This is a genomic window from Bradyrhizobium oligotrophicum S58 (genome assembly GCF_000344805.1).
Classification (GTDB): Bacteria; Pseudomonadota; Alphaproteobacteria; order Rhizobiales; family Xanthobacteraceae; genus Bradyrhizobium; species Bradyrhizobium oligotrophicum.
The window spans coordinates 1,775,730-1,891,072 of sequence record NC_020453.1; the positions used below are offsets into that span (position 1 = coordinate 1,775,730).

Annotated in this window: 99 protein-coding genes; 36 read left to right on the plus strand and 63 right to left on the minus strand. The window is 64.7% G+C overall.

From position 1 onward, the window contains the following. Positions 1 to 38 precede the first annotated feature (38 nt). On the plus strand, positions 39 to 1,052 hold the full coding sequence (locus tag S58_RS07515; protein ID WP_015664669.1) for an ABC transporter substrate-binding protein: 1,014 nt from the start codon (positions 39 to 41) through the stop codon (positions 1,050 to 1,052). Positions 1,053 to 1,265: 213 nt separating this feature from the next. On the opposite strand, the gene S58_RS07520 is transcribed toward S58_RS07515, so the two are convergent. Beyond that, a complete protein-coding gene (locus S58_RS07520; protein WP_015664670.1) occupies positions 1,266 to 2,618 on the minus strand; it encodes a sensor histidine kinase in 1,353 nt (450 codons plus the stop codon). Positions 2,619 to 2,621: 3 nt separating this feature from the next. After that, positions 2,622 to 3,323, minus strand: a complete 702-nt coding sequence (locus tag S58_RS07525) for a response regulator (RefSeq protein ID WP_015664671.1) — start codon at positions 3,321 to 3,323, stop codon at positions 2,622 to 2,624. A 210-nt stretch (positions 3,324 to 3,533) separates the two neighbouring features. Between S58_RS07525 and S58_RS07530 the strand changes: the two genes are divergently transcribed. The 4 genes from S58_RS07530 (at position 3,534) to S58_RS07545 (ending at position 6,020) form a co-directional block, all read left to right on the plus strand. Beyond that, entirely contained in the window at positions 3,534 to 3,803 is a 270-nt protein-coding gene (locus S58_RS07530; RefSeq protein ID WP_042340614.1) for a hypothetical protein, read from the plus strand. Positions 3,804 to 3,979: 176 nt separating this feature from the next. Next, positions 3,980 to 4,591 (plus strand): LemA family protein, encoded by a 612-nt coding sequence (locus S58_RS07535; RefSeq protein WP_015664673.1) that lies wholly within the window; start codon positions 3,980 to 3,982, stop codon positions 4,589 to 4,591. A 14-nt stretch (positions 4,592 to 4,605) separates the two neighbouring features. After that, entirely contained in the window at positions 4,606 to 5,505 is a 900-nt protein-coding gene (locus S58_RS07540) for a TPM domain-containing protein (protein WP_015664674.1), read from the plus strand. A 17-nt stretch (positions 5,506 to 5,522) separates the two neighbouring features. Next, complete coding sequence (locus S58_RS07545) at positions 5,523 to 6,020, plus strand: TPM domain-containing protein (protein ID WP_015664675.1); 498 nt, start codon at positions 5,523 to 5,525, stop codon at positions 6,018 to 6,020. Between the two features lie 143 nt (positions 6,021 to 6,163). Here S58_RS07545 and S58_RS07550 read toward each other — a convergent pair whose 3' ends face one another. Further along, positions 6,164 to 7,147, minus strand: coding sequence for a helix-turn-helix transcriptional regulator (locus S58_RS07550; protein WP_015664676.1), 984 nt, complete (start codon positions 7,145 to 7,147; stop codon positions 6,164 to 6,166). An 87-nt stretch (positions 7,148 to 7,234) separates the two neighbouring features. Between S58_RS07550 and S58_RS07555 the strand changes: the two genes are divergently transcribed. Then, the gene (locus S58_RS07555) at positions 7,235 to 7,879 is read left to right on the plus strand and encodes a glutathione S-transferase family protein (protein WP_015664677.1); all 645 of its coding nucleotides are present in this window, start codon (positions 7,235 to 7,237) and stop codon (positions 7,877 to 7,879) included. Between the two features lie 335 nt (positions 7,880 to 8,214). Continuing rightward, positions 8,215 to 9,675 (plus strand): hypothetical protein, encoded by a 1,461-nt coding sequence (locus S58_RS07560; protein ID WP_015664678.1) that lies wholly within the window; start codon positions 8,215 to 8,217, stop codon positions 9,673 to 9,675. Between the two features lie 68 nt (positions 9,676 to 9,743). On the opposite strand, the gene S58_RS07565 is transcribed toward S58_RS07560, so the two are convergent. Together S58_RS07565 and S58_RS07570 are read right to left on the minus strand one after the other, a co-directional pair. Then, complete coding sequence (locus tag S58_RS07565; RefSeq protein WP_015664679.1) at positions 9,744 to 10,604, minus strand: right-handed parallel beta-helix repeat-containing protein; 861 nt, start codon at positions 10,602 to 10,604, stop codon at positions 9,744 to 9,746. 311 nt (positions 10,605 to 10,915) lie between these two features. Beyond that, positions 10,916 to 12,247 carry an MFS transporter gene (locus tag S58_RS07570; RefSeq protein ID WP_015664680.1) on the minus strand — a complete coding sequence of 444 codons (1,332 nt, stop codon included), beginning with the start codon at positions 12,245 to 12,247 and terminating at the stop codon, positions 10,916 to 10,918. A 237-nt stretch (positions 12,248 to 12,484) separates the two neighbouring features. Here S58_RS07570 and S58_RS07575 point away from each other — a divergent pair, with 237 nt between their 5' ends. Further along, positions 12,485 to 14,086 (plus strand): FAD-dependent monooxygenase, encoded by a 1,602-nt coding sequence (locus S58_RS07575; RefSeq protein ID WP_015664681.1) that lies wholly within the window; start codon positions 12,485 to 12,487, stop codon positions 14,084 to 14,086. A 706-nt stretch (positions 14,087 to 14,792) separates the two neighbouring features. Next, complete coding sequence (locus S58_RS07580) at positions 14,793 to 15,278, plus strand: hypothetical protein (RefSeq protein ID WP_144058271.1); 486 nt, start codon at positions 14,793 to 14,795, stop codon at positions 15,276 to 15,278. Between the two features lie 384 nt (positions 15,279 to 15,662). Here S58_RS07580 and S58_RS07585 read toward each other — a convergent pair whose 3' ends face one another. After that, the gene (locus tag S58_RS07585; RefSeq protein WP_015664683.1) at positions 15,663 to 16,046 is read right to left on the minus strand and encodes a response regulator; all 384 of its coding nucleotides are present in this window, start codon (positions 16,044 to 16,046) and stop codon (positions 15,663 to 15,665) included. 432 nt (positions 16,047 to 16,478) lie between these two features. On the opposite strand from S58_RS07585, the gene S58_RS07590 reads away from it, so the two are divergent. The 3 genes from S58_RS07590 (at position 16,479) to S58_RS07600 (ending at position 18,920) form a co-directional block, all read left to right on the plus strand. Continuing rightward, positions 16,479 to 16,730: a hypothetical protein gene (locus tag S58_RS07590; protein WP_042338931.1), complete on the plus strand. Its 252-nt coding sequence runs from the start codon at positions 16,479 to 16,481 to the stop codon at positions 16,728 to 16,730. Positions 16,731 to 16,903: 173 nt separating this feature from the next. Then, positions 16,904 to 18,094: a sensor histidine kinase gene (locus tag S58_RS07595; RefSeq protein WP_042338935.1), complete on the plus strand. Its 1,191-nt coding sequence runs from the start codon at positions 16,904 to 16,906 to the stop codon at positions 18,092 to 18,094. Positions 18,095 to 18,182: 88 nt separating this feature from the next. Next, on the plus strand, positions 18,183 to 18,920 hold the full coding sequence (locus tag S58_RS07600) for a PRC-barrel domain-containing protein (RefSeq protein ID WP_015664685.1): 738 nt from the start codon (positions 18,183 to 18,185) through the stop codon (positions 18,918 to 18,920). Positions 18,921 to 19,106: 186 nt separating this feature from the next. On the opposite strand, the gene S58_RS36215 is transcribed toward S58_RS07600, so the two are convergent. Further along, the gene (locus tag S58_RS36215; RefSeq protein WP_083938523.1) at positions 19,107 to 20,009 is read right to left on the minus strand and encodes a tyrosine-type recombinase/integrase; all 903 of its coding nucleotides are present in this window, start codon (positions 20,007 to 20,009) and stop codon (positions 19,107 to 19,109) included. A gap of 186 nt (positions 20,010 to 20,195) precedes the next feature. Here S58_RS36215 and S58_RS36220 point away from each other — a divergent pair, with 186 nt between their 5' ends. Next, positions 20,196 to 20,666, plus strand: coding sequence for a GNAT family N-acetyltransferase (locus S58_RS36220; protein ID WP_083938525.1), 471 nt, complete (start codon positions 20,196 to 20,198; stop codon positions 20,664 to 20,666). Continuing rightward, positions 20,645 to 21,583: a hypothetical protein gene (locus S58_RS07605; protein ID WP_015664686.1), complete on the plus strand. Its 939-nt coding sequence runs from the start codon at positions 20,645 to 20,647 to the stop codon at positions 21,581 to 21,583. The genes S58_RS36220 and S58_RS07605 overlap by 22 nt, the downstream gene beginning before the upstream one ends. 14 nt (positions 21,584 to 21,597) lie before the next feature. On the opposite strand, the gene S58_RS07610 is transcribed toward S58_RS07605, so the two are convergent. Further along, complete coding sequence (locus tag S58_RS07610; protein WP_015664687.1) at positions 21,598 to 22,440, minus strand: 2OG-Fe(II) oxygenase family protein; 843 nt, start codon at positions 22,438 to 22,440, stop codon at positions 21,598 to 21,600. Between the two features lie 998 nt (positions 22,441 to 23,438). On the opposite strand from S58_RS07610, the gene S58_RS07615 reads away from it, so the two are divergent. Next, the gene (locus S58_RS07615) at positions 23,439 to 25,412 is read left to right on the plus strand and encodes a hypothetical protein (RefSeq protein WP_015664688.1); all 1,974 of its coding nucleotides are present in this window, start codon (positions 23,439 to 23,441) and stop codon (positions 25,410 to 25,412) included. A gap of 151 nt (positions 25,413 to 25,563) precedes the next feature. Next, complete coding sequence (locus S58_RS07620; RefSeq protein ID WP_042340616.1) at positions 25,564 to 27,150, plus strand: hypothetical protein; 1,587 nt, start codon at positions 25,564 to 25,566, stop codon at positions 27,148 to 27,150. Position 27,151: 1 nt separating this feature from the next. Here the strand turns inward: S58_RS07620 and S58_RS07625 are convergent, their stop codons facing one another. From S58_RS07625 to S58_RS07635, 3 genes are all read right to left on the minus strand, one after another. After that, on the minus strand, positions 27,152 to 28,360 hold the full coding sequence (locus S58_RS07625) for a CaiB/BaiF CoA transferase family protein (RefSeq protein WP_015664690.1): 1,209 nt from the start codon (positions 28,358 to 28,360) through the stop codon (positions 27,152 to 27,154). A gap of 242 nt (positions 28,361 to 28,602) precedes the next feature. Beyond that, positions 28,603 to 28,803, minus strand: a complete 201-nt coding sequence (locus tag S58_RS07630) for a cold-shock protein (RefSeq protein WP_006609369.1) — start codon at positions 28,801 to 28,803, stop codon at positions 28,603 to 28,605. A gap of 255 nt (positions 28,804 to 29,058) precedes the next feature. Continuing rightward, complete coding sequence (locus S58_RS07635; protein ID WP_015664691.1) at positions 29,059 to 30,792, minus strand: adenylate/guanylate cyclase domain-containing protein; 1,734 nt, start codon at positions 30,790 to 30,792, stop codon at positions 29,059 to 29,061. 227 nt (positions 30,793 to 31,019) lie between these two features. On the opposite strand from S58_RS07635, the gene S58_RS07640 reads away from it, so the two are divergent. Beyond that, positions 31,020 to 32,525 carry a glycosyltransferase family 39 protein gene (locus S58_RS07640; protein WP_015664693.1) on the plus strand — a complete coding sequence of 502 codons (1,506 nt, stop codon included), beginning with the start codon at positions 31,020 to 31,022 and terminating at the stop codon, positions 32,523 to 32,525. A 3-nt stretch (positions 32,526 to 32,528) separates the two neighbouring features. On the opposite strand, the gene S58_RS07645 is transcribed toward S58_RS07640, so the two are convergent. Next, the gene (locus tag S58_RS07645; RefSeq protein WP_015664694.1) at positions 32,529 to 33,557 is read right to left on the minus strand and encodes a YcjF family protein; all 1,029 of its coding nucleotides are present in this window, start codon (positions 33,555 to 33,557) and stop codon (positions 32,529 to 32,531) included. After that, positions 33,554 to 35,017: a YcjX family GTP-binding protein gene (locus S58_RS07650; RefSeq protein ID WP_015664695.1), complete on the minus strand. Its 1,464-nt coding sequence runs from the start codon at positions 35,015 to 35,017 to the stop codon at positions 33,554 to 33,556. Before S58_RS07650 ends, S58_RS07645 begins: the two co-directional genes overlap by 4 nt. Before the next feature lie 191 nt (positions 35,018 to 35,208). On the opposite strand from S58_RS07650, the gene trhA reads away from it, so the two are divergent. Both trhA and S58_RS07660 read left to right on the plus strand, forming a co-directional pair. Then, on the plus strand, positions 35,209 to 35,904 hold the full coding sequence (trhA, locus tag S58_RS07655; RefSeq protein ID WP_015664696.1) for a PAQR family membrane homeostasis protein TrhA: 696 nt from the start codon (positions 35,209 to 35,211) through the stop codon (positions 35,902 to 35,904). 24 nt (positions 35,905 to 35,928) lie between these two features. Continuing rightward, positions 35,929 to 36,723, plus strand: coding sequence for an SDR family oxidoreductase (locus S58_RS07660; RefSeq protein ID WP_015664697.1), 795 nt, complete (start codon positions 35,929 to 35,931; stop codon positions 36,721 to 36,723). 775 nt (positions 36,724 to 37,498) lie between these two features. Here the strand turns inward: S58_RS07660 and S58_RS07670 are convergent. Continuing rightward, positions 37,499 to 37,969: a MarR family winged helix-turn-helix transcriptional regulator gene (locus tag S58_RS07670; protein WP_015664698.1), complete on the minus strand. Its 471-nt coding sequence runs from the start codon at positions 37,967 to 37,969 to the stop codon at positions 37,499 to 37,501. 86 nt (positions 37,970 to 38,055) lie between these two features. Here S58_RS07670 and S58_RS07675 point away from each other — a divergent pair, with 86 nt between their 5' ends. Next, positions 38,056 to 38,853 (plus strand): SDR family NAD(P)-dependent oxidoreductase, encoded by a 798-nt coding sequence (locus S58_RS07675; RefSeq protein WP_015664699.1) that lies wholly within the window; start codon positions 38,056 to 38,058, stop codon positions 38,851 to 38,853. A gap of 436 nt (positions 38,854 to 39,289) precedes the next feature. Continuing rightward, positions 39,290 to 40,993 (plus strand): outer membrane beta-barrel protein, encoded by a 1,704-nt coding sequence (locus S58_RS07680; protein ID WP_015664700.1) that lies wholly within the window; start codon positions 39,290 to 39,292, stop codon positions 40,991 to 40,993. A gap of 457 nt (positions 40,994 to 41,450) precedes the next feature. Here the strand turns inward: S58_RS07680 and S58_RS35770 are convergent, their stop codons facing one another. The 7 genes from S58_RS35770 to S58_RS07715 form a co-directional block, all read right to left on the minus strand. Next, positions 41,451 to 43,184 carry a hypothetical protein gene (locus tag S58_RS35770; RefSeq protein ID WP_015664701.1) on the minus strand — a complete coding sequence of 578 codons (1,734 nt, stop codon included), beginning with the start codon at positions 43,182 to 43,184 and terminating at the stop codon, positions 41,451 to 41,453. 330 nt (positions 43,185 to 43,514) lie between these two features. Further along, the gene (gene mdlC / locus S58_RS07690) at positions 43,515 to 45,137 is read right to left on the minus strand and encodes a benzoylformate decarboxylase (RefSeq protein ID WP_015664702.1); all 1,623 of its coding nucleotides are present in this window, start codon (positions 45,135 to 45,137) and stop codon (positions 43,515 to 43,517) included. Positions 45,138 to 45,271: 134 nt separating this feature from the next. After that, the gene (locus tag S58_RS07695) at positions 45,272 to 46,120 is read right to left on the minus strand and encodes an FAS1-like dehydratase domain-containing protein (protein ID WP_144058274.1); all 849 of its coding nucleotides are present in this window, start codon (positions 46,118 to 46,120) and stop codon (positions 45,272 to 45,274) included. Between the two features lie 2 nt (positions 46,121 to 46,122). Further along, positions 46,123 to 47,235, minus strand: a complete 1,113-nt coding sequence (locus S58_RS07700; RefSeq protein WP_015664704.1) for a CaiB/BaiF CoA transferase family protein — start codon at positions 47,233 to 47,235, stop codon at positions 46,123 to 46,125. Between the two features lie 9 nt (positions 47,236 to 47,244). After that, the gene (locus tag S58_RS07705; protein WP_015664705.1) at positions 47,245 to 48,411 is read right to left on the minus strand and encodes an acyl-CoA dehydrogenase family protein; all 1,167 of its coding nucleotides are present in this window, start codon (positions 48,409 to 48,411) and stop codon (positions 47,245 to 47,247) included. A 160-nt stretch (positions 48,412 to 48,571) separates the two neighbouring features. Beyond that, positions 48,572 to 49,153 (minus strand): thiamine pyrophosphate-dependent enzyme, encoded by a 582-nt coding sequence (locus S58_RS07710; protein WP_015664706.1) that lies wholly within the window; start codon positions 49,151 to 49,153, stop codon positions 48,572 to 48,574. Beyond that, entirely contained in the window at positions 49,153 to 49,698 is a 546-nt protein-coding gene (locus S58_RS07715) for a thiamine pyrophosphate-binding protein (protein WP_015664707.1), read from the minus strand. The genes S58_RS07710 and S58_RS07715 overlap by 1 nt, the downstream gene beginning before the upstream one ends. A 186-nt stretch (positions 49,699 to 49,884) precedes the next feature. On the opposite strand from S58_RS07715, the gene S58_RS07720 reads away from it, so the two are divergent. After that, entirely contained in the window at positions 49,885 to 50,139 is a 255-nt protein-coding gene (locus S58_RS07720) for a hypothetical protein (protein ID WP_015664708.1), read from the plus strand. 65 nt (positions 50,140 to 50,204) lie between these two features. On the opposite strand, the gene S58_RS07725 is transcribed toward S58_RS07720, so the two are convergent. Together S58_RS07725 and S58_RS07730 are read right to left on the minus strand one after the other, a co-directional pair. Next, the gene (locus S58_RS07725) at positions 50,205 to 51,476 is read right to left on the minus strand and encodes a cytochrome P450 (RefSeq protein ID WP_015664709.1); all 1,272 of its coding nucleotides are present in this window, start codon (positions 51,474 to 51,476) and stop codon (positions 50,205 to 50,207) included. Positions 51,477 to 51,686: 210 nt separating this feature from the next. Then, positions 51,687 to 52,982: a cytochrome P450 gene (locus S58_RS07730; protein ID WP_015664710.1), complete on the minus strand. Its 1,296-nt coding sequence runs from the start codon at positions 52,980 to 52,982 to the stop codon at positions 51,687 to 51,689. Between the two features lie 224 nt (positions 52,983 to 53,206). Between S58_RS07730 and S58_RS07735 the strand changes: the two genes are divergently transcribed. From S58_RS07735 to S58_RS07745, 3 genes are all read left to right on the plus strand, one after another. Then, positions 53,207 to 54,379: an isovaleryl-CoA dehydrogenase gene (locus S58_RS07735; protein WP_015664711.1), complete on the plus strand. Its 1,173-nt coding sequence runs from the start codon at positions 53,207 to 53,209 to the stop codon at positions 54,377 to 54,379. Between the two features lie 211 nt (positions 54,380 to 54,590). Beyond that, complete coding sequence (locus S58_RS07740) at positions 54,591 to 55,808, plus strand: DUF898 family protein (protein ID WP_042338950.1); 1,218 nt, start codon at positions 54,591 to 54,593, stop codon at positions 55,806 to 55,808. Next, complete coding sequence (locus S58_RS07745; protein ID WP_015664713.1) at positions 55,783 to 56,913, plus strand: M48 family metalloprotease; 1,131 nt, start codon at positions 55,783 to 55,785, stop codon at positions 56,911 to 56,913. Before S58_RS07740 ends, S58_RS07745 begins: the two co-directional genes overlap by 26 nt. A gap of 219 nt (positions 56,914 to 57,132) precedes the next feature. Here S58_RS07745 and S58_RS07750 read toward each other — a convergent pair whose 3' ends face one another. Together S58_RS07750 and S58_RS07755 are read right to left on the minus strand one after the other, a co-directional pair. Continuing rightward, positions 57,133 to 57,888 (minus strand): DUF2927 domain-containing protein, encoded by a 756-nt coding sequence (locus tag S58_RS07750; RefSeq protein ID WP_015664714.1) that lies wholly within the window; start codon positions 57,886 to 57,888, stop codon positions 57,133 to 57,135. A 115-nt stretch (positions 57,889 to 58,003) separates the two neighbouring features. Beyond that, complete coding sequence (locus S58_RS07755) at positions 58,004 to 58,576, minus strand: L,D-transpeptidase (protein WP_015664715.1); 573 nt, start codon at positions 58,574 to 58,576, stop codon at positions 58,004 to 58,006. 289 nt (positions 58,577 to 58,865) lie between these two features. Here S58_RS07755 and S58_RS07760 point away from each other — a divergent pair, with 289 nt between their 5' ends. After that, a complete protein-coding gene (locus tag S58_RS07760; protein WP_015664716.1) occupies positions 58,866 to 60,413 on the plus strand; it encodes an acetolactate synthase large subunit in 1,548 nt (515 codons plus the stop codon). 137 nt (positions 60,414 to 60,550) lie between these two features. Beyond that, positions 60,551 to 61,066: a hypothetical protein gene (locus S58_RS07765; protein ID WP_015664717.1), complete on the plus strand. Its 516-nt coding sequence runs from the start codon at positions 60,551 to 60,553 to the stop codon at positions 61,064 to 61,066. 123 nt (positions 61,067 to 61,189) lie between these two features. On the opposite strand, the gene S58_RS07770 is transcribed toward S58_RS07765, so the two are convergent. The 6 genes from S58_RS07770 to S58_RS07795 all read right to left on the minus strand — a co-directional run bounded on the left by S58_RS07770 (position 61,190) and on the right by S58_RS07795 (position 69,817). Beyond that, entirely contained in the window at positions 61,190 to 61,390 is a 201-nt protein-coding gene (locus S58_RS07770) for a hypothetical protein (protein ID WP_042340624.1), read from the minus strand. Positions 61,391 to 61,578: 188 nt separating this feature from the next. Continuing rightward, positions 61,579 to 63,132: an MFS transporter gene (locus tag S58_RS07775; RefSeq protein WP_277996610.1), complete on the minus strand. Its 1,554-nt coding sequence runs from the start codon at positions 63,130 to 63,132 to the stop codon at positions 61,579 to 61,581. A 24-nt stretch (positions 63,133 to 63,156) separates the two neighbouring features. Beyond that, positions 63,157 to 64,965 carry an amidohydrolase gene (locus tag S58_RS07780; protein ID WP_015664720.1) on the minus strand — a complete coding sequence of 603 codons (1,809 nt, stop codon included), beginning with the start codon at positions 64,963 to 64,965 and terminating at the stop codon, positions 63,157 to 63,159. A gap of 245 nt (positions 64,966 to 65,210) precedes the next feature. Then, on the minus strand, positions 65,211 to 66,059 hold the full coding sequence (locus tag S58_RS07785; protein WP_244440725.1) for a hypothetical protein: 849 nt from the start codon (positions 66,057 to 66,059) through the stop codon (positions 65,211 to 65,213). 88 nt (positions 66,060 to 66,147) lie between these two features. Continuing rightward, on the minus strand, positions 66,148 to 67,968 hold the full coding sequence (locus tag S58_RS07790; protein WP_015664722.1) for an amidohydrolase: 1,821 nt from the start codon (positions 67,966 to 67,968) through the stop codon (positions 66,148 to 66,150). A gap of 40 nt (positions 67,969 to 68,008) precedes the next feature. Further along, complete coding sequence (locus tag S58_RS07795; RefSeq protein WP_015664723.1) at positions 68,009 to 69,817, minus strand: amidohydrolase; 1,809 nt, start codon at positions 69,815 to 69,817, stop codon at positions 68,009 to 68,011. A gap of 390 nt (positions 69,818 to 70,207) precedes the next feature. Between S58_RS07795 and S58_RS07800 the strand changes: the two genes are divergently transcribed. Then, positions 70,208 to 70,492, plus strand: a complete 285-nt coding sequence (locus tag S58_RS07800; RefSeq protein WP_015664724.1) for a GlsB/YeaQ/YmgE family stress response membrane protein — start codon at positions 70,208 to 70,210, stop codon at positions 70,490 to 70,492. Positions 70,493 to 70,583: 91 nt separating this feature from the next. On the opposite strand, the gene S58_RS07805 is transcribed toward S58_RS07800, so the two are convergent. Next, positions 70,584 to 71,492 carry a LysR family transcriptional regulator gene (locus tag S58_RS07805; protein ID WP_015664725.1) on the minus strand — a complete coding sequence of 303 codons (909 nt, stop codon included), beginning with the start codon at positions 71,490 to 71,492 and terminating at the stop codon, positions 70,584 to 70,586. Between the two features lie 129 nt (positions 71,493 to 71,621). Between S58_RS07805 and S58_RS07810 the strand changes: the two genes are divergently transcribed. Continuing rightward, positions 71,622 to 72,263, plus strand: coding sequence for an FMN-dependent NADH-azoreductase (locus tag S58_RS07810; protein ID WP_015664726.1), 642 nt, complete (start codon positions 71,622 to 71,624; stop codon positions 72,261 to 72,263). 34 nt (positions 72,264 to 72,297) lie between these two features. Then, positions 72,298 to 72,606 (plus strand): YciI family protein, encoded by a 309-nt coding sequence (locus S58_RS07815; protein WP_015664727.1) that lies wholly within the window; start codon positions 72,298 to 72,300, stop codon positions 72,604 to 72,606. Between the two features lie 170 nt (positions 72,607 to 72,776). On the opposite strand, the gene S58_RS07820 is transcribed toward S58_RS07815, so the two are convergent. The 4 genes from S58_RS07820 to S58_RS07840 form a co-directional block, all read right to left on the minus strand. Beyond that, positions 72,777 to 73,307: a hypothetical protein gene (locus tag S58_RS07820; protein ID WP_015664728.1), complete on the minus strand. Its 531-nt coding sequence runs from the start codon at positions 73,305 to 73,307 to the stop codon at positions 72,777 to 72,779. Then, the gene (locus S58_RS07825; RefSeq protein WP_015664729.1) at positions 73,297 to 74,166 is read right to left on the minus strand and encodes an FAD:protein FMN transferase; all 870 of its coding nucleotides are present in this window, start codon (positions 74,164 to 74,166) and stop codon (positions 73,297 to 73,299) included. The genes S58_RS07820 and S58_RS07825 overlap by 11 nt, the downstream gene beginning before the upstream one ends. Continuing rightward, positions 74,147 to 74,605, minus strand: coding sequence for an FMN-binding protein (locus tag S58_RS07830; protein ID WP_015664730.1), 459 nt, complete (start codon positions 74,603 to 74,605; stop codon positions 74,147 to 74,149). The genes S58_RS07825 and S58_RS07830 overlap by 20 nt, the downstream gene beginning before the upstream one ends. Positions 74,606 to 75,121: 516 nt before the next feature. Beyond that, on the minus strand, positions 75,122 to 77,116 hold the full coding sequence (locus S58_RS07840; protein ID WP_042340628.1) for a multicopper oxidase domain-containing protein: 1,995 nt from the start codon (positions 77,114 to 77,116) through the stop codon (positions 75,122 to 75,124). Positions 77,117 to 77,699: 583 nt separating this feature from the next. Between S58_RS07840 and S58_RS07845 the strand changes: the two genes are divergently transcribed. Beyond that, positions 77,700 to 78,002 carry a hypothetical protein gene (locus S58_RS07845; RefSeq protein WP_015664732.1) on the plus strand — a complete coding sequence of 101 codons (303 nt, stop codon included), beginning with the start codon at positions 77,700 to 77,702 and terminating at the stop codon, positions 78,000 to 78,002. A gap of 96 nt (positions 78,003 to 78,098) precedes the next feature. On the opposite strand, the gene S58_RS07850 is transcribed toward S58_RS07845, so the two are convergent. From S58_RS07850 to S58_RS07910, 13 genes are all read right to left on the minus strand, one after another. Further along, positions 78,099 to 78,773: a hypothetical protein gene (locus S58_RS07850; protein WP_015664733.1), complete on the minus strand. Its 675-nt coding sequence runs from the start codon at positions 78,771 to 78,773 to the stop codon at positions 78,099 to 78,101. Continuing rightward, positions 78,770 to 79,327, minus strand: coding sequence for a type II secretion system protein GspM (gspM, locus tag S58_RS07855; RefSeq protein WP_015664734.1), 558 nt, complete (start codon positions 79,325 to 79,327; stop codon positions 78,770 to 78,772). Before gspM ends, S58_RS07850 begins: the two co-directional genes overlap by 4 nt. Then, positions 79,324 to 80,427, minus strand: a complete 1,104-nt coding sequence (locus S58_RS07860; protein ID WP_015664735.1) for a PilN domain-containing protein — start codon at positions 80,425 to 80,427, stop codon at positions 79,324 to 79,326. Before S58_RS07860 ends, gspM begins: the two co-directional genes overlap by 4 nt. After that, positions 80,427 to 81,350 carry a type II secretion system minor pseudopilin gene (locus tag S58_RS07865; RefSeq protein ID WP_015664736.1) on the minus strand — a complete coding sequence of 308 codons (924 nt, stop codon included), beginning with the start codon at positions 81,348 to 81,350 and terminating at the stop codon, positions 80,427 to 80,429. The genes S58_RS07860 and S58_RS07865 overlap by 1 nt, the downstream gene beginning before the upstream one ends. A gap of 2 nt (positions 81,351 to 81,352) precedes the next feature. Further along, positions 81,353 to 82,057, minus strand: a complete 705-nt coding sequence (locus S58_RS07870; RefSeq protein ID WP_015664737.1) for a PulJ/GspJ family protein — start codon at positions 82,055 to 82,057, stop codon at positions 81,353 to 81,355. Further along, a complete protein-coding gene (locus S58_RS07875) occupies positions 82,057 to 82,470 on the minus strand; it encodes a PulJ/GspJ family protein (RefSeq protein WP_083938529.1) in 414 nt (137 codons plus the stop codon). Before S58_RS07875 ends, S58_RS07870 begins: the two co-directional genes overlap by 1 nt. Beyond that, positions 82,439 to 82,918, minus strand: coding sequence for a prepilin-type N-terminal cleavage/methylation domain-containing protein (locus S58_RS07880; protein WP_015664739.1), 480 nt, complete (start codon positions 82,916 to 82,918; stop codon positions 82,439 to 82,441). The genes S58_RS07875 and S58_RS07880 overlap by 32 nt, the downstream gene beginning before the upstream one ends. Beyond that, positions 82,915 to 83,394, minus strand: coding sequence for a type II secretion system major pseudopilin GspG (gspG, locus tag S58_RS07885; RefSeq protein ID WP_015664740.1), 480 nt, complete (start codon positions 83,392 to 83,394; stop codon positions 82,915 to 82,917). The genes S58_RS07880 and gspG overlap by 4 nt, the downstream gene beginning before the upstream one ends. A gap of 18 nt (positions 83,395 to 83,412) precedes the next feature. Next, positions 83,413 to 84,627, minus strand: a complete 1,215-nt coding sequence (locus tag S58_RS07890; protein WP_015664741.1) for a type II secretion system F family protein — start codon at positions 84,625 to 84,627, stop codon at positions 83,413 to 83,415. Positions 84,628 to 84,631: 4 nt separating this feature from the next. Then, positions 84,632 to 86,305 (minus strand): GspE/PulE family protein, encoded by a 1,674-nt coding sequence (locus S58_RS07895; protein ID WP_015664742.1) that lies wholly within the window; start codon positions 86,303 to 86,305, stop codon positions 84,632 to 84,634. A gap of 112 nt (positions 86,306 to 86,417) precedes the next feature. Next, on the minus strand, positions 86,418 to 86,942 hold the full coding sequence (locus S58_RS07900; RefSeq protein ID WP_042338957.1) for a tetratricopeptide repeat protein: 525 nt from the start codon (positions 86,940 to 86,942) through the stop codon (positions 86,418 to 86,420). Beyond that, positions 86,939 to 89,284, minus strand: a complete 2,346-nt coding sequence (gene gspD, locus S58_RS07905) for a type II secretion system secretin GspD (protein WP_083938530.1) — start codon at positions 89,282 to 89,284, stop codon at positions 86,939 to 86,941. Before gspD ends, S58_RS07900 begins: the two co-directional genes overlap by 4 nt. Before the next feature lie 137 nt (positions 89,285 to 89,421). Then, positions 89,422 to 91,038: a porin family protein gene (locus S58_RS07910; RefSeq protein WP_015664745.1), complete on the minus strand. Its 1,617-nt coding sequence runs from the start codon at positions 91,036 to 91,038 to the stop codon at positions 89,422 to 89,424. A 1,143-nt stretch (positions 91,039 to 92,181) separates the two neighbouring features. On the opposite strand from S58_RS07910, the gene S58_RS07915 reads away from it, so the two are divergent. The 3 genes from S58_RS07915 to S58_RS07925 all read left to right on the plus strand — a co-directional run bounded on the left by S58_RS07915 (position 92,182) and on the right by S58_RS07925 (position 99,630). Next, the gene (locus S58_RS07915; protein WP_042338959.1) at positions 92,182 to 97,227 is read left to right on the plus strand and encodes a helicase; all 5,046 of its coding nucleotides are present in this window, start codon (positions 92,182 to 92,184) and stop codon (positions 97,225 to 97,227) included. 34 nt (positions 97,228 to 97,261) lie between these two features. Beyond that, a complete protein-coding gene (locus S58_RS07920; protein ID WP_042338960.1) occupies positions 97,262 to 98,797 on the plus strand; it encodes a formylglycine-generating enzyme family protein in 1,536 nt (511 codons plus the stop codon). Positions 98,798 to 99,066: 269 nt separating this feature from the next. Continuing rightward, positions 99,067 to 99,630 (plus strand): DUF4399 domain-containing protein, encoded by a 564-nt coding sequence (locus tag S58_RS07925; protein WP_042340638.1) that lies wholly within the window; start codon positions 99,067 to 99,069, stop codon positions 99,628 to 99,630. Positions 99,631 to 99,898: 268 nt separating this feature from the next. On the opposite strand, the gene S58_RS07930 is transcribed toward S58_RS07925, so the two are convergent. The 10 genes from S58_RS07930 to S58_RS07975 all read right to left on the minus strand — a co-directional run bounded on the left by S58_RS07930 (position 99,899) and on the right by S58_RS07975 (position 109,464). Then, complete coding sequence (locus S58_RS07930) at positions 99,899 to 100,186, minus strand: YciI family protein (protein WP_015664750.1); 288 nt, start codon at positions 100,184 to 100,186, stop codon at positions 99,899 to 99,901. A 69-nt stretch (positions 100,187 to 100,255) separates the two neighbouring features. Then, positions 100,256 to 101,233, minus strand: coding sequence for a sugar ABC transporter substrate-binding protein (locus S58_RS07935; RefSeq protein ID WP_042340639.1), 978 nt, complete (start codon positions 101,231 to 101,233; stop codon positions 100,256 to 100,258). Positions 101,234 to 101,277: 44 nt separating this feature from the next. Further along, complete coding sequence (locus S58_RS07940; protein WP_015664752.1) at positions 101,278 to 102,255, minus strand: ABC transporter permease; 978 nt, start codon at positions 102,253 to 102,255, stop codon at positions 101,278 to 101,280. Continuing rightward, entirely contained in the window at positions 102,252 to 103,202 is a 951-nt protein-coding gene (locus tag S58_RS07945; RefSeq protein ID WP_015664753.1) for an ABC transporter permease, read from the minus strand. The genes S58_RS07940 and S58_RS07945 overlap by 4 nt, the downstream gene beginning before the upstream one ends. Further along, positions 103,195 to 104,721, minus strand: coding sequence for a sugar ABC transporter ATP-binding protein (locus S58_RS07950; RefSeq protein ID WP_015664754.1), 1,527 nt, complete (start codon positions 104,719 to 104,721; stop codon positions 103,195 to 103,197). Before S58_RS07950 ends, S58_RS07945 begins: the two co-directional genes overlap by 8 nt. Then, the gene (locus tag S58_RS07955; protein WP_015664755.1) at positions 104,718 to 106,112 is read right to left on the minus strand and encodes an FAD-linked oxidase C-terminal domain-containing protein; all 1,395 of its coding nucleotides are present in this window, start codon (positions 106,110 to 106,112) and stop codon (positions 104,718 to 104,720) included. Before S58_RS07955 ends, S58_RS07950 begins: the two co-directional genes overlap by 4 nt. Before the next feature lie 62 nt (positions 106,113 to 106,174). Further along, a complete protein-coding gene (locus S58_RS07960) occupies positions 106,175 to 107,059 on the minus strand; it encodes an intradiol ring-cleavage dioxygenase (protein WP_015664756.1) in 885 nt (294 codons plus the stop codon). 11 nt (positions 107,060 to 107,070) lie between these two features. Next, positions 107,071 to 107,943: an NAD(P)-dependent oxidoreductase gene (locus S58_RS07965; protein ID WP_015664757.1), complete on the minus strand. Its 873-nt coding sequence runs from the start codon at positions 107,941 to 107,943 to the stop codon at positions 107,071 to 107,073. Positions 107,944 to 108,067: 124 nt separating this feature from the next. Then, the gene (locus S58_RS07970; protein WP_015664758.1) at positions 108,068 to 109,144 is read right to left on the minus strand and encodes a maleylacetate reductase; all 1,077 of its coding nucleotides are present in this window, start codon (positions 109,142 to 109,144) and stop codon (positions 108,068 to 108,070) included. Beyond that, a complete protein-coding gene (locus tag S58_RS07975; RefSeq protein ID WP_015664759.1) occupies positions 109,141 to 109,464 on the minus strand; it encodes a Dabb family protein in 324 nt (107 codons plus the stop codon). Before S58_RS07975 ends, S58_RS07970 begins: the two co-directional genes overlap by 4 nt. Positions 109,465 to 109,570: 106 nt before the next feature. Between S58_RS07975 and S58_RS07980 the strand changes: the two genes are divergently transcribed. After that, positions 109,571 to 110,494 (plus strand): LysR family transcriptional regulator, encoded by a 924-nt coding sequence (locus tag S58_RS07980; RefSeq protein WP_015664760.1) that lies wholly within the window; start codon positions 109,571 to 109,573, stop codon positions 110,492 to 110,494. A gap of 142 nt (positions 110,495 to 110,636) precedes the next feature. Here the strand turns inward: S58_RS07980 and S58_RS07985 are convergent, their stop codons facing one another. Then, positions 110,637 to 111,572 carry a LysR family transcriptional regulator gene (locus S58_RS07985; RefSeq protein WP_015664761.1) on the minus strand — a complete coding sequence of 312 codons (936 nt, stop codon included), beginning with the start codon at positions 111,570 to 111,572 and terminating at the stop codon, positions 110,637 to 110,639. Positions 111,573 to 111,680: 108 nt separating this feature from the next. Between S58_RS07985 and S58_RS07990 the strand changes: the two genes are divergently transcribed. Continuing rightward, the gene (locus S58_RS07990) at positions 111,681 to 112,094 is read left to right on the plus strand and encodes a hypothetical protein (protein ID WP_042340640.1); all 414 of its coding nucleotides are present in this window, start codon (positions 111,681 to 111,683) and stop codon (positions 112,092 to 112,094) included. Between the two features lie 638 nt (positions 112,095 to 112,732). Here the strand turns inward: S58_RS07990 and S58_RS07995 are convergent. Genes S58_RS07995 through S58_RS08005 form a run of 3 tightly spaced genes read right to left on the minus strand, consistent with a single transcriptional unit; the run spans position 112,733 to position 115,121 of the window. Next, positions 112,733 to 113,275, minus strand: a complete 543-nt coding sequence (locus S58_RS07995; RefSeq protein WP_015664763.1) for a hypothetical protein — start codon at positions 113,273 to 113,275, stop codon at positions 112,733 to 112,735. Further along, positions 113,272 to 114,279 (minus strand): hypothetical protein, encoded by a 1,008-nt coding sequence (locus S58_RS08000; protein WP_015664764.1) that lies wholly within the window; start codon positions 114,277 to 114,279, stop codon positions 113,272 to 113,274. The genes S58_RS07995 and S58_RS08000 overlap by 4 nt, the downstream gene beginning before the upstream one ends. Continuing rightward, positions 114,279 to 115,121 carry a TIGR04255 family protein gene (locus S58_RS08005; RefSeq protein ID WP_042338966.1) on the minus strand — a complete coding sequence of 281 codons (843 nt, stop codon included), beginning with the start codon at positions 115,119 to 115,121 and terminating at the stop codon, positions 114,279 to 114,281. The genes S58_RS08000 and S58_RS08005 overlap by 1 nt, the downstream gene beginning before the upstream one ends. Positions 115,122 to 115,343 lie beyond the last annotated feature (222 nt).

The following is a 115,343-nucleotide window of genomic DNA, read 5'->3' on the forward strand; positions in this document are numbered from 1 at the left end:
CGGGCTATAACCATAATCAAACGACAAGGGAGACACACATGTCCTGGAGCAAATCACTCGCAGCTGCCGCGATCGGTTTCGCCGCGCTGCTCGGCGCGACCGCCGCGCGGGCCGAAGTCAAGGAGATCAGGCTCTCCAAGGGCTACGGCATCCTCTATCTGCCTCTGATCGTGATGGAGGATCAGAAGCTGATGGAGAAGCATGCCGAGAAGGCCGGCCTCGGTCCGTTCAAGGTGATCTGGCAGCTGCTCGACGGCGGCAACATCATCAACGATGCGATGATGGCCGGCTCGCTCGACATCGCCGGCACCGGCGCGCCCGGCTTCATCACCTTGTGGGCCAAGGCCAAGGGCATTCCGGCAGTGGAAGTCGTCGGCGTCAGCGGCCTCAGCTCGACCTCGCTGTGGATGAACACCAACAATCCGGAGATCAAGTCGCTGAAGGACTTCAAGTCCGGTGACAAGATCGCGCTGCCGGGCATCAAGACGTCGCTGTCGGCCGTGATGCTGCAGATGATGGCGGCCCAGGAGTTCGGCAAGGAGAACTACGCCAAGCTCGATCCGATGACGGTTGGCCTGCCGCATCCCGAAGCCGTGGCAGCGCTGACCTCGGGCAAGACCGAGATCACGGCGCATTTCACCTCGCCGCCGTTCTCCTACATCGAGCTGAAGGATTCCAAGATCCGCCGCGTCGCCAATTCCGCCGACGTGCTCGGACGCCTGACGATGGACGTGGTGTTCGCGCCGAAGCGCTTCGTCGACGCCAATCCGAAGGTGGTGCAGGCCTTCCTCGACGCGCTCGACGAAGCCTGCACCTTGATCGCCAACGACAAGGCGGCCGCCGCCGAGATCTATGCCCGCACCGCCAAGGTCAAGACGACCAAGGAGGACGTGCTGGAGATGCTGCAGGACAAAGACACCTGGTTCTCCGCGACCCCCGAGGGCGTGCTCAAAATTGCCGAGTTCATGAATGGCGTCGGCTCGATCAAGGTCAAGCCGGCGAGCTGGCAGGACATGTTCGTCACCCAGCTGCGCGACCGGAAGGGCAGCTGAGCCGGGCTGGACGACCGTTTCCGAAGTCCTGGCACATTGATCATGTAACCCCGGCTGTCATCGTCCGCGAAAGCGGACGATCCAGTACGCCGTGACGCCTCGGTGAATCTCTTCTGCCGCGGAGTACTGGGTGCCCCGCTTTCGCGGAGCATGACAGCGGTGGGGGCGGCGAGAACTCGACACGGAAACGACGGGTTCTAAGGAAACGCTCGTCTAGGAGGCTTGCGGAAAGGCGATACGTACCCGCAGGCCGCCTTCAGGCGATTGCGACAGATCGAGGTGCGCGCCATGGGCGTCGGCGATCTGCTTGACGATGGCGAGGCCCAGGCCGCTGCCGCCGGTGCTGCGGCTGCGCGAGTTGTCGAGCCGGAAGAACGGCTCGAATACGGCGTTGCGTGCGTCCGCCGGAATGCCGGGACCATCGTCGTCGATCGCGATCACGACGTCCTTCTCCGGCAGCACCCGCACCGTGCAGCGTGTCGCAAAGCGGAGCGCGTTCTCGATCAGGTTGATGAACAGCCGCCGCAGCGCCGTCGGCTCGGCAAGGACGATCAGCGGCGTATGCCCGAGCTCGGCGCTGATCTGAGCTCCGCTCTGCCGTCGGTCGTCCACGATCCCTGTCAGCAGCGCGGTGAGATCGACCGGCTGCCGCTTGATGGCCGCAAAGCCGCCGCGCGAGACCGCGAGCGCGTCCTCGAGCAGGCGGGTCATCTCGTCGAGATCGCCAGCCGCCTTGTCGCGCTGCTCGGGCTCCGGCAGACGCTCGACGCGCAGCCGCAGCCGGGTGATGTAGGTCTTGAGGTCGTGCGACACCGCGCCGAGCAGCAAGGTGCGACCGCGCACCAGCTCGGAGATCCGGGTCTGCATGTCGTTGACCGCTGAGATCAGCTTGCGGATCTCCGGCGCGCCGGCCGGTTTCACATGCACCGCGGTGGCATCGCTGCTGAACTGGCCGAGCGATTGGCTGAGCTGGCGCAGCGGCCGCGCCTCGCGCGCGATCGCGATCACGGCGGCCATGCCGATCAGCGCGCCGAGGAGGCCGACGCCGAAGCCGGGCGGTAGTCCGAGCAGCCGCGGACCGGTGGCGCCGCTGGCTTCGAACACGACGTAATCGCGGTCGCGCAGCGACACCGCAAACCGCACGGAACGGCCGGCGTTGCGCCAATAATCGCCAAGGCGCCAGTCGCGCCAGCGCGGCACGCCGGTGCGCGACCTCAGGACGATCACGTCGCGCGGCTGCAGCGACTGCAGGTACAAGGTCAGGAAACGTTCGGCGAGCGGGCGGCGCATCGCGTCGGCGGACGCCTCCGGGCGCTCCTGCGTCAGCGTGACCTGCAGCCTTTCGCTGTTGACCGCCTTCAGGATCAGCGGCCGCTCGGCCGGTCCCGCCTTCTCGATCAGCTGGACGATGGCGCTGACCTGCTCGGGCACCGGAAACAGCCGACGAAAAATCTCCTCGCGCGATTCGCTCAGGAACAGCCAGCCGAGGCCGACCGCCCACAGCGCGACGAGCGCGAACAGCACGATCGCCATCAGCCGGCCGGCGAAGCCGAGGCGCCCGAGCACGTCTCAGAGCTCCTTGACGGAGCCGGTGAAGATGTAGCCGGCGCTGCGCACGGTCTTGATCAGCTCGCCCTCGCGCTCGATCTTCTTGCGCAGCCGGCTCACCTGCACGTCGATCGTGCGGTCGAGCGGATCGGCCTGACGGCCGCGGGTCCAGTCCATCAGTTGCTCGCGCGACAGCACGCGGTTGGGGCGCGTCAGGAAGCAGCCGAGCAGCTCGAATTCGGCGCTGGTGAGCGGCAGCGGTCCGTCCTCGGCATGCGCGATCTCGCGCTTGTCGAGATCGACGGTGAGCCTTGTGTTGACGATGAAGCGGCGGTTCTCCAGCGGCGCCGGCTCGGCGCGGCGCAGGATGGCGCGGATGCGCGCCACCAGCTCGCGCGGATTGAATGGCTTCGGCAGATAGTCGTCGGCGCCCATCTCGAGCCCGACGATGCGGTCGATTTCGTCGCCCTTGGCGGTGAGCATCAGGATCGGCAGCCGCGAGGCCGCGCGCAGCCGCCGGCAGATCGACAGGCCGTCCTCGCCCGGCAGCATGATGTCGAGCACGACGAGGTCGGGATCGCCGAAGGTGGTACGGAAACGGTCGAGCGCCGCGCCGCCGTCGCCGACATCGACGCGAAAACCCTCGCGCGCGAGATGGTCGCGTAGCAGGCTGCGGATCTCGACGTCGTCCTCGATGATCAGGATGTGGGGGCGCTGGTCCATGCTGATAGCTTAAGAACACCTCGCCGTGCCGGACAACCCCGCCCCGAGCACCGTTACAAAACGTTACACCGGCGCCGCTTCCTGCAAACCGCCCGCAAACTTCGTGGGCGAGGCTCTGCGTACGCCACGAGGCGATGCAGACGTGAACAGGAGAGTCACATGGTTTCAGTTCGAACCTCGATCGGGGCCGCGGCAATCGCCGCGATGGTGATGGCGCTGAGCGCCTCCGGCGCGCACGCCTGGACGCGCAGCGGCGGCGGCATCGGTCCGCGCGGTGGCACATGGTCGTCGTCCGCGACGGGCGGCTGTGCCGGCGGCAGCTGCAGCCGCAGCCATAGCGGCACCTATGTGGGTCCGCGCGGCGGTGTCGTCACCAACAGCGGTCAGACGAGCTGCGCCGGCGGCAGCTGCAGCCATACCGGCACGACCACCGGACCGTATGGCGGCACCGTCACTCGCAGCAGCACCTTCACGCGCTGATACGGTCGAGCGGCCGGCGCCGCGGACCTGGAGAGACCGCGAGTCGCGGGGGCGCTGCCAGGCTCGGCCGCACGCCTTTCATTTTGCCGCGATGTCGACTATCTGACCTTTCGAAGGCAGGCCGCGAGCCCGGACAAGGTTCCGCTCGCGGCCGGTCGATGAAGGGGGAGAGTTCGATGCGGAGATTGCTGACCGTGCTGGCGGCGCTCATGACCTTGAGCCTGACCAATTGCGGCTACAACGCCATCCAGACCAATGACGAGCAGGTGAAGGCGGCCTGGTCCGAGGTGGTCAACCAGTATCAGCGCCGCGCCGATCTGGTGCCCAACCTCGTCAACAGCGTGAAGGGCTTTGCGCAGCAGGAGAAGGACGTGCTGCTCGGCGTCACCAATGCCCGCGCCAAGGTCGGCAGCGTCCAGGCTACGCCCGATGTCGTCAACGATCCCGCCGCGCTGCAGAAGTTCCAGGCCGCGCAGAGCGAGCTGACCGGCGCGCTGTCGCGGCTGCTGGTCGTCACCGAGAACTATCCGCAGCTGAAATCGGACGCGCTGTTCCGCGACCTGATGTCCCAGCTCGAGGGCACCGAGAACCGCATCACCGTGGCGCGCAACCGCTACATCAAGTCGGTGCAGGAATATAACGTCGGCATCCGCACCTTCCCGAACAACCTCACGGCCATGATGTTCGGCTACAAGGAGAAGGCCAACTTCACCGTCGAGAACGAACGCGAGATCTCGGTCGCGCCGAAGGTCGACTTCAACGCGCCCGCGCCTGCACCCTCGAAATAGCGGAGCGTTGCATCTTGCGCGCGCGCTCAGCCGTCAAGGCGCTGCTTGCGACGCTGCTCGTCTGCCTCGCCACGATGGTGTTGGCCGACGTCGCGGTGCCGCAGCTCACCGGCCGTGTCGTCGACCAGACCGGCACGCTGTCCTCGTCGGACGTCGCCAGCCTGACGCAGAAGCTCAAGGATCTGGAGGCGCGCAAGGGCAGCCAGGTCGCGGTGCTGATCGTGCCGACCACGCAACCGGAGACGATCGAGCAGTTCTCGATCCGCGTTGCCGAGGCCTGGAAGATCGGCCGCAAGAAGGTCGACGACGGCGCGCTGCTGGTGATCGCCAAGAACGATCGCAAGTTGCGCATCGAGGTCGGCTACGGCCTCGAAGGCAGCCTCACCGACGTCACCGCGCGCCGCATCATCGACGAGGTCATCACCCCGAAGTTCCGCTCTGGCGACTTCGCCGGCGGCATCGACGCCGGCCTCGACCGCATCATCGGCGTGATCAATGGCGAAAGCCTGCCGGTGCCGCAGCCGCAGGCGTCGCACGGCACGGATCTCGACTTCGACTCCCTGACCTCGTTCGCGCCGGTGGCGCTGTTCGGCGCGCTGGTGATCGGCGGCATCCTGCGGACGCTGCTCGGCCGTCTGATCGGATCGCTGGCGACCGGCGGCGCCATGGGCGTGCTCGCCTGGCTGATCGTGGGCTCGGCAGGTCTGGCGGCGCTGTCGGCGATCGCCGGTTTCGTCATCGCCTTCATCGCCGACAGCTTTGCCGGGATGAATACGCCGGGCACCGGCCGTCGCGGCGGCTGGTCGAGCGGCTCGTCGTCATCAGGATGGAGCAGCGGCAGCTCGAGCGATAGCGGCAGCTTCTCGGGAGGCGGCGGCAGTTTTGGTGGCGGCGGCGCCTCGGGAAGCTGGTGAGGGCGGGGCGCGCGACCATGGGCATCAGACGGATCAGCCGGCATCTTCTGCACTATCACTGGCAGCTGAAGCGCATCTTCACGGCCGATGTGCTTGCGCGCATCGAGCAGGCGATCAAGCATGGCGAGCGCAGCCATGCCGGCCAATTGCGCTTCGTCGTCGAAGGCGCGCTCGACGGCCGGCCGCTGTGGCGCAACCAGCCGCCGCGCGAGCGCGCGCTCGACCTGTTCTCGCATTTGCGGATCTGGGACACCGCCCACAACAACGGCGTGCTGATCTATCTGCTGCTTGCCGACCGCGACGTCGAGATCATCGCCGATCGCGGCATCCATGCAAAAGTCGGCGCTGCGCAATGGGAGACGATCTGCCGCGCGATGGAGGCGGATTTCCGCGCCGGACGATTCGAGCAGGGCGTGATCCAAGGTGTCGCCGCCGTGTCACGCGAGCTCGCCAGGCACTATCCGCCGCATGCCGGTGGGACCAACGAACTGCCCGACGCGCCGGTGGTGCTGTAGCTCACCCCGGCTCGACGTTGGTTCGCCCAGCTCTCCACCCCGTCATTGCGAGCGGAGCGTAGCAATCCAGAATCTCTCCGCGGAAAGAGTCTGGATTGCTTCGCTGCGCTCGCAATGACGGGGATGGGGCGGTGGTCTGCAATTCATCGCGTCGTCGCAGCGGCGCCGTACCGCTTCGACATGGCCTGCACCAGCTCGGCCATCTTCGCGCGCAGCTCGGGCGGATCGAGCACCTCGGCCTCGGCACCGAAGCGCAGCAGCTCGCCGGCGGCGTGCCAGAGCGTGGTGCCGGTCGGGATCGTCGCGATGCGCCAGCCATCTGAATCGGCGTCATCCGCGAGGCGGGTGCGCGCGCGCACATAGGGCTGGGTGAATGCCTCCAGCAGCTTCACGCCGAGCGGCGACAGCCGCACGGTCGCCTGCTTCGGGTGCAGCTCCGCTTCCAGCCGCTCGGTCGCGGCACGCCAATGCGCAGCGAGATCGAACTCCGCAGGCCGCGTGAAGGTCTCATCGGTGACGGTGCAGTCGAGAATGCGCGCGACGCGATAGGTGCGCACGCTGCGCTCGACGAGGCCGGCGAGATACCAGCTGCCGCCCTTGAGCACGAGGCCGAGCGGCGCGACGCGGCGGCGCTTCTCGGCGCGCCAGCTCTGGTAGCGGATGTCGATCAGGCGATCGGCGAGCAGCGCGTCGGCGATGGCGCGCAGATGCTGCGGCTCCTCGGCCTCGCCAAACCAGCCGGGCGCATCGAGATGGAAGCGCGCCTGCATCCGGCTGGCATTGGCACGCAGGCTCTGTGGCAGCGCCGCGACCAGCTTGGTCTGCGCCGCGCTCATCGCGCCGTCGAGGCCGAGCGCCGCGGCGGGGCCGGGCAGGCCCGCCATGAACAGCGCGTCAGTTTCGGCTGCCGATAATCCGTTGAGCCGCACGCGATAGCCGTCGAGCAGGCGGAACCCGCCCTCGGCGCCGCGCTCGGCATAGACCGGAATGCCGGCGGCCGCGAGCGCGTCGATGTCGCGATAGATCGTGCGCACCGAGACCTCGCACGCCCCGGCGAGCTCGGGCGCAGTGACCTGTCCCTTGGCCTGCAAGGTCGTGAGGATGGAGAGCAGCCGGCTCGCGCGCATGAGCTTCTTAAAGCATACCTGACATCGGCTGTCAGGTATGCTGTGCGACAAGCGCGGCACTGCATCCGGCAATGGGAGGAGATCATCATGACCGCCGACGACAGGATCACGCTGTATTATTCGCCGCAGACCCGCGCCGCGGGGACTCGCGTCCTGCTCGAGGAGCTCGGCGCGCCCTATGATCTTGAAGTCCTCAACATGAAGGCGGGCGAGCAGCGCAAGCCGGCGTTTCTGGCCATCAATCCGCTCGGCAAGGTGCCGACGATCGGCCATCGCGGCCAGATCGTGACCGAGCAGGTTGCGATCTTCATCTATCTCGCCGATCTGTTTCCGAGCGCTGGCTTGACGCCGGCGCTCGATGATCCCATGCGCGGGCCCTATCTGCGTTGGATTGCCTATTATGGCGCATCGTTCGAGCCGGCCGTGATCGACCATTTCATGAAGCGCGAGCCGGCCCCCGTCACGCAGTCGCCCTACGCGGATTACGACACGATGCTGAGCGCGCTCGAACAGCAGCTCGCCAAGGGGCCTTATCTGCTCGGCGAGCGCATGACGGCCGCCGACATTCTGTGGGGCATCGCCTTCAACTGGACGATGACTTTTGGCATCGTGCCGCGCAAGGACGTGTTCACGCGCTATGCCGAGCGCATCACGCAGCGCGCTGCGTTCCAGCGTGTCACCGCCGCGGATGCCGAGATGGCCGCCCAGCACGCGGCAGCAGCCGGCGGCTGAGCGCCGCTGCCGCCGGGCAAGCCGGATTCGTGAATGGCGGGGGCCGCACTCGCGCTGCGCCCATCGATCTGACGATATCACGACCAAGGTCATTCCGGGACGAGGCCGCAAGCCTTGGCTCCGGAATGACGTTGAAAGCGCAACAACTCAGCGTTGCAAAAGGCGGCCGAATTAACCCGGCCTTCAGCAAATCCACCCTACCGAGGTGTTGATTCTCCGTAGTTTAACGGGATTTTAGCGCGCCTGCTGCACTTACCGAAGTACCGGCTCCTTTTACCGGTCTCGGTCGTCCGCGCCGGTTCACCGATCTCCGCCTCGCAACCGAAAACATCCAGATGTCGCTCGCCGTTGCCAATCGCGTGACCAGCGTCCGAATGACGCCGGCCTTGCTGCATCTGTGCGTCGGCGCCGGGATCTTTCTGTTTCTGTTCATCGTCGGCGACCGTCTCTTGCACGACTCCGACACGTATTGGCACATCAAGGTCGGGCAGTGGATCATCGATCACGCTGCAATGCCCTATTCGGACATCTACTCGTTCACGCGCGCCGGCAGCCCCTGGATGTCGAACGCCTGGCTGTCGCAAGTCATATATGCGACGGCCTATTCGCATGCCGGCTGGGCCGGCGCCGTCGCGCTGACCGCGCTTGCCGTGGCCGCCGCCCTGGTGATCTTTCTCAATCTGATCGGATCCTGTTTCGAGCCGGTCCATCGCATTCTTCTGGCGCTGCTGGCGTTCGTGGTGTCGTCACCGCATCTGCTCGCGCGACCGCACGTGCTGGCCTTGCCGATCATGGTGGCCTGGGCCGGCGGATTGATCAGGGCCGTCGACCAGCGCTCGCCGCCGCCGTGGGTCCTGCTTCCGCTGATGGTGGTCTGGGCCAACCTGCACGGCGGCTTCGTGCTGGGCCTCGCCCTCATTGCGCCGATCGCGTTGGAGGCGCTCTGGCAGAGCAAGCATGACGAGCGCATCGCCGTCGCGACGCAATGGGGCCTGTTCGGTGTCGCCGCGCTGCTCGCAAGCTGCTGCACGCCCTATCTCCACAACACGCTGTTCGCCGCCGCGAAAATCCTGAGCCTCGGACCGGTCCTGTCGCTGGTGTCGGAATGGCGGCCGGCCGATTTCAGCAGCATTGGACCGTTCGAGCTCGCCTTGCTCGGCCTGATCGGGCTGGCCCTGTCTCGCGGCGTCGTCCTGTCGCTGCCGCGGATCGCGCTTCTGTTGCTGGTGACGCACATGGCCCTGTCGCATGTCCGATGTGTCGAGGTGTTCGCGTTTCTGGTCCCGTTGGCGATCGCAAGGCCGTTCAGGGACCGCGCTGCTCCTGCCATCCATGCGATCGATGCCAGAGCTTCGTGGCTCGTCTCGACGCCGGCAGCGCTCGCCGTCATCGGCGGCGCGCTCGCTTTGTCGCTGGCCTATACGGCCCATCATGATTTCGTCTTCGACAGGGCCCAGGCGCCGGCGGCCGCGCTCGATGCGCTGCGGCAGCACCAGGCCAGGCGCATCTTCAACGACTATCAGTTCGGCGGCTTCCTGATCGCGAACGATGTCCCGACCTTCATCGACAGCCGCGCCGAACTCTACGGCCAGCAGTTCATGATGAAATATCTGCGAGCCGCCGAGGGCCGCAGCCGCGACGAAGTCGCCGCTCTGCTCGACGAATTCAAGGTCGACGGCACGCTCCTCACGCCCGATCAACCCGCCGCGCAACTGCTGGACCAGATGCCGGGCTGGACCAGGCTCTATGCCGACGACTTCGCCGTCGCGCACGTCCGCGTGGCGCCGGCGAAGTGAATCAGTTTTGTGCATCTGGTGACAGTCCAGGACTGTCACCAGATGCAATTCGGTAGTTCCGGGCTCCGCTAGTTCAGGCTGATCCCCGCGAGCGGCGTGCCATCGGCGCCGTTGTTGCTGATCTCGTTGTTCTTGTAGGACGAGACGGATCCCCCGCCGGTCTGCAGCACGCCGCTGGCATTGCCCTGGATCACGGAATTTCCCATGATGATGATGGCCCCGTTGCCGCTCGCCAGCACGCCGGTGCTGTTGAACTCGGAGATGAGCCGGTCGAGAAACACGCCCATGCCCGGCTTTCCGGCCGGCACCGTGGCCGATATTCCGGCATTGGTGTTCAGATTGGTCTTGGTGTTCGAGACGAGCACGCTGACCGAGTCGGTCGAGTTCGCGGTCGAGACCGTGATGCCGAACGCGGACACCTTGAGCGTCGAGTCCGAGATCACGGCCTGCGCTGCGCTGGTCGGCGCGATTGCAATGGCGCTCTGCGAGAAATTCTCGATCGTGCAGTTCTCGACGATGAGCTTTCGGCCGGTCCGGAAATTGATGCCGTTGAGGCCGAGCGTCGTGCCGGCTCCGTTGATGCTCAAATTGCGGAGGATGACGACGTCGGCCGCGCCGGCATTGACGTTGATGCCGTTGGTCGCCGACGCCAGGATCGACGCCAACGTCCCTCCGCCATCGATCGTGATCGACTTGGTGATCGTCACCGCGCCGTAGCCGCCGGGATCCAGCACATCGATTTCGCCGCCGGCCGCGGTCTTGGATATCGCGCCAGCGAAGGTCTTGCAGGGCGCCGTACGGCTGCACGGGTTGACGTCGTCGCCGACGCCGGACACCCATGTCCGCGTCGCCTGCGCGTGCGCGCCCGTCGAGGCAAGGATCAACAGTGCGGCGCACAAATATCCGATCGAAGAAATGAGCTTTCGCATGAGTGCTTCCTTTGAAATGCCGAATGTGAAGAAATAGCCGACCGCAGAGTATTAGTCTATGAAAGCAACCAGAGCGTTCATCGAAAACGGCGAGGCCAAAATAGCACAACTCGCAAGATGGAATGGCCTCCGGCCACGACGTGGTGGGAATTCATGACGGCGCGGGCAAGACCAGCCATACACATTCGGCGGGCCTCCGCCTCTCCCGTTGATTGAGTGCATCTTGATTCAATTGTCGTCATTGGCCGCGCGGCGTCATGGGCGGCCGGGGAGGGAGACGTGTCCGCATCGGTCGCGGGTCCTCGCTTGCATCACACGATCCGCGCCAGCAGCAGCGCCGTCGCGGCCGCCACCAGCGCCGGAATGGCCGCTACGACGAACAGCGTCTCGACGTCGACATGGCTCGCCAGCATCGCGCCGCCGATCAATGGTCCGACGATCGAGCCGATGCGTCCGATGCCGAGCGCCCAGCCCATGCCGGTGGCCCGGATCGCGGTCGGATAATAGGTCGCGGTCAGCGCATTCGCGGCGATCTGGCCACCGACGATGCAGAAGCCTGCGGCGAAGATCGCGATCGTCACCAGCGCAATCGCGTGGCCGCTCACGCCGATCGCCGCCACCGCGATCGCGGCGCCGAGATAGGTGAGGGCGAGCGCGCGAAACGAGAACCGGTCGATGATGCGGCCGAGCGCGAAGGTGCCGACCACGCCGCCGACCTGCAGCATGGCGCCGATCGCGGCCGCTGATGACACCGACACGCCGAGATCGTTCAGCACCGTCGGCAGCCAGTTCGACAGCAGATAGAGGTCGAGCAGGCTCATGAAGAACACGACCCAGAGCAGCAGCGTGGTGCCGGCGCGGCGTTCGGCAAACAGATGGGCGACCGGCAGGCCGGGAAGACGCGGCTCCGCCAACACGAAGCGGGTGTCATCAGCGGTGCGCAGCGTCGGGTCGACCTGCCGCAGCAGCGTAGCGACGTCGCGGTCACGGCCGCCCGCCAGCGCGAGATAGCGGATCGACTCCGGCAGCGAGACGGCGAGCAGCGGCGTCAGCAGCAGCGGCACCAGACCTCCGACCAGGAACACCGCGCGCCAGCCGAAGGCGGGTATCAGTGCCGCCGCGAGCAGCCCGCCCAGCGCGGCGCCGATCGAGAAGCCGGCGAACATCGCCATCACCATGGTGGCGCGGCGCCGATGCGGCGCCAGTTCGGAGGTCAGCGCCACCGCGTTCGGCATCGCGCCGCCAAGGCCGAGACCGGTGAGGAAGCGCAACGCGATCAGCGAGGTCGCATCCTGCGCCAGCACCGTCGCCAGCGTGCCCAGGCCGAAGGCGGCAGTGGCGATCACGATGATCCGCTTGCGCCCGACCCGGTCGGCGAGAGTCCCGAAGGCGATCGCGCCGAGCATGAGTCCGAACAGCCCGGCGCTGAACACCGGCCCGAGCGCGCCGCGTGTCAGCTTCCACTCCTGCGCCAGCGCCGGCGCGACATAGCCGATCGCCTGGGTGTCGAAGCCGTCGACGAACAGCACCGCAGCACAGATCAGGAGCACGCGGATCTGGAATTTGCCGATGGGCAGCCGGTCGATGAGCGCGGGCACGTCGATCTCGGCGAGCGACGATCCCTGCTTGCGGTCGATCTCCATCCGCGTGTCCTTCCCCTTGGGCGATGCTGATTATGATTTTCACGAACGATCTCGCATAATGAGATGACGTTCAAGCGGAACGCGTAGCACGGAGATGCAAATGCGTTGCGGCATCAGCCCGCCGGCTGCCGCGGGGTCTTCGACCAGCCTCATTAGTTCCCGTGATATCGACTATTGACGCTCCTGCACCTGGGCTGGGAGAAAGGCCGCCGGGACTGGTAGCCGAAGAGGACCCGGATGCGGAAGCAAGCAGATACGACAGCACCGGTGGTGATCGTCGGCGGAGGGCCGGTCGGCTTCGGCCTCGCGATTGATCTCGGCCTGCGCGGCATCAGATCCGTCGTCATCGAGCGCCATCTGGCGCCGGTGCCGATCCCGAAGGGGCAGAACCTCACCCAGCGCACGATGGAGCACTTCCATTTCTGGGGCGCGGAGGATGCGCTGCGCGCCTCGCGCACCATCCGTCGCGAATACGGCATCGGTGGCATGACCACCTACCGCACGCTGTTGAGCGGCATCGCCCATGACTGGCTGCAGCGTGAGCTGGTGCGGCCATTCTACTACACCGACAATGAGCGGCTGCCGCAATATGCCACCGAGGCCGTGCTGCGGCAGCGCGCGGCCGAGATCCCGGCGATCACCACCCTGATCGGCTGGACCGCCACGGCTGTTCGCCAGGATGAGCTCGGCGCCGAGACCGACATCGTCGATGCCGACGGCAACCGTCGCACCTTGCGCTCCGATTTCGTGGTCGGCTGCGACGGCAGCCGCTCGCTGGTGCGCGAGCAGGCCGGCCTCACCCAGACCAAGTCCGATCACGACCGGCTGATGGTGCTATTGGTGTTCCGCTCGACCGGGCTGCACCAGCTGCTCGAACGCTATCCCGGCAAGTCGTTCTACAACGTGCTGCATCCGGAGCTCGACGGCTATTGGAAGTTCTTCGGGCGCGTCGATCTCGGCACCACCTGGTTCTTCCATGCGCCGGTGCCCGCCGACACGACGCGCGACAATTTCGACTTCCAGCGCTTCCTGCACGAGGCCGCCGGCGCCGAGTTCGACGTCGCCTTCGACCATATCGGTTTCTGGGATCTCCGCTTCGCGGTCGCCGACAGCTATCGCCAGGGACGGCTGTTCGTCGCCGGCGACGCCGCGCACAGCCATCCGCCCTATGGCGGCTATGGGATCAACAGCGGCTTCGAGGACGCGGCCAATCTGTCATGGAAGCTCGCCGCGACCCTGCAGGGCTGGGGCGGGCCGGGCCTGCTCGACAGCTACAGCGCCGAGCGCCAGCCGGTGTTCGCCTCGACGGCGCGCGATTTCATCGAGCAGTCGATCTTCGTCGATCGCGATTTCCTGCGCCGGCATGATCCGGCACGCGATCTCGCCGATTTCGAAGCTGGATGGGAGGAGCGCCGCTCCGGTGCGCGCGCCGAGGTCAACGCGTTCGAGCCGCACTACGAAGGCTCGCCTATCGTGCACGGTCCCGACGGCGCCCTCTGCAGCGCGGTCGGCCGCCACGCTTTTCCGGCGCGCGCCGGCCACCATCTCACCCCGCAGGTGCTGTCGACCGGCCGCAACGTGTACGAGGAGTTGGGCTCCGGCTTCACCCTGATCGAGCTCGGCGCCGGCGATGCCGGGATCGCCTTCGCCCGCGCGGCCTCCGATCTCGGCGTGCCGCTCAAGGTCATCAGCGATACGCCCGCGGGCGGACGCGAGAAGTATCAGGCGAAGCTGGTTCTGATCCGCCCCGATCAGTTCATCGCCTGGGTGTCGGATGGCTTGTCGGATGACCGGTCCGAGCCGGCGCGGGTCCTGCAGCGGGTGGTCGGGGCGGGGTGAGGACCGCCGCCTCGCTCGTATTCAGCGTCTACGGCTTTTTGCGTCTGAGGAACCTTCGTAGTCGTAGCTCGACGAGTTGCGGTCCGAATAGACAACGTTCATCGATTCGCCGTCGACCTAGTTATCCAGGCCAAGCTTTGACCGAACGTGGTTCCGGAGAAGAACCTTGAGTTCAGTCATCTCACTGAAGCTTGCGGTTGGATGAAGAAGGCGCGTCTCCGTTAGTATCCATTGCGACACTCGCGGCTCTATTGCCTTATATCGCGTCTCGCCAACAATGTACGCGTTCCAGCAATCCGAGTTCGATTGTAGCTTCTGGATTAATCTCAGCACGTCTTCTTCAATCCAATTGCAGGCCATCCAAACCCCCACGATTGAAATTTCACGCGCGGCGCATCGGTCTGCGCCCCGCAATCTTCGTCTGGTTGATGTCGGCAGGGCCTTTTGACGACGAGAACACGCACACCTCGGCACTGCCTGCTGGAGTCAGTTTCGCCCTTGAATTACGGTGACCGACTGGAGTGCACTTAATAGCGCCTCAGCCGAGTCGCTTGCACCTCAATCCTCCACCTCCGTGCTCAATTGGCTGTAGTGGCGTCCAATGCTCCCCTCGATATATGTATGGGATGTTGCACTTCAAATTGGAATCCGCCCACCACCCAGTTCCATGTTTCAATTCTTGATTGTAGTGCGGGCGCGCCTAGTGTTGCCGTCGCTGACTTGGGGTAACCCAGATTTTCTTCCGACGATTTCAGGTAGTTTAGTAGCGGCCATTGCAGCCGCCGCATTGGGAATAACGATGTCTGTAACATATGCGGCCGCATTGAATGTCCTGCTGAATAGCGTCGGCTTGCATCTCCTCCGACGATCGACGCTCGATCAACTGACCTCCGCCGCCTGCAACGGGCACATGATCGAATCGGACACGAAGCCGTTGCCGGCCCCTGCCGACGATGATCCCGCCTTGGATGATCCCGTCTTGGATGACCCCGCCTTGCGCGCCAACGCAGACGCGCACAATTTTCGCAAGGTCGCGCTGGCCGGAGAGCAGATGGAGCAGGTCACCGAAATTATCGTGTCTCACTTGAGGGGTGCAGTCCAGCACTGTCACCGTAGCCCACCCCTGGTCAGTCTTGACCACCTCTTGGCGGGTTTCCGCCGGTTAACTTTTCCGAGAAGTGATCTGTATTGATCAGCATGTTGGAGTGCGAGGGTCAAAGCTATTCCCCATCACTGGCCAGTCGCAGGCTCCATCGGTGACTGGGAGCAACGTGTTCAGGTCCGGCCCAGGGGAGTAACGTCATGAGCCTGTTGTCCGAGCCACTATGTCCCAAGTGCCGGAGACCCACAATCTTGGCACGTATCACGCCTGGTACGTCTGATTTTGGTATCCGAACGTTCAAATGCCCCGCCTGTGAAGAAATTCATCAGCGGGTCGTCGGATTCGTCGATCCAATGAAATCGCAAACGATCGCGGGCTGGTTGCGCGGTGAATTGGTAGCGCCGCTGTAAGGCTCCCAGTGTCGCGTGTGTTTCAAGGACGCGTCTCTGGGAACCAGAAATCCCTTAGATAGAACTAGAAGATCTGAGAGGCTAGCTCGCGGAGTATCGAGGAGATGCTGTCATAGCCATACGGCTTAGGCAGAAATCTGCTGCCCTCCGGTAAATCGGCTTCTTTGAACGCATGATGTCCTGAAGTCGCGATGATCTTGATCGGCGGCCAGCGGCCACGCACGAAGTGCGCGAGCTTCAACCCATCCATTGATCCGGCCATCTGGATATCGGTAAAGACGACATGGATATCCGGGCGCGCTTCCAGGATAGCAATCGCCTTGTCCGCGTTGCTGGCTTCAACGACGTCGAACCCTGCGTCCGCGATCATTTCCGCCGCGTTCGTTCGGAGCAGCAATTCGTCCTCGACAACAAGGACAACGAGCCGCCTATCTGTAGAAATGGCCATTATCGATGCACCTGCCGTGGAACCAAGCGATGATGGGGGCCTTCGTTCCGTGCAGAGTTGTATAATATTGCTCACTTTCCGGAAGACCGCATCACCTCCATCGCCTGGCTAAGACCGGTTGCCTCGGTCGTCTCCTGCCGCCGGCCCCGGCAACAGTGCCTGTTCCTCCGATCAGCAGAGAAGGGCTGCCCAGGTTTAGCCGCGCGTCGCATCTGTTCCGTCTGGCCGAGGGGCCTTTTCGGAAGCGAGCAACGCGTCCGCGATTCCGGGCCTTCCCAATTAGCGGGCCTCACGCGTCCAATCGGCAAGTTATTGGCAACCCAGTCGCCAACGCCGGGGGGCTGCGGAACTGGAACAACTTCTTGTTGTGGTGGTTGTCAACATGATCTCCGTGAGTAGAGAGATCGAGACGACCTGGGGCAGCAAATCAAAATGATCAATTCATTCGCAGCCCTCGGAACTTTCGCGCTTCTGGGAACGCTGGCAATTGCCTTGCCCGGTTTTGCACCCAAGCTCGAAGCGAGAGAGGTCGCCGTGTTAGCCAAGGGAGACCGGCTGGCAATCAGGACTGCGTCCGTCAATTGCCTGGCGCAGACATGGCCGAACTTCACCACCTCCTGTTTGCAAAATACGAGTTCAAGCCGAAAGATCGCGGAAGCTCGCTTGGTGACGGCCGACCGCTAAGGCGCCGAAAACGACCATCGTCCAGCATACGATGCTTCGTAGCGCGTCTGAAGACAACGGTCTGATAAGTGCCCACTTGCGAACTGAGGCTTCGTACGACGTCTGAACCGGCCGACGCGAACTCATGGCGATGCCGTGAAACGCACTGTTCTTCCCTCTTTTCCAAGGTTTGCATGGCCACCGATTCACCTGAAATGCCAAAAGTCCTCGTTGTCGAGGACGAAATGATGCTGCGTATGCGGGCGGTGGATATTGTGGAAGATGCCGGGTTCTCTCCCGTGCAAGCCGTCGACGCCGACCAGGCGCTCTCTATTCTCGAATCGCGCTCTGACATATCGCTCCTCTTTACCGATATTCAGATGCCCGGCAGCATGGATGGGCTGAAGCTCGCCCACGCGGTGCACGACCGCTGGCCCGCCATCAAGATCATTTTGGTTTCCGGCCAAGTTGAGCCTTCCGACGCAGATAGGCCCCAAGACAGCCGCTTCTTTGGCAAGCCGCTAAGCAATGCCCAGATGATCGCCGAACTGCAGGCGATGGTCGGTGCGGGCGCACTGACGACGATTCCAGACGCGTCTCTGTTGCCGACAGATAAGAACGGCTACAGCCCGGAGGCGATCGAACTTGAGCGAATATCCGCTCAGGAGGCCGCGCTCTCCGCAGAGAACGATAGCCTTCGCCTCTTGCTTGAGCAGGCCAATATCGATGCCAAGGCCTTGCTCACGCAGTCCTCAATCGATGCAGAGGAGCGCGATGCCGCAGACAAGTTGCAGAAGCTGATCGTGGGCGAACTCCATCATCGCATAAAGAACAATCTCGCGACCGTGAGCGCCATCGCGTCGCAAAGCTTTCGGACCACGACCAGCATCGAGCATGGGCAAAAGGCCATGGAAGGCCGGTTGCTGGCGCTATCGCGCGCGCATGATTTGCTGATGCAAGTCAGTTGGTCGAATGCCAGCCTTACCCGCACCGTGAGCGGCGCAACCGAGCCGTTCGACAGTCAGGGAAACAGACGGTTCCACTTCAATGGGCCGGATATCAAGGTGGCTTCGAGTGCCGTAATTGCCCTCGCCATGACGCTCAATGAACTTTGCACCAACACGATAAAATTTGGTGCACTATCAACCCCCGCTGGCAGCGTGGAAGTCGCTTGGAAGATAGATGAGGACAAGCAGCGGCTTTGCCTGACGTGGACGGAACGCGGAGGTCCGCCCGTTCGGCCGCCTACGCGAAGCAGCTTCGGGACGCGCATGATGCAATCCCTCGGTCAGCAGCTGCATGGCCAGGTGCAGCTTTCTTATGAACCGGCCGGTTTGATCTACTCGCTGGATGTACCGCTCAGCTCAATCATCGCGAAAGCTTGAGCCAAGTCGTCGATCCGGTTCTCAAGTATGTTGAACAGGCTCGAGAACTGAGCGCAAACGAGATCTTATCGCCTTTCGGATCAGTCAAATGATAACGATTAAATTGCGCGCGCTGGTAATGACGATCCTTCTCGCAACCATTGGAGCCGCAAGCGCCAAGGCGGAGTGTGAGATCGCCGACGCCAAGCTGGAAGAAGCCATACAGCAAAATCCCAAGCTGCGTGGTCCCGCCAATAGTCAGTCGGTTCGCGATCTCAGAAGTTTGCGGGATGCCGCATTCACGCTCCGATCCTACGGGCGTCAGGAGGACTGCGAGCGTCTTCTGGCAAACATCCGCGAATTGATAGCCGGGCCGCCGATGGGCTCGTTGGGCGGCAATGACGAGGAAGAGGCCGATAAGCAAAACCTGGCGCGCGAGCCGAGAGTTAAACGCGGAGCGGCGCAGGGCAGTCGTGACAAGAAAGAAGCGAGGCCGCTTTCAAGGATTGATGAACTCACCCCCGGCTTGAGGACGGACGAAATGATCGGAGCGGAGGTCCGCAGCTCCGACGACAAAATTGTCGGCGAGGTTAGAAATATCGTTTTCGGCACCAAAGATGGCCGAGACTACGCGATCGTCGCTTCTGGCGGCTTTTTCACAACGGGTAAGGACAGCATCGTCGTGCCGATCAAATCGCTCAAAGTGACGCAGGATCGGTCGAGCTTCTTTCTTCCGATTTCCAGAGAGATCGTGAAAACTGTGCCACTCATGCCTGATCAGGACTATTCGTGGCTGTCGGATAAAAAGTGGCGCAGCCACAACGATGGGTTTTTTCAAGGACGCTGACTACAGATGAAAAATCTGGGTTCAGACCTTTGATATTTTCGGGGTCTGCTAACCTGGACGGCGTCCTTGCTTATTGAAAACAACGCATTTCCGCTGTCTGGCGATGTGCGGCTGGATCAGGTCAGGGAGAACTACGGTGACAGTCACCGTAGTTCATCTATATCGCCGTCTTCTTTAGCTAAGCACTCAAGCGGCTAAACACCCGAGTACGTCTGCTCGCTCGAGCGTAGACCTCAGTGCCTCGTCCGACACATGAGTATAAATCTCGGTGGTCGCAATACTCGAATGACCGAGCAGCCGTTGAACAAACCGGATGTCCACGCCGCGCTCCATCAAGAGAGTTGCAGCAGTATGCCTGAGCATATGCGGTGTAACCCGGCGTCCGTTCTTCTGCTCATATTGACGACGCAGCGCGAGCCGCATCGATTGAGGTCTTAGTGCGGCGCCTCGGCGGTTGAGAAATAGATTTCCGGCAACACGTCTGTTCTCACGATGCCATGCCAGAAGCCCAAGGAGATCAGCTCGGAGCGAGGGATCCGATATGTAGACCATCCGCTCCCGTGCACCCTTCCCGTATATGCGGATCGCTCCCCCATCGGCCACGACGTCCTGAATCGATATTCGGCATAACTCTCCAACCCGAATTCCCGTCGCGATCATCAATCGCGCTGCGACAAACGTGTGGGAGGCTTTAGCGCTTCCTAATTTTGGTAGGGGAAAGCTTGCCAGAAGCATCGATACCTCGGGTCGGGACAAGGATCGCGGCAATCTTTTACGCTTTGGAAGCTGGAGCTGCCATTTCGCAAAGGGATCTGTAAGGCTTCCAGTCTTGGCCAGCCGTCTTGTGAACGCCCGCAGACATGCAAATCGACGCCGGACCGTACCGAGTGCGAGCTTCCTGCGCTCAAGCAAGTCTACGAGATATGTCGCGAGCGTGTCTTCATTGATTGAAGACACAAGCGGATCTTCTCGCAGGAACCGGCCGAACTCCTTGAGGTCTGCCGTATACGCCGCGATCGTGTGCGGGGAGAGCTGCCTTTCGATAGCGCAGTATCGCAGAAATTCGTCCGCCGCATTGCTGATGCGCATGGCACCCCTCCAACGCTCGCACCCTACATTTTGGTTCAAGACTACGTCAGCGCCGTAGGGTTGTACCGGCTAGGTTGGTTAACTGCGCGACCGCGATCCTAGCGATCGCGCCTCAGCGACGGCACATAACTCGGAATTATCATCCTGAAGCACGCAATCGCAGTTGCAGAATTGGTCATTGCACCAATGTCGATAGCCTACGATAGCGACGAACCGGAGCGCGTCAGCGCCTTGTTCCGAACGATTGTCGACGCACTGCCGTACTACAATGAAAGAGCAAAGGCCTCGGCGATATCTAATTACTCCGCCGGTCGACTTCGTCAGAGTGCGTCAACAGATTCAAGCTCGATCCTTGTCGCGCGCTTCGATACTAGCCTTGTTGGATTCGCCATAAGCAATTTGGATGATGAGACGATCTGGCTGTCTTGGTTTGGCGTGGATCCTGTCTATAGAAGGCGAGGAATTGGTGATCGGCTGCTGCAAGCGCTCGATCAACGCGCGCTCTTAACGGGAACGCACAAGCTATGGTGCGATTCACGGACTGACAATGCGGAGTCGAAGGCAATACTTGCTGGTAATGGATTCCGGCAGATTTGTACCATACCGGACCATTGGTATCGCCAGGATTTTATCCTATGGGAAAAGCGCGTCGGCTGATACTCCTGGCGCTCAAGAAGCGCGCGCTCTTGCCCATGCTAGCAACCACGGTTGCTATCATCGGCAGTATCTCTGCTGTTCTGGGAATCGTCGATGTCCATTTCGGACTTTTAGGTACATCGGCTCTAACCCTCGTGGCATTTATTCTGTCAGGGACGTTCCACTTTCGGAAGCTTGGAATCCCGCAAGTCGCGGTCGACGATGTTATCGGGCCTGCGGAGCAGCCCACTTCGTACATTTTGCATTGCCCGTGTGATATCAAGCTAGCGACAGAGGCAAGTGAACTTGCTGAAGAATGCTACTCGGGTAGTATTACAATCGAGGCGGCAACGTTCGAGCAACTCCGCGTCAAGAACTCTCTCATTCTATCGTGTTTGACGGACCTTCAGGGTCAATTTATGGGGTATTTCGACGTCATTCCGCTGCGCGAGACATTTGGAGAGTCTCTTCTGCGAGGCAACGTCACGGAAAGTCAGATCACACATGAGGACGTTCTCTCCCCGGCGGAGATGAAAACGTGCAAGTATCTCTTTGTTTCCGGCATTGCCGCCAAGCAACCTGATTCGTACCTCGGCCGGCGCAGTGCGAGCGTTCTCGTTTGGGCGCTTCTGAAATATTTGGATAGGCATTATGGGCGTTCAAACCCTCTGGTATTTGCGCTGGCTGCGACAGAGGAAGGTGACAAGCTATTGCAGCGATTCAAACTTCAGCTGGCGCCCGGAACATTAGCTCGACGCGATCGCTATAGACTGTATTCGCTGGCACTTTCCCACGACGAAATTATTCGGCGACTCGCGTGCGTTCCGAACTGGGAGCAGTTGTGTGATCTGCCCTGGGGCGGGAACGCGGGTAAGCAAAGGAAAATTGGACGGGGGCGGCCAGTCCTACCAGAGACTAAGGCGTTGAGCTTGGCGTAGTGATCCGATGGCCGCTATTGATCGGAAATCCATTCCGAGAGACCGAAGCGCTCAGAGTTCTTCAGCACTCGTTCGCCAATGTTCACGCTTCGATTGATGTCAGATAGTCGCCAAGGGCGACATCGCGCTGGATTCATGTCGGCAAAGAAGAGGATTGACCGGCGGCTTGAGTGCGATTCAATCTTTCGAACTCGATGGTAGGCTGGGCTGATCGCTCCGGCCGTCATAAGCCACAGAATTTCACCCGCCATGACTAGAATATGTCGTCCCGAAGGCGTTACTGGCCTGAAATCGCTTCCCGATTGAAGTTCGAGGCCCGCTTCGGCGATTGACATAACCGTAAGAAGGCAACCATCCTCGTGTAAGTCATTTATAAAGTCAGCTTTCGTGAGAGATGGCCGCGAGTAGTTGAATTGAAGCAAGGACCATTTTTTGAACGAGCCGAGAAGATCTGTCTGATTGTCGTAGTTTCCAAATCGGACTGCGAGTCTTGAGGCAATGTCTTCTGCTACGCGCTCAAAGCTGTCGAAGACTGGCAGCATCGCAATGTGCAGCGAGTTTGCTAGTGTAGACAGCTTTCTCTCTGGGCTGGGTACACGGTAGCTCACCGTGAACGATTCGACCTCATCGAGGTGACTGCTCGAGGCGGAGTATTCAGTCCCGTAGGGACGATAGCCGTTATCAAGAGGAAGTCGGTCGCGAAGCTTACTTGTTAGATCGGCCTCAAAGAAGCGATCTCCGGCTTCAAAGGCCGGCTTTATGAGATCCTGGAATGCACCCGGGACTTCCAGGATCGCAAACCCCTCCCTCTCAATCTCGTCGATGCATCCGTCACTTATCGGGAGGTCGGAAGGCATGCATAATTCCGAGTTATGCTTCATTGGAATGCCCTCTATGCTATCGCCTGGAGAGCAAAAAACAATCCCTCAACCGCTAATTTAGATGACCAACCCGAGGGGCAGTGCGACCGCCCTAGATCGGCCTCGCGATCGCCCCCATAAACCAGTAAGCCAGAATGCGCTTGTGGAATTACGGTGACGCTCCACGGCAAGGCCTTCTCTCCCTCCGTTCCTGCCCGACGGGCAATTCCCATATCCCCGTCATGCGCCAACTGCCCGTCGAGCCAGTTTGTCGCACGCGCTGGGCTTGCCACGTCGGGCAAATCACCTCGATGATCCCGGCCATCCCGTTCGCGATGAAGAGGGGCGTTTCGGCCGATCGTCACGAGGCGTAGCAGCGGGGAGCGGTGGACGTATCGGGCTTGGGGCTCTGCATCTCGCGGGCCGGCGAGCAAGTCTGGTGCGGACGGTCAAGTCGTAGGGTCCTGGCATCCCGATGCCGATGTCCCGCGCAACGCGCGCAAGCGCGTTGTCGCGAACGGTGACCAGAAAGCCCGGCGCACCGGGGAGACTACGAAGCAGCCGTAAAACCATCGCGCAGGGAAGGCCGGGTCATTCCGGCTGTACCTGTGGTTCCTGCCCCGTGCAATTTTTCCGCACGGGGGCCACGGGCCTCAGCCGAGGCTCGGCCTTCCCTGCGCCCTCTGATCGAAGGAGGGGCACGACCCCCGTAAACCTCGGGCGCAATTGCGCTGCGAGACAACATTGTGCTGTCCGCCGAGCAGATCGGCGACGGCGTCACCGCCGGCCGGGATCGAACGGCTGCGTGACCCGCGCGGGGCACCGAGCGATGATTATTCGGGCACCGCTTGCCACATCTGCTCCACTTTGTCGGCGCAAATCCGCCCCGGATGAATCCCTAAAACTCAGGTAAGCCCTTCAAAAGTAAGATTTTGGCAATCAATCAAACGCTAACTAAGGTTACCAAGGGCTCAACGTCATCTGGAGACTTGAACGTGAGCGAGCAAAAGGCCGAACAGACCAGCCTTGGCGTGGCCAGTGCTGAGACGGCGCCGAAGACCTCCGCGTCCCCCGACGTTACCGATAACGCCGTGCCGGCGATCGCACCGGTCGCACAGGCGATGATCTCGCCCGATCACGAAGCGCCGGCGGCCGATCGGCCCAGCTTCGACGAGAAAGCCGCGGTCATCGACGTTCCCGCCGTGGCGCCCGAGGCCAAGCCCGCGCTGGTCGTCGTAGAGGCCGCGAGGGCCGAAACCAAGTCTGAGTCCAAGCCTGAGAGCCCGCCCGCGGCGGCCAAGGTCGAGCCGGTCAAGGCTGACGTCACGAAAGCCGGGCAGGCGACGTTGGAGCCGGAGGTCGGCAAGGCGGAGCCCAAGCGGCTCGACCTGGTCAAGTCCGACAAGACCAGGTCCGACAAGGTCAAGCCGGAGACGGCCAAAGCCGAGGCGATCAAGACCGATGCGATCAAGCCCAGTGTTGCCAAGGCGGACCAGCTCAAGGCCTCTGTCGGCCAGGGCACGCCCGGCCAGAGCGTTCCCAAGCCGCCTTCGACGATCCTGGATCTGATCAGGACCGAGCCGGTCAAGTCGGAGCCGATCAAGACCGCCGTGGCGGGCGACCTCCTCAGGGTCGAAACGCCCAAGCTGTCGGCGCTGGCCACCAACGCTCCGAAGATCGGCCCGATGGCGACCACCGCGTCCAAACCCGAGGCGCCGATCAAGCCGGACGCGCCGAGCAAGCCGGCGGCCGCCGCGAAGCCGGAGACCGTGGCGAAGACAGAGACCGTGGCCAGGCCAGAAGCTGTGGCCAAGCCAGAGGTGTCCGTGAAGCCGGAATTGGCCGCAAAGCCCGAACCGTCCGTGAAGCTCGAACCGCCTGTGAAGCCTGAGCCAGCCGTCAAGCCGGAAGCTCCGCTGAAGCGCCCAGTCGTGGTTTCCGAACCGGCTCGCACGGCGGTCACGGCCGCGGCCGTGGTCGATAGGGCCGCTGCCTGGGCCAAGGCCAAGTTCAGGGCCAAGTTCAAGGCCGAGCCGTTCAAATCCGGTGCGGCCGCCAAGGCGCCGCCCGTTGCCGCGACGGCGGCCGGCGCGACTGGCGCCGGTGCGGCGTTGCCGCCACCGCAACCGGGCAAGGCCGCGTCGTCCCGCATTCCGGTCACAGGCCGGCCCGGCCTTCCGGCTGCGGCCGCGATCCTGCTGCTGGCGATGGTGGTCGGTGGCGTTGCCGGTGGTCTGGTGACGATGACCCTGGTCGATCGCTCCGGCGGCGGCGTGGCCGAGAGCACCGGAGGCGTCGCGACGGACGGGACGCTCGCCGCGACCGTGTCGCGGATCGACAATGACGTCGCCGCGCTGAAGGCGAGCCTGGAGCAGACCAATCAGACCAGCCTGGTCGAGCTGAACAAGTCTGCCGAACGTCTCGACCGGCTCGAGAAGGTGCTGGGCGAACTCGCCACCAAGTCTTCGGGCAAGCCGACCGAGCTGCAGCGGCTCAGCGAGGCCGTGGACCGGCTGCGCGCCGCACAGGCTTCGGCGACCTCGCAGGCGGCCGCTCGCGACAACGCTGCGTCGGTGCCTCAGGCGGTCGGCGCGATCAATGCGGCGGCGCCGCCGGCAGGCGTGGCGAGCCGGCAGGAGGCGAGCCGGACCGAGCCGGCCAGGACCGAGGCCAAGACCGAGGCCAGCCGGACCGAGCCAAGCAGGACCGATGCTGCGCGTGCCGATGCCGCCCGCGCCGAGGCGGCGAGGGCCGAGGCGAGCCGGGCTGAGACCGCCAAACCCAAGGTGGTCGATGGCTGGGTGCTGCGCGACGTCGGCCGCGGCGGAGCGCTGATCGAGGGCCGCGGCGGCCTCTACGAGGTCTATGCCGGCGATCCCGTGCCCGGACTCGGCAAGGTCGATGCGATCCGCAAGCAGGACGGCCGCTGGGTGGTCTTCACCACCAAGGGGCTTGTCGTCGCGCGCTGACGACCCATCTCATTGAATGAAGCCGACGAGGCGCCTCACTGCGACGTGAGGCGCCTCGTCGCACAATGGCCCTGATACGCCGCCTTTCGGCTATTTTCGTTCAGTAGCAAGCCGGCGTGCGGCGGGGCCGATGACCTGGTTCGCGCGATCGATGCGAAAGAGGAGGCAGGTCTTGCGAGTGTCGGTGTTGGGCCTGTTGCTGCTGTGTTCCGGCGCGCTCGCGCATGCGGACGAGAGCGCGCCGATCGAGCGGGGCGCTGCGGTTCTCGAGCCATTCGCGCTGCGTGAGCTCGACAAGGGACCGTTCGGCCTCGGCCGGATGCTCACGCCCGCGAGCGATGCGCCGCTGACCGACGCCGCGCTGTTCGCGCTGCCATCGATGACGCCCGTGCGCAAGGCGCTCGACGTCGACCTCGACCGCTATGTCGAAAAGCACAAGGCGTCGCTGCCGAACGAGAGCATCGGCGTCGGGACGTCCTACGCGTTTCAGCTGTTCGATCGCACCGTGCTGGATTCGCCCGATGCGCGCTTCGTGCTGGCGGGCGTCGTCAACCGCATGGATCGTGCCTTCGTCGATCCTGCCCATTGCGGCGAGGTCCGGCTGCTGTACCGCCTGACGCGCACCACGCCGCCGGAGGCCAAGGCGCCGCCGGAGGCCAAGGGGGGAGAGATCGCCTCGCCGCGGCTGCCGATGACCCTCAACATCGTGCTCAAGGCGCGCAGCGACGAGCAGGCCAAGGCCAATGCGCCCAGTTGCGCCGAGATCGCCAAGCGCTGGCTGGCGACATCGGACCTGCAGCTGACAGGCGCTGCGCTCGCGGAGAAGCTGATGGCGCCGGACGGGCCGCTGGCGCTGATCCGGCCGGAGAACATTCACCGCATCGAGACCAATCTGCAGATCGCGCATGCGCCGAAATCGGCGATCCGCGATTTCCGCACCGACTACATGATGAAGGTGTTCGACTATCAGGCCGCGAGTGGCACCTTCGAGGAAGCCGTGCTGGAGGATCAGATCGACCGCGACCGGCTGCTGGCGGATGCAGCGCTGGCGCGCGAGTTCAAGGGGTGGCTGCTGGATCCCGTGCATCTCGGCGAGCTCGACCGTGGCATGGCCGTGATCCCGGACAAGTTCCTGGCCAAGGTGGCGGTGGCGCCGACGCCGGTCGGCTTCGTCAACTCCGATCTGCTGCCGGCCTACGGCCTAGTGCAGGGAGAGGCGAGCGGACCGGCTCCTGTGTTCACCGAGAGCGACGTGGTCGGAGCGCTGGAGAAGGCGGCCGCGCAGGGGATCGCGCTGCAGAACATCCAGTCGGTCGCCGGCTTCGAGCGCCGTCTCAACGATTCCAGCTGTGGCGGCTGTCATCAGACCCGCGGCATCGGCGGCTTCCACTTCCCCGGCGTCGACTGGATGGCGGAGAAGCCGTCCAACACGGTGGTGGTACCGGGCTCGCCGCATTTCTTCGGCGACCAGGTCCGCCGCCGCGACATCCTCACCGCCATCAGCGAAGGCCGCGCGCCGGATTTCTCGCGCGGCTTTGCCAGCCGTCCCCAGTTGCGCGGCAATGATGAGCTCGCCGGCACCGTCTACAATGACGGCTGGGGCGGGCATTGCTATGCGGGCCGCACCGAGGCCGCGGACAACGACAAGAGCTTTTCGACCTGGACCTGCGCCGCCAACCTGTCCTGTCAGACCGGTCCGGCAACGCGGTTTGGCATGTGCTTCATCGCGACGCGATAGTTCACGCCACCGCGCCCCGCGCGCGCAGGCCGCGGATGGCCTCGTCGTCGAAGCCGGCGCTGCGCAGGATCTCGTCGCTGTGCTCGCCGACGCCAGGCGGCTTGCGCGGCGCGACCTTGCGCTGGCCGTCGATCCAGATCGGGCTGTTGACCGTCAGCATGGTGTCGTTCTCGAACGGCACCAGCACCTCGTTCTCGATCATCTGTTTGTCGCCGGGGATGTCGTCGAGAATCCCGACCACGCCGAACACGAGCCCGCTGCCGTCGAGGATCTTGCGCCAATCGGCCAGCGGCCTGGTCGCGAACACCGCGTCGAATTCGTGGATCAGCTCGATCGAACGGGCGTGGCGGTCCGCCTTGGTGACGAAGCGCGGATCGTCGATCAGGTCGTCACGTCCTAGGCAACGGGCGAGGATCGGCCATTGCTTCTCCTCGTTGAGCAGCGACAGCATGATCCAGCGGCCGTCCCGGCATTTGTAGTGGTTGGCCACCGCGTTCAGCGCCCGCTCGCGCGGCCGCCGCTCGACGAAGGTCGCGCCGCACAGCTTGGCCTGGGCCAGGACAGAGGCCGCCCAGACGCCGTTGGCCATCAGATTGGAGGCGACGTGGCTGCCCTTGCCGGTCCGCTCGCGCTGATAGAGCGCGGTGACGATGGCTCCGTAGAACGCCATGGCGCAGGGGTGATCGCCCATGCCGGCCACGGAGCGCGCGGGCGTGGTGCTCTCGTCGGCGCGCACCAGGTCCATCAGCCCCGAACGCGCCCAATAGGCGTTGCTGTCGAAGCCGGGCTTGTCCGCCTCCTCGCCCTTCTCGCCGTAGCCGGTGAACGACGCATAGATCAGCCGTGGATTCAGCGGGCCTAGCTTGTCATAGGTGAGACCGAGCTTGGCTCTCACTGAAGGCGGGAAGTTGGTGATGAACACATCGGCGTCACCGACCAGCCGCTGCAACACGGCCTGGGCGTCGGGTTTCGACAGATCGAGCGCGATGCTGCGCTTGTTGCGGGCCTCAAGATACCACGCGTAGTTATGCTCGCTGCGCGGATAGCCCGGGAGGTTGGGCAGGTTGCGGTAGGGATCGCCGGCGCCCGGCGGCTCGATCTTGATGACGTCGGCGCCGAAATCGGAAAGAACGGTCGCCGCTGCAGGCGCTGCAATGAAGCTCGCGCAGTCCAGCACCTTCAGGCCGTGGAAAATGCCTTTGTCGTCCATGAAGCGTCGCTCCCGTTCATTGCTTTCCGCATGCTGGAATTTTGTTTCTTGCGCGGTTCGGTCGCCATTTGACTCATCTCTGGCGGGCGAGGCAATGGCGGGGAGGGAGCTGAAACTACAAACAACAAAGATATGATCAGGAGCGGGCACCGCTCCTGCCTGGTCTCGTCTTACGCTGGCTTGGGTGGGGGAACGTTGCGCGCCGCAATGCCGTCGAGCGGAATGGCGCTGCACGTCGTCCGCTATACTTTGAGGTTCTCGGCCGAACTCCTGCCGCGGTTTGCGATCTCTTCATACTCGATCGTCTGGCCCTCATTGAGGGTCGTGAGCCCGGCCTTCTGCACTGCAGAGATATGGACGAAAATGTCTTTGCCCCCGGCCGCGGGCTGAATGAAACCGTAGCCCTTGGTCGGGTTGAACCACTTGACCGTACCTTTAGCCATCCGTTGTCTCCGCGGGATCGATCCAGATCGAGCCGGCGGTCCCCGCAAACCGTCAAACCCGAAATTCAGAATACTGCGGTTGGGACAGGCTTGATAGCGCAAACAGCGGGCGCTTTTGACTCGAAATGATCGATATCATGGCGGCTTTGCGGCTTTTCATCGCCGTGCCACCTGGCATCCCGCGCGCTGCCGCCGACCCGCTGCAACTCTTCTCGATATGACTGCGCACGTCCCAAACAGGTTCAACGCGACCTCTCATGCAGCTGCGCCTTCGTCGGATTGCGCCTGCGCTGCGAGGTCGGCGGCCTCCATCGCCGTCCTGACACGCATCGGCTCGGCGCGGCCGCGGATCTCGACCTCCTGCTGCGGCAGCGTGTCCTGGGCAAGCCCCGCCCGCACGTAGACCTCGTCGGAGATGATCACCTGGCAGCCGAGCGTTTTCGTCAGATCCTGCAGCCGTGAGGCGACGTTGACCGCGTCGCCGAGTGCGGTGAACACCATGTGGTCGCGATAGCCGATCTCGCCGACGATCACTTCGCCGCCGTGAATGCCGATGCCGAAACGGATCGGATCGTGCAGATCATGGCTGAGAACCGCGTTGAGCTCGGCGATATTGGCCGCGATGTCATGAGCGGCCTGGACTGCCTGGCCGCAGGCGACCTGCGGAGCGACCGCTAATCCGAACAGCGCGAGCATGCCGTCGCCGACGAACTGATTGGGCTGGCCGCCATTGCTCAGCACGGCCTGCGACACGGCGCCCAGGAAACGGTTGACGATGAACACGACGTCGAACGGCAGCCGCTTCTCGGCGAGGCTGGTCGACCCGCGCATGTCGACGAACAGGCTGACGAGATAGCGTTCCTGCCCGATGCCCGCCCGCGGGTTACTGCGTTCGCCGGGCGCCAGGTTCGGCATGAACAGTTGAAAGAACGAAAGGTCGTCGGTGGGGCGCAGCTGACAGGCCAGCCTGATCGAAGGATCGGCCGCGCCGACCTGCTCCAGCACGAAAGCCTCGCGCACCGAGGGCTTCGGCAGCCCGCTGGTGTCGCCGATCACGCGGATACGGCAGGTCGAACAGCGGGCGCGGCCGCCGCACGTACTGGCATGGGGGACGTTGTTGCGCTGGCTCGCCTCCAGCACGGAAAGGCCTTTCGGCACCCGAATGGTGCGGCCATTGTTGTAGGACAGCGTCACCATGCCGCCGCGCCGCTCGTTCAGCGCCCGAACGCCTCGGGCTACCAGTACGATGCCGAGCAGGCCGAGATAGCCGATCAGGAACCCGTTCATGATAGTATCGAGCACGGCCTGCTCCGAGGCGATGCCCGTATGCCTCAAAGACAGGTTCTCGGCGCGCCACTGTATCGTCGCGCTGACGGCCATGACGTCACGGCCTCCCCTGTAGAAGCCGAGCAGCGCGAGCGCCGGGATCAGCACGGCGCTGGCGAGCAGCCACGGCGCGGCTTGCTTGTAGAACGGCTTGAGGCGCAGCCACATGTGCAGGCCGATGCAGCCATGCGTCCATGACGTCAGCAGCGCAGCCGACATCAGCCAGACGCGCCAGGATGGACCGCTCCAATAGGAGTACAGAACCTGCGGGTAGAGCTTTTCCTGCCCATAAAGAGCCTGGCCGAGACGGACGCCGGCGATATGGCTGAAGATCAGCACCGGGATGCTCAGGCCGAGCACGAGCTGCAGCGGCTCCATCGTACCGCGGCTGAACTGCCGGCGCCGGTAGAGCGCCCACACGCCGAGACCACAATGGGTGAGAGCGGCGGCGTAGAACAGCACGGCGACCGGCCAGAACTGCCAGAACGCCATATGATAAGCGACGCCCTCGGCGAGCGCCTGCGGAGAGATGTTGCCGAGCGCATGATTGAGAAAATGGCTGAGCAGGTAGCTGAAGAGAATGATGCCGCAGATCAGCCTCACCTGCCGCACGCCGATGCCGCGGAAGACGGTTTGGAAACGATGGGAAATGGAAATTGTCATGCGGTCCGTGTCATCGTGAACCGCGATGCTAGAGATTTATTCCCCGATGGCCTAGAGGGGCGGGCTGCGGGAGGTTGCGTGCAATGCGGCTCGGGCGTGGGAACGTTGACTCGTCCTGCGGAGTCGGGGAAAAGCACCGCGTGACGGCCATCTTCCCCAGCATCGACAGTCCCGCATCGCGGTCCGCGCGCGCCTCGTCGCTCATCGCCGCGGCGGTGGTCGTGAGCATGACCATCATTCGCATCGTCTATGCCGGTGTGCTCGATCTGCGCACCGACGAGGCCTATTACTGGACCTGGTCGAAAGAGCTGCAGCTCTGCTTTCTCGATCATCCGCCGATGATCGCCTGGTTCATCCGGCTCGGCACCGCGCTGTTCGATGATACCAATCTCGGCGTCCGCTTCGCAGGCATCCTCGCGATGGCCGCGTCGCAATTCCTGATCGCCGACATCGTTCGCCGCGTCACGCATGATGCCCGAGCCGTGGTTCTCGCCGTGCTGCTGCCGGAAGCTGCGCTGTATTACGGCCTGCTGATGGCCAAGGTCGCGCCGGATACCGCCGCAATTCCGTTTGCGCTGGCGATGGTCTGGTCCCTCGTTCGAACAGCCGAGAATGAGGACGGCCGCTGGTGGCTGGCTGCCGGCCTGTTCGGCGGCCTGGCGCTGTTGTCGAAGTTCACCGTCGTGATGCTGTTGCCTGGAGTGGCGGCTTTCCTGCTCGTTCCGGCATGGCGCAGCCGTTGGCTTGCCAGCCCGTATCCGTGGTGCGGCGCGCTGATCGCGCTGGCGGTGTTCTCGCCCGTGCTGATCTGGAATGCACAGCACGACTGGGCCTCGTTCCGGTTCCAGTTCGTGCGCGCCATCGCGCCACGCGAGTTTTCGTTTCGCACGCTGGGTGACTACATCGGTCTGCAGTTCGGACAGGTCGGCTTCGTGCTGCTGCCGGTCGCGCTGTGCGCGCTGACGCTCACGGCGTGGCGTGGCTACCGCACGCGCGAGCCGGTCGCGATCCTGTTGTCGACCGCGGTGCTCGTGCCGTTCCTGTACTTCCTCTGGAAATCGCTCACCTTGCGGATCGGCGACACCTGGCCGATGTTCATGTGGCCGATCGCCTTTGCGGCCGTCGCCATCAACGTCGTCAAGCTGCGGCAGGACGGCTGGCCGACATCGATGATCCGCTCGACCGTCCGCTGGGCGCGCGTGGCGGTCGTCACCGGCATCGCCATGGTCGTCCTGATCTTTCTCTACTACGTCGCCGCGCCGTGGAATTTTCTCGGCCGCGCTGATCCGATCGGCAGCGAGGCGGGGTATCAGCAGGTGGCGGCGCGGGTCGAGCAGGAGCTGGCGAAAACCGGCGCAACCTGGATCGCAACCTCGGACTACCGCACCTATGCGATGATGCGGTGGTTCTTCCGGGGGCGCGTCCCGGTGATCCAGGTCAACGAGCGCGCCCGCTTCATGGGCTTCCGTGATCCCGGCATGAACCTGATCGCGGAGCATCCCGGCCTCTATGTCGTGCGCGAGCCGGACAACACCGGCCGGCTGTGGACTGACACCACCGCGCGCCGCGAGCCGCTCGGCAATGTGCAGCGGAGCTGGCGCGGTACGGTCATGGACAGCTACGCGCTCGAGAGATTGACGGGCTGGACGCCGGATCTGTCACCGCCGCCGGATTCGCCGTTGTATCAATGGCGCTGGCTTGCCGGCGAGCTCGACGCCACGCCCCGCGCCTGAGCCTCATTCGTTCTCCTCCTGCTTGCGCAGGAGATCCTTGGCGAGATCGGCGAGCGCCGGCCGCGGCAGCGCCGCGAACGGCATCGGCCGCGTCACGTCGATGGCCGCCAGGCCGAGGCGGGCCGTGAGCAGGCCGTTGAGCACGCCCTCGCCGAGCCGCTGCGACAGTTTCGCCGCGATGCCGTGGCCGAGAACCTGCTGGATCAGACTGTCACTCGCCGCCATGCCGCCGGTGATGGCGAGATGGGCGATGACATGGCGCAGCAGGCTGATCATGCCGAGCGTGCCGGGCCGGCCGCCATAGAGCCGCGCCAATTGCCGGATCATCCGCAACGACGCGACGAACACGAACAGCACGTCGATCAGTGCGCGCGGGCTCACGGCGGTCACGACCGAGACGCGCTGCGCCGCGACCGACACCAGCCGCCGCGCTTCGACATCGAGTGGCGCCATCAGCTCGCGCTCGGCGAGCTTGATCATGTCGGCGCCGTCGATGATGTCGTCGGCATGGCCTGCGAGCTCCGCGCGCGGCCGCGCCAGTCTTGGATTCGCATGCGCGATCCGCAGCAGCTCGGCAACGACCTCGCGGCTCTCGCTGCGATCGTCGGACAGCAGCACCGCGGCGGCGCGCTGATGCAGCTTCTCGATCGTGGCGAGCCGCACCAGCCCATAGGTCTCGCGGCCGATCACGGCGGCGAGGGCGATCGCGGCAGCCGCAGCGAGGCCGGCGCCGACATAGCCGAGCGCCTCGCTGCGCGCGAACAGGTCCTCGATCAGGTGGGTAACGCCGAGGCCGAGGCCGAGCAGGACGAGGCCGGCCACCGATCCCCAAAAAAGCGCACCCCAGCGGAAGCCGCGCCGTACCGGCAGCACGGCTTCGACCGGCACCGGCAATTGCGACGGATCGGCTTCCGGGGTGATCTGGATGGTGCCGCGGCCGGGCCGGGCGGTGTTCTCTGCGTCCACCACCACGACGTCGGGATCGTCGAGCCGGAACGTCTGGGGGCGACGAGGCTTGGCGCGTTCGCTCATTGCAGCCGGTCTCCGATCAGGAACTGAAGGGCACGGTCGAGACGAATATGGGGCAGAGCGGGCTCGCCGCCAGCGTCCGGTTCCAGCAGCGGCGGGCGGAAGCGCAGGAAGCGGAAATCGGTACCGTCGGCGGCGGCGCTCGACAGGCCGCGATAGGCGCCGCCCTTGAACAGCTCCTCGGCATCGGCGGGCAGCTCGCCCGGAAAGGTTGCGACCTCGGTATTGCCGTCGAAGATCTCGCCATTGGCGCTCTCGCCGGCGGCGGGGGTGCCGAGCAGCGACGGCAGCTTGTCACGGCCGCGCGCGACCAGCGCCTCGCGGGTCGCGCGGACCGCGGCCAGCGCCACCACGTCGATCTCGGCGCCGGTGCTCTCGGCGCGGGCGACCGCGCGATTGACGGCGCGCCGCAGCACGGCCTCGAGGCGGTCATGGCTGGTGTGATGCAGATGGTCGGCCTTGGTGGCCGCGAACAGGATGCGGTCGATACGGGGCCGGAATAGCGCCGACAGCACCGAGCTGCGGCCGACGCGGAAGCAATCGAGAATGCCGGTCAGCGCGGCCTCGAGATCATGCAGCGCCTCCGGTCCGGCGTTGAATGCCGCGAGCGCGTCGACCAGCACGATCTGGCGATCGAGCCGCGCGAAATGATCCCGGAAGAACGGCCTGACGACGATGTCCTTGTAGGCCTCGTAGCGTCGCACCATCATTGCCCATAGCGAGCCATCGGTCGCGTGGCCCTCGGCCGGCAGGTCGAGCGGCGCAAAGGTCAGCGCCGGTGATCCCGCGAGATTGCCGGGCATCAGAAACCGTCCGGGCGGCAGCAGGCTCATGGCGAAGCGGTCGTCACGGCAGGCGCGCAGATACTCCGTGAACAGGCGTGCCGCCTCCAGCGTGGCCGGCTCGTCCTCGCGGCCTTCGGCCGAGAGTGTCGCCAGGTGCGCGTGCCACGCCGCTGCGAGATGCGCGCGCGGCTCGCTGCGCGACAGCGCGAGACTCTCGCGTGCCCATTCCTCGTAGCTCTTGTTGAGCAGCGGCAGGTCGAGCAGCCACTCGCCGGGATAGTCGACGATGTCGAGGGTGAGCGTGCGCTCGGCGCCATTGCCGCGCTGAAATTCGATGACGAGCCGGAGCTCGCTGATATCGACCGTCGAGCTCGGCCAGCGCCGCTCCGCGAGCAGCGCCCGCAAATGGCTCTCATAGGCAAAACGCGGCACGCCGTCGTCGGGCTGCGGCGCCAGATAGGCGCGTGCGATCCGGCCCGAAGCCAGGGCCTCGAACACCGGCAGGCGGCCGCCGCGAACGAGGCCATGGATCAGCGCGGTGATGAACACGGTTTTGCCGGCCCGTGATAACCCGGTGACGCCGAGCCGGATCGTCGGATTGAAAAAGCTCTCGCCATAATCGAGCAGAGCGCGGGCCGAGAGCCGCGCTTCCTCGACGAGTTCGGAAAATGACACCATGGGAGGGGGGGAATTCGCCTGTTGAAAAGGGCGTGAGCGATTTTTGACAGGTGGCGATGCAAAACGCCGGATTCAAGCTCACATTTCCGGCCTGTTTCCGGGTAGAACCAGAACTTGAACGGAACGTTGACCACTGGAAACCATAATCGTTGGGGCAAGATCGTCCCGGAAAACCGGCACCAGGTTCCTACATGAACGTATTTCGACTGAAGCAGTTCGCCTCGACCTCCGTCCACGCCGCCACCGGTGCAGTCCGCTGGAATTACGACAAGGTCGAGATGATTGCCGATGGCATCGTCCACATCGTCGGCATCGCCGCCGGCCTGGTCGCTGCGACCGTGCTCGTGGTGCTGACCTCGATCTATGCCAACCCCGTCGACATCGTGGTCGTGTCGATCTACGTGGCCGGCCTGCTGTCGATGCTGATCCTGTCGGCGACCTATAATCTGTGGCCGGTCTCGCCCACCAAATGGGTGCTGCGCCGGTTCGATCATTCGGCAATCTATGTGCTGATCGCGGCCACCTATACGCCGTTCATCGCGTCGCTGAAGGACACGCTGTTCTCGGTTGCGCTGCTGCTCGGCGTCTGGGGCGTGGCCATCTTCGGCATCGTGCTCAAGCTGCGCTGGCCGGGCCGCTTCGACGCGCTGTCGATCGGGCTGTATCTGGCGCTCGGCTGGAGCGGCATCATGATGTACGACCGCGTCATCACCGTCATGCCCACCTCGGTGCTGGCCTGCGTGCTGACCGGCGGCATCCTCTACAGTCTCGGCGTGATCTTCCACTCGTGGCGGCGCTTGCGTTTCCAGAACGCGATCTGGCATGGTTTCGTGCTGCTGGGCGCCGGCTTCCACTATACAGCCGTGCTGGACCTGGTCTTGACCTAGAAAATTCCACGAGGAGGGCTTTGCATGCAGGTGACCGGCAACATCGTGGTGGTCACCGGCGGAGCCCGCGGCATCGGCAGGGCGCTGTGTGAGGCCTTTGCGAAGGCCGGTGCTGCCAAGGTGATCGTGGCCGATCTCGATGAAGCCGGCGCCAAGGCCGTCGCGGACGCGATCGGCGGCGCGGCTTTCAAATGCGACGTCTCCCTGGAAGCTGACATCAGGCACGTCATCGAGGAGACGGAGCGGCAGTTCGGGCCGATTGCGCTGTTCTGTTCCAATGCCGGCATCGGTGGCGGCTTCGATCCGCTGTCGGTGAATGTCGGCGGCACGTCCGACGAGCCATGGGCGCGCAGCTGGGCCATTCACGTCATGGCGCACGTCTATGCCGCGCGGTACCTGATCCCGCGCTACAAGGCGCGCGGCGGCGGCTATTTCCTCAACACGATCTCGGCGGCGGGCCTGTTGTCGCAGGTCGGCAGCGCGCCGTATTCGACCACCAAGCATGCCGCGGTCGGGTTTGCCGAGAATCTCGCGATCTCGCACAAGGCCGACAACATCAGGATCTCGATCCTGTGCCCGCAGGGCGTCGACACGGACATGCTGCGCGCGATCCCGAAGGGGCCACAATCCGGCGACGGCGACCTCTCGGCGGAGCAGGTCGCGCAGGACGTGCTGAAGGGCCTTGCCGAGGAGAGCTTCCTGATCCTGCCGCATCCCCAGGTGCTCGGCTATATGCGCAAGAAGACCGAGAACTACGACCGCTGGCTCGGCGGCATGGCCAAGATCCAGGCCAAGATGCGGGAGGAGTTTGGGAAGTAGGGTTGCGGTCACGCGGCTTGCTCGGGACGGCAGTGGCGGTTGGGATACGTGCAGAGATTCCCGCTCGGGCTTGCGCCTCGCGGAAAGATCGCTGAGAGGAACTAATCCTCCCTCATCCGTCATTGCGAGCGCAGCGAAGCAATCCAGGATCCCTCCGCGCGATGACAGCCTGGATTGCTTCGCTGCGCTCGCAATGACGCCAGGACAAGCATCTCGTCTCCCAACTCATACAGTGGCAAGCGTCCGCAATCTCGCGGCATATTTTGCCCGAGCTCTGCTGAAACGGTCGCCCTCATCAAGTCGAAGGGCGCAGGGAATGCCGGGTGACGGCCTCACCCATGGCCCGCCTGCGAAAAAAATGCAGGCGGCAGGTACCACAGGTGCCGCCGGATCGACCCGGCATTCCCTGCGCGATGGTCTTCACGCTTATATCGCGATCTCCCCGGTGTCCGGCTTGTTAGCCACCGTCGCCCGAGCGATGCGCGAGCATCGCCACGAACTTGGCGCCAGCCTCGGGGCGCCAGGACCACGCAACTTCACGTCCGCAAGAGCATCGTTCGTCCGCACCTCCGAAGAAGCGCTGCGACCTCTCGCGGCCACCGCATCCCCGCCTCGCGTGTCGTGACGATCGCGCGCAACGCCCCTCCGTGGTGAAGCGGGATGCGCGGAAACATCGTCCTGATTTGCCCGACGGCGCAAGGCCTGACGCTGCGACATTTCAACACGACGGGCAGTTTCGTCATGCCCGCATGCGCAATCTGCCCGTCGTGCACCGTCAGCCTGACGGTTGCATGTCCGCTTCTGCGGCGCGCCACGCTTCGAGCGCGTGGGCGTACAGCAGCAGGCCGTCGCGCACCGTGCGCCGCTCGGCCTTCGACAGCGACGCCAGCGCGCCTTGAACCTGGTGCCGGCCGAACGCATGCAGTTCGGCCAGCGTCTTCCGTCCCTTGGCGGTGAGGCACAGCGGCTTGCTGCGGGCATCCCCGGGATCGATCGTCTCCTGCAGCTCGCCGCTGTCGATCAGCTTTCGCACCATGCGGCTGATGCTGGATTTCTCCAGATGCAGAATCTGGCCAAGCTGCAGCGCTGTCATTTGTCCGCGCAGGCCGATCTCCACGATGGCGTGGACCGCCGACGGCGGATGGTCGGTCGCGGCCACCGTTGATTCCATGAAACCGAGCTCGCGCACCATCAGGCGCGAAGCGGCGCGGATATCGTCGACGAGGGTGAGATCGGGATCAGACATCTTGACTCCTGCCACATAGTTGTATCATACAACAAATAAGCGATGCAACGCGGCATCGACGGCGGCTTCCCGCCGGAGGGTACGAAATGAGTGATATGCAGCTCGCGATCCGCGGTGGATCGCCCGCGACCTCACGCATGCAGGGGCAGGTCTGCCTCGTCACCGGGGGCGGTTCCGGCATCGGCCGCGCCGCCGCCTTGAAGCTAGCGGCGGAAGGGGCGGAAGCAGTCGTCGTCGCCGGCCGGCGCGAGGCCGAGATCGAGGACACGGCGGCGCAATGCCGGGCGCTCGGCTGCGAGGGGCTCGCCGTGCGAGCCGACGTGACGCGCGAGAGCGACGTGGCGCATCTGGTGCAGGCTGTGCTGGATCGCTACGGCCGGCTGGATGCCGCCTTCAACAATGCCGGGTTTCAGGAGCGCCGGGCGCCGCTCGAGCAGCAGGGTAACGGCGTCTATCAGGACGTGTTCGACGCCAATGTGCGCTCGGTGTTTCTCTGTCTGCGCGCGCAGTTGCCGATCATGTATGCGCGCGGGCAGGGGCGCATCGTGATCAACGCCTCCGTGAGCGGCGTGCGCAATCCGAATGCCGGGCTCGCGCTCTATTCGGCATCGAAGGCCGCCGTCATTTCGCTGGCCCGTTCGGCGGCGATGGAGGCGGCACCGCGCGGCATCCGAATCAACGCGATCGCGCCGGGACGCGTCGTCACCGACATGATGCTGCGCGCCGGTGTCGGCGACATCGCGACCGTCGCCGCGGGTCTGCCGCTACGCAGGATGGGGCAGCCGGAGGACATCGCCGAGGCCGTGGTCTGGCTATTGTCCGACGCGTCGTCCTATGTCGCCGGCCACGTCTTGGCCGCCGATGGCGGGTTTCTCGCATCGTGAAGCCGACGGATCCGGCCGATCGTCCGGTGGCAACCCGAATGCGGCAAGAGCCGCGATCGGCCGAATCGGACCCGGCCCAACGTTCGTCGAAACTGCATCACGTCGAAGACCGAATTCAGCCCATATCTGCAAAGTCGCGCGGCGCGCATCGCCGTTGGAACTAATTAGTTCTCTCTGCGAACGCCGAACATGATGTTCGGCCGGCATCACGGCAGCTGATTGCGAGCGCTTCTCAATCTCTCCCCAGCACGGCAAAACTTCTGCCGACCTTTGCCGGTCATCTGGCCGGCAAGGGGAGCTGGTCGCGTGCATATGCTGCGTGTGATGTCGGCAGCGCCCCGACATTCTCGCGCGATCTCTGCACAGCCCCGGCTTTCCGTTGCAAGCTCATCCACCACATAAGACCGGCGCGTTCGCCGTGCGGACGAAGCGGCTCATGGTGACGCGATCCCAGCGCGGGGTCACGCTTGCGCTCGTCGAGGTGCTGCTGCTGACCGTCATGGTGGTCGACGCCGCGTCCGCGCAGCAGACCATCAAGGCCAAGCCGACGGATGTGGTTCCGGGACGTGCCGATCGGCTGTTCTTTCGCCACGTCACCGCGCGCAGCATCTACTACAACGTCCCTCGGATCACGAGCGACAGCCGGACGCTGATGATGCGGCAGGATCCACGCGGCGTGAGCGCGCTGTTGCGTCCGGTGCGTGAGGCCGGAGCGCCGTCGCTCGCTGCACCCGGCAAGGGCGCCGCGGCGGCCGGCGGCTTTGCATTTGGACCGGCGAATTTCCAACCGGCGCGCGGCGCGCTGATGGCAACGGCCGAGCCGGTGCGTGAGGCCGCACGCGCGGCGCAATCCGCGCCGCAAGCGGCCGCCAGGCAGATGGCAGCGGCGCCCGCCGCGTTGCCGCCGCCGGCCAAGCCCGCAGAGACCGTGGCCGCGGCCCAGCCTGCGGCCGTGCTGCGCAATCGCGATGTGCTGCCCGATCGCAATCTCGATACAGTGAGGCCGCCGCCGGTAACGGCCGAAGCCAAGCCCTACGATCCGACGGGCTTGACGGTCGGATCATTCCTCGTGAAGCCGGCCGTCGAGATCCAGGCCGGCTATGACACCAACCCGACCCGGCGCGCCGGTGGACCTGGATCTCCCGTCGCCATCGTGGCAACCGAAGTCTCGGTCCGCTCGCAATGGGAGCGGCATCAGCTCAACGCCGATTTTCGCGGCGCCTACACCGAGGACACCAACGTCCGCTCCATCAGCCATCCGACCTTCGAGGCGCGGGCGCAAGGCCGCTACGACGTCACCGAGGGCACTGCCGTCACGGGCGAGGCGCGTTTCGTCAATGATGCCCTGACGCTGCCGGGCGCGCTCAAGCTGCCGCGCGCCACGAGCTTCGGCGGCAGCGCCGGCGTGCTGCAGAAGATCGGCCCGACCGAGATCGCGTTCAAGGGAACGGCCGACCGCGTCGTGTTCAACGATGCCGTCATCACGGCCAACGTGCCGCTGCGGACGCAGGACCGCAACTACACCCAGCCGGGCGCGCAGGTCCGTGTCACCTATGTGCTGACGCCGACCATCTCGCCCTTCGTCGACATGAGCTTCGACCGCCGCAATCACGATCTGCAGGTCGACTTCAACGGGCAGCGCCGCGACTCCAGCGGCATCTCCGCGCGCGGCGGTGCCGTCGTCAATCTGGGATCGCTGACCGGCGAAGCCTCGGTCGGCTATCTCACGCGCCGGATGGATTCGCCGTTGATGCCGAACGTCAGCGGCGTGATCGCAGACGCGACGCTGGCCTGGGCCGCGACCGACGCGACGACCTTCGTGCTGGTGGCGCGCTCGCAGGCGTCGGAGACGCCGGCGCTGAACGTCTCGGGAATCCTGTCGCGTGACGTGATCCTGCAGATGGACCATCAGTTCGAGCCATGGCTGGTCGGCACGCTGCGCGGCGGCTATGGGCAGGATCAGTTCGTCGGCATCGGTCGGACCGATCAGCGCATGTTCGTGGCCGCCGGCGGCACCTACAAGATGAACCGCAACATCCAGCTGAAGAGCGAGGTCCGCACCGAGTGGACGCGCTCCAACATCGTGATGAACAATTTCATGGCCGTGGTCGGCGTGGTCGGCGTGCGCTTCCAGTATTGAGCGCGTGAGCCGCCGGCTGGCTCAGCGTCATCGCGGACGCCAAGCCATCACCCCCCGGGCAAGCCGCGCCAGCATTGCAGAGCCGGGACGAGATGGCCGGCGCGCGGCCGCAACTGCTGCCGCGGCTCGGGTGCGAGAGCCCCGAGTCCCCCCAGTAGCAAACGTGATCAGTCACTCCCATCACAGCACGCGATCGAGGGCTCATCTGGCGAGCGGCCCTTGATCCCCTGACTTCGCTGCTGGTCAGCACAACAAAAAACAGCCCCGCAAGGGGGCGGGGCTGGAGGCAATGCATGTCCGGCTGGTGGGGGGCGGCCGGGGCGGGATCACGCGACGGGTGAGGTCAAGTCCCGTCTCATGATCGCCTCTCCGGCCGGGTTCGGCATGCGGCTTGTCACGGCCTTGTTGTCGTTATCTGGTCCGCGCCGCGGGTGGACGGCGCGGAGCGCAGTGGCCTTTACTGCTCGAGTGCGGCCAGCGCGGCATTGCCGATCTGCTGCGCCTCGGCCCACGCGGCCTGCGTCGCCTGCTGGGCGGCGGTATAGCCGGCCTGGACCTGCTGCTGGGCGGTAGCCCGCAGCGCCTGCTCTTGCTGCTCGCCGGTCTCGCGGGCCTGGGTCAAGGCCTGGTTGTCGGCGTTCAGCGCGGCGTTGGCCTGATTGAAGGCGGCCGCGGTGGTCTGCGCCTTGGCCTGGGCGGCAGCCAGTGCGGCCTGGTTGGCCGCATTGTTGGCACGCTCGAGGACCTCGGCGGCTTCCTGCGCATCCTGCGTCGCCTGCTGGGCCACCTGGCGCGCCTTCTCCAGGGCCTGGCGGTCGGCGTTCACCTTCTGCTCGGCCGTTTCGATCGCCGCATCGAGCACGCCGATCTTTTGGTTCAGCGCGGCCTCGACCGCCTTCTGGTTGGCCGTCGCGGCGGCCTGCGCAGCCTGGGTCTTCTGCTGCGCGGTTGCACGCGCCTGCTCACCGGTCTTCAACGCCGCCTGCAGCGCGGCCTGCTCGGCGGCTTCCTGAGCCGCCTGGTTCTGCTGATTGTTGTTATTGTTGTTGTTGGCGTTGCCGCCATTGCCGGCAGCGGCGCCGCCATTGTTGGCGTTGCCGGCGGCCTGGCCGGCCTGCTGGGCGGCCTTCCCGGCAGCTTCCGCGGTCTCGCGCGCCGTATCCTTGGCGGCGTTGGCGGCCTCCTTGGCCTCGTTGGAGACGTCGATGTCCTTGTCGAGCTTCTGGAACGCGGCCTGCAGCGCGGCGGAGGCCGCGGCGAGCTTCGCGGCATTCGCGGTGGCCGCTGCCTGGTTGGCTGCAGTCGGGTTCTTCTCGGCCTGCTCCTGGGCCTCGATCGCGGCGCCCTTCGCGTTCTGCTCGGCCTGACGTGCGGCGTCGATGGCCTTGCGGTCGGCTGCGACCTGGGCCTCGGCAGTGGCCGCGGTCTGCGCTGCGGCCGCGGCTGCGGCGTTGGCCTTGGCGACGGCATCGCTGCTCGAAGAGGCTGCTGCGGCGGCCTTGGCCGGCGTGGCAGCGGCCGCAGGAGTCGCGGCGGCTTTGGCGACGGCGACGGTGGTGGTTGCAGCCGCCGCGGCTGCGGGCTTGGCGGCCGTCGTCGTCGTGCTTGCGGTGGTCGCGGCAGCGGTCTTGGCGGTGCCCGTCGTGGTCGTGGTGGCGGCCGTCTTGGTCGACGCGGCGGCCGTCGTCGCCGGAGTGGCGGCGGCGACGGTCTTGGTGGCAGTGCCCGTCGTCACGGCCGCGGTGGTGGTGGTTGCGGCGGTCTTGGCCGCAGTGCTCGCGGCGGTCGCGGCAGCCGTCGTCGCCGCGGTTGCAGCCGCCTTGGCGGCGGCGGTGGCGGCAGCCTTCGCAGCGGCATTGGCTGCGGCCTTGGCGGCAGCGTCGGTCGCAGCCTTCGCGGCCGCCTTTGCTGCAGCGTCCTGGGCGGCCTTGGCAGCGGCCGCAGCCGCAGCCTTGGCGGCCGCGTCCTGGGCAGCCTTGGCGGCGGCCTGGGCTGCAGCCTTCACGGCGGCATCCTGCGCGGCCTTCGCGGCAGCGTTGGTGGTGGCCGATGTCGCCAGGGCCATGGCCTGTGCGTTGGCCTGGTGCGGCAGCGCCGCCATGGCCAGCGCCGACATCAGGGCCAATACGCTGACATGACGATAGAGATCTGTTCTCGACGACGCGATTTGAAGGTTCTTCTTGTCCGCCATCAGCTCAACTCCCTTGGGTACGCTGGATCGATGATGGAACCTTTTGAAAATGATTTTGGTTTGCAGGATGGTCGGACCTTGCAAGCAGCGTGGCGTCTGCTTGCAAGGTCAGGGCAGGATTTCGCGTCATTTGCGGCGGGCAGGCCGCGACGGGATGGCGCGGCGCGCCAGACAGCTTTGGAAACAACCGCTTGTCGGTGCCAGCAGTGGTTGCGCCTTCTGGGCCCGCTGATGCCCGTTTCGAGGCACGCCACGCTGTTGCCATTGAAGATGCGACTCATTGTCGCGTCATCGGCCGTTGACAGCGCGTCCGCTGTTCGAACAGAGCCTTCAGCTCTTCTGCGCGTAGAGCAGCGGCACGGCGGAATCCACCATCACCTCGACCAGGCTGGTGCCGTCATGCGCGAGGCTGCGGGCCAAGGCGCCAGCGAGCTCGGCCGCCTTGCTGACGCGCACCGCGTCGCAGCCCATGCCTTCGGCGAGCTTGACGAAATCGAGTCCAGGCAGCTCCAGCCCAGGGACATTGCGCACCTGCATGACCTGGCTGAACGAGCGCATCGCGCCGTAGCCGGAATTGTTGATGACGACGACCGTCATCGGCAGCTTGCGCTGCGCGGCGGTCCACAGCGCCTGCAGCGAGTACATCGCCGAGCCGTCGCCGATCAGGCACACCGTGCGGCCTTGTCGCCGTCCCAGCGCCATGCCGACCGCGGCCGGCAGGCTGTAGCCGAGGCCGCCGCTCGCCATCGTGTAGAAGGAGTCCGCGCCCGGCATCGGCATGAACTTGTACATCAACGGGCGGTGCGAGGGGATCTCCTCGACGATGGCGCTCCCTTGGGGCAGGGTCTGTGACAGCGTATGCAGCAGATAGTCGACCGGGATCGGATCGGACGCTTTTGGCGCTTCGGGCAGCGCGCGGCCCTTCGGCGCGGCGCGTTTGGTTTCGGGCATCAGCTCGAGCAGCAGCGACAGCGCCGGGCGCATGGTGGCGACGATGCTGGTGCCGAGCGGCGGTACCGCGGCGCCATCAGCGTCATCCGTGATCTGATAGATCGTCGTCCCGCCGTCGAAGATCGCGGCATGGCCCTCGACATGGAAGGTGAAGACGGGCGCGCCGATCACCACGACGAGGTCGTGCGGCTTCAGCGCGTCCGACAACTGCCCGGGCGCGGCGTGCAGAAACCCGGCGAATTGCGGATGGCGCTCGGGGAACGAGCAGCGCGCTGAGAACGGGCTGACCCAGATGCTCGCCTTGGCCTTCTCCGCGACCGCGACCATCAGCTCGACGCAGCCGGCGCGATCGATGCCGGGGCCGACGATGAGTGCGGGATTTTTCGCGGCAGTGAGGGCGCCGACCAGTTCGTCCATCGCCGCGCGGTCCGGGCCGAGCTCGCGGCTGATCTTGCGCGCTGCGACCGGCTGCGCCGGATGCATCCAGTCGTCGATCGGGATCGAGACGAAGGTCGGGCCGCAGGGCGGCTGCATCGCGGTGTAGTAGGCGCGCGCGATCGCGGCCGGCACGTCCTCGGGGCGCGCCGGCTCGACGCTGTATTTGACGTAGGGTCTCGGAAATTCGGACGGACGCTCGGCATACAGGAACGCCTGCAGCGGCAGGATCGAACGTGCCTGCTGACCGGCGGTGATCACCAGCGGCGTCTGGTTGCGATACGCGGTGTAGATGTTGCCGAGCGCGTTGCCGACGCCGGCCGCCGAATGCAGATTGACGAAGCCGGCATTGCGCGTTGCCTGCGCATAGCCGTCGGCCATGCCGACCACGCTCGCCTCCTGCAGGCCGAGCACGTAGTCGATGTCGTCGGGCCAATCGCTCAGGAACGGCAGCTCGGTCGAGCCGGGATTGCCGAACACTTTTTTGACGCCGAACGCGCGCAGCAGCTCGAAGGTGGCTTGCTTGACCGTGATGGGCTTGGTTGTTGTTTTCGTTGTTTTGGCCAAAGGCGTTTCCCCGAATTGCCGTCATTGCGAGGAGCGAAGCGACGAAGCAATCCAGGCTGCCAATGAGGAACCATTCTGGATCGCTTCGCTTCGCTCGCGATGACGGAGAATATGTTTCACATCGGGGCACGCCATCACCACGTCGCCGTGCCCTTCATCGTCGGCTGCCGCTCGGCATTGGCGGTCCATAGCTCGAGGCCGCCGTCGCTGCTGTTGGCGTTGACGGAGAACTCGGTGCCCTCGAACAGCGGCTGCACGCCGCGATAGGCGAACTTCGCCGGCGGCTTGCCCTTGAGCTTGGCGGCGAACTCGATCAGCAGCGCGGCCTGCAGCGGGCCGTGGAAGATCAGGCCCGGATAGCCTTCGACCTTGGTGACGTAGTCGCGGTCGTAATGGATGCGGTGGCCGTTGAAGGTCAGCGCCGAATAGCGGAACAGCAGCACGGGATCGGAGATATGGCTCTCGCTGTGCTGCGCGGCCGGGGGAGGCGGCGGCGCTTTCGCCGGCGCAGGCTGGCTGCCGCCCATGTCGCGGTAGACGATGTCCTGGCGCTCGCGGATGGCAACACCACGCGGCGTCGACACGACGTGCTCGACGGAAACGAAGCAGAGCTGGCCGGTCGAGCCGCTCTTCAAGGAGATGTCGGAGATGGTCGAGACGCGGGTCGCGAGATCGCCGACGCGCAGGGGATCGACGAACTGGACCTCGCCGCCGGCCCACATCCGCCGCGGCAGCGGCACCGGCGGCAGGAAGCCGCCGCGGGTCGGATGGCCGTCGGGACCGAGCTGATCATGTGGAAACACCGGCTGGCCGAGGCACCAATGCACCGTGTAGGGGGCGACCTGGCCGGTCGTGGGCTCGCCGATGTCCTGGAACAGCGTCGCGCGCAGGCCCTTGGTGAGCTGCGCGGTGACGATGTCGGTCGCCTCGGCGCTGCGGCCGACCCATTGCCTGAGGTGATCGAGATCGAGCGTGTCCGTCATGATCATCCCTTTCGCTGGTGCGGCGAGGCGGCCTCACCGATCGCCGGCACCGCGCCATAGCGCCTGTCGTCGCCGACGACGATCGCCGCCGGCGCCGGATAGCTGACGGTGCCGTTCGGCGTGCTCACCTCGATGCGCCGCAGATGCGGATGGACGGCGAGATCCGCCATGCTGTTGACCTCGGCAAAGGCGATGTCGGCGGCGGCGAGTTTTGCGAGCAGCTCGTTGCGCGACAATGCCGCGAAGCATTCAGCGACGATGCCGTCGGTGAGGGCGCGGTTGCGGACGCGCGCGACCATGGTGTTGAAGCGGGGATCTTCAGGCAAAGCCGGCTGCTCCAGCACCTTGGCGCACAGCGTCGTCCACTCGCGCTCGCTCTGGATCGAGATCAGGATGTCCTTGCCGTCTTTCGAGGTGAACACGCCGTATGGCGCGATCGACGGATGCGCCAGCCCGATGCGCTTCGGGGCGTTGCCGGCCTCGGCGTTGAGCAGCGGCACCGTGAGCCAGTCGGCCATCACGTCGAACATCGAGATCCGGATGTCGGCGCCTTCGCCGGTCCTGCCGCGCTTGATCAGCGCCTCCAGGATCGCGGCATGCGCGGTGGCGCCCGTTGCGACATCGACGATGGACATGCCGACGCGCGACGGCCCGTCCGGGCCGCCGGTGATCGAGGCGAGGCCGCTCTCGGCCTGGATCAGCAGATCATAGGCCTTGCGGTCGGCATAAGGCCCGCTGTCGCCATAGCCCGTGATGGTGCAGCAGATCAGCTTCGGATAGTCGTTGCGCAGCCGCTCGCGCGCAAAGCCCATCTTGTCCATCGAGCCCGGCTTGAGGTTCTGCAGCAGCACGTCGGCGCTCGCGATCAGCTTCTCCAACTCGGCGCGGCCTTCCGGCTTGGCGAGATCGACAACACGAGAATCCTTGCCGCGGTTGAGCCAGACGAAGTAGCTGCTCTGCCCCTTGGCGGCAGCATCGTAGCCTCTAGCGAAATCGCCCTCGGGCCGCTCGATCTTGATGACATGGGCGCCGGCATCGGCGAGGCGCGACGAGCAGAACGGCGCCGCCACAGCCTGCTCGACGGCGACGACGGTGATCCCTTCAAGCGGCAGCATGGCAGGACCTCAGTACGACCTGGGCATGCCGAGCACGTGCTCGGCGACGTAGGACAGGATGAGATTGGTCGAGATCGGCGCGACCTGGTACAGCCGGGTCTCGCGGAACTTGCGCTCGACATCGTACTCCTCGGCGAAGCCAAAGCCGCCGTGGGTCTGGATGCAGGCGTTCGCCGCCTCGAACGAGGCGTCGGCCGCGAGCATCTTGGCCATGTTGGCCTCGGCGCCGCAATCCTGTCCGGCCTCGTATTTGCGCGTCGCTTCCCTCACCATCAGCTCGGCGGCGCGCATCGACGCATAGGCCTTCGCGATCGGAAACTGGATGCCCTGGTTCTGGCCGATCGGCCGGCCGAACACGACACGCTCCTTGGCGTAGTTGGTCGCCTTGGCGATGAACCATTTGGCGTCGCCGACGCATTCGGCTGCGATCAGGATGCGTTCGGCATTCATGCCGGAGAGGATGTAGCGAAAGCCCTTGCCTTCCTCGCCGATCAGATTCTCGGCCGGCACGCGCATGTCGGTGAAGAACACTTCCGTGGTGGCGTGGTTCATCATCGTGCGGATCGGTCGGATGGTCAGCCCGGCCTTCTTGGCCTCGCGCATGTCGACGATGAAGACCGAGAGGCCATCGGTGCGCTTCTGCGCCTGGTCCTTCGGCGTGGTGCGCGCGAGCAGGATCATCAGGTCGGAATATTCGGCGCGGCTGGTCCAGATCTTCTGGCCGTTGACGATGTAGCTGTCACCGTCGCGCTTCGCGAACGTCTTCAGCGAGGAGGTGTCGGTGCCCGAGGTCGGCTCGGTGACGCCGAACGCCTGCAGCCGCAATTCGCCGCTGGCGACCTTCGGCAGCCACTTCGCCTTCTGCTCCGCAGAGCCGTGACGCAGCACGGTGCCCATCGTGTACATCTGCGCATGGCAGCCGCCGCCATTGCAGCCGGCGCGCTGGATCTCCTCCAGGATCGCGGCCGCGGCCGACAGCTTCAGTCCGGCGCCGCCATATTCCTCGGGGATCAGCACGGAGAGATAGCCGGCCTGCGTGAGCGCGTCGACGAAGGCGGAGGGATAGGCCATCTCGCGATCGAGCTGGCGCCAATATTCACCGGGGAACTGGGCGCAGAGTTTTGCCACCGCGTCGCGGATGTCGGCAAGCTCGTCGTGCGGATGGTGTTCTGTCATTCGCTGCTCCGCGGGCCGTTGTCGCGCGGCCCGGCGGTCTCCCTATGCTTGTTCGTCATAGCCTATGACGAAGCATGCCACCCTTGGCAAGCAGGGAATGACCACGCCGCGCGCGTCCGGCTCCGCCGCAGCAGCATAGCGCTCGCGCCGCGTTGGCGTTCTAGCTGACGGGAAATCCGAGATGGGCGCGAAGACGGTTCTTCAGGAATACGCCGTCGCGCGGCGGCAGGGCACGGTCGACATGATCGGTCGAGATCGCGACGCGGACGAAATGCGGACCCTGCAGATCGTGCAGCTTCGGCCGGAAGGCGTCGAGCGCAGCACGCGTTTCGATCGTGCTCACCGAGGGGAAGCCGGCGCCGGCAGCGATCAGCTCCAGCCTGGCGCCGAGCCCTGAATGGCTCATCTGCATGCCGGTCTCGCCGAAATGGGCGTTGTCGAGCACGATGATGGAGAGGTTGTTCGGCTTCTTGGCAGCCGAGGTCGCGAGGCTGCCGAGCCCCATCAGCTGCTCGCCGTCGCCGGTGATGACCGCGACCGGCCGCGATGGCTGCGCCAGCGCCAGGCCGAGGCCGATCATGACGGCGCCGCCCATCGCGCCCCACAGATAGAAGTTCGCCGGATGGTCGCCGGCAGCGACCACATCGTAGGACGACGAGCCGAGGCCGCTGACGACCAGCATGTCGCCGCGGTCTGCGAGCAGCGCCTTCACCGCGGCGCGACGATCGAGTGTTGCGCCCATCACTTGCTCTCCGTCCACTTCTTGGCGCCGATCATCCGCTGCGAGATCAGCACCGCGATCGGCTGATCGCTGTCGAAAGCGAGCATGGCCGCAGCCGAGGCGATCTCGCCGGCGTCCTCGGCACGCTCCAGCCGGAACACCGTGACGCCCATGATCTCGAAGGCGGCCTGCGTCGCCTTGCCCATCGGCACCTGCCACGGATTGAACTCGGCCCATTCGCCGCGCATGGTCACGAAGGTGAGGAACGGGAAGCGGCAGCTCGCGAGCAGCGACAGCATGTTGACGCAGTTGCCGACGCCGCTCGACTGCATCAGCAGCACCGCGCGCTGGCCGCCGAGCCAGGCGCCGGCCGACAGCGCAATGCCTTCCTCCTCGGTGGTCAGCACCGTGGTCGCGATCGCGGGATCGTCATGCGCGAGACGAATCAGGCGCGAGTGCCCGGCGTCGGGCACGTAGCAGAGCTGCCTGACGTCTGCGGCTTTCAGTGACTCGTAGATGGCAAGCGGCCAGTCGGGGCCTTTGGTCTGCGTGTCGGATACTGCCATGATGTCCTTCGGTAAATGAGCACCTGCAAAGGCAAGTGATCGGGTCAAAGCACGCGTTGCGTCTCATCGCATCAGGTTGACCACGGCCCCCGGAATTTTATGGGCGGCCTGACGCTTGTACTTGCGATCGTGCTCGCTATTCTTCCCGTGTTTGATCTCACATGACATCGCAGAGGAATGATTTTGATGAAACTGCTTGGTATTTTTCTTGTATCGACCGCGCTCCTCGCTTCCAATGCCGCGAACGCCAGAGAGCGCAGCGACAGTCCGCACTCCCAGGCCTGCATGGCCAAGAACGGCTTCACGCTGGAGATGTGGCGTGCACATCGCGCCGGCACCGACGCCCAGGTTCTGAAATACATCATGTGCCGCGATCGGGTGTCGAAGGCCCAAGCGCTCGAGATTGGGCGGGCTGACGGTAATTTCAGTCGCGGCTTCTAACTCGAATCGCGCCCCCCGGTCGCGACGACGGGTGATCGAACAAGTGGGGGCCTCAGGCGTGGCCCTCACCCCGGAATCCTCACAGGCAGCGACTCGTAGCCTCGCACGAAGCTGGAATAGACCCGCTTCGGCTCGCCGACGACCTCGATGCGGTCGAAGCGCTTGAGGATCTCCTGCCAGACGATGCGCAGCTGCAGCTCGGCGAGCCGCATGCCGACGCAGCGGTGGATGCCGAAGCCGAACGACAGATGGATGCGCGGCCGCTTGCGGTCGATGATGAAGGCGTCGGGGTTCTCGATCACCTCCTCGTCGCGGTTGCCCGAGACGTACCACATCACGACGCGGTCGCCCTTTTTGATTGTCTTTCCGCCGAGCTCGGTATCGACAAGCGCGGTGCGGCGCATATGCGCGAGCGGGGTCTGCCAGCGGATCACCTCGGGCACCATGGTCTCGACCAGCGCCGGATTGTCGCGCAGCTTCTGATACTCGGCCGGGTTCTCGTTCAGCGCCAGCACCGAGGCGGTCATCGAATTGCGCGTGGTGTCGTTGCCGCCGACGATGAGCAGGATCAGATTGCCCATCAGATTGTCCGGCGTCATGTGACGGGTCGCCTCGCTGTGCGCCATCATCGAGATCAGGTCGCGGCCCGGCTCGGCCTGGCGCGCCTTCCACATCCGGCCGAACGTCTCGGCGCATTCGGCGAGCTCGCGCCGGCGCTCCTCCTCCGAAGAGACGATGCCGCTCTTGGGCAGCGCGGTCGAGACGTCCGACCAGCGCGTCAGCTTGCGCCGTTCCTCGAACGGGAAGTCGAACAGCGTTGCCAGCATCTGCGTCGTCAGCTCGATCGAGACCTTCTCGACCCAGTTGAAGGTTTCGTTGCGCGGCAACGCATCGAGCACCTTGGCCGAGCGCTGCCGGATCAGCACAGCAAGCTCGTCGAGATGATCTGGCGTGAACATCGGCGACACGGTCTTGCGCTGCTCGCCATGAACAGGCTCGTCCATCGCGATGAAGCTCGGCCACTCATAGCCGGGTGCCACGTCACGGATGGTGATTCCGCCGTGACTGACGTCGGACGAGAAGATCGCGTGGTTGGTGTCGACATGCATGATGTCGTGGTAGCGCGTCACAGACCAGTAGGGCTCGATCGGCGCCTTGGTGCAGTAGTGCACCGGCGCCTCCTTGCGCAGCCGCTCGAACCATGGCCAGATCGTGTCGTTCTGGAACAGCCTGGGCGCGCCGGGATGGAAGTCCTCGATCGGCGTCGAATAGGCCTCGAGCCGCGCGTCGCGCAGCCGATCGGCGTGGTCGGAACGTAGCGCGGCCTGGACGGTCATGGAGGGTCCTTTTCTGAATACTTGCTCAACAATCGAGATGAGCTGCCCGCCTTCGTCGCGACCAGGATGCGCAGGGTGGGCAAAGCGAAGCGTGCCCACCGCGTTTCGCGCCGATCGAAAGATGGTGGGCACAGCGTTCGCGCGATGCGCAAACGCCTTTGCCCACCCTACAGGACCGCTCGTGCCGCATCGAATCGTCTCCAAACAAATCTACACCGCGATCCGCACCGGCAATGTCTCATATCCCTTCACGAAGCTCGAATAGACCCGCTTCGGCTCGTCCATCACGTCGATATGATCGAATCGCCTGAGGATTTCCTCCCAGATAATCTTGAGTTGCAACTCGGCCAATCGCAAGCCGACGCAGCGGTGGATGCCGAAGCCGAACGACAGATGCTGGCGCGGCCTGATGCGGTCGATGATGAAGTCGTAGGGGCGCTCGATCGAGGTCTCGTCGCGGTTGCCCGAGACATACCACATCACCACCTTGTCGCCCTTCCTGATCTGCCTGCCGCGGAACTCGAAGTCTTCGAGCGCGGTGCGGCGCATGTGGGCGAGCGGCGTCTGCCAGCGGATGACCTCGGGCACGAAACTGTCGATCAGGGCCGGGTTGTCCTTGAGCTTGCGATATTGTTCCGGGTGCTGGCTCAGGGCGTAGATGCTGCCCGACATCGTATTGCGCGTGGTGTCGTTGCCGCCGACGATCAGCAGCACGAGATTGCCGAGGAAGTTCTTCGGGTCCATGTTCCGTGTGGCCTCGCTATGGGCCATCATCGACAGCAGGTCGCTCTTCGGCGGCTGACTGGCGCGCTCCTGCCAGAGCCGGGCGAAATAGCGGGCGCACTCCATCAGCTCGGCCTGACGCTCGTCCTCGGTCGCCACCAGCCCGTCGGGGCCGGGGATCGTGGTCGCGATGTCCGACCAGCGCGTCAGCTTGCGGCGGTCCTCCCAAGGGAAGTCGAACAGCACGGCCAGCATCTGCGTGGTCAATTCGATCGAGACGCGGTCGACCCAGTCGAACACCTCGCCAACAGGCAGATTGTCCAGGCACTCGGCGGAGCGCTTGCGGATGTTGATGGCGAGCTCGTCGAGATGCGTCGGCGTGAACATCGGCGCCACGGTCTTGCGTTGTGCGGCGTGGCGCGGCGGGTCCATCGCGATGAAGCTCTCGCGGCGCAACTCGGGATCGACGTCGCGGATGGTGATGCCGCCGAGCGCGGAGGCCGAGGAGAACACAGCGTGATTGGTCTCGATCTCCATGATGTCGTCATAGCGGGTGATCGACCAGTAGGGACCGAACATCGAGTTCTTGCAGTAGTGCACCGGCTCTTCGCGGCGCAGCCTGTCGAAATAGGGCCAGTGCGTGTCGGTGCGGAACAGCTCGGGATGACCGGGATCGAATTCCGCCAGCGGCAGCGATGCGGCGCGGCTCGCGGCCTCGTCGATGGCGGGCTTGCCCGTCGCGGCATGCCGGCGTGTCTCGGCCGTAATGGTGGACCCGTGCATGGACGTCTCCCTGATGACCGGATTCTCGGTGCCCGGCGATACTTGACGCGATTACATCCTGCCCGGGAGTGCGGGGCAAGCGCGGAGTTTGACGGGGCAGGCTGGGAAGGTCTTGCGTCGGAACGCTGGTGTCTGGCGGGACGCAGGGCGTGACAAGCGCCACGGCACGGAATATGGCTGTGGGCGATTGTTGCAAAGCAGAAGAATAGCAGGAGGCCGCCACCATGATCGCCAACGCGCAGCGCATGTTCAATTTCGATCTCGGCGAGACGGCGGACGCGATCCGCGAGACGGTGGCCAGCTTTTCGCAAGAGCAAATCGCGCCGCGCGCAGCCGAGATCGACCGCTCCAACCAGTTTCCGCGCGACCTCTGGCCCAGGATCGGCGAGCTCGGCCTGCACGGCATCACGGTCGAAGAGGAGTATGGCGGCGCGGGCCTGGGCTATCTCGAACACTGCATCGCCATGGAGGAGATCTCGCGCGCATCGGCCTCGGTCGGCCTGTCCTACGGCGCCCACTCCAACCTCTGTGTCAACCAGATCCGCCGCAATGGCAACGAGGCGCAGAAGCGCAAATATCTGCCCAAGCTGATCTCGGGTGAGCATGTCGGCTCGCTGGCGATGTCCGAGCCGCAGGCCGGCTCCGATGTCGTCTCGATGAAGACGCGCGCCGACAAGAAGGGTGACCGCTTCGTCCTCAACGGCAACAAGATGTGGATCACCAACGGACCGGTGGCGGAAACGCTGGTGGTCTACGCCAAGACCGATCCGCAAGGTGGGCCGCGCGGCATCACCGCCTTCCTGATCGAGAAGGGCATGAAAGGTTTCTCGACCGCGCAGAAGCTCGACAAGCTCGGCATGCGCGGCTCCGACACCTGCGAGCTGGTGTTCGAGGATTGCGAGGTGCCGGAGGAGAACGTGCTGGGCCAGGTCGGCCGCGGCGTCAACGTGCTGATGTCAGGTCTCGACTACGAGCGCGCCGTGCTCGCCGCGGGTCCTCTCGGCATCATGCAGGCCTGCATGGACGCCGTGCTGCCCTACGTCCATGAGCGCAAGCAGTTCGGCCAGCCGATCGGCACCTTCCAGCTGGTGCAGGGCAAGGTCGCCGACATGTACACGACCATGAATGCCGCGCGCGCCTATGTCTATGCGGTGGCCAAGGCCTGCGATCGCGGCGAGACCACGCGCGAGGACGCGGCGGGGGCCATCCTGTTCGCGGCGGAAAAGGCGACGCAGTGCGCGCTCGATGCGATCCAGCTGCTCGGCGGCAACGGCTACATCAACGACTATTCGACCGGGCGGCTGCTGCGCGACGCCAAGCTCTACGAGATCGGCGCCGGCACCAGCGAAATCCGGCGCATGCTGATCGGGCGGGAATTGTTCGACAAGACGTCCTGACGCTCTGGTCCGGGGCTGCGCTGCGGCGGACAAAGCGTTCGCCAACCGGCCATTGCAGATATTTTATTCAATGTCGTCCCGGCCGGTGTTTTTTTCCGGCCGACTTGCGTAGAAAATGCGTCACAGGTGAACCTCGGAGTCGCCCCGGCGACAAACAGCCGAGGCATATTGTATGTCATTGCGTGTGTCGGAGGCATAGACCGTGAACCAGATGAGCTACGTTCCGGAGCAGCCGCCGCCGCTTCCGCCTCTGCCCGCACTCTTTTCCGGCGCCCGTCGTGAATTCTTCAAGCTCGCCAGCCGGGGGGCGGCTCTCGAGCTGATCACGCTGGGCTTCTACCGGTTCTGGCTCGCCACCGACATCCGCCGTCATCTGTGGGTCAATACGGCGGTCGATGGCGATGCCGCCGAATACACCGGGCGCGGCAAGGAGCTCCTGATCGGCTTCCTGTTCGCGATGGCGATCCTGGTCCCGATTTATCTCGCCTATTTCGCCGTCGGCGTCGAAGCCGAGCGCTATCAGGGATTCGCCAGCGTGCCGCTGGTGATTGCCTTCTATGCATTCGGCCAGTTTGCGATCTACCGCGCGCGGCGCTACCGGCTGACGCGTACGGTGTGGCGCGGCGTCCGGTTCTGGATGGACGGCTCGGGCTGGGCCTATGCCGGACGCGCCATGCTGTGGACGCTGCTGGCGGTGGTCACGCTGGGACTGGCGTGGCCGTGGCGGGAGGCCGCGCTTGAGCGCTACAAGATGCAGCACTCGTTTTATGGCGACCTGCGCGGTGATTTCGAAGGACGCGGCTGGGAGTTCTTCAAGCGGGCGTGGTATCTGTGGCTGGCGCCGCCAGCGGCGGCTGGTGCCGTTGCGCTGCTGATGCATCTGGCCTTCAACTCCGGCGGCTGGCCATCGGCGAGCGTCGCTGGCACCTTCTCGGCCATCATTCTTCTGGTGCTCGCGCCGTTTCTGTTTGCTCATTTCAAAGCGGTCGAGTGGCGATGGTGGCTGTCAGGCATCCGCTTTGGCGAAGTGCGCCTCGAATCGACCCTTCCCGGCGACGCCTTCTACGCCCTGTACTGGAAGGTGATCGCCTGGTTCGTCCTGCTCTCGATCGCCTCCACCATCTATTTCAGCGCGGTGATCGCGGTGACCGCGCGACTGCTGGGGCCGGATGGTGGCGGTTTGCAGCAAATGCAATCCTTGTCCAACCAGATCCCGATGCTGGTCGCGATCGGGCTCGGCTACATCATCTGGATTCTGGCGCTCAATGTCGTGATGCGCCTCTATCTCGTGCGCGACATCTGGGCGACCGTGCTGGACTCGGTGCAGGTGCACGGCATCGAGGCCATGGCCAACGTCGCCGCCAAGGGCGATCTGGCGAGCGCGCTCGGCGAAGGGTTTGCCGATGGACTCGACGTCGCCGGATTCTGAGCCCGGGCGCGGTGCGCCGGGCGAGCAGGAGCGGGCCGCTGCTCAGCTGGGCGGCTCTGCGACCTATTTCGACGGGCTGTCGAACCGGCGGCAGATCGTCACGATCGGTTTCGCCAATCAGCTGGTGATGCGCAGCGCCGACAATTTCGTCTCCTGGCCCTATGAGGACATCCGCCGGGTCGACGGGCCGAGCGGAACGCTGCGCGTCAGCTGCCTGTCGGCCTCGCCGCTGGCGCGGCTCGAGATCCGCGATCCCGCTGTCGCGGCCGAACTGGCCGCGCGCTGCAGCGACATCGACCAGAACAGCCTCACCCGCGGTGCGATCGCTCGCATCATCGGCTGGTCGCTGGCGGCGGCGGCCTCGATCGTTGCGATCGTGCTGGTCGTGATTCCATTTGCCGCCGACCGGCTGACGCCATTGGTGCCGCCGGCGATGGAGCGGCATCTCGGCGAGGCCGCCGTGGTGCAGATCCAGACGGTGTTCGGCGACAAGGTCTGCGGCGAGACGGCCGGGCAGACCGCATTCGCCAAGCTCGTCACGGCGCTGCGCAAGCCCGCCGGCCTCGACGACAGCATCGCATCGCAGGTCGTGGACACGCCGATTCCGAATGCCTTCGCGCTGCCGGGCGGGCGGTTCTTCCTGTTGCGGGGGCTGCTCGACAAGGCCGACGATCCGGATGAGGTCGCCGGCATCCTGGCGCATGAGCTCGGCCATCTGAAGCATCGCGACAATCTGCGGCAGCTGATCCACAATGGCGGCAGCTCGTTCCTGATCGGCTTGTTGTTCGGTGACGTCACCGGCGCGGGCGCGGCGGTGTTCGCCTCGCGCACCATGATCAACGCCTCCTATTCGCGCGAGGCGGAGGAGGCGGCCGACAGTTTCGCCATCGATGTGATGCACAAGCTCGGCCGGCCGACCCGGCCGATGGGCGAATTGATGTTCCGCATCACCGGCAAGGAGGACGGCAAGCGCCCGTCGCTCTGGGCAAGCCATCCGCTGACCGAAGACCGCCTCGCCCGCATGCGCGCCGCAGACCGTCCGGCAAGCGGGCCGCCGCTGTTGAGCGCGGACGAGTGGCGGGCGCTGAAGGGGATTTGTCACTAAGCTTTTGGCTGCTGTCGGCGCTCGATCGACCCGATAGCAGTGCCAAACATTCGGTGTCGTCCCCGCGAACGCAGGAACCCATACGCCGCGGCCCTACAATAAGGCAGACTGAGCGACGCCTTCTTCCAACAAATCGACTCGGTGGTTATGGGTCCATGCGTTCGCAGGGACGACACCGATGGTGTTGCAAGAGTTGGGCTAACCGCGACGCCGCGCCCGTCACTCCGCCAGATTGTTCGTCTGCTTCACCCACGCCCGGACATCGGTGAGCACGTCCGGCAGCACGGCCTTGACCTCCGTCAGCGTCATGCCGGCCTTGACACGCGGGTCGTAGAGCAGATTGAGGATGTACTGGTCGTAGACATCGAAATAGCCCATCGAGACGTTGTCGTTGAACATGGTCCAGGGCACGCTCGACGTGTCGTTGATCGGCCCCAGCGACTGCAGCAGCTCCTCATAGGCGCAATCGAGGAAGACGAAATCGCCATTGTCGACAGTCAGGATCACGTCGGAATGCTCGATCTCGAACGCCTCGTTCTTGCGGAAGCCGGACAGGCATTGCGGGTCGAGCGAGGTCTTGATCTCGCGGGCGCGCTCGCTGCCATAGGCCTGGCTGATGGTGTGGTAGAGGTCGCGGTCGCGCACCAGCTTGACCCGGACATTGGCGGCGTCGTCGCTCTCGGTCATCGCGATGTCGAGATTGCGGATGCGTGCGGCGATGTCGCTCACGACCTTGGCGAGCTGCGCCTTGCGGTCGGCGCGGCGGCCGTCGGCGAACACTCGCACCGGCGTGCTGTATTTCCTGATCCGGTCGACGCGGCCGGCGAGATGATACTCGGCGCCGAACGCGGTCTTGAAGAAGCCGTCGGTGATCTCGGCGTCGGTGAAGCTCTTCTTCTCCATGCGCTGACGCGCCGCGATCGCCGGAATTTCGGCGGTCGAGGCCGGCGGCGGAAGGGCCATGGTGACGAGCATAGCCAGCGCGACGGTCGCGGCGATTGCCGCGGCTGGTACGGAGCGCCAGGAGCAGGGATGCTCCTGGCGAGGGTGTGCGCTCTGACGTTGCTTCATCGGCCGATCAGAGACGCTCTCAGTTCTTGACGATCACGGTGGTGCCGACCGAGACGCGGTCATAGAGGTCGGTGACGTCGTCATTGGTCATGCGGAAGCAGCCCGACGACACCGCCTGGCCGATCGTCTCCGGCTCGTTGGAGCCGTGGATGCGGTACAGCGTGGAACCGAGATACATCGCGCGTGCGCCGAGCGGATTTTCGATGCCGCCGGCCATGTGGCGCGGCAGGTCGGGACGGCGCCGCAGCATCTGCGACGGCGGCGTCCAGGCCGGCCATTCCTTCTTGGCGCTGATGCGGTGCACGCCGCCCCAGCGGAACCCGTCGCGGCCGACGCCGATCCCGTAGCGCAGCGCCTCGCCGTTCCCCAGCACCAGATAGAGCCGGCGCTCCGCCGTGTTCACCACGATCGTTCCCGGCGCATAGTTGGTCGGATACATCACGGTCTCGCGCGGGATCGGGCTGACGCCGCTCTGGTAGAAGTTCGGCCCGCCGCCGAAGAGATCCCTTGTGTCGAACATTTCCGCCCGCGCCATTCCGGCGCTTGCCACCAGTGCGACCGCAGCAATTCCCAAAGCAAAACAGCGCTTCATTTCCATCCCCTGGCAAATATCCAATTCCGTTCGCAGACAGGCCATAACCGCCCCTATTTCGCAACCCACGGCGGCGTGAGGCCGGTATGTGGCGACGGTCCGTGACCTAAATCCCACGGAAAATCGCGTACTCACCGTTCCGCACCAGTCCGCCAAGTCGACGTTAGCCAAACCAGCGCATGAGCCGTGCGGCGATGGCAGCAATGCGGCCAGCCCCTTTGACGGGACCTGCGAACAATGATTGATCTGCCGATCATCAAGAATGGCGCGGAATCAGCGGGAGAACATGATGAACGGTGCGGAAAGCCTGGTACGGACCCTGGTCGCGGGGGGCGTTGACGTCTGCTTTACCAATCCGGGCACCTCCGAGATGCACTTCGTCGCTGCGCTCGACCGGGTCGAGGGCATGCGCTGCGTGCTCGGCCTGTTCGAGGGCGTGGTGACCGGCGCCGCCGACGGCTATTTCCGCATGAAGGGCACGCCGGCCTCGACGCTTTTGCACCTCGGTCCCGGCCTCGCCAACGGCCTCGCCAACCTGCACAACGCCAAGAAGGCGCGCTCGGGCATCGTCAACATCGTCGGCCAGCACGCGACCTACCACATCGGCTTCAACGCGCCGCTGACCTCGGACATCGAAGGCCTGGCGCGGCCGATGTCGGACTGGGTGCGGACCTCGCCGAGCGCCAAGGCCGTCGCTGCCGATGGTGCCGCCGCGATCGCCGCCGCCAAGAGCGCGCCGCCGCAGATCGCGACCCTGATCCTGCCCGCCGACACCGCCTGGAACGAGGCGGACGGCATCGCCCATGTTCCAGGGGAGACGCAGCGCCCGGGCTATTCGGCCGATGCGGTCGAGAAGGCGGCGAAGATCCTGCACGCGCATGGCCCCGAGACCCTGGTGCTGATGACCGCGGGCGCCCTGACCGAGCAGGCGCTGACCTTCGCCCAGCAGATCGCCGGCAAGACCGGCTGCCGCGTCATGGGTCAGACCTATCACCCGCGCATGGCGCGCGGCGCAGGCCGCTTCTCGATCGACCGCATTCCCTATGTGATCGAGCAGGCGCTGCCGATCCTGAAGAACTACAAGCACATCGTGCTGGTCGAGGCCAACGACCCCGTCGCCTTCTTCGCCTATCCGAACAAGCCGAGCCAGCTCAAGGCCGAGGGCACCGAGGTGCACCGCATGACCGCCTGGGGCGAGAACTCGGCCGCGGCGCTCGAGGCGCTCGCCGGCCAGCTCGGCGCCAAGGCCGCCGACGTCAAGCCGCAGCCGCTCGCCGAACTGATCAGGCCGACGGGCGCGCTCAACCACACCACCATTGCGCAAGCGATCGCCTACGCGATCCCCGAGAACGCGATCGTGGTCGACGAATCCATCACCACCGGCCGCGGCTTCTTCCCGCCGACCGCCGCCGCCAAGCCGCACGACTGGCTGCAGAACATGGGCGGCTCGATCGGCTTCTCGACGCCGGTGGCGACCGGCGCCGCGGTGGCCTGCCCGGACCGCAAGGTGATGTGCCTGGTCGGTGACGGCAGCGCGATGTACACGATCCAGTCGCTGTGGACTCAGGCGCGCGAGAACCTCAACGTCGTCACGGTGGTGTTCGCCAACAGGATCTACCAGATCCTGCGCGGCGAGTTCGACGGCGTCGGCGCCGGCGAGCCCGGCCAGCGCGCCCAGGACATGCTCAAGATCGACCGCCCGACGCTCGACTTCGTCGCCATGGCCAAGGGCATGGGCGTGCCCGCCCGCGCCGTCACCTCGGCCGACGAGCTCAACGTGGCGCTGGCCGAGGCCAATGCCGAATATGGCCCGCGCCTGATCGAAGTGCAGATGTAAGTTCGGCCGTCCGCAACCGGCGGCCGCAAATCGGCCGCCGGTCGATGGCAGCGTCATGTCAGCATTTATCTGGTTGGCGACTCAGCACGATCGCGTGTTGATGGTGACGTCTCCATCGTTTGTTTTGTTTGGGCGGCATGCACAGCGAATTGAACCGGCTGATCTCCGCGCTGCAGGAGTTCTATGCGCGCGAGCGCTTCATCCTCGATCGTGATCTGGGTGAGCGTGCGCTGACGCACCGGCTCTCGGTGCACCTGGAGCGCAACTTCCTCGGCTGGGACGTCGATTGTGACTACAATAGGCTCGGCGATCGCGCCATGCTGCTGCCGCGCGGCTCGATCGTCTCGACCGACGACGAGCTGGGCAAATCGATCTACCCCGACATCGTCGTGCACAAGCGCGCCGTGCCCGACAACCTGCTGGCGATCGAGGTCCGCAAGGCCAGCAATCACCAGCCGCTGGCGCACGACCGCCACAAGCTGATGGCGCTGACCGACCCGCATCTGTGGTTTGCGTATTGGATCGGCGTCCTGGTGATCCTCGACCGCCGGAGCGTGATCACGCCCGAGGTCTATGTCGGCGCCCGGATCGATCCGCCACTGTCGGCGTGGTTCGCGGGGCGATTGCAGCAGCTGGGGCTGGCCGCCGGCTGAGCGATCTCCCAGAAGCGCAGGCGCGTTCGTCGCCCGGCAACCGCGTGAACAAGGGCCGCCCCCGGAAGGAGCGGCCCGATCTCGTCAAGACGGGCGGAGCCTGTGGACAGGCCGCCTTGGACCTTACTTCGACATGCCGTCGCCGGACGTCTTCTTGGCCGACTTCTTCTTCGTCTTGCTCATCTTCATGTCGTCGCCCCCGCCCATGGCGTCGCCGCTCTTCGCCGACTGGCCGGTGGTCGTCATCGGCTTCTCGGTGGACTGGGCAAGAGCGGCCGACGAGACGAACGCGAGGGCGGCGGTGGCGATGATCAGTTTACGCATGCGGAAAACCTCCGAGGGTTGGAAACGCGCGGGACCATAGGCCAATTCCATCCGCGGCGTTCTGACGCAGGAATCAGGAAAACGTGAGAGTTCCGCCCTGCAAAAGCCGACTTGCGCCGTCCGCCCGGAAAGCAGCGGGCGCATTCTGTGACCCCTGCGGTGGCCGCAGGGAGCCATGCACCCAGCCGCTAATCCGCATCGCGATGTGCCGTGCTCGGGTCGTCCGCTTTGCGCCCAAGCCGTCCTGCAACGGCGGTCCCCAGCAGCACGGCACTCGCCACGAAGATGACGGTCGCGAATGCCTGGTCGAACGCGTGATGGGCGAGGGAGACGACACCGGCCGCCACGTCGGTCGGCAGGCGTTCGGCGATCATCAGCGCTTCATCGATGCTGTCGCGAACCGCTGGAGGCACCGTCGAGCCGTTTGGCAGGACCATGAATGAGGTAAAGACGCCGGACAATATGCTGCCGAAGATGCTGATCCCGACCGTGCCGCCGAGCTCGAACGAGACTTCCTCGATCGAAGCCGCCATGCCTTCGCGGCCTGCGGGAGCCTGATTCATGATCGCGTTTGAAGCGGCCGCCATGGCTGCGCCCAACCCGAGGCCGTTGACGGCAATGCATGTGAGTTGCACGGGCAGGCTCGCATCATAACAAAACAGATAGGCCGCCGCGCCGAGGCCGGCGACCAGCAGCGCGCCGCTCATGGCGTTGGCGACGCCGATGTGGCGGAGCGTCAGGCTGGCCAGTGGCCCACCGATGAACGCGGCCAGGGGCGCCGGCAGGATGTAGAGCGCCGCCTGCAACGGCGAATAGCCGAGAACCAGTTGCAGCCGCTGGCTCATCGCCAGCTCGGCGCCCGCGATCGTCAGCGAAGCGACGATCGCCGTCATCACGCTGAACGTGAAGTCGCGGTTGCGGAACAGCGTGAAGTCGATCAAGGCATTCTCGAGTCTCAGCTGGCGGCGGACGAAGACGATCAGAATGACCGCCGTCCCGATCGCCGCGGCTGCCATGATGCCGTAGGGAGGCTGAGGACTGCCGAACTCCTCGACGACATAGGCGAAGCCGATCAGCCCGGCCATGGCCTGAACCGATCCTATCAGGTCCCAGTCGCGATCAGGACGATCGCCCGGCGCAGGTATCAGCAACAAGGCGGCGACGAGGGAGACGGCAACCAGCGGGACATTGATCAGGAAGACCGATCCCCACCAGAAGTATTCGAGCAGCACTCCGCCGACCAGGGGACCGACAGCCGCGCCGCTGGAAGCGACCGCGCCCCAGATGCCAATCGCCAGCGACCGTTCGTGTTCATCGGAAAAGGTAACGCGGATGATCGACAGCGTCGCCGGCATCATGAGCGCTGCACCGATGGCGAGGAGGACCCGCCCGCCGATCAGGACCCCCGCCGAAGGCGAATAGGCCGCCACTACGGAAGCGGCCCCGAATACCAGCAGGCCCGCAACGAATGTCCGCTTGTGACCGAAACGATCGCCGAGCGCGCCGAATCCGGGAAGCAGGCCGGCTACGACCAGCCCATACGACATCACGATCCACAGCTTCTGCGACGCCGTTGCCGCAAGCTCATGGGTGAGGCTGGGCAGCGCCGTATACAGCACGGTCATGTCGATGACGATCAGCGCGAGCGCGCTGGAGACGGTGAGGAGGATCAGCCAGCGATTGCGTTTGGACATTGGTGCGCTCGCTGGCGGAACGCTCTGCTCAGCCCACGCATTCGCCATCTCGTGCACGTTCACCACTCCCGTTCAGAGTCCATCGCGATGCGTGATCCGGCCGTTCATCATCGTCAGCTGAATATTGACCTTGCCGATGTCGTGTGGCCCGACATCGAACAGGTTCTTCTCGAGCACGATCAGATCGGCCAGCTTGCCGGCCTTGATGGAGCCGATCTGATCCTCCATGCGCAGCTGGTAGGCCCCGTTGATCGTATAGCCTCGGATGAGTTCCGGCAGGCTCAGGCGTTCGGTCGCGGGCGGATGGACCAGGCCGTCGGGCTTGCCCGGCTCCTGACGCGTATGGCCGGCCTGCACCGCCTCGAGCGGCTTGACGACGACCTTGGAGCCGGTCGCCAGGGCATCCATTCCGAACGACACCGTGACGCCTTCGTTGATGAACGTCCTGAAGGTGTACATGCGGCTCCAGCGCTCTTCGCCGTAGATCTCGCGGATGCGACGCTGGCTGGTATCCGGCACGCCCCATTGGATCTGGGTATTCGCGATCACGCCGAGCTTTCTGAAGCGTGGAATGTCCGAGGGCGCAGTGAGGAATGCGTGGCAGATGGTATGACGGCGGTTGCCGGGGCCGTTCTTGCCAAAAGCGGCTTCGTATCCATCCAGGCTCATACGGACTGCGGCGTCGCCCACGGCATGGAGGTGCGTATCGATTCCCTCCGCGTGGGCCTGGCGCAGGATTCGATTCAACACGGGCGATGGCAGCAATGGTTCGCCGCGCCAATCCGGTTTGCCGGCATAGGGATCGAGCAGATAGGCGGTGCGGCTCAGCTCCGTGCCATCGACGAGCAGCTTCAGCACATCGGCCTTGACCAGTTGGGTACGATAGCGCTGCCGATAGGCCCGTATGATCGGCAGTGGATCCACCTTGGGATCATTGTGATAGAGGCAGCCAATCACGCGTTGCAGCAGCTTGCCGCGTTTCTCGAGGTCGACCAGCATGTCGAAACCGTGATGCTGCTCGGTCGGCCAGGCGCTGAAGCCGGCATCGAAGAAGGTGGTGATGCCGGCGGCCGCGAGCCTGGGCTGCCATTCCTCGATGGCGGCGGCGGCCGACTTGAGGCCGAACGGCTCGATGCCGTGCTTTTTGAGCGCCTGCAGCACCGCGAACAGCGCAGGGACTTCCGAAATGAACCCGGTCGGCGCGCCGTTGGGATCCTTTTCGTACCAGGATGAGCCGGGCACGACGTCGCGCGGGGTGTCCTTCGTAATGCCGGCCACCTCCAGCAGCTTGGAATTGACCCAGTAGCCGTGCAGATCACAACTGACGAGCAGGACCGGCCGATCGGGGAAGATTTCGTCCAGCGGTTCCTTGCGCGGACCCGAGGCGGGAAACGCGCCAGCGATCCAGCCGAACCCGAGAATGAACTTTTCGTCGGAATGCGCCTTCGCGTAATCGCGCAGGATCGCGTAGATGCGCTCGGGATCTTCCTCGTTGACCCAGGCGCCGCGGGCGAACGCCAGCGTGCAAAGATGCCAATGCGCCTCGACGAAGCCCGGCATCAGCATGCGGCCCTTGAGGTCGATGACGTCGGCGCCGCGTCCGGCAAACTTCATCGCTCCCGCATCGTCGCCGACATAGACGATCGTGCCTCCCTTGACGACGACGGCCTGAGCCCAGGGCAGCGAGTCTTCGACCGTGTAGACGCGCCCGCCGCGGAAGATGGTCGTGCGGTTGGAGGCGGCCCAGGCCGGAGTCGCGGCAGCGGCGAATGCCGCGGCCGCAGCCGAGGTCGCGACCATCTGGCGACGGGTCAGTCCGCCGCCCTCCGGCTTCGACGCCGCAAACAGCGAACCGATGGCCGAGCCGCATGCAATGCACATTGTCCCACTCCGAACGGCCCGCGCTCCGCGTAGGCTGCATCATTGTCCAATCGAACGCTAAACTACGTCGCTGCGCACCTGCCGAGATTGACAGCGATCAAGCCGGTCTCGGAGGCGTCCCGCGTGCGTACGCAGACTGAAGATCCGGATGCTTGCTGATCGTGAACATTCAAATCGAATGCTTTCAGATCTGATTGCAGATCCGGTTGCTACTCACGGCGGCAGAGGCCGCGCGATCCGAACAGTCATTTTGGGAACAGGAAAGCCAGACTGGCCCGAAACTGCCAGTGCGATGCCTGGTCCGGCTTCAGCAAATTGTAGTAAACACCGATCTCGGCATTGATAGGCTGCCGCTCGACCATGAAAAGCTTGCCGACGCCAATGCCGACGGGAACGACCCAGCGATCGTTGCCCTTGGCGAGCCAGTTCGCCGTGATGATGGGACTCGAGCTGATGTAGGAGCCATCTGAAAAATTGTAGGTGACGAAGTACTGCAGCATCATCTGGTTGACCGGCGCGCGGTTGTTCGGTCCTGCAAATGACCAGATGTTGTTGGCGAGCACGCCGAGCACCCAGGGGCCGGGCATGGTCAAGGCGACGAGCGTCGGGCCTGCGCTCCACTTTCCCGAACCGAGGGCCGGTTCAGTTGCGGATGGATAGGAAAAGGTCGGCCCGACACCCCAGATCAGGCTGCCTGAATGTGACGGGGTGAGCGCGAAGATCTGGTTGATGTCACCAACCCCGCCGATCCGCCCTTGCTCGGGCGAGAAGCGAACCTGGGCGATGCCGGGAATGGTCGTTCGTGTCACCAGATTCCACTCGGCATTGAGCTGAAACGGGACGACCGGCTCGATCTTGACGACATCTGCCGTCTGCCGGTACGGGCCGGTGTTCGGCGCGGCGATATTCTCCAGGCCAACGCTGATCGTATCCGCGATTGGATTTTGCGCTGCCCTGGCGAGGTCCTCGACCGACGGCGTCTTAGCCTGTTGGGCCGAGGCGCTGACGCCGGGGCATAGCGCTGAAATCAGAAGCAGCACCATCAGTCGAGAAAGTCCCGGCGTCATTGATGACCTCGTCTCGAAACGCAGCAATTGCAGCCTCTGTCTCGTGCTTGTGTCTCGTGCGTGCATCGTTCACCCGCCGGGCTGTCGAATAGACCGGGGCCGGACAAGGCCACTTCTAGCCGTGCCTGACCTGGCCGTTCATGACCGTCATCACCACTCTGGTCTTGTGAATGTCGTGTGGCGCGACGTTGAACAGGTTCTTCTCCAGCACGATGAGATCGGCGAGCTTGCCGACTTCGATCGAGCCGATCTCGCGCTCCAGCCCGAGCTGCCATGCCGGCCCCATCGTGGCTGCCCTCAGGGCAGCCTCGAGCGTGATGACCTCGTCGGCCGGTGGTAGTTGTGGGCCATTCGGCTTGCCGAGCTCTCGCCTCGTCGTTGCGATCTCGATCGCGTCGAGCGGCTTGTAGGTGCTGTAGGAGTTCGCGGCGGGCCAGTCGGCGCCGAACGACAGCACGCCGTCATGGCGGAGGATCGATCCCACGCGATATACATTGTCGGCGCGGGCGGCCCCGAGACGCGCCCGGGTCACGCTGTGCCAGGGTTGATCGGCAACGGCCCACTGCACGGAAAACTGCGCGACGACGCCAAGCTTGGCGAACCGCGGTGCGTCCTGCGAATCGACCAAAGTGAGATGGGCGATGGCGTGTCGGCGATCGCGCGGCGGGTTGGCCTTGATCGCGGCCTCCACAGCGTCGAGCGTCAGCCGGGTTGCCCGGTCGCCGATGCTATGGACGTGAATGTCGATGCCGTCGCGATCGGCACGCCGGACGATGTCGGCGAACCGGTCGGGCGGCAACAGCGGTTCGCCGCTGGTCTCCGGCGCGTCGGCGTAGGGGGCGAGGAATACGCCGGTGTGTGCGTTGTCGCCGCCGTCCATGTTCAGCTTCAGCACCGAGGCGCGGACGAGTTCGGACTGAAACTCTCGTCGCAACGCCTTGATCACGGGCAGCGGATCGACGTCCGGCCGGTTGTGGTAGTAGGAGCCGATCAGCCGGAAAGGCAGCTTTCCTTTCCGCTCGAACTGCGAATACAGCGCGAAGCCCTCTTGGTCTGGCAGAACCTGGATTCCGGCGTCGAAGACCGTGGTGATCCCTGCGGCGGCGGCCTTGGGAAGCCACTCGGAGAGGCCGGCCGCGACATAGTCCAGACTGAACGGCTGGATGGCGTTGTTGACCAGCAGCATGACCGGCGGCTCGGCGAGAAAGCCGGTCGGCTCGCCGGTCGCCGGATCACGCTGGAAGTAGCTGAAGCCGGGGATGGGATCCTTGGTGTCCTTCGTGACCCCGGCGAGCGCGAGAGCCTGCGAATTGACCCAGGCGCCGTGCCCGTCGATCCCGACGAGAATGACGGGAACGTCGGGCCAGATGGCGTCGAGATCCTCCTTGCGCGGGCCGGTCGCGGGAAAGGCGTTATATCGCCAGCCGAAGCCGCGGACGATGTCCACCGTCCCGATCTTGGCGCGATAGGCCTTGAGCGCGTCGAGCATCTCCTGGCGGGTGTCGAACTGCAGATCGACGCCTCGCGTCAGGGCCGCTCCGACCATCGGATGCGTATGGCCTTCGACAAAGCCCGGAAGCAGCATCCTGCCTGCAAGGTTCACGATGCGCGTCCGTGACCCCACGAAGGAGCGAACGCCCGCGTCGTCGCCGACGAAGACGATGCGCTTGCCCTTGACGGCGACGGCCCGGGCCCAGGGCTTGTCGCGATTGACCGTGTAGACCGGGCCGTCGCGGAAGACGATGTCGGCGCTCGGATCGGCCGCCGCCACTGCCTCGGCGACGAACGATGGCGCGGCCGATACGGCTGCCGCCGCTGTCGCCGCGAAGATGGCCCCGCGCTGCATCGCCTGGCGCCGCGTCAGGCCGCCGGCCTCCGGCTCGGAGGGACTTCCAAACAGATCCCGGTAGTTCGCCCAATGACATCCAAGACACATGGTGTCAGCTCCATGATTTGCAGGCGGCGCCCGGTTTGGTTCACACCGGCGACTGGTGCCTGACCTGGCCGTTCATGACGGTCATCAGCACCTTGGTCTTGTGGATCTCATGCGGGGCGACTTCGAACAGGTTCTTTTCCAGAACGATCAGGTCGGCGAGCTTGCCGACTTCGATCGAGCCGATCTTCTGGTCGAGTCCGAGCTGATAGGCCGGCCCCATCGTGGCGGCGCGGATCGCCTCCTCGAGGCTGATCCGCTCGTCGAGCGGCACCAATGGCGGCTGATCCGGCTTGTTCAGCTCCCGCCGCGTGGTCGCGATCTCGATCGCTTCCAGCGGCTTGTAGGTGCTGTAGTAGCCGGCGGCCGGCCAGTCGGTGCCGAGCGAGATATTGCCGCCATGGCGCAGGATCGAGCCGGTGCGGTACACCTGTTCGGCACGCGCGCCGAGGCGCGGCTGCATGACGTCGTGCCAGTATGCATCCTTGACCGACCATTGCGTGGAGAACTGGGCGGTGACGCCGAGCTTGGCGAAGCGCGGCAGATCCTCGGGCGCAAGGATCACGACGTGAGCCAGCGTGTGCCGGCGATCGCGCGGCGGATTGACCTTTATCGCCGCTTCGAAGGCGTCCAGCGACAGGCGATTGGCGCGATCGCCGTAGGAGTGGATGTGGATGTTGAGACCGTCTTTGTCGGCGCGTCGAATGATGTCCTTGAACTGATCGGGCGGGACCAGCGTCTCGCCCGCCGTGCTTGGATCGTCGCTATAGGGCACGAGCAGGGCCGCCGTCCGCTGGGCCTCGCCGCCGTCGATGTTGAGCTTGAGGACGGAGGCCTGCACCAGCTCGGAATGGAATCGCCGCCGCAGCGCCTTGATGATCGGAAGGGGATCGATGGCCGGGTTGTTGTGGTAGGTCGATCCAACCACCCGGAACGGCAGCTTCCCTTTCCGTTCGAGGTTCTGATAGAGCTGAAAGCCGGCCTCGTCCGGCAAAACCAGCAGTCCGGCATCAAACAGACTGGTGATGCCGGCCGCTGATGCCTTGGGCAGCCACCCCTCGAACGACTCGGCGATGTAGTTCGTCGTGAACGGCGCCGCGGCGTTGAGGATCTTGAACATGGCGGGGGGCTCGACGAGATAGCCGGTCGGCTCACCCGATGCCGGGTCGCGCTGGAAATAGCTGAAGCCGGGCAGGGGATCCTTGGTCGCCTTGGTCACTTTGGCTACCTCCAGCGCCTTTGAATTGACCCAGGCTGAATGGCCGTCGATCGCCGCGAGGATGACGGGCGTATCCGGCCAGATCTGATCCAGATCCTCCTTTCGCGGGCCGGTTGTCGGGAATGCGTTGTAGCGCCAGCCGAAGCCGCGGACGACATCGACCTTGCCCGATTTGGCGCGGTAGGCCGTCAACGCCGCGAGCGTTTCGTCCCGTGTATCAAACTGAAGGTCGACCCCTCGGGTGATGGCCGCGCCGGCAACCGGATGGATGTGTCCCTCCACAAATCCCGGCAGCAGCATCTTGCCGGAGAGATCGACGACGCGGGTCCTGGGCCCGATGAAGGATCGAACGCCGGCATCGTCGCCGACATAGACGATGTGCTTTTGCCGGACGGCGACCGCGCGTGCCCATTCTCTGCCGCCGTTGACGGTGTAGACGGGTCCGTTGCGGAAAACGATGTCGGCCTTGGCGTCGCCGGCGCGGGCCTCGGCGGGCGTCGGCACGACAGCGGGCGTTACGCTGGCGGCAGCGAACACCGCGCCTGCCTGCAGCAGCTGTCGTCGCGACGGCTCCGCCGCAAGCTCCAAATCAAGGAAATTGCGAAATCTGGTCCAATTGCATGCAATACACATGCGATCATCCTCACACGCTGTGCGCGAATGAAACCTCATCTGATTCGGAAGGTTTTTCATAGTTGTCGTAAAGTATGCGAATGAACGACGACGCCCGCATATTTACTGGTTCAACTAAGAGGCATTCTCGTTCACAATGCTCATATGGGTTTAGTTCCGCAGCGATGACGAGATTATTTGGCGATCGCTTTGCCGGTACTACAAACAATCTTAAGCTGTCGTCGGGATGCTTGTTGCGGTCGGACCCAAAAGGCGGTCCGACCTCATCGTGCGCGAAAGCAAGCTGTTCGAGTCTGTCCCCACGGCATCAGCCGGCGAATATCGAGCCCACGACGATGAACGGCCGGGTCACGCATCGCAACGGGATATAGCGCGCGGAAAGGAAGAGCCATGTTCACGATCGCTCACGCAGCAACCTGGCTCGTCGTCGGGCTGGTAGGCGGCAGCCTCGCCGGAATGCTGGTGAAGGGCCGCAAGGCCGGGTTTGGCCTTCTTGCAAACATCGGCCTGGGATGCGTCGGAGCCGTCATCGGCGGAGCGTTGTTCGCCATGTTCGGACTCTTTCCCGGCCTGGACAGCATCGTCATTTCGCTGCGCGACGTCGTAGCGGCGTTCGCCGGCTCGCTTGTCGTCCTGGCGGCCATCTGGCTGTGGAGCGCACGAGCCGCCTCGTGACGTTCATCGCATCCAGATGACGTCGCCCGAGCTCATCGCACGCTGTTCGTCGTGTCCACTCCGCCGGCCGTGATCGGCTCGTCCTCCGCGTTTACCCGGATGTGCTGCGCTGATGCATGGGCAGCTCGGCCGCGAGGAATTCGATGAAGGCGCGCACGGCTGGCACGAGGCCGCGGCGGGATGGAAAGACGGCGTGAAGCCGATGCGCGGTCAGGCGGTGATCGGGCAGGAGATGGATGAGCCGTCCGTCCGCGATCGCTGGGCCGGCCAGATTCATCGGGACCTGTGCCACGCCGACGCCGTCGAGCGCCATCTGCTGGGCCAGGTGCACGTCGTCCGTCACCAGCGCCGGCGTATATTCGATCTCGGCATCCGTTCCGTCAGGACCTGTCACATGCCATCGCGGGCGGTCGTCACCACCGGGGCCGACGCCGACAACTCGCATCAATGAGGCGACCGATGGAAACGGTCCTCGTTCGGCAACGAATGACGGGCTTGCGAGCAGCGCCTGCTCGCTCAGTCCAAACTGACGAACGACGAGATTGGAGTCGTCGAGCGCCGTTCGAATCCGAAGCGCCACGTCGAACCCTTCGCCGATGACATCCACGCGCCGGTTGGTCATTTCCAGCTCCACGCGGATGTCGGGATGGGCACGCAGGAATCGTCCGAGGATCGGCGCCAGGAAGATGTGCGTGACGCCGATCGGACAGGAGACGCGGAGCCGGCCCGAAGGATGCTCGCTGGCTTGCTCCGCGACCTCGATGGCGGTGCGCGCCGCCCGCATCATGGCCTCACAATGTGCAAAGAACGCCGCGCCGACGTCCGTCGCGCGCACGACCCGGGTCGATCGTTGCAGCAGCCGGACGCCCAGTTGCTTCTCCAGCTCTGCCACATGGCGGCTGATGCGGGATTTGGGGATTCCCAGCACCCGCGCCGCCGAGGAGAAGCTTCCGTGCGTGACCACGGCGGCGAATAGCGCCAGCTCGTTCAAGTCGATCATGGCTCACGAACGGTATTATGGAACTGTGATTGTCTCAAAACTAGAACAATCTGTGCCGTTTTGTCTAGCTAGTGGAACGTCGGGCAGGCGCGCAAATTCCGGACGAGAGCCCATTCAGGAGCGACGTCCATGCAAATTCTTCATCTCGACTCGAGCATTCTCACCACCGATTCCGGCTCCCGCGAACTCACCGCATCGGTGGTCGCGGCGTTGCGCCGTGAGAGGCCCGGATCGAGCATTCTCTACCGCGACCTCACCGTCGAGCCGATCGCGCATCTCGATGGTGCGATCGCCTCCGGCTTCCGGCCGATCGGAGTCAAGGAGTCCAGCGCGTCTGTCCAAACCGAGCATGCCCGCTCGGAAGCGCTCGTCGCCGAGTTTCTGGCGAGTCAGCTGATCGTCATCGGCGCGCCGATGTACAATTTCGCGGTGCCGACTCAGTTGAAGGCCTGGATCGACCGCATCGTGCAGCCGGGGCGCACCTTCAAGTACGCCGAGACCGGTCCGGTCGGGCTCGCGGGCGACAAGCAGGTGATCGTGGCTTCGACGCGCGGCGGCGTCTACACCGGCGGCCCGTTGGCGGGGCTGGATTTTCAGGAGCCCTATCTCAAGGCCGTATTCGGCTTCATGGGCGTCACGAAGCTCCAGTTCGTCCGCGCCGAGAGGATGTCGAAGGGCCCCGACGCGCGCAGCGAATCGATGGCCGCGGCTCATCAGTCGATATCGTCCATCGTCTCGCAAGCCTTGATCTCGCAAGCCTTGGCGGTCTGACGTACGCGCAACTCACAGCTACCGGAGAGGTCCCATGATCTATATCGTTACACTGAGCTATGTGCGCCCGCTCGATGAAGTGAACGCGCAGCTCGACGGCCATCGCGACTGGCTGATCCAGCATACCAAGGCCGGACGCATTCTCGTGACCGGTCCGCTTGAACCTCGAACCGGCGGACTGCTGCTCGTTCGCTGCGCCGATCGAGCGGGGCTCGATCGCATGATGAACGAAGATCCCTTCGTGGTGCATCGGCTGGTCGAGGTCGAGGTCAGGGCGTTCACGCCCATGCTCCGCGCCGCCGCTTTCCCCGCCGAGTGGGCCGAGGAGGCAAAGCCGATCTGACAGGCTGGACTTGGAGCGTTCGCGCGATCCTGCGCGGTGCATACTGGCTCAAGGGTTGATGCTCGGCCCGGCCATTGGTTATAGCGAGCGCGATCAGGCCGAGATCGCAAGGCGAGGTAGGACGGCAGCGTTGTGCTGCGGACCTCCTCGCCTTTCTCGGCCGAACGAAATCAGCTTGCTTTGCTCATGATGTTGACCAGATCGGCGTCGGCCGGAGCATCGGCCGGCACCAGCGTGGCGGCGGTGGCGCGTTGCGTCCGCATCGGCTGAGCCACCACGGCAACGCTTGCCCGGCCAACGATGATGTGGGCAGTGACGACCGCCGGGACGCCGAGACCGAAGGCGATGTGGACGGTGCTAATCCACGGCCGAAGCGCTTCGGAGCCGACGTAATAGAGCCCGAATGCGGTCGCGATCAGCAGGCCGTACATCGCCAGGCTGACGATTCCCGTCGTCCGATTCTTCTTGGCGCGCCAGGCGCGCTGCACGTGCATGGGGCCAAGCGCACCGAGCAGCATCAGCGTGATCATCGCAGCGCCACCATGCATGCTCAGGAGGAAGGCGGCGGCCTGCTGCCATATCTCGGTGTCGATCTCCGTGCGGTTCTTCATCTGGTCGGCATAGATCCATAGCGCCCCGCTGGCGAACAGGAGGCCGAAGATTCCATAGAGTGCGAACCGAAAAGCGCCTTTAAGCCGCATGTTGGAGAACTCCCTGCCAGTTCGATGTCGTCTGGATGTCGCCGTTGGTCGCAATCAGCATTGCGCTTGCCTTGAAGTGGGCCAGTGGCGCTGCCGCCCGCTCGCCTGCGATCATGACGACCTTGGTCAGCGCGTCGGCGACCATGCACGTCGGCGCGCGCACCGTTGCGCCGTAGACGCCGTGGGCCGGCCGCCGGGTGGCGGGCTCCAGGACCGCCGTATCCGTCGTATCCGCCGATCGGAACGGGTCGAAGCGTCGGGCCGACGACGCCAAAGCTTCATTGCTCACTTCGATCTGGCAGAGGAGCCTGTCCGGAAATTGCGGATCTCGAATGTGAACGACGCGCACGTCGGGTCCGAAGGCGGCGAGATCGCCGCCTGCATTCACCATCGCGGAGCGCACGCCGCGCATCCGCAAGGCCTCGAGCGCGCGGTCGACCGCGAACCCCTTGGCGATGCCGCCGAGGTCGATCTTGACGGTGGGGTGACCGAAGCGGACGTGATCGTCCGCAAGCAGCTCGATCGCAGCCAAGGTCGACGTCCCGGCCTGCGGCGGCGCGCCGGCGACGCCAATGTCGAAGGCGCCGTCCGATCGATGCGCCATGTCCAGCGCCGTCTTGAGCACCGCGAAGGTCCAGGGATGTACCTTGACCGCGCAGCCCGACGCTTCAAGATTCAGCCGCGAGACGTCGCTGTCCGCATCGTGAAAGCTCATCAGCCGATGCACGTCTGCGACCGCCGAGAACGCCGCCTCGACGGCACCCTCTGCATCGCAGCCGTGCGCATCGGTGACGTCGATCTCGACGAACGTACCCAGCAGGGCTCGCGCTCGCCGAATGCTAGCGGAAGTGGCTGGCATGATACGTCAGCACCTTCTTCACGCCTTCGGTCAAGTGAGTCGACGACAGGGTCGCGCCCGAGATGTTGCGAATGTCGGAATTGATGCGAACCTCGTTCTGGCTGCTCTTGCCGACGAACTGGCCGAGCCAGCTGGCGTCGTGCACCTCGCCGCCATAGGATTCACGGTAGTTGAGAATATCCACGCGGCGCACGCGACCGTCGGCTCCGATGGCGACCGTATAGTCGATCAGAAGGTGCTTGCCGACGACGTGGTCGTAATAGATGTAACCGCCGCTGCTCGCCTTCCACACCCGGCCGGCTTGAACCTCGGAAAAGCTGGCTCCCGGGAAAGCGGCCTTCTGCGCTTCCTCGACGCTCATATACTGCATGGCGTAGGCCGGCGAAGCGATCGACACGACGGCCGCAGCGGGCGCCGTCCATTTCAGCCAATCACTCATCTCGTCCACCTCAAAACTGCTTTCATGTCACGCCCTCCTTTGCGCATCGATCTTTCGTCTTGTCGGGACGCGGCGCGATGTCAGCAGTCCGACCGACGATAATACTTCCGCAAATCCGCACCAGATACCGATCTGCTGGTGCCCCCTTTCGACGTTCGCAACGCGCTTGATGCTAACCATTACGATTGTCAGAGTTGAGATCGTAGTGTTCCGATTGCGGCGAATTGCTGAGACGATGTTGGCGATTTGCCGGAGTGGCTGGGGAATAACGATGTTGCCGTCGATGGACGTCTCGCAACGGCTGCAGGCCGCCGCCCAGGCTCGTCATTTCAGGACCTTCACGGCGATGTTCGCGGCAGATTAGAGTCATTCAAAAGTAGCGCCGTCATCCGAACACCTTGCCGAAGGCGTGTCCGCCTCCGCGGGCTAACGCCGTGTGCGCGGCGCTAAATCAGCCTCGCCGGCGCCGCGATTGCGACGCCGGCCTGTTGAAGACACCGGACCCTGCCGCCGCGACTACCACGGCATCTGGTTCATGGCCTCCCAGGGATTGCCGCTATAGGGCGACGGCACCACCTTGATCTTCGCCATCATGCCTCCGTCCTCATGCTCGAGGATGTGGCAGTGATAGACGAACTCGCCGACCTGCGAGAACGGGATGTCCAATACCACCGGCTTCGACGTGCATTGCCCGTTGCGCCACTGCTCGATGCTGCAGACGCCGCTCTGAGCGTCCATCACTTCCGGCACGTTCGGGGTCGCAACGCCGAGCGGGACGTTGTCCTGCAGCATGCCTCCCCCGATGCTCCTGTTCAGCGACACCGACAGCGGCGTGTTCTCTGCAGCCTTGCTGTTGATGGTCCTGAAGCGGGTCTGGTGGATATGGAAGTTGTGATTCTCCGTCGAGAGCTGCACCAGCTCCCAGGTCTCGTGGACCGGACGCTGACCTGCCGCGAGCGGCAGGCAGACGATGTTCTGCGCCGGATCGAACTGACTGACCGGGAGCTGGGTGCCGGGCACCGGGTTGCCGTTCTGATCGACCTCCTCGTAGCCGAGACCGAAGGTGCCGTCGTCGGTCAGATCGGCGAGACCGAAGAAGATGCGGCGGCGGTGTCCGGCCGGCAACGGGCGGCAGCCGTCACGCAGCGGCGTGGCGCTCGCATACGGCACCTTGGCGTCGAGGATGCCCGACGGCTGCATCGTCGACAATGCATCGCCCCTGATGTCGAGGCCGTAGGAGATGTGGTTGCGCCAGCCGTGCTGGTGGAAGTTCACCTTGGCGAGGTCGACCGCCGGCCACTGATCGCCGCTGCCCATGGTCAATCCAACCATCTTGAAGGTCGCGGAAGCCGACCGCCCCGGTGAGGCGATCGCGCCGGTTGCCGGATCCCGATAGGTGACGAAGACCTCGGTGCGCGAGCTCGGCATCATGACGATCTGGGTGACGCAAACCGGCTTCGAGTGGAAGCGCGAGCTCGGCAGCGGCGGGCAGGGCACGACGCGGAAGCGGGCGCCGCCGAGCCGCACCATGGTGTCCATCGTGGTGTCCTGCGGCAGGTTCACGCTGACGCCGTCGACCGAGATGAGCTGCATGACCATCGGCTTCTGCGCTTCATCGTCGGTCAGCTGGAGATTGTAGGACAGGCTGCCGGACGCATTGGTGAGCCGCCAGACCTCACCGTCGGGATCGGTCATCTTGATGGTCGGAAACGTCCGGCCATTGACGGTGAAGAACCAATTGCCGCCGGAAAAATTGGAGCCTTCGTCGGCAGTGTTGTCGACGCCCGGGCACGATCCCTGGCGCACCTCGGAGCTATCAGCCGGAAACTGCGCGCAAAAACCCGGGTCCTGCTGATTGATCACTTCACCCGGCTGCACGGCCGCGGGGCCGCTGTCGAACTGCACGGTGCCTCCAGCTGCGACCTGCATGTCCTTCAGGACCAGATGGCGGACGCTGGCCTCGGGAAACGGCGTATCCCGTGCGTCGCCATGCGCGTAGTCCGAGACCTCGCCGACCGAGATGATGCCCGCCAGGCCTTCCGAGACCTGGTTGAGCGAAAGTCCGTGGATGTGAGGGTGAAACCAGAATTGCCCGGATGGGTGGTTCCTGGGGATCTCGATCCGGTAGTCCGCATAGTTCATCTTGTTGGAACCGTGCTGATGGGTCGTCTGCGGCACCGGCATGCCATTGGCCGAGTTGTAGATCTGCACGAACACGTAGTCGCCGAAGGTCTGGTCGCTCAGCGTCGGAGCGCGCGGCTCGACGATCAGTCCGTGGGTGTGCAGGTTGGTTGGGTTGCGAAACAGGTTGGCCTGACCCGGATCGGTATTGTGATTTACCTTCGCCGGATCGAGTTGCGGCAGCTGGTTCACCAGCCTGATCTTCAGCGTGTCGCCCTTCTGCAGGGCCAGCCGCACGCCGCCATAGTCCGACACCGCAGCGCCGGCCGGGCATTTCAGGTCTGACGCCGGCCGCGGGCAGATCTCGTAAACCCAGCCGGTCGGGTTCATGGGCGAGCCGCCGGGCGGGGTGTAGCTGATGGTCGAGACCGGCTTGGCCTTGGCGATCATCAACAGATCGAGCACGCCGTGCTTGCTCCTGAGCACCGTGGGCTCGACCAGATCATGAGCGCGCGCGGCTGTGTCCGCGCAGGTCAACCCTGCCAGCACCGCGGCCGCAGATGTCAGTGATCGCATACTTGGCTTGTGCAGACGCCCGACGAACATGCCAGATCCCCATATGGCTCGAGATACACGCGCTACGAAACGATGCAGGTCCACCGGGCGGCGATCGTCATCGAACGATCCACCGAGCCGTCAGCGATTGGCGCCTCGCACCCTCGGCCTTCGTCGCTATGGACGTCGGGTGTCTGCTTTGTGACCGTTTCTTTCGTTTTGTGGGAAATGCCGTCGGGTCTTTAAGAATCGATCTAACTACACGGGTCCCGGTCAGCGTTGTGCGCGTGGCGCACGAGAGCCGACACAAAATCGACAACCATCCCTCGTAGCTCGCCAAGTCAGGCTCTCATTAGGTCGTATAACAGACATTGAGCTTACGCCTGATCGTAGGCGTTTGCTGTGAGGAGATCGTAGGATGCTGCTTGCTGTTGTTCTCGCGTGGGTCTGCAACGTATCCGGCATCTCCTGCGAGACGCCCAACGTCGAAATCATTCAGAAGGCCTATGAGCAGGAAGCGCCTTCCTCCGGTGTGCGCCACGACAGGGGCCTCAAGATCGTCGAGGCGACATGTGACAGCGGTAACGAGAGCGGACGCTTCCTGTGCCAGGTCTCGTTCGTGTCCGAGGACGATCCCGACAAGCGTCTGTATTTCGACATCGTCGCGGCCGCTCTGACCGACAAGGGATGGGTTTTGACCAGCGGATTGTGCAAGCGCTAGCGCGCGCACAGGCGATATCCGCCTCCACCGAGGTCGCGCGCGGTTGCGGTATCCGGCCGGGAGCCGGCGCCCACGCGACCTGAGCAGGGCCCGTCCTCACAATTGACGGCGCGCCGGGCGTTGGCGCTGATGCATCCGAAGCAGTCTGGATTCGGGCGACAGAAACGGCGTCCCCGCTTGAGCCAATGGCGGTGAGGTTTGCGTGAGCTGCGTGTCAGCGAGGCTGGTGGCGGCCTGGGTCGCTGGCTGGCTGGACGACGGCGCAAACGAGAACACGGCGACGTCCTGGCCCTTTTGCAGCGTCACCGATCTCGCCCCGACGTTGCGCAGCTTCCATCCCTGATACTCAGCACCCGCTCGGATCCGCAACGGCGTGTTGCTGCTCTGATCGAGAAAGACAGCCAGGCCGCCTGCGCCGTTCACGACGGTCCCGACCAGCGAGAGCTGCGGCCGTTCCGACGGCGCCGGCTCCTGCACTGCGGGCGCCGCAACGATGGATGGGGGCTCCGCAGCGCTCGGCGGAGGGCGGCGCGACGGCGAGAAGATCGGGCGCTCGCGCGTTGCCGACAACTGCCCGAGCGGAATGCTCCATAGGGGGTTGCCGGCTCGCGATGGCGGACGCTGCGCGACGGCTTGGTCCTGCGCCGCTGCCGTTCGCTGCTCGAAATCGACCGGCCCCGAGACGTCGAGTCCCGCCGGCTCGGCGATCGCACGCGCCGCTGCCGTCGCCAGAACAGCACCAATGATGCAAAGTCGGAGGAGACGGCTCATCGGGGGGCCTGCCACTGTCCGGAAACCGTCATCAGGACGCGTAGCTTCCCACCGGGTGTCGCGACCGGCGAGCTCGCCTCGACGATCAACTCGTCGACAAACAGACATGGCATTCCGGCCTCCAGGTCATAAAGGATCGGCTGCAGGTCGGGCTGACCGACCTCGAAATTTGCGATCACGTTGATATAACCATCCTTGGCGCGAGGGCCCTGCAGATCGAGCTGTGACGACGAGACGCTGCCGCCGTGATCGGTCACCGCGCTGCCGACCCGCTGCAGCAGGGCCGCCCCGGCCACCGTGACGGTGGCCCCTTCGAGAAACGCGGATCCCGCCATGCTGGCATCGGCGCTACCGTCCCGACGCGCAGCCGCCATGGCGTGGGCGTCCAGCAGGCGGAGTGTCTCGGCGAGCGAGCCCACCTCGGCGCGTTGATCGAGCATGCCTTTGACGGGCAGCGCGGTCGCAGCGATCAGCACCAGCAGCAGGCCAGCATAGACACAAGCGGCGATCGGGGGCGACGCGGGACGGCCCGCGAAGAGCTTCTTGACGGTCATGTGCCTGATCCGGAATGGGGCTTGATGCCTGCTTCGATATGGAACCGCTCGCCGGAATCGTCAGCCGAGCGCGTCGTCGGCGCGGAGAAGGTCGCATGGGTGAAGTGCGCCGACCGCTCGATCAGACTGACGAGCGCGGGCGCGTCCTGGGTCATCCCCGCGATGTGCAGCTTGTCCTTCTCGATCCGCAGCTCGGTCACATAGGTGTTGTCCGGAAGAATGGCGGAGAGCGCCTCCAGCAGGAGAACATTGGCGGGCGCCTCCTGCTTGCGTCGCATGAGATCGCTCAACGCGGACTTCTCCGCGCCGTTCAGATCGAGGCGGAGCGCCGCCCGCCGTTCCGAGATCCTGCGCGACAACAGGCTTTGCTGCTCTTCGAGCTTTCCGCCCATGATGCTCGTCGTCGCGATGGACAGCGCTGCCGTGACGATGGCGGCGACCAGGAGCGCCGCCAGCCCGCGACCGATGCGGCCGACGTCGAGCGATCCGCGCAAGTGCTGCTCGGTCAACCTGGTTCCAGTGGTCACGGCCAGCTCGCCGTCCACCTTCGTCGATGCGGAATCGGGGGCAGCAAACAGCACGATCGATCCAGCACGCCAGGACTCGGCGGCGCGGATCAGTGGATCAAGCTGAGTCTTTGGTGCTGCGATCACGGTGGTCCCGATGCGTTCACCGGACATGTCGACCGGCGGCGTGCAGCCGAACAGCGCTTCATTTGCAGTCCATGGCGTCAAGCGATCGAGCTGGGACCTCACCATGGCATCGAGAAATTCGACCGCGCGCTTCGGCAGATCCAGCGGCCGTGACAGGAAGCGGTCCGGCATGAGGACCACCTCGACCCGGCTGCCGCGCAGGGGGAGCTTCCAGCTTTCCGGAAGCGCGGGAGGGCTCGTTTCACCGTCCGTCAGGACGATCTTGCAATCGGGCGGAGCAGCCTTCCCGGATTTCGCGCTCATCCGCATGATGAAGACGTTCCGTTCGGTCTCGATCATCCTGATGGGAGGCTTGATGTTGAGCCGACCCGCCATGTCGACGATGACGTCGGCGACAGAGGCGATCCATGCCGACAGCTCGCGGCGTACTATGATCGACATCGCCATCACTGCGCCTTTCCTGATTGCGTGAGCGTCCCGGGGGCAACGGCATCATCGCGCCAGGAGAGTATCTGGTAGGGATCGTCACCGTCGCGCAGCAGGATGACGGCTTCGGTTGCGGCCTGGCGCCCGCCATTGAAGCTGATCGTGACCCATACGCGTACGGCGTCGGCGACCTCCAGTGTCGCTCCCGCGCGTGCGGGCCCGAGTGCCGAGGCGATCGATCTCGTCTCGCGGCGCAGACCCGCTCGCTGCTCGAGGAAGGTCTTCAGCAGATCCGGCGTCATCCCTGGGAGCGCGGCCACGACCTCGGGAGCGGCCTCCAGCGCGTCGATTTCCCGCCTGCCACTGAACACGGTCACGAAGGGCATCGCCTTGTCGGTCAGCGCCACGGGCAGGTTGAGCACCAGCCGAAGCTCCTCGACATTTGCGAACGGCGCAGTGCGCGGCATGTAGCTCGCTCCCGCCGTCCGGTAGAGGTCGCGCTCCACGTCCGGAGCGGTCTCGGACGGTGGTGTCCGCCAGCCGACGATCCGCGCGGCATATGCACCGGCGTCGTCGGAGCGTGCGCCGAGGACCGTGAACAAATTGGCCAGCATCTGCTTCGACGCATGATTGAGATCGATGCGGGCAGCTTCGGACCGGAACGCAACCGAGACCTGCGCGTGATCGAGCCGGAATGAAAAGGATCCGGCGGCAGCGCGCAGCGATTTCGCGGAGGATGATAGTTTATAGGCTGTGAGCTCCAGGCCCGCCGACACCAGCGCGGTCGATCGCAATCGGCGATCCTCCAGCGATAGGCCTTGGGCGGTGCTGACGAGGTAAACGGACAGGGCGCCCGCCAGCCCTGCCAGTGAGACCAGTATCCACAAGACGGCAACGAGAACAAAGCCGCCCTCCTCATCATCACGCTGAAGATCTCCGAGCATGATCATTGCTCCGATCGCGCGGATGCGCGCCCCGTGGTCGCGTTGGTGAGCAGCGATTGTCTGTCGCAAGTGCTGTTTGCGGAGCTGCAGACGCTCTCCGCCGGGGCGGAGATGTGGATCGTCGCGATCCGTGAGATCGACATCGCGTTGCCGCCTGTTGCGTCTCGTATCGTCACCTGCACGGCCGTCGGCAGCTTCTCGGCATTTCGCCACGACGGCTGCCAGATCCGGTCGGCACCTGCATAGGAAAACACGACGCGGTATGGCGCCTGCAGCAACACGACCGGATCGGCAAAATTCCGGGCCGATCCGTCGCCGGGCGCGAATGCCGCGCGGGTTCGGGCCAACGCCACGCCATCGCGGTCGGGGGCTTCGGCGATGTGCACCAGGTCGAGGCCGCGGTTCCGGTTCGGTCCCAGCGAGCTCCGCACAAGTGTGATCGATGTGTCCGATCCGTCGAACAGCACGGACTTGGACTGGCCATCCGGCCGGATGAATTCGGCTGCGGCAATGTCGGCGCTGATGCGATCGAGCGCGACGCTCAAGGACTCGCTGCGCTGGATACGACGGAGGCCGCGATCCCAGTTCGGTAGCCATTGCGACGTGATTGCCAGCAGCGCCGACACGAGCAGCCCCATCAGGACCATCGCCACGAGCGATTCGATCAGGGTGAAGCCCGATTGAGGATCGTTGGGGCGCGTCGACATCACTCGGTCCGCCTTCGAAACAGCCGGATCGTTTCCAGTTCCATGGTCGCGCCGGATGGCGAGCGAACCTGAAGCTTGATCGTCTGCGGCGCCCAGGGGGATGCACCGGCAGGCCCGCCGGCGTCGATTGCGAATGGCTGCGCCTGCGCGCGCCAGGAATGCGCCATCGACTCTCCGGACTGCGTCGGAGATGACGGCGACAAGCGCGCGGGAAAGGCCAGCCACATGGCGTTGTAGGCCGCCTGCACCAGCGCGACGTGCTGCTCCAGTTTCCTGCTGCCGCGCGCTGATGAGCCCATGAGCGCCCCTATGGCAACGAGCGACATCGCCACGATCGCAAGCGCCACCAGCGTCTCGATCAAGGTAAATCCGGCGCTCGCTCTATCGTCCGGAGCGATCCGCGTTCGAGACAATTTCGATCCTCCCTGTCAGCCAGTTGACGCGGATTTCAAAGCCTGCATCGAGATGGGTGAGCGTGATGACACCGCCACATGACATTCCCGACGCGAAGAAGCTGATGGCTTGAACAGCCGGCCGATCGTCGCAACTCCGCGGCAGCAGCGTCTCGAACCGCACGTCATTGGGGAATTGCACGGCCTCCCCATTCGTGCCGGACCGGATTGCGCGTGCCTGCGTATCAATGCGCGTCGTGACTTCACGGCCTCGCCTGATCGCGGCATTTCGATCGGCCTTCAACAGGGCGGCGGCCTCGACCGCATAGGCTTCAAGACGTGGCCGCGTGGTCTGCCTCGGGATGGCCGGCAGCAACACGGCCGTCAGCAGCGCGACGATTGCGAGCACGCAGACCACCTCGATCAGGGTGAAGCCGGCCTCGCAGCCGCTGCGGCGGCAGGTCGTCATTTGGCGCCCACCGTGGTGGTGGACGAGGAGATATCGGCGGCGAGATCTGCGCCGCCTTCCTGCCCGTCCGATCCATACGACACGATCTCATACGGCACGCGCTGTCCCGGCGAGCGGTAGGCGTATGCGTGGCTCCAGGGATCGTTGGGGACGTTGCCTCCCTTGAGATAAGGTCCGGCCCAACCCGGGATGGTCGAGGCCGGCTGGACCAGCGCGGTCAAGCCTTCCGACGTCGTCGGATAGCGCCCGGTATCGAGATAGAACAGGTCGAGCGCGCTCGAAAAGCTCTGGATCTGGATGCGAGCAGTCTTGACCCGTGACTCGTTCAAGGAAGAAAGCACGCGCGGGCCGATCAGCCCCATGATCATTCCGATGATGGTGATGACCACCAGCATCTCGACCAGCGTGAAGCCGCTCTGAGGGTCGTCGTTTGAGATATGCGCCCGCCGCGCCGTGCTGCTCCCTGCCTGTTTCATATGATGATCCATCTGCTGCTAACCGACGAGTTGCGTCACCGACAGGAGCGCGGTCATCACCGATACGATGAGGCCTCCCACGACGGTGCTGATGAGAATGATCGCGGCGGGGCCGACGATGCCGACGATGCGATCGAGGCTGCGCTGCAGCTTCGCCTCGTAGAATTCGGCGATGCGGCCAGCAAGGACCGGCAACTGCCCGGTCTCCTCGCCAATCCGGATCATCCGCGTCGCCATGGCCGGCAGGGTGTTCGTTGCCGCCAGCGCCTCCGACAGCTTGCCGCCGTGACGAACGCGATCGGCCGCCGCGCTCCACCCGGCGCCGCCGCCGGTGACCGACATGATGTCGATCAGGATTCGCAGCGTCGCCGTCAGCGTCAGCCCGCTGCCGAGCAGGATCGCCAGATTGCGGCAGAACACGCTCGTGCGGTACGATCTGAACACGGCCGCGATGCCCGGCAGACGGGAGACCTGCGAAATCACCGCAGCACGGACGCTCGCCCGGCCGAGAAGCAGAAGAACTGCAGCGATGATCGCGCTCGCCGACAGGGCGAGCGCCGGACCGTTGCCGCGCACGAAATCGGAGATATTGAGAAACGTGTTGATGGCGGCGTCGCTCTTGACGCCGAAATCGCGCAGCACGGCCGAGAACTGCGGTAGCACGTAGATGAAGAAGAACAGCATCACCAGGCAGGCGGCGACCAGGACGAACACCGGATATTGGATCGCGTCGGTGAGCTTGCGACGCATGGCTTCCGCACGCATCCGCTCGGCGCCCAGCATGTCGAGCACATGATCGAGGGTGCCTGAGGCCTCGCCGACCCGCGCCAGCGCGATGTACATGGCAGGAAATTGCGCAGGATGGTGAGCCAGCGCGTCGGCAAAGCTCTCGCCAGCGAGAACGCTGGACCGCAACCGGCTGACGATCGGCCGCAGTCGTCCGATGTCGGCATCGCCCGCCAGCAGTTCGAGCGAGTCCTCGAGCCTCGCGCCGGCCTTCAAGAGCAGCGCCAGATCGCGCGTGAACGTCGTGACATCGGCGTGGCTCGGACCGCCGAACAAAGCGAGAGCCTCGCGCGAGGCCGAACGTGCAGCTTTCTCCTCGACGGTCTCGATCGGCAGCAGTTGCAGATACTCGATCCGGTCCATTACCTCCTTGGCCGTCGCGGCCGAGATCGTCCCGTGCACGACGTCGCCATTCTGGGTCAGCGCGCGGTAGCGAAACTTGCTCACCGGATCACCGTAACGTCGTGACGCGCAGGATTTCGGCGACCGACGTCGCGCCGGCGCGGCATTTCGCGACGCCGTCATCGAGCATCGTGGTCATCCCGTTCCGAACGGCGCTGCGATCGATGACGGCTGCATCGGTCGTGCCTTGGATCTGCGATCTGATTTCCTGATTCAGCTCCAGAACCTCGAAGATGCCGAGCCGGCCGCGATAGCCGCTGCCGCCACAGCTCTCGCACCCCCCAGGTTCGTAGACCGTCTCACCGGCCTCGAAGCCCACGGCGGCGTAGCGTGGGTCGGCGGAGAGATCGTCGACGCGAAGCATCTTTTCGGACCTGCAGCGCTCGCACAGCCTGCGGACCAGCCGCTGCGCGATCACCGCGCGGAGCGTCGATCGCAACAGATAGTCCTCGACACCGAGATCGAGCAGGCGGGGGACGGCCGCTGCAGCATTTTCCGTATGCAACGTCGTCAGCACGAGATGGCCGGTCAGGGCGGCATGGACCGCGACATGCGCGGTCTCGCCGTCGCGGACCTCGCCGACCATGATGACATCGGGATCCTGCCGAACGAAGGATCGCAAGGCGGAGGCGAATGTCAGCCCAATGGCCGGTTTGACCTGCGACTGGTTGATGCCGGGAATTTCATACTCGACCGGATCCTCGATGGTGAGGATCTTGCGCGTCGGCTCGTTGAGGATCGATAGCGCTGTCGCCAGGGTCGTGGTCTTGCCGCTGCCGGTCGGCCCGCAGATCACGATCATGCCATGCGGCAAGGCCAGCAGGCGGCGAAGCGATCGATCGTCGTGAGCGGCGAAGCCGAGCTTCTCGATCGCGAGCAGCCCGCGGTCCTTGGGAAGCAGACGGATCACCGCCGACTCGCCATGCTGCGTCGGCATCACGGCGACGCGGACGTCGAGCTGAAACCGGCCGGCGCGGAGCCGCGCGGCGCCGTCCTGCGGCAGGCGCCGCTCCGCGATGTTCAGGCCGGCGACGATCTTGATCCGCGAGATGACGGCTTGTGGCAGCACGCCGGACGGGCCGGGGACCAGCTTCAGCAGGCCGTCCACGCGCATCCGGATCGACAGCCCGTTCTGCATCGCTTCGACGTGGATGTCGCTCGCGCGCAATTCGACAGCCAGCTCGAACAGATCGTTGACGGCGCGCACGACCGGCGCTCCGGTGGCAAGATCGCGCAGGCTCTCGATGTCGTCCTGGCGCAACTGCGGCTGCGCAGCGCTCTCCTGTGCCGCGATTTCGTCATCACCCGAAAGCCGGTTCAAGGCGGTTGCAATGTCCTCGGAGGAGGCAACCACGAGCGCGATCGTGCGCCCGAACACCAGCTCGGCAGCTCGCGCCGCTGCGGTGTCGCGGGGATCAGCAACCGCAAGGCATGGCGCTTGCTGTGCCGACTCGAATGGAAAGACCACCGTCTCGCGGAGGAAGCGACGGGAAAAATGCTCCGCCAGCGGCTTGAACGACAGCAGATCCGAGAGGGAAATTCGCGGCAATCCGAGTTGATTGGCGATTGCGTCCGCGAATTCGCCGGCCGAAAGAGCCGTCGCCTCCGCTGATCTGGCCTCGACGCCTTCGCGCTCGACAACGCCGGCCACGCCGCCGCCGGACCGCAGCCGGTCGCCGCCCTGCGGATGATCGGCAAACCGAAGAGGAGAAGTCGAGCTCATGGCGCGTCCTGTCACGGATCGTTATCGATCACCTCATTGCCGAGGGCGGCGGGCGAAGCAGTTATTTGTCGATGTCAAAAATGACACTTGTGAGATAGGCAAACTAGAACAACTACAAACCCGAGGCGCGCGCGACCGCTCCGCCGCCGGATGACCTTTGCTGCCATTCGATCGCGAGCCGCTGACCGTCGATGATCTGATCGTGCGACATCTTGGACGCGACGGCGTTGCGAATGCGCAAATAGGGCTCGCGTTCGCGGATCGGCGCCATCGCTGCCGCCAGGCTCAGCCATTTGTAGGCAAGCACATCATCCTGGCTCACGCCGCGCCCTTTGTCATATGCCAGGCCGAGCAGGTGCTGTGCCCTCGGCTCACCGCGCTCGGCCGCGTCGCCGTAGAGTTCGGCCGCGATCTCGTAGGATTGCGCAACGCCGAATCCGTTGTCGTACATGTAGCCGAGCAAGGTCATGGCGTGCGGATGTCCGCGCTGAGCCATGGGAGCTAACAGTCTCGCCGCCCGGACATAGTCGCCCCGCGCGAATGCGGCCCATCCTTCTCCGGGCGGCCGGGCGTCCGCGGCAGCGATGCCGACAACCACTGCCAGGACAGCAATCGCCGTTGTCGGGCGCCGCATCATCGGCTGGCCCGCGGTGTCTGGAGCGCGCTCGCCGATACCGGATTGATGGTGCCGCGCAATTTCGACCGCAGCTCCTCGGCGACGTAGTGGGCGTCGGTGCCGTCGCGGATGATCTGCGGACGGATGAAGATGATCAGCTCGGTCCGCCCGCGGCTGCGGTCGTTGTTGCCGAGCAGCTCGCCAAGGCCGGGGATCTGGTCGATGCCCGGAACTCCGCTGCGGGTGCCCTGATGCGTTTCGCTGATGAGACCGGCGAGCAGTACGGTCTGGCCGCTGGCCACGGCCACCGAGCTCTTCACCTTGCGCTGTGCGACCGTCGGCGTCAGGCTGTTGGCGGTCTGCGGCGAGACGTTGCTGATCTCCTGCTCGATCTCCAGCCGCACATTGCCGTTCTCGTTCACACGCGGAGCGACCCGCAGGATGATTCCGGTGTTGCGGTAGTCGATCGTGTTGACGACGGTATTGTTGGTCGTCAGCACCGTGGCGCTGCCGGTCGAGACCGGCACCTGGTCGCCGACCTGCAACGTCGCCGCCTGGTTGTCGATCACCACCAGCGAGGGGTTGGACAGCACCTTGACGTCGGTGACCGTATGCAACGCGCTCAGGATCGCGCTCGGCTGCGATTCCGATCCGATCAGGAAGTTGAACCCGGGGAAGGCGCGGTTCAGAAACGCGTTGGTGACCGTTCCCGCTGCCGAGGCGATGGTGGCGGGGGCCGATGTCGAGGTGGTGTTGAGCAGCGAGCCCTGGTCGGGCCTCAGGCCGAGATTCTTGCTGGTCAGGTAGGACTGCACGCCGTAGGTCAACGAATCGTTGAGCGTGACCTCGGCGATGGTGGCGTCGATCGCGACCTGCAGCTGCGGGCGATCGCATTGCCGCAGGGTGGCTTCGATCAGCCGGTAGTTTTCCTTGTCGGCATAGATCAGGAGCGTGTTGTTGACGACATCGGGCGTGATCCGCACGCCTTCCATCAGCGGCTTGCTGCTCGTGGAGGACGCCCGCGACTCCGATCCCGTATCGAGCCCTGCCTGCGTCGGCGCCGGTGTTCCGCCGAAGCCGCGGTTGGCGACCAGCCCGTTGTTTCCCTGCTGCTGGCTCGAAAAGCCGTTTGATTGCGCCGTCGTGCCGGCGGCGGACAGTCGCTCGGAGCTCGAGCTCGATGACGCTCCCGAGCCGGGGGCGAGGTCATTCGAGGACGCTTCGGCGCTGCCCGAATTTCCAATGAACATGTCGTTCAGCACCCGCGCCATCTGGCGCGCCTCGCCATATTTGACGCGGTAGACGTGGACGCTGTTGCGGAGCGTGTTGCCGGCATCCAGCCGCTTGATCCAGGTCTCGGCTGTCCGCAGCAGCGCCGGCTTGCGGCTGATGACCATGACGGCGTTCATCCGGCTGACAGTCTGGAATTTCACCATGTTCTGTCCGAGCCCGCTGTCGCCGGTGTCCATGATCTTTTCGAGCTCGGCGACGATGGGCTCAGGATTGCCGTTGACGATGGGAAAGATTCCGACCGACTGCCCGCGCATCCAGTCCGCATCGAAGCTCAGCGCGGCATCGATTGCGGTCCGGCGCTCGGCGCCCGTCCCCTGGATCAGCAGCAGGTTGCGGCCGGGGTCGGCGCGCACGGCGCCGGGTTTGAGCGCGAAGCTGTCGAGCAGCTTCAACAATGTCGGCGCAGAGACGTATTGCAGCGGGAGCACGGAGATGCCGTACCCAGGCTCGGCCGAGGCTCCGGCCGCATCGACGTTGCCGGCGCCGGTCGCCTCGCCGAGTGGGATCAGGCGATAGCCCGAATTGTCGCGAACCAGCGCCGTGCCGGTGAGACGAAGCGCGTTCTCGAGCACGTAGGCGACGTCGGCTTTCGGGACCGGCCGCACCGAGGACAGGCTCACCGTGCCCTGGATCCGCGGATCGATAGTGTAGCCGACGCCGAGGACATCGCCGAGCACGACCTTGGCCACGGTTGCGATCGGTGAGTTCTCGAAATTCAGCTCGAAGCCGTTACCGACGGCCTGCGAATGGGCCGCGACCTGCTCCACCGGCAGCGAGGTCGAGGGAGGCGCTTCCGCTCGCGCATCTCTCGGGTTGTCGTTGCCGCCGTAGATTTCGGCACGGGCGCGGCGCGCTGCCGGTGACTGCTCGGGGAGAGCTTGCCTCGGATAACGCGGCGAAAGATCGATGCGGCCGACCTTGTCGAGCACGTCGTCACCGCGGCTATCGCTCCCGAGCGTCGCCGCGTTGCAGCCTGCCAGCGCGATCGATATCAAGGCCAGCGTTGCAAGCGTGCGGCATCGCAGCCAACCAGGGCCCAATTTAGCAATCTCAACCACTCGCCCGCCCACCCGATCTGCCGAGTACGTTTTATATTGAGGCACTCCCGGGCGGAGCGTGGTTGCCGTCCGTCCCGGGTCGTAGCCGCCTGCTGCGAGGAGAGGACGCTGCCTGTCTATGACAGCGGCCTCTTGTCTCGTCGTCCCCGTTACCAGAGCCAGCCGACGCCAGCGACAATGCGGTCGGACATCGCCCCGGCCGCGCTGTGGTCGATGACCTTGGTGTAGTTCAGCTTGTAGACGAGGCTCGGGTTGGGGAACACGGCGAGGCCGACGTCGTGGAACGTCATGTCGCCGCTGCCCGTCATGTTGTTCAAACCATTGGTGATGTCGGAGCCGAGCATGCCCGAGGTCTGGAAGTTCTGGCGGGTATAGCGATAGAACGGCACGATGTCGTAATCGTTGGGCGCCCTGAAGTGATAGGCGATCTCGCCCGAGTAGCCCCACATGCTCTTGCCGACATTGTTGGTGTCGTCGAGGTCGTTGTTGGCGCGCAGATTCTCCGGATTGGAGAAATGCACGTAGGCATATTCGCCTCGCAGCTCGAGTCCGGTGTTCGGAACGCGATACCGGGCTTCGGTATTGAAGATCGTCATCGCGTTCTTGCCGAGCGGAGTCTCGGTGCCGTCGGGATTTGTGGCATAGGCACCACGCGGCGTGACGTCCGGTGAATAGTAGATCGCCGAGCTGCCGGCAAAGCCGGGGAGGAACGACGGGGTGTAGCTTAGCCGCAACGTATAGGCGAGCTGGTTGCTGAGCTGCCGGTAGTCGCCGATCGGCGCTTTCGAGAGGGCGAGTGCCTCGGAGCCGCTGATGCCGCCCGCATAGCCGCCCGGAATGATGTGGCCGTTGTCGCCGCGATGGTCGAAATCGTCGCCGAAATCCTCGACGCTCTGGCTGACCTGGAATTGATAATTCAGGCCGTCGACGATTTTGCCGTGAAATCCGGCCGACGGTGCATACCAGGTCGTCGGGATCAGCCCATTGGCCAGCTCCGGCCGCTGTACGCTGTAGAACAGCGTCGGCTCATGATAGAGATTGGTGAAGGAGATCGGGATCAGATCGACGCCCGGCGAGCGCAAGGTGAAGTAGTCGCTGAACTTGATGTCGAAGAATGCCTGCTCGACCTCGACCGCGCCATGCAGCTTGTCGTCGTTGTCGAATGCGGTGCCGCCGTGCTCCCACTCCAACTCCGCGTTGAAGGTAATGCTGTCGTTGACCTGGTAGGTGGGCAGCAGCACCAGGCGCGCCATGTCGAAGCCGTTCTGCCACTGGCCGTTGGCCGCGGGATTCTGGAACGAGCCGAGCTTGATCTCTCCGTACATGCCGATCTTCATGCCGGGCACCGGTGACGGCGCTACGCCGAAGAGGTCCCCGCCCGGCCGCGCAGGAGGGGCCTTGAGATCGGCCGCCGGCATGAATCTGGGCTTGGGATCCGAATCGGCGAATGCCGCTGCGAGCCGCGAGATCGGCGAGGACTGTTCGGCGCCATCTGACGTTTTCGCTCCGCTCGCCCTGGTGTCCTTCGGATCGGCGGATGCCATGGCGTTGCTGACGGGCCTGGACGCGGACTGCGCATTGTCGGACGCCTTCGCGGGTCCTGTCTGCGTCCCCTTGACGTCGGCCAGCGCCGCTGCGTCGGCCGTACGCCTGGATGCAAGCGATGCGGACTGCCCGACGCTGCCGGTCGTCTTCTTGGCTTTGGCGTCCTTGAGCTCGACCTGAAGAGTATTGATGCGATGCTCCATGGCGTCGAGCTTGGCCATCAGCGCCTGGACCGCTGCACCGTCGCTCGATCGCGATGGCGAAACCTCTGCCGCCTGGGCGGCCGCCGCGCTCAGAGCCAATGTCGAAACAGCGGCCAACAGCGATGACAAGAGCCTACCGCGGCCGCGAACCGAACGAATTCCAAAATCCGGAGCATTTCCGTGTAAGGACACGGTGCAATCAGGGTGTCCCCCCCTGCAGCTAATCAAGACCATCGGTCAAACCTCCCCATGATTGACGCGCGGACAGTGACTCTCCGCCCGCACCGCCGTGAACGCTGACCCGCGCGCAACTGCGATCCATTCGCGCTAGAAGCCGGCAATGTCGATACTTGGGCTCGCGGGCGATGCTCGCGTGTCAGCACTTGGGCGCTGGCCGGCGACTGTCGTCGCGCGGCAATCGGGCCGCCGGTATTGGCGATCGCGCTGGCGGCCGCCGGAGCGGGCGTAAGTGCCGCTACTACTTACTGAATGTCGTTCGTCACAAACATCGCGAGCAGAAAACCGGCTGGTGCAGCGTGGACGTGTATTCGCAGGCGCGCGGCGCGAAGTAACAAGTGACGCCACACTTCGTCAGCGATCGAGGCGATCGGCGGCGAATTACGTTCTAGCGATGGCGCGACGCGGCTGAGGCGCTGGAATTCAAGGACAATGCGGGAAGCGAAGGCTGCTGCGATTGCGGCAAGACTACGTATGATTTGCTGGCCGGAGCGCTGTCCAGACCCATGCGACGACCTGTCGCGAGGGATCAAGGCAGCCGCCCGCAAAGAGAAAAAGCCTCTTTAAACAGATTCTAAACGAGGGGCAGCACGACGGCCGGGCCAGTTCTTGGAATGATAACATATCAGTTGGCGCGATTTTTCATTTCGTCATGCCGTGACGCGCTCTCTCATCATTACGCCGCATTGCGTGATCCTATTATTGATCAATTAGTGTGGTCTGCTTTCATTCAGTTCAGTATTCGCGCGGATATCACGGGCGAACGACACGACGGGCCACATCAGGATCGTGAATGTTCGAGTGTGCCCTTCGGTGGCTTCGGCGCATGACCGAGTCCGCCGCAAACCGAGACCAACGTCAGAACCGGGACCCTGGGATGAACCGATTGCTTCGCTTACTCGCTTCCGACACCGGGGATGCACGATGAACGCTGTCCATCGGTCGGAGCCGGCGATCGGCCTGTTGCAGAACGTTCTTGGCTATCTGGCCCAGGTCGTTCTGCACGACGCTCGCGTGATCGAACGCCTGTCGGATCATCAGCTTGATGGAGGGCACCGCTTCGTCTTTCACCAGCACGAATTGGATGAATTGCCGGGCATCACCCAGAATACCTTCGATGCGGACGGTCCCGTGTGGCTTTCCGTCGAACGGCTCACTGCTACCAACCCGCCGGCCGTCGATTCCGATCTGGCCATGTGGATCGACGTCTCCTCCGATCCCGACCGGCGTCCGCTGGTCCGACAGCGCGTCGCCGTCACGGTAGACGAAGCGGAGAAGGAGCGGCTGATCGAGGCGGGGCACGCACGAGCGGATCATTGCTCGCCCGCGAGCGGGCCCGGCGCGTCCGCCCGGCATTGGATCGTCCGACTACGCTTGGAGCAGCGCCCCGGCATCGTCGAACGCCTCGACCGCTATCTCGCGGACGCCTGGGCCACGTGGGCCGCGTTGGAACGGCCGCGCCGGCAGACGATCGCGGTCTATCAACGGCTGCAGGAGATGGCCCGCGAGGCCGCGGCTGCCGGCAACGATCGAAGTTGCGAGATCGTGTGGGGTATTGGCGTATCACGATGGCGTCGACAAGGGCGCGCGCTGGATCTGCCGCTGCTCGAACGCCTCGTCGAGATCGAGGTGCTGGAAAACTCCGACGCGGAAATTCGGATCCGTCCGCGCATGGTCGACGGAGCCGTCAATCTCAGGGCATTCGAGACCCCGTCATCGGCTGCAAGAGGAACGGGCGAGAATGTCGAGCGGCTGTTGGAGCCGGTCGAGCGCCGCGGTGAGCTCTCGCCATTTCAGCCCGAGAGCTTCAAGCCAATTCTCAGCGCGATCAGTTCGCAGCTCGATCTGCAAGGTGATCACCGACCCACCATGCTTGGATCGGCGATCCCGCTGCAAGAGGCGAGCGATCGACTGACGATCTCCGATCGCTGGGTGATCTTCGCGCGGCCACGCTCGGACGAACTGCTGCTGCGCGATATCACGCGTCTTAAATTCGCGATGGACTACGCGCCGAGGAGCGAGTGTTGCCTGGATGCTCTGGCTCACATGTTGCTCGGAGCTCCGGACCATCTGACGAAGGAACGCCTGCGCCGCCGGCTGTCCGGAGTGATCGGAGACCCGATCGACGTGGTGCCCGCTGCGCAGGCCGCGGCTGACCAGGGCGATCTGTTCTTCCCCCTGCCGACGAACTCCGACCAGATGGAGATCGTTCGTCAGCTCAGGCGCTCGGACGGCGTCGTCGTACAAGGCGCGCGCGGACCCGACCGGACCGCCGCGATCGCCAATGTCGTGTGCCACCATCTCGCCCTGGGCCTGCGCGTCCTCGTGGTGTCACGCAACGAGTCCGCGCTGGCGCTGCTATCGGAGCAACTGCCTCGTGCCATCCGTGAGCTTACGGTCCAACTGACCGGCTCCGACAAGGATGTACTGAAGCACGCCGAGACCGTGGTGGGTCGCCTGCTGTCGATCGTCGAGGCGATGGACCTTGCCGATCAAGCCGAGGCCGTCAGTCGGCTGGAGCGTGACATCATCGCCACCAGTCAGGAGATATCGCGTCTCGACGACGAGGTCGGCGACGTCGCCAGGCGCAGCGTGCTGAATCTGTCCGAAGTCTCGGATCTGCCGCTCGACGCCTTGACGTCGTTGATCGCCGATCGCGGCACCTATGCTTGGTTCATCGATCGTCCCTCGCGGTTTCTTGGCGAGACCGAGTTGCTGGTTTCGGCGATCGATCAGGCACGCGCCGCGCGGTTGCGGCTGGCCGGCGATCTCGCATTCGTCGATGACCATCTTCCCGCGGTCGCTGCGCTGCCCGATGCCGCCGCAATGACGCGTCTGCACGAAGAGCTGCAGTCGACAGGCGAGCGGCTGGACGGCGACCGCGACGTCCGGCTCGCGCGACATCTCATCGCGACGCTGGGTGTCGAGGCGGCCGACAAGTTCGCCGGCGATCTCGACGCGCTGGCGGCCGCTCATCGGATCATCATCGACGAACCCTGGCTCGCAGCGCTGTCGCCCCTCCGGTCCCGGCCTGACGAGACCTCTGACGACGGCGCCATGCTCGTCGATTTCGCCCGGGATGCGTCGGCCCTGCTGCCGCGCCGCGCCGGCTTCCTGGTTCGGCCGGTGGAAATACCCGCGGACGCCTTCGCCAAGCCGGAGTTGCTCGCGGTCGTCGAGCGGCTGTCGGCGGGCGAACGGGCCTCGATATTCTCGCTTTCCGGACGCGCTTTGAAGCAGACCGTGGATGCGATCAAGGTGGCCGGCTTCGCGCCGAAGACCGCGGCCGACTGGAGCCATGTTCGCGATTATCTCAAGTGGCGGCGTCACCTGCATTCTCTCGACGCCCGATGGCGATTGCTGGCGGCGGAAATCGGAGCACCTGGGCCCGAGCCGGAATCGTCCCACTCGTTTCACGGCTACGAGCGGATCATCAAATGCGTCGAGGTTGCGATCGTGACGGCGGCGCTGGCGAGGCGCAGCGTCTCAGCCACCGTGCCAAAGCTGTCGATGGCCGACGGCGAAATCGCAGCGCTGCTGGGTGACGGCCGACGGCTGTCCGCACTGGCGGCTGCTGTAAGGAATGCCGCCAACCAGCTCGCCGCCCAACGCATGGAGCTCACGCGGCTGAACGAGCTGTTTGGCGGGGATGGTGCGCTGGCATCATATGTTCGGGCCGATGTGCTCTCGCAGATCGGCCGCGATGGTGTCGATCCGCGCGAGATCGGACAGCGGTGGACCGCCATTCGCCGTCGGGTGCAGGCGCTGCACGATCGGCGCGCGGATATCGAGTTGCTCGACGAGGTCTGCCGGGAGTTGACCGAGCTCGGGGCGGATGTGTTTGCCCGGCGTATCCGGACTGAGCCGGCAGATCGAGAGAGCGGCGATCCGGTGCTCGCCGCAGACTGGGTGATGGCTTGGAATTGGGCGGTCCTGATGCGGCAGACCGACGATGTCGGTCAGCATCAGCGCCTGCGCGACTTATCCAACGAGCGGAGCACGTTGGAGACGAGGCTGCGCGAGTTGCTGGAGCAGGTCGTGGTCGCACGGATGCATCTCGGCTTCGCGCAGAACACGAGCGGCACCGTGCGGCAGGCGCTGACAGTGTTCATGGTCACGCTGCGAAAGATGGCCGCGAGCTGCTCCGGGCCGACGACGGGCCGGCTGCGGCAGGTCGCGCGCGAGGCGCTGGAAAGTTGTTACGAAGGAATCCCTTGCCAGATCATGCCGGCATGGCGCGTCGCCGAGCAGCTGCCGGCCCGGCTGGGTGCGTTCGACCTCGTCGTCATCGACGATGGCTCGCAGTCCGACCTGCGCGAGCTCACGACGATGTTCAGGGGACGGAAGGTCGTCGTCGTGGAAGACGACCGGCCCACGGGGGACGTCGTCGGGCAGGGTGGTCGTCGCATCGAAGCCGTGGAGCACGCCGTTCTGCGCAGCGTTCCGGCGACCATTCGTCAGTTCCTGCTACCCGGCGCTGCGCTCTGCGATCTCGTCAAGCTGCTGTTTCCCAACCGGGTGATCAGGCTCCGCGAGCATGCCCGCCGCGTTGATCCCGTCGTGCTCTCGAACGCCGCCTCGTTGCCGCAATTTGCGAAGCTGCCGGCGCCGGCAGGCGGCACGCATCAGCCTGCGTCGGCACTCGCACTCGAAGGACGCCCGCTATCGACTTCATCCACGGCGCATGCCGCCTATTCGCTCGAGGACGAGATCGCCACGGTGGCCGAAGGCTTGTCGCTCGCTCGGCATTCGAGCGAGGAGAGCGACGAGCCGACCGTCTCGATGGACAGCCCTCCGCCGGACTGGCTGAGCAAGCGGACGCGTAGCACTCCGCCGAGCGACGAGGCGCGCCGGTCGGCGCGTGATGAGGCGGCGGACCACGAGCATGCTGCCGCATCGCCTGATGTGCCCGCGGCTGCATCGCCAGTCGGGGGACAGTCCGCCGTGTCGGTCAAGGTTGCGGAGAACGGCGCACAGCGCTGGGCCGATCGCTTCGCGGATGCGGCATCGCCGCCGTTGGACGATGCACCGGTTGCGGCCGTCGTGACCGTTCTCGCGCCGCAGCGGGCCGAGACGACGGAGACGCGACCAGCATTCGAGCCGGTGCGCCGCACCGCCGCCATCGATCGTTCGCGGCTCACGGTACATGGGCCACGGCCTGATGATGTGTCGAAGCGGCCGCGCCGCTTGCTTCCTCGACGCATCGCGGCCGCGGCCGCGGTGCTGGCGGTTACGATTGTTGCGACATCGATCTATTGGCAGCCGGCGGCAACGGCTCGAGTCACGACATCCTGGCGTACCGCCTTGAACCAGCTCGCGGCCTCCTGGAATGCAGGCTCGCCGGCTGTCGCGCAGCCGGCCGGTACCGAGCCGCGCAAGGTCATCGCGGACCGGATCATGCCTGACGGCAAGGTTGGGGCGGGCGGCGACGGCGCGACCGAGACGATGGTGTCCCACGCCGTGCTGTATCAAGAGGATCCGCAGGATCCCCATGGCAAACGCTATCTCGGCACGGTGACCTGGCACGTCGTGCCCGCCGCGGGGACGGTGCCCGCATCGATCAAAGGAGACGTCGAGATCGACAAGCGGATGAAGGCGACGTTGTCGCTGCGTCCCAATGTCGAAAGCGAGATGCCGGCAAGCCACATCATGGAAGTCAAGTTCAATTGGCCGGACGATCCGACTCACGTTGGTGTCGACACTTTGAAGGGCTTGAGCATGAAGGCCAGGGAATCGGGACGCGGTGCCCCATTGTCCGCCTTGACCGCAAAGGTGACGCCCGAGTTCTTCATGATCGCGCTGTCGGCCGGCGAGGTCGACACAAAACGAAACGTCCTGCTGCTCAAGGGCAAGGAGTGGATCGATATCCCGATCGTCTATAGCGGGGGCAGCCGGGCGGTCCTGGCGATCGAGAAGGGGGCAGACGGTGAGCGCGCGTTCAAGGACGCGTTTACTGCCTGGGGGCAATGAGACGGTGCGACCGATGCGCGGTGGGCCCCGTACGATGATCGGGATCGACGTCCTGAAGCAGTTGCAGGCCCCGGCCTTGGACGAGGCCGATCGGCCGATTACGACCGTCGTCTATTCCGTGCCTTGCGAGCGGTGTGGCCGGGAGGTCGGGATCGCGTTGAATGCGCTGCGCGCTCCCAGCTTCCATCGCGTCGACGAGCAGGTCGAATGCCCCGAGATCCAGGAGCGCCGGAGCAAGGGTGATGGCGGCCTGCTGCTGATGATGTGTCGGCCGTTGAAGCAGTCGCTCGATGCCAGGTGCGATGCTGCCGCGGTCACGGCGACGGCTCCTGACGCCGGCCGGGCGCGGCGGGTCTGCTGCAGCATCCCCGGCGTGTCGACCGCACAATATTCACCGAACGAGGCGCGCAGCCTTGCCGAGATCTGGCAGGCGCACGGGCAGGCCAAGCTGGCCACCAGCCTGCGCGCGGCAGCTGCGACAGCGGAGCGCTCGCCGCTCGTTCGGACTTTCGCCGCGACCGGCCTCGTCGGCGCATTGCTGCTCGGCCCTCTCGGCGGCTGGTTCATGGTGACGCGCAAGCCGGCCGCGCCGCCGCCATCGCTGCCGGCCGCGCAGCTCCAGGCTGCGGAAAGGTCTGAGCCACCGTCGGACCTCGGACCTGCGGACGCGCCGCCACGCAGCGCCGCTGCGCTGCCAGCATTGGCTGCGACGGACCCAACTCCGGCTCGATCGCAGAATACGTCGGAAGCTGCGATGCCCGCGCGCCCTGCGGAGATGGCACCGGGCGAGGCGCCAGTCCCTGGTGCGCCGGCAGTCGCAAGCACCGGTGCGGATGCAGCCCCGGCCGTGGCTTCGACGGCAGCTCCGGCTCCAACTCCAGAGGAAGGAGCGAAGGTCCGGCTGCCTGACATCGTGATGATCCCAGGCGGAGCCTTCGCGATGGGCGGCGTGGAGAGCGCCGAGCTTCCCGTCCACCGGGTCACGATCAAGCCGTTTGCGCTCGGCAAATACCCGGTCACGGTCGGCGAGTGGAAGGAGTGCGTGACCGACAAGGCATGCGCCGACGTGACCTCAGGTCCGGATGACAACCCGGTCACGAATGTCAGCTACGACGACGCCAAGGCCTATCTGGCGTGGCTCTCGCGGGTCGTGGGCAAGCCGTTTCGGCTTCCGACCGAAGCCGAGTGGGAATATGCAGCGCGCGGCGGCGCGACCACGAAGTTCTGGTGGGGCGACCAGATGCGCGCCGGCATGGCCGGTTGCAGCGGATGCAACGACGCCGGCGAGCCCTCGCGACTGATGAAGGTAGGGAGTTTTCAGGCCAATCCCTTTGGCCTGTTCGACATGGGCGGCTGTGTCGATCAGTGGGTGGCAGACAGCTGGCACAAGACCTATCAGGGGGCGCCGTCCGATGGCTCGGCGTGGACCGATGAGCAGAGCTTTGTCCGCGTCATTCGCTCGGGGTCGTGGAAGAATGACGCGAGCTATGTGCGCAGCGGGAGCCGCGACCACTACGATGCACGTGTCAGGTATCCGACGCACGGCTTCCGCGTCGCCCTTTCACTCTAGGGCGGCCGCATCGCGTGAGCTCCCGGTGAAGAATCGGGGCATTCTCATGCGCGGAACCTCAAATTTGCCGTGGTGCCACCCGAGTTATCGTCTGGCGTTCTTCTTTTGAATTCACGGGTCCTTGCCTGCGGACCATTTTTACGAGTTGGAGAGTTATGAGTGGGGGAAGATCTGCGCGTCCTGCGCCGCCATTCGTCGTGAAGGCGTCGCGACGACGTCTTGTTGCGCCGATTTCGAAGCGTGGGCGGATCGTGTTGGCCATCGCGCTGATGCTGTTGCCCAGCCTTGCATGGGGGCAAGGGACGGCGGCTCCCAAGGACGCTTCGCTTTATTTCGTCTCGCCGGCCGATGGCGATACCGTGAAGGGCGCATTTCGGTGCCGCTTCGGGCTGCGCAACATGGGCGTGACGCATGCCGGCGACAGCTTTGCCAATAGTGGCCATCATCATCTTCTGATCGATTCCGATGAGCCGATCAGTCCGGGCGAACCGATTCCGCAGGATAGAAAGCACCTTCACTATGGCGCAGGCGAGACCGAGGCGCTGGTCGAACTGCCTCCGGGCAAGCATACGCTGCAGCTGGTGCTCGGCGACGGCATGCACTTCAACTTCGACCCGCCGCTGGTGTCGAAGAAGATCACCATCACCGTCAGCAATGCGTCGCAGCGACACGGCGAGAGCCTCGCGCATGTCCACCGGCGGAGCCGCCATCTTCAAGTGCGCACCGCACGACCAGCCCCGCCAGCCCCCGCCCCGGACGCGCCGCCACCCGACCCCTCCAAATCCGCGAGCGCCGTCGATTTCATCAAGAATCAGTTGTTCGGCACGAAATGAACGTAGGCCGATCATCGGCAGATTGGACTGCTCGCATCTTCAGACGAAGCAGCTCGAAGTGCCGGCTGAGGAGCGCTCCGACGAGATCGGCGAGATAGCCGCGCCTCGCTCGTGTTCAAGCGCAGTGTGGTCGAGCGCCTGGCTTGCGACGGGACAAAACGAGCATCAAGCTCGCGCCAAAGGTCTGACTGCTGCCGTGATTGCTAGTGTCCACGCGAGCGAGGAGCGCCTACGCGTTTCCGCCGCAGGACGAGACGTCGTCGCTCGACTAGCCTTGACGACGCAGAAATCCCGTGATCGTCACCTTCTCCCAGATGCCGGCCGCGGCAAAGGGATCGGCGCTGTTGAACGCTTCGACTTCGGCTCGCCCGGGCGCCTCGATGAGGAACAGGCTGCCGATCATCTTCTCGCCGTCGTCGGACACCAGCGGGCCCGACATCACGATCTTGACGCCGAAGCGCGACGTGTCGCTGAGGAACGCCTTGTGCGCATCATAGTTGGCGAGCCGGGTCGGCAGCGCGCCGGTGCGGTCGAGGGCGTGAATGGCAAACAGCATGATGTCTCCGATCAGAACTTGGGACGGCCATCCAAGCGGCCGTCCCGGGGGCGTTGAACGTGTGGCCGACTACTTGACGCCGAGCTTGACGGCCTCTTCGAAGGTCGGGCAGATCCGGCTCTCCAGCGGCACGTCGAAAGGCTTGAAATTGTCCTGGGTGATGATGGTCGGCTTCAGCACGATCTCGTTGATGACGGGCTGTTCGCGAAGCGCGCGGATCGCCATCATCGTTCCGAGGCAACCCTGCGCGAAACCGTTGTAGTCGCCGCTGGCGAGCAGTTTGCCAGACTTGATGGCGTCGATCGCCTCCTTGGTGCCGTTGATGCCGATTACCTGCGCCTTCCGGTTGGCGCCGTCGAGCGCCTCGATCGCGCCGACCGCCATGGCGTCATTGGCGGCGAGCACGCCGTCGATCTGCGCGTTGGACTGCATCAGGTTCTCCATCACCTGCAGCGCCTGCAGCCGTTGATAGTTGCCGGGCTGCGAGGCGAGCAGCTTGATCCCCGGATTCTCCTTCAGCGCATCGTTGAAGCCGCGGACGCGGTCGACATTGGTCAGCGAGCCCTTGACGCCCTCGATGATGACGATGTTGCCCTTGCCGCTGAGCGCCTTCAGGAGATAGCGCGCGGTCTCGAGGCCGAGGCTGTAGTCGTCGGCGCCGATGAAGGAAAGGAACTTGCCGCCGGCGGAACGGTCGGTGATGTTGACCACGGGGATCTTGGCGTCGTTGATCTTTTCGACTCCCGGCACCATCGCCTTGTAGTCGACCGGCGTGAAGACGATGGCGCTCGGCTTCTTCACCACCACGTCCTCAATCTGGCTGAGTTGCTCAGGGATCGAGTCGGGCTTGGTCGGGATGTAATGGAGCGTCTTGGCGTTGAGGACCTTTGCCATGTTGTCGGCGCCGACCCGCACGGTCTGGAAGAACGGGTTGGTCTGGTTCTTGGTGAACACGGCGATGGTCTCGCCATCGGCGCGGGCCTGGGTCGTGAATGCCGCCGCCATCAGGAGCGGCAGCGCGAGATAGCCTAATTTCCGGTACTGCATTGTGGTCTCCATCCCTCATTCTGGTTTGTTGGTCTTTCAGAAACTCATTGCGTGCGGCGGCGCGTCTTCATATCGAGCCAGACCGCGAGAATGACGATGACCCCGGTGACGAGCGGCTGCCAGTTGGCGCTCACCGACAGGAGGTTCATGCCGTTCAGCACGAGCGTCAGGATCAGCGCGCCGACAAAGGTGCCGAATACGGTGCCGACGCCGCCGAACAGCGAGGTGCCGCCGATCAGCACGGCCGCGATCGCCGGCAGCGTCAGGCTCTCGCCGATGTCGGCCTCCGCCGAATTCAGCCGCGACAGAAAAATGATCGAGGCGAGTCCAGCCATGGTGCCGGAGACGGCATAGACCAGCAGCAATCGCCGCGTGACCGGGATGCCCGAGAGTCGCGCCGCGACCGGATTGGCGCCGATCGCATAGATCTCCTGGCCCCAGATCGTTCGCTGGGCAAACAGCGTTCCGATCCCAAGGAACACCAGCAGCAGATAGACCGGGATCGGCAGGCCGAACAGATAGCCGCTGCCAATCTGGCGAAAGCCCGCGGGAAAGCCATGGATGGTGTCGCCCGCCATGTACCAATAAGTGAGGCCGTTGAGCACCCACAGCATGCCGTAGGTGGCGATGAAGGAAGGGATGCGCAGCGCGGTCACCATCACGCCGTTGAGCAGGCCGACAGCGCCGCCGACGACCAGCGCGGTGACGATGCCGAGCAGCGGCGAGCCGGTCTGGTGGATCACGGTGCCGGCGAGGCAGGCGGAAAGCGCGACATTGGCTCCGACGGACAGATCGAGACCGGCGGTCAGCACCACCAGCGTCAGGCCCGAGGCGATGAAGAAGGTCAGGCTCGCCTGGCGCAGCACGTTGAGGATGTTGCCAAGGCTCAGGAAGGAATCGCTGAGCACCGCGAGCACAGCGCAGATGAGCAGCGCGGCGAGCAGGCGATAGAACACCTGGATCGCCTCCTGCGACACGAGGGAGCGGGATGGCGAAATGGCCTGTTTGGTGATGTCCGTCATGCGCGGCTCCGCAGTCCGTCGAGGAACAGTGCGACGATGACGAGAAGACCGACGCTTGCCACCTGCACCGAGGATGGCAGGGAAATGAGGTTGAGCCCGTTGCGCAGGACGCCGACGGCGATCACGCCGAGCAGGGTGCCGAGCAGCCAGCCATTGCCGCGCTCGAACGAGGTGCCGCCGACCGCAACCGCTGCGATGGCATCGAATTCGATGCCAAGGCCCGCGGTCGGATGTCCGGAGTTCATGCGCGCGGTCATCAGCAGACCGGCGATGCCGGCCATGGCACCGCCGATCGCATAGACCGCGATCAGGAGCCGGTTCGGCGAGAGGCCGGCGTAGCGCAGCGCTTCGCGGTTGCCACCGAGCGCGAAGATGTAGGTGCCGAAGCGGGTATGATAGAGCAGGCCGTGGAACGCAGCATAGGTCACGAGCGCCATCACGATCGGAACGGGCACGCCCAGCAACGTCGACGAGTAGATGTCGCGCACGCTGTGGGGAATGCCGACCACGCTCTGGCCGTCGCTGACGATCAGCGAGAGGCCCTGCGCCATGCCGAGCGTGCCGAGCGTCGCGACGAATGGCGGAATGCCCAGGATCGCGACCAGCCAGCCGTTGACGGTGCCGAACGCGGCGCCGACCAGCAGGCCGGCGCCCAGGCCCAGCAGCATCGATTGGGTCGCCAGCGACACGATCGCGACGCAGAGCGAGGTCAGCGTCAGCACCGCGCCCATCGACAGGTCGAGCCCCTCGGTCATGATGATCAATGTCATCGGCAGTGCGAGCATGGTCAGGATCGTCGACTGCACCAGCACGTTGGAGAGATTGGCGCCGGACAGGAAGCCGGGCGCGGTCGCGCTGAACAGCGCGATGAGCACGACCAGAACGATGGCAACGCCGGGAATGCGTTGCAGCGGATGGGGCTGTGAAACGACCGCTGCCTCACGCATGATGCATCCCCAGTCGCACGATGTTCTCCTCGGTCAGTTCGCTGCGCGTCAGATGTCCGGCAATGCGCCCCTCGCGCATCACATAGGCGCGGTCGCAGACATGGCAGATCTCGATCTGCTCGGACGAGATCATCAGCGCCGCCGCGCCTTCGGCGACGAGGCGGTCGATCAGCGCAAAAATCTCGGACTTGGCGCCGATGTCGATGCCTCGCGTCGGCTCGTCGAAGATGAAGAGTTTTGAGCCGGCCGCCAGCCATTTGCCGATGACGACCTTCTGCTGATTGCCGCCGGAGAGCAGGCCGACGGTCTGCCGCGCGCTCGGCGTGGCGATCCTGAGTTGCCTGATCAGGTTGTTGGACGTGCGCTGCGCGCTGCGCTGGTCGAAAAGGCCGCTCGGGAACAGCTTTCGCAGCGCCGCGACGACGAGATTGTCGCCGACTGAGCGGAGCAGCGCGAGTCCCTCGCTCTTGCGGCTTTCCGGGATCAGCGCGATGCCGCGGCGGGCGGCGACATCGGGCGCGCCCGAGATCGACTTGCCGTCGAAGATGATCTCGCCGGAGGTCACCGGATCGGCGCCGAAGATGGCGCGCGCCACTTCGCTGCGGCCGGACCCGACCAGTCCGCAAAGGCCGACGATCTCGCCGCGGCGCACCTCGATGTTGATGTCGGAAATACCGGTCGGCGACGTCAGGTCCTTGACGCTGAGCAGCACCTCGCCCGGTCTGTCGGCGAAATGGCGCGGATAGGTCATGTCGACATTGCGGCCGACCATCATGCGGACGAGCTGGTCCGGCGTGACGTCGGCCGGACGGACGCCGTCGATGCGGCGGCCGTCGCGCAGCACGGTGATGCGATCGCCGAGCGCAAACACTTCGGCCATGCGGTGCGAGATATAGACGATGGACACGCCCTCGGCCTTCAGTCGCGCGATCAGCGCGAACAGCAGCTCGGTCTCGCGGTCGGACAGCGCCGCCGTCGGCTCGTCCATGACGAGAATGCGTGCGTTCTGGCTGATCGCTTTCGCGATCTCGACCATCTGCTGCTGCGCCACGCCGAGCTTCTCGACGATGGTGGAGGGATCGATATCGAAGCCGATCGTAGCGAGCACGCGCCTGGCATCAGCCAGGATCTTGCGACGGTCGATGGTGCCGGGGATGCGGCCCTTCGGTTCGCGACCGAGGAAGATGTTCTGGGCGATATCGAGATAGGGGACCAGCGAGAACTCCTGGAAGATCACGGCAATGCCGAGCTTCTGCGCGTCCGCGGTCGAACTGATCGCGACCTTCTCGCCCTTGTAAGCGAACTCGCCGGCATCGGCCGAGTAGGCGCCGCACAGCACCTTCATCAGGCTCGACTTGCCGGCGCCGTTCTCGCCCAGCAGCATGTGGACTTCGCCGGGGTAGATGGCAAACGACACCTCATCGAGCGCCTTGACGCCGGGAAACGCCTTGCTGATACCGCGGAGCTCCAGCAGCGGCGTGGCCGAGGAAGCATCGAGGGGCATCGCCGCCGTGCTCATGCGACCGCTCCATCTGCAAAGATCTTTCCGGGGTTCATCAAGCCGTTCGGATCCAGCGTCCGCTTGATCGACCGCATCACGTCGACGGCGCCGCCGAGCTCGTCAGTGAGATAGTCGATCTTGCCGAGCCCGATGCCGTGCTCGCCGGTGCAGGTGCCGTCCATGGCGATGGCGCGGGCGACCATGCGCGCCTGCAGCGCCTTGGCGCCTTCTGTCTCGTCCGGCAGCGCCGGATCGATCAGGATCAGCATGTGGAAATTACCGTCGCCGACATGGCCGACGATCGGCGCGGTGAAGCCGTGCTCATCCGCGTCGCGTCGCGTCTCGGTCAGGCATTCTGCCAGGCGCGAGATCGGCACGCACACGTCGGTGATCACGGCGCGCGCGCCGGGCCTCAGGCCCAGGCCCGCGTAAAGCGTGTTGTCGCGGGCGTGCCAGAGCCGGCTGCGGTCCTCCGGCGCCTTCGCCCAGGCGAACCCGTGGCCGCCATGATCGGCGGCAATCGCCTGCGCGGCCTCGGCCTGCTCGGCGACGGATGTCTCCGAGCCGTGGAACTCGAAGAACAGCGTCGGGGCCTCGCGATAGCCGAGCTTTGCGTAGACATTGATGCCCCGCATCATGACGTCGTCGAGCAGCTCGACGCGCGCCACGGGGATCGCCGCCTGGATCACGGAGATCGCGGTGTCGACGGCATCGTGCAGGGTATCGAAGCTGCAGACCGCGGCTGAAATCGCCTGCGGCACCGGGTGCACCTTCAACGTAATCTCGGTGATGACGCCGAGCGTGCCTTCTGCGCCGACGAACATGCGCGTCAGGTCATAGCCGGCCGCCGACTTGCGCGCGCGCTGGGCGGTGCGGATCACGCGCCCGTCGGCCAGCACCACCTCCAGCGCCATGACATTGTCCTTCATGGTGCCGTAGCGCACCGCCATGGTGCCGGAGGCGCGCGTGGAGGTCATGCCGCCGATCGAGGCATCCGCGCCGGGATCGATCGGAAAGAACAGGCCCGTATTCCGCAGCTCCGCACCGAGCTGCTTTCGCGTGATGCCGGGCTGCACCACGACGTCCATGTCGCTCGCGTGCACCGCCAGCACCTTGTTCATGCGTGCGAAATCGAAGCACACGCCGCCCGCGACCGCGGCCGTATTGCCTTCGAGGGAGGTGCCGGCGCCGAACGGGATGATCGGCATACCAACATCGGCGCAGAGCTTGACGATCTCGGCAACCTCCTGCGTCGTCTCCGGAAAGACCACGATGTCGGGCGGCAGGTTGCGGTAATGCGACTCGCTCTGCCCGTGCTGATCGAGCACGCCGCGCGCGACGCTGGCGCGTGGGCCGATCAAGCCGGTGAGGCGATCGGCCAATGCTGCTGCGCTGACCCGCGGTCCCATCCTTGCTCCCTCTCTGTCTGCGGCGTCGGACTCTGTGGGGTCCGTTGTCGCCGTCGTCCCGGTCAGGCGGCCCTTGCGCTGCCCGCAGCCTGCTTCAGAACGAAATCGTATTTGAGATGAAAATACGCGCTGCCCACCATGCGACCATCCGGCGCACGGCCGGCCGGCTGATGGATGAATTCGCGGATCAGGCTGTCCTTGACGCCGAACACGACGTCGGAGTCGAGGTATGTGTCGCCGGCGACGAACACGTGGGTCACGAGCTGCTCGAAGCCTGGCGCGGAGATCATGAAATGCACATGCGCGGGACGCCAGGGATGACGGCCCTGCGCCTGCAGCATCTGGCCGACCGGGCCGTCATGCGGGATCGGGTAGGCGGCGGGCTTGATCGACCAGAAATGGAAGTGGCCATTCGCGTCGGCATGGAACCGCGCGCGCATCGCGAGATCGCCGATCTCGTCGAGCCTTTGCACGTCGTAATAGCCGTCATTATCGGAATGCCAGACATCGACGACGGCCCCGGCAAGCGGCCCGCCGTCGATGGTCGAGACCGAGCCGGTGACGAGCATCGGGTCGCCCTCCATGCTGCCGGAGATGTCGTCGCCGCTGTTCTTCTCGGGTGCGGCCTGAACGAAGAACGGGCCCAGCACCGTGGTCTCGGTCGCGCCGTCCGGCACCGGATGGTTGATGGCATCGACGAGCATGGAGACGCCGAGCGTATCCGACAACAGGATGAACTCCTGGCGCTTGTCGTCGCACATCTGGCCGGTTCGGGTCAGGAAGTCGATGCCGTATTCCCATTCTTTCTGAGTAGGGCGGATCTCGCGCACGAAGGCGTGGAGGTGGCGCACCAGGGCTTCGCTGATCTGCTTGACGCGCGGATCGGTTGCGCCTTCGAAGCGCTCCAGCACCGCGTCCGTGATCGTGTCTTCGCTGAAGTTGCGCAAAGCGTCCTCCGTCAGAGTTTCGGTTCGCTGAGTCCGGACAGCCGTTCGAGATGCCGCACGGTGGCGATGAAGTCGGTCTCGCTGTCGCCTTGTGCGATCAGCGATCCGTAGGTCTCGCGCACGTGAGCCGCGAGCTGCAGCGGCACGCCGACGGCATGGCCGGCCCCGAGGATGAGGTCGAGGTCCTTCGCCATCTGCGCGCAGGAGAAGTTGGGAGCGAAATCGCGCGAGCGCAGGGAGGCCGTCTTGTACTTGACCATTGGCGACGCCACCGCGCTGTCGTCGAGCACCTTCAGCATGTCCTGCCAGGCGATGCCGCCCTTGCGTGCCAGCGCGAGGCTCTCGGCCATCATCGCCGCCGACACCGCGATCATCAGGTTGACGGCCAGCTTCGCGTAGCGCGCTTCCTCGCCTGGCCCGAGATAGGTCTGCGCCCGGGTGAAGGCCGCGAACACCGGGTGGACGCGATCGAAGACATCCTTGGGGCCCGACACGAAGCAGGTCAGTGCTCCCGTATGGACGATGCTTGCCGTTCCGGACACCGGCGCACGCAGATATGCGATGCCGTGCGCGTGGGCCGCGGCGTCGAGGTCGCCGGACGCGTCCGCACTGACCGTGCTGGTCTCGATCAGCACGGCGTTCGACGCCATGGCAGCAACGAGGCCGTTCGGTCCGAACATCACGGCGCGCAGGGCGGTATCGTCCGGCAGCGAGCTGATGACGACGGAGCGGCCGCTGACCGCCTCGGCCGCTGAGCTTGCGACAGAGATGCCCTGTTCACGCGCGAGCGCGAGCCGCGCTGCACTCTGGTCGAAAGCGGTGACGGGGTAACCGGCCTTGGCGACCAGCGCGGACATCGGCAGGCCCATCTTGCCGATTCCCATGAAAGCGATGTCCTCTGATTTTTTTGTCACCGTTCTCGTCCGTTGGCTGTCTCAGGCGACGTGCCGTCGTCGTTCGACGTCTCGCACCAGTCGCTGCCCAGATTGCGGGAGCAGCGCCTTCTTGTCACGCTGCTCTGGTCGACACCGGCGGTTCGCCCGCCCAGGCCCGCGCGATCAGGTCGCGCAGCGCGTTGCGCTCGATCGGCCGCGGATTCCAGTAGGCGTTGGTGATCGCGAGATCGACCGCCTTGTCGATGCCGCTTTCCGGCATGCCGATGTCGCGGAGCGCGAGCTTCGTATCGAGCCGCTTGGCAAGGTCGTAGAGGCCCTGGGCCGCATCCGCCGCGCCGATCGCGCGTGCGATGCGGGCCATCGCATCGGGCACAGCCGGCGCGTTGTAGGCCACCGCGTGCGGAAGCACGATGGTGTGCGTCTCCGCGTGCGGCAGATCGAAGGTTCCACCGAGCGTGTGGCAGAGCTTGTGGTGCAGCGCCATGCCGACGGTGCCGAGGCAGATGCCGCACAGCCACGCGCCATAAAGCGCCTCGGTGCGGGCATCGCGATCATCGCCCTTGTCGGCAATCGCGGGCAGGGCGTGCGCCAGCGCGCGGATGCCTTCTTCAGCCATTAGCGAGGTCACGGGATTGGCGTCGCGCGCATACAGCGCTTCCGCCGCATGCGCGATCGCATTGATGCCGGAGGTGGCTGCAAGGCCTGCGGGCAGGGTCAGCGTCAGGTCGACGTCGTAGATCACGGTCTCCGGCAGCACCGCCGGATCGCGCAGCGTGGTCTTCAAGCCGTCCCGGGTCTCGCCGAGGATCGGGGTCATCTCGGAGCCCGCATAGGTGGTTGGGATGCAGAGCTGATTGACGCCGGTGCGCAGCGCCAGTGCCTTGCCGAGGCCCGTCGTCGATCCGCCGCCCAGCGAGACCACGCAATCGGCCTCGCATCCCTTCATCGCCGCCAGCGCCCGCTCGGTCACGTCAACCGGCGTATGCATGGTGGCGCCGGCAAAGATGCCGGCATGGAGCGGTCCGAGCGCCGTTCCAAGCTTCGCGCCCTCTGCTTGCTGTTGCGGTGTTGTCAGGACCAGCGCGCGCCTGCCGCCGAGGCGCTCGATCTCGGCCTTGGCCGCGCCAAGCGTGCCGCTGCCGAACACGACGCGGCAAGGCAGATTTTCGAAGATGAACGAACCGATCATGTCCCGGTCTCCTGGATGGGGTAGTCCACCTGGAAACGGCCGATCCGCATGTCGCCAAGCTCCTCGCGCACGCGCAAGTGCTCTGGATGCGTGGCATAGGCCTGAAGTGCGGCGCTGTCGGTGAATTCGGACAGCAGGACGACGTCGCAGGCATAGTCGACATCGCTGACGTCGAGGCCCACCTCGATATGCGTGAGGCCGTCGATCCGGCCCTTCAGCCCCTCGAACAGGGTTTTCACCTTGAGCCGGGCCGCGGCACGCTCCGCAGGGGTCTCCCAGCGCAGCCGCCACATGACGATGTGCCTGATCTGGCTCGACATTCCCTGATTTCCTCGCCGACGATTGTTCTCGTTGTGCGCATTTTGTCTTGCAGAAATCAGAAATAAAGGCCAACTCTCGGAAGTCTCTTTTTCGAATTGCGCAAAAATGGACCGCCTGCTCCAACTCGAGGTGTTTTCCAGGACGGCCGAGCTCGGCAGCCTCACCAAGGCGGCCGAGAGTCTGCGGATGTCGAATGCGGCGGTGAGCCGGCATCTCAGCGCGCTGGAGGAGCGCCTCGAGGTGCGCCTGATTGAGCGCAACACGCGGCGTCTCTGGCTGACGGAAGCCGGGCAGGAGCTGTTGCAGCGTTGCGGCACGCTGTTGAACGAGCTCGCCGAGGCGGAAGATGCGGTCTCTGACCGGGCTTTGTCGCCGCGGGGGATGCTCAGCGTCACGAGCTCACTGTCCTTCGCCATGATCTATCTCGCGCCGATGCTGCCGCCCTTCCGCGCGCTTTATCCGAAGCTCAACGTGCAGATCATCACCGCCAACCGCTATCCCGATTTCATCGAGGCCGGCGTCGACGTCGCGATCCGCACCCGCGAGCACGAGCCGGACTCGAACATCATCATCCGTCGCATCGGCCAGATGCGGCGCGTGCTGGCGGCGGCACCGTCTTATCTCGCCAGGAACGGACAGCCGGAGGCGCCGAGCGATCTCGGCCGCCATGACATGCTGATCTACAACCTCGCCAACGATCCCTATTCGCTGCGGCTCACCAGGGACAACGCCGCGCAGACCATCCGCATCGCGCCCACGCTGGACAGCAACGACGGTCAGGTGATCCGCGGGGCCGCGCTCGCGGGTCTCGGCATCCTGGTCCAGCCGCTCTACATCGTGCAGGGCGACATCCTGGCCGGCAACCTTGTGCCGGTGCTGGTGGACTGGGAGCTGCCGCTACTGACGATGAACATTGCCTATCAGAACCGCGTTCGGTTGCCGGCCAAGATCAGGGTTTTTCTGGATTTTCTCGTCGATCATATCCGCGAAAGTTCTGACGCCGGCATTTGGATGAACGCCATAAAATAACAATCGACCCGATAGAGCGGGCGGCCATCGATGTCGCGCCACTTCAGCCGGTGGTTTGGATCGCGCCGTTGCTCTATGCTGCAGATCCCAAGCGGCTCGCGCCCTAAACACCGACCGGGGAGCCCGGCTGACGGCCGACGCGTCATTCCGCTTTGTTGCTGAACCCTGCGGGAAGCGTGGCGAGGAACGACATCACGCGCTGCGTGCGCAGGGGCGGACGGCGGTTGGAGGTGCGCAGCATCCATAGCGGCTCCGCCGGCGCGCGCCAGGGCGCAAGCACTTCGACGAGTCGGCCGGTGCGCAGTTCGTCATGGACGAGCCACGCCGGCCCCCAGCCGATGCCGAACCCATTCGCGATCAAAGCGACCGAAGCGTGTGCGTCGTCGCAAATATGCTTGGGCTTGGGCGCGACGCGAACGGGTCGTTTGCCGCGCGGGTCGGTGAAGCGCCAGGTCAGGATCTGGCCGCTCGCGGGATTGCGGAAGCCGACGTGGTCATGCGCGGAAAGCTCGTAGGGACTAGCCGGCGCCCCGCGCGCATTCAGATAGGCAGGCGAGGCGCAGGCGATCCAGGAGAACGTGCACAGCCGCCGCGCCAGATGGCCGGGCGTCCGCTCGAGGGGGCCCGAGCGGATCGCGATGTCGACGCCTTCTGCCGCGAGATCGAGAATCTCGTTGCGGAATTTGACCTCGATCTCGATTTCCGGCCGCTCCTGCAGGAACGCGGGCAGCCGCGGCAGGATGCAGGCGCGCGCGAACGAGGCGGGGGCGGTCACGCGCACCCGCCCGCCATCGTCGCGCGCGACGTCGCCGAGCGCGGATTGGACATGGGCGAGACTCTCTGTCAGTGCGCGTCCCGCCGCCATCAGCCGGTCGCCCTCTGCGGTCAGCGCCAGCGAATGGGTCGAGCGATGCAAAAGCCTGATGCCGCGAGCCTGTTCGAGGCGGGCGACCGCCTTGGACATCGCCGAGGTGGTCGTCCCCGCCCGCCGCGCGGCTTCGGCGAAGGAGCCCGCCTCGACGACGCGGATGAAGGCGAGGAGGCGCGAGAGATCGGGAGGAAAGACCGTTGTGGACATTCAGTCCACATAGTCATGGCGGTGCCGTCGCTACAAGAGGCCGTTCCGATGGGCCAAATGGGGAGCGTCAGCGCGCATCCTGCGCCGCTGGAAACCGCGGGACATCCCATGAACCCTATCGAAATCACCCTGCAAGCCCTCGACGCCGCCGAGCGCGCGCTCCCGCCCGGCCAGCCGGTCTATATGCTCAATCTGCTGCGCTACCGCGCGCATGCCCGCTACGAGGACGGCTTTGACGCCACACCCTGCTCGGGCCGCGAAGCCCTTCACGAACGCTATCGGCCGGCATTCCGGCGTCTCGCGGCCGGTCAACCGCTCGTGCGGATGTTTTCCGGGCCGGTGCTGGCGAGCCTGGTCGGCCCGCAAGGCGAACGCTGGGACGAAGCGGCGCTCAATGAATACGGCGATTTCGCCACCTTCCGCTCGATCGTCGACACCGAGACCTACCGGCGCGAAGCCGCCCCGCATCGACACGCGGCGCTCGAGGATTTCAGGCTGTTCGCGCTCGTCAAGGCAATGTGAATGCATCGAGGCGCCGGCCTGTCGAGCAGTTTGGCGCGGTGGCCGCGGGCGTTCAATTCAGACGGCGAGCAGCCCGGAGCTTGATTGATGCGCTGATAGGAAGCTCCGCGCATCACCCGTTCGTCTCAACGTCCGCCGAATGCTTGCTTCGAGATATCGCCCTTGCGAAGCAGCGCTTGCGCTTGCGACCTCACGCACGCGCTTCGCAGTCACGCGCGATCTTTCTGCTTGCTTAAGCAATCTTCGGGTGGCGCGACCACTTATGGGAGACGCGGGCAAAGTGCGCCTATTGTGCCCCCGCTTTTGCTGGGGCACACGGCGAGGAAGTCGCTCGGCCAAGTTATCTATGAGAAAGGAAAATGGTGGGCGCACAAGGGATCGAACCTTGGACCTCTCCCGTGTGAAGGCTGCGGGTCGTTACTAATCTGCAATGCAAATCAAATGGTTAAATGGTGGGTGCGCCGTTCGTGCACGGCGGATGCACGGTCGCAGGAGCGGACATATGCCGTGCGCTTATCGATTCGCTATGTTCAGCTCTAAGGGTTGGGAATAGCTGCGGCTATTCACTCGGGGGCTGCCCTTGAGCAGAGGACAAGGCAAAGCCGCCGATCATCGGATCAGCTAGCCGGCGACACGCCCTATGTCGCTGCCGCCGCCCAAATCTGATTTCGGCGAAACTCTTCGAGAAGGGCACGCCGCATCGCGTAGAACAGAGGACTTTCACCGTCAGCATTGTTCAGCTCATGGAAGGCGAGAGACTTGCATCCACCAAGCGTGCAATGCTTCGGGTGACGATCCCAGGCAGGCCCGCAATCGGTGTCGTCTACGACGCATATCGGACAATCCTCAACCAGATCTCTCAGCTTTTCGGCTGACAGCCCAAACACGCGAAGCAACTCTTGCGGCTGACGTACCGACGGAGATCGTTCACGCAGGATGTTGACAATATTGTCGACGTCGGCGGCCTCGAATGGTGGCGTCAATCGCCAGACCGATAGCTCACCACGTGCCAGCTCATCGGCCCGAATGAGGCTAACGACAGGATTGCCGCCCTTAATGTGCATCGTATAGCCAGCACGACACAGAACCTCGTCATCCCGGATTTTGCCGGGAGAAACGGGGTCGACATGCTCGCTCTCCCGCATGCACGGGCGATCATAGCCATCAACGAAGCAATTCATTCCCCACTCAGAAGCCTGCGCACGGGACCCGAGGACTGAAACTCTTCAACGATCTTTCTCTCTTCAAATATCGAGTGCCGCCACGGCTTATATTTTGCGAACGCCTTCCCAACGGCGACTCCGATAACGACCCGAGGGTTAGGGATCTCCAGCGAGAAAGCGCTTTCGCTCGCATCATCCCGCCAGACAAATGCTATCGAACCTGCCGAGTCATCTACCTCGATTTGCGGCAACACCGAACTGGTCGGCAGATATCCAGCCACGCGCAAAGCCGCGTCAATCAATTCCGAGGACGGCAAGATGGAATCTTCCGCGTGCGGCAGCTCAGGAATCCGCGCCAACCGATGGGCAATTCTGACGGTGAGATCAGGCGTACCCAACCAGGATATAATCCCATTATGCTCCAACTGACGAACGATGGTTCGCTTCGTCCAATAACCCGCTACGTGCGGCATAGGTTGGCAGAAGCTGTACTGGGCCGCCGCCGTCGTTGTGAGCGATCGCGTGGGGCTGACCAGCGTGCAGAGAGCGGTCAGGTTCGGTTCTGCAAAGGTTTTGGGCCAACCAACATGCTGAGACTCCTTCGAGGAGGGCAGCATGACCTGCCTGTTGGTCGGGTCATAGAGACCAGCAACTTTGTCGGTAAAGCTCGCGATGGTCGAGGACAGGATCGAAAAGACCTGGGCTTCAAGCAAACCTGATTCATTCTGCTCGAAGTCATGGTCAAGCTCGACGACGGCGTCGACATCGAAGTCGGCGTCATAAGAGAACATCTGCAACCGACGGGGCGCTGCGACGACCGAGCCTGAGATCAGGGTTGATGGTCCAATCGTTGCGCTCCCGCGGGTGCCGATGTTTGCAACAAGCGACTCGCCAGCCGCCTCGCCAATGTCGCTGTGACTCCAAGAGTCATCCAAGTCATGCTGCGCGAGCCAATCAGCCTTGACGCGTCGAGCCCCACCTAACCCGAATTTCCAGGCATTGGCTTGAGACGTCGACTGCATCACCGCTTCACCTTTATGCGCGCCTGCATCTCGTCCGTCAGTATGGATTGGAGTATTGCCTTGTTCGCCTCGTGCATGACCGGCATCTCTCCAGCGATCATGCCCTGGAGGGCATCATCATTCGATGAAACGAATTGAATGGGTTGTGAAGGACGAAACAACTGATTGTGCTGAACAACTACTCTTAGCTGCTCGTCAGGAACGCCTGGGATGCTGAGGTCCTCGCCAACTCCAGTTCGAACATCGACATTTAGTTGATTCAAGGTTGCCCCCAAAGGCCGATCGATGAACCAACCAGTATGCGAGTGCCAAAGGCGGCCTTTCGAGAACGCCGATGACGGAATCTCTTCGTTCGCTTTGAAAAGATGCGAGTAATCAGGTTTGTCTGCGGTCTCATCGAAGATAAAAACGTCAGAGACCGACAGGGCTATGCTCTGAACCGTCGTCGGCTTGGTCTGATCGAGCGCAGCCGACATAAGTCGACCCACCGTCGACAAGATATCCCGAGCCTTGTCCCACGTAGGTTGCCAACGCGTGTAGAGTGTTGTCGTCACTCTGATCTCGGTTCCGAACAGGCTCAACACCCAGCTCGCGCTTCCATCCGGCCGCTTATGAGAAAATTCAACACCCCTGAGTATCCGGTTTTGAGGCGCCCCGGTCGCAGGATTAATCACGATATCGAGCGCCTGCGGGAGATCAATTGCCGGCAGATCACGGCGCCAATCGGGATCCCGTTTGATCAAGGTTTCCAAGATCGGCCAAGGAATCGGCTGACTCAGCCCGATCGCGAAGCTCGCGCTCTGTATCGCGTGGTCTTCGTTGATCGGCTTGAAAGGCATCATTCTCACTCTGGCAGGCGAATCGTCGTACCATGCCGTCTGCAAGCCCGTCCACCGGAACGGACCGCTTTTCCAGCAAGAGATATGACCTCGCAGCGGGAGCACAAGGCCTTAGCGAGGTGCAAACCCACTGTAACCGACTGAAGTTAATCAAATTTTCCTCAACGCAATCTTGCGTAGATGGAAACATTCTATACAACGCGGCGGAGTTGGCTCATTCAACTA

Coding starts and splice junctions, on each gene's coding strand:
- S58_RS07765 (WP_015664717.1), top strand. CDS start 60,551: ATGCACAGCGAATTGAACCGGCTGATCTCCGCGCTGCAGGAGTTCTAT.
- S58_RS07750 (WP_015664714.1), bottom strand. CDS start 57,888: ATGCTCGTCACCATGGCCCTTCCGCCGCCGGCCTCGACCGCCGAAATT.
- S58_RS07565 (WP_015664679.1), bottom strand. CDS start 10,604: ATGCGAAAGCTCATTTCTTCGATCGGATATTTGTGCGCCGCACTGTTG.
- gspG (WP_015664740.1), bottom strand. CDS start 83,394: ATGAAACAGGCAGGGAGCAGCACGGCGCGGCGGGCGCATATCTCAAAC.
- S58_RS07695 (WP_144058274.1), bottom strand. CDS start 46,120: ATGACGGACACGCTCGATCTCGATCACCTCAGGCAATGGGTCGGCCGC.
- S58_RS07605 (WP_015664686.1), top strand. CDS start 20,645: ATGGGAAAAGCGCGTCGGCTGATACTCCTGGCGCTCAAGAAGCGCGCG.
- S58_RS07545 (WP_015664675.1), top strand. CDS start 5,523: ATGGGCATCAGACGGATCAGCCGGCATCTTCTGCACTATCACTGGCAG.
- S58_RS07535 (WP_015664673.1), top strand. CDS start 3,980: ATGCGGAGATTGCTGACCGTGCTGGCGGCGCTCATGACCTTGAGCCTG.
- S58_RS07645 (WP_015664694.1), bottom strand. CDS start 33,557: ATGAGCGAACGCGCCAAGCCTCGTCGCCCCCAGACGTTCCGGCTCGAC.
- S58_RS07985 (WP_015664761.1), bottom strand. CDS start 111,572: ATGTCCACAACGGTCTTTCCTCCCGATCTCTCGCGCCTCCTCGCCTTC.
- S58_RS07810 (WP_015664726.1), top strand. CDS start 71,622: ATGCAAATTCTTCATCTCGACTCGAGCATTCTCACCACCGATTCCGGC.
- S58_RS07995 (WP_015664763.1), bottom strand. CDS start 113,275: ATGAATTGCTTCGTTGATGGCTATGATCGCCCGTGCATGCGGGAGAGC.
- S58_RS07930 (WP_015664750.1), bottom strand. CDS start 100,186: ATGCTGTTTGCCATTCACGCCCTCGACCGCACCGGCGCGCTGCCGACC.
- S58_RS07530 (WP_042340614.1), top strand. CDS start 3,534: ATGGCGCTGAGCGCCTCCGGCGCGCACGCCTGGACGCGCAGCGGCGGC.
- S58_RS07880 (WP_015664739.1), bottom strand. CDS start 82,918: ATGACGACCTGCCGCCGCAGCGGCTGCGAGGCCGGCTTCACCCTGATC.
- S58_RS07945 (WP_015664753.1), bottom strand. CDS start 103,202: ATGCGTGAGGCAGCGGTCGTTTCACAGCCCCATCCGCTGCAACGCATT.
- S58_RS07830 (WP_015664730.1), bottom strand. CDS start 74,605: ATGAGTGATTGGCTGAAATGGACGGCGCCCGCTGCGGCCGTCGTGTCG.
- S58_RS07620 (WP_042340616.1), top strand. CDS start 25,564: ATGCGAAAGAGGAGGCAGGTCTTGCGAGTGTCGGTGTTGGGCCTGTTG.
- S58_RS07755 (WP_015664715.1), bottom strand. CDS start 58,576: ATGAAGCGCTGTTTTGCTTTGGGAATTGCTGCGGTCGCACTGGTGGCA.
- S58_RS07920 (WP_042338960.1), top strand. CDS start 97,262: ATGATCGGGATCGACGTCCTGAAGCAGTTGCAGGCCCCGGCCTTGGAC.
- S58_RS07825 (WP_015664729.1), bottom strand. CDS start 74,166: ATGCCAGCCACTTCCGCTAGCATTCGGCGAGCGCGAGCCCTGCTGGGT.
- S58_RS07925 (WP_042340638.1), top strand. CDS start 99,067: ATGCTGTTGCCCAGCCTTGCATGGGGGCAAGGGACGGCGGCTCCCAAG.
- S58_RS07600 (WP_015664685.1), top strand. CDS start 18,183: ATGATAACGATTAAATTGCGCGCGCTGGTAATGACGATCCTTCTCGCA.
- S58_RS07790 (WP_015664722.1), bottom strand. CDS start 67,968: ATGTGTCTTGGATGTCATTGGGCGAACTACCGGGATCTGTTTGGAAGT.
- S58_RS07670 (WP_015664698.1), bottom strand. CDS start 37,969: ATGTCTGATCCCGATCTCACCCTCGTCGACGATATCCGCGCCGCTTCG.
- S58_RS07745 (WP_015664713.1), top strand. CDS start 55,783: ATGGACTCGACGTCGCCGGATTCTGAGCCCGGGCGCGGTGCGCCGGGC.
- S58_RS07725 (WP_015664709.1), bottom strand. CDS start 51,476: ATGACCGTCCAGGCCGCGCTACGTTCCGACCACGCCGATCGGCTGCGC.
- S58_RS07970 (WP_015664758.1), bottom strand. CDS start 109,144: ATGATCGGTTCGTTCATCTTCGAAAATCTGCCTTGCCGCGTCGTGTTC.
- S58_RS07715 (WP_015664707.1), bottom strand. CDS start 49,698: ATGGCAGTATCCGACACGCAGACCAAAGGCCCCGACTGGCCGCTTGCC.
- S58_RS07675 (WP_015664699.1), top strand. CDS start 38,056: ATGAGTGATATGCAGCTCGCGATCCGCGGTGGATCGCCCGCGACCTCA.
- S58_RS07720 (WP_015664708.1), top strand. CDS start 49,885: ATGAAACTGCTTGGTATTTTTCTTGTATCGACCGCGCTCCTCGCTTCC.
- S58_RS07950 (WP_015664754.1), bottom strand. CDS start 104,721: ATGAGCACGGCGGCGATGCCCCTCGATGCTTCCTCGGCCACGCCGCTG.
- S58_RS07730 (WP_015664710.1), bottom strand. CDS start 52,982: ATGCACGGGTCCACCATTACGGCCGAGACACGCCGGCATGCCGCGACG.
- S58_RS07700 (WP_015664704.1), bottom strand. CDS start 47,235: ATGCTGCCGCTTGAAGGGATCACCGTCGTCGCCGTCGAGCAGGCTGTG.
- S58_RS07595 (WP_042338935.1), top strand. CDS start 16,904: ATGGCCACCGATTCACCTGAAATGCCAAAAGTCCTCGTTGTCGAGGAC.
- S58_RS07840 (WP_042340628.1), bottom strand. CDS start 77,116: ATGAACCCGACCGGCTGGGTTTACGAGATCTGCCCGCGGCCGGCGTCA.
- S58_RS07650 (WP_015664695.1), bottom strand. CDS start 35,017: ATGGTGTCATTTTCCGAACTCGTCGAGGAAGCGCGGCTCTCGGCCCGC.
- S58_RS07895 (WP_015664742.1), bottom strand. CDS start 86,305: ATGAGCTCGACTTCTCCTCTTCGGTTTGCCGATCATCCGCAGGGCGGC.
- S58_RS07955 (WP_015664755.1), bottom strand. CDS start 106,112: ATGGGACCGCGGGTCAGCGCAGCAGCATTGGCCGATCGCCTCACCGGC.
- S58_RS07775 (WP_277996610.1), bottom strand. CDS start 63,132: ATGGCGAATGCGTGGGCTGAGCAGAGCGTTCCGCCAGCGAGCGCACCA.
- S58_RS07555 (WP_015664677.1), top strand. CDS start 7,235: ATGACCGCCGACGACAGGATCACGCTGTATTATTCGCCGCAGACCCGC.
- S58_RS07550 (WP_015664676.1), bottom strand. CDS start 7,147: ATGCGCGCGAGCCGGCTGCTCTCCATCCTCACGACCTTGCAGGCCAAG.
- S58_RS07805 (WP_015664725.1), bottom strand. CDS start 71,492: ATGATCGACTTGAACGAGCTGGCGCTATTCGCCGCCGTGGTCACGCAC.
- S58_RS07660 (WP_015664697.1), top strand. CDS start 35,929: ATGCAGGTGACCGGCAACATCGTGGTGGTCACCGGCGGAGCCCGCGGC.
- S58_RS07910 (WP_015664745.1), bottom strand. CDS start 91,038: ATGGCCAAGCTCGACGCCATGGAGCATCGCATCAATACTCTTCAGGTC.
- S58_RS07990 (WP_042340640.1), top strand. CDS start 111,681: ATGAACCCTATCGAAATCACCCTGCAAGCCCTCGACGCCGCCGAGCGC.
- S58_RS07625 (WP_015664690.1), bottom strand. CDS start 28,360: ATGGACGACAAAGGCATTTTCCACGGCCTGAAGGTGCTGGACTGCGCG.
- S58_RS07935 (WP_042340639.1), bottom strand. CDS start 101,233: ATGCAGTACCGGAAATTAGGCTATCTCGCGCTGCCGCTCCTGATGGCG.
- S58_RS07560 (WP_015664678.1), top strand. CDS start 8,215: ATGTCGCTCGCCGTTGCCAATCGCGTGACCAGCGTCCGAATGACGCCG.
- S58_RS07800 (WP_015664724.1), top strand. CDS start 70,208: ATGTTCACGATCGCTCACGCAGCAACCTGGCTCGTCGTCGGGCTGGTA.
- S58_RS07640 (WP_015664693.1), top strand. CDS start 31,020: ATGACCATCATTCGCATCGTCTATGCCGGTGTGCTCGATCTGCGCACC.
- S58_RS07705 (WP_015664705.1), bottom strand. CDS start 48,411: ATGACAGAACACCATCCGCACGACGAGCTTGCCGACATCCGCGACGCG.
- S58_RS07770 (WP_042340624.1), bottom strand. CDS start 61,390: ATGCGTAAACTGATCATCGCCACCGCCGCCCTCGCGTTCGTCTCGTCG.
- S58_RS36215 (WP_083938523.1), bottom strand. CDS start 20,009: ATGCGCATCAGCAATGCGGCGGACGAATTTCTGCGATACTGCGCTATC.
- S58_RS07980 (WP_015664760.1), top strand. CDS start 109,571: ATGGACCGCCTGCTCCAACTCGAGGTGTTTTCCAGGACGGCCGAGCTC.
- S58_RS07815 (WP_015664727.1), top strand. CDS start 72,298: ATGATCTATATCGTTACACTGAGCTATGTGCGCCCGCTCGATGAAGTG.
- S58_RS07965 (WP_015664757.1), bottom strand. CDS start 107,943: ATGGGAATCGGCAAGATGGGCCTGCCGATGTCCGCGCTGGTCGCCAAG.
- S58_RS07610 (WP_015664687.1), bottom strand. CDS start 22,440: ATGCCTTCCGACCTCCCGATAAGTGACGGATGCATCGACGAGATTGAG.
- S58_RS07735 (WP_015664711.1), top strand. CDS start 53,207: ATGATCGCCAACGCGCAGCGCATGTTCAATTTCGATCTCGGCGAGACG.
- trhA (WP_015664696.1), top strand. CDS start 35,209: ATGAACGTATTTCGACTGAAGCAGTTCGCCTCGACCTCCGTCCACGCC.
- S58_RS07865 (WP_015664736.1), bottom strand. CDS start 81,350: ATGCTCGGAGATCTTCAGCGTGATGATGAGGAGGGCGGCTTTGTTCTC.
- S58_RS07870 (WP_015664737.1), bottom strand. CDS start 82,057: ATGTCGACGCGCCCCAACGATCCTCAATCGGGCTTCACCCTGATCGAA.
- S58_RS07630 (WP_006609369.1), bottom strand. CDS start 28,803: ATGGCTAAAGGTACGGTCAAGTGGTTCAACCCGACCAAGGGCTACGGT.
- S58_RS35770 (WP_015664701.1), bottom strand. CDS start 43,184: ATGGCGGACAAGAAGAACCTTCAAATCGCGTCGTCGAGAACAGATCTC.
- S58_RS36220 (WP_083938525.1), top strand. CDS start 20,196: ATGTCGATAGCCTACGATAGCGACGAACCGGAGCGCGTCAGCGCCTTG.
- S58_RS07635 (WP_015664691.1), bottom strand. CDS start 30,792: ATGACAATTTCCATTTCCCATCGTTTCCAAACCGTCTTCCGCGGCATC.
- S58_RS07710 (WP_015664706.1), bottom strand. CDS start 49,153: ATGGGCGCAACACTCGATCGTCGCGCCGCGGTGAAGGCGCTGCTCGCA.
- S58_RS07515 (WP_015664669.1), top strand. CDS start 39: ATGTCCTGGAGCAAATCACTCGCAGCTGCCGCGATCGGTTTCGCCGCG.
- S58_RS08000 (WP_015664764.1), bottom strand. CDS start 114,279: ATGCAGTCGACGTCTCAAGCCAATGCCTGGAAATTCGGGTTAGGTGGG.
- S58_RS07570 (WP_015664680.1), bottom strand. CDS start 12,247: ATGGAGATCGACCGCAAGCAGGGATCGTCGCTCGCCGAGATCGACGTG.
- S58_RS07795 (WP_015664723.1), bottom strand. CDS start 69,817: ATGTGTATTGCATGCAATTGGACCAGATTTCGCAATTTCCTTGATTTG.
- S58_RS07740 (WP_042338950.1), top strand. CDS start 54,591: ATGAGCTACGTTCCGGAGCAGCCGCCGCCGCTTCCGCCTCTGCCCGCA.
- S58_RS07860 (WP_015664735.1), bottom strand. CDS start 80,427: ATGGCGATGTCGATCATAGTACGCCGCGAGCTGTCGGCATGGATCGCC.
- S58_RS08005 (WP_042338966.1), bottom strand. CDS start 115,121: ATGATGCCTTTCAAGCCGATCAACGAAGACCACGCGATACAGAGCGCG.
- S58_RS07975 (WP_015664759.1), bottom strand. CDS start 109,464: ATGTCGAGCCAGATCAGGCACATCGTCATGTGGCGGCTGCGCTGGGAG.
- gspM (WP_015664734.1), bottom strand. CDS start 79,327: ATGACCGTCAAGAAGCTCTTCGCGGGCCGTCCCGCGTCGCCCCCGATC.
- S58_RS07850 (WP_015664733.1), bottom strand. CDS start 78,773: ATGAGCCGTCTCCTCCGACTTTGCATCATTGGTGCTGTTCTGGCGACG.
- S58_RS07940 (WP_015664752.1), bottom strand. CDS start 102,255: ATGACGGACATCACCAAACAGGCCATTTCGCCATCCCGCTCCCTCGTG.
- S58_RS07590 (WP_042338931.1), top strand. CDS start 16,479: ATGATCAATTCATTCGCAGCCCTCGGAACTTTCGCGCTTCTGGGAACG.
- S58_RS07760 (WP_015664716.1), top strand. CDS start 58,866: ATGAACGGTGCGGAAAGCCTGGTACGGACCCTGGTCGCGGGGGGCGTT.
- S58_RS07900 (WP_042338957.1), bottom strand. CDS start 86,942: ATGATGCGGCGCCCGACAACGGCGATTGCTGTCCTGGCAGTGGTTGTC.
- S58_RS07585 (WP_015664683.1), bottom strand. CDS start 16,046: ATGGCCATTTCTACAGATAGGCGGCTCGTTGTCCTTGTTGTCGAGGAC.
- S58_RS07680 (WP_015664700.1), top strand. CDS start 39,290: ATGGTGACGCGATCCCAGCGCGGGGTCACGCTTGCGCTCGTCGAGGTG.
- S58_RS07575 (WP_015664681.1), top strand. CDS start 12,485: ATGCGGAAGCAAGCAGATACGACAGCACCGGTGGTGATCGTCGGCGGA.
- S58_RS07845 (WP_015664732.1), top strand. CDS start 77,700: ATGCTGCTTGCTGTTGTTCTCGCGTGGGTCTGCAACGTATCCGGCATC.
- S58_RS07780 (WP_015664720.1), bottom strand. CDS start 64,965: ATGTGCATTGCATGCGGCTCGGCCATCGGTTCGCTGTTTGCGGCGTCG.
- S58_RS07820 (WP_015664728.1), bottom strand. CDS start 73,307: ATGCGGCTTAAAGGCGCTTTTCGGTTCGCACTCTATGGAATCTTCGGC.
- S58_RS07915 (WP_042338959.1), top strand. CDS start 92,182: ATGAACGCTGTCCATCGGTCGGAGCCGGCGATCGGCCTGTTGCAGAAC.
- S58_RS07525 (WP_015664671.1), bottom strand. CDS start 3,323: ATGGACCAGCGCCCCCACATCCTGATCATCGAGGACGACGTCGAGATC.